The following is a 112,519-nucleotide window of genomic DNA, read 5'->3' as shown; positions in this document are numbered from 1 at the left end:
GCCGCAGCTGGCCGCCGTCGCCGGAACGGCCGCCCCGCTCACCGAAGCGTCCCCGCACACGGCCCCGGTGCCGCCCGTCCGCAAGGCTTAGGCAGTGCTCCGCGGCCGCGGGGCGAGGACGTCGACCGTGCTCAGCAGGAGCATGTGTGCGTAGGCCGCCAGCACCGTCGCGAACAGGATCCAGCCGCCACCGCTGTAGGCGTCCGGCTCGGTCAGCCACAGCACTCCGCCGAACACCAGAGCCGTCAGGGCCGCTGCGCCGATGCGGGCACCGGTCCGGTAGGCGATCGTCGCGGGCCAGGTCAGCAGCACCGCCGCCAGCGCCAGTCCGAGCGGGCCGAGGCGGAACCCGGTGCTGAACAGCCAGTACTCCACGGCGAGCAGCACCGCCGCGATGGCCAGCGCGGGAAGCCAGCGCGCGAGCCCGCGGCCGAAGCGGAGGCCGATCCGGCTGCCCGTCCACACCGCGAAGACCGCCACCAGCAGCATCGCGAACAGCACACCGGGGCCGAAGGAGGTTCCGGAGAAGTCCGCGATCGCCGTCCAGTTCCCGTGCACCGGGGTGTAGGCGAACCAGCCGAAGTCCTCCCCGGCGCCCTGGCACACACCACCCAGCGGGCAATGGCCCTGGTAGGGAGCGACTGCCGTCGCAGTCGACATCTGGGCGGTGAGCGGCTCGTCGTACCGCTGGAGTTCGGAGTAGCTGCCCGGGAGATCCATCGTCTGCAGGTTCGGCTGGCCGATCCCGGTGAACGCCACCGCGGTGGCGGCGAACAGGCCGAGCAGCGCCACCCGCCGCGGCGCGGCCAAGGCGTAGACGACGGCCATGGCCAGCGGCTTGACCAGCGTCATCGCCCGTCGCCCGAGCCACGGCAGCACGCCGCCTCCGGACGGGCGGGCAGCGCGGTAGGCGAGCATCCCGAAGCGGGTGGCCAGCGACAGCGCGCGCCGCTCGCCCAGGTCGGCGAACCGCTGGCGGCCCACGGCGTAGCGCTCGACCTCGCTCGACAGCTGCGCGGGCGACGGCGTCGACGGCCGGCCGCCGCCGCGCTGGTCCGCACCTGCAGCAACCGTCGCGACGTACGGGACCTCCTCCGCCGCGATCGTCCACTGCAGACGCTCGGTGAGCAGGTCGCGGGTCTCGGTCAGCGGGTGCTCGTCGTCGGGCCGGGCGAACAGGGCGTCGAGCTCGGCGCGCACCTCACCGGCGCGCCGCGCCCACACCTCGGCCAGGAAACCGCGCCACTGCTTGGCCTGCGCCTCGTCCAGGTCGCCGAGCTCGGCCTTCGTCGGACGGCTGACGATCGCCTGCAGCGCGTCGCCCAGCTCCTCCGAACCGCTGTGCCGCCGCGCCAGCCGCGCCGGATCGGTGAGCAGCCCGACCAGCGCGGCAGCGGAGTCCATCCGCCCCCACATCCAGTCGTTGGCCCGCCACTTGGCGGACAGGAACGCGCCGAAGTTGCCGACGTCCAGGCCGCGGATCTTGTCCGCGATGCGCAGCGGCACGCCCTCGCCGCGGCGCAGCGCCGCGAACGGCAGCGGGCTCTGCTCGTCGCTGACCACCCGCAGCAGGTTGATCCGCGAGCCCGGCACCCGGCCCACGTCCAGCGGCGCGGTCAGCACCACGAGCTGCTGGAGCACCTCGTCCCGGTGGTCGCCGCGCTCCAGCAGCGAATAGCCGATCTGCTCGGGCTCATCGCACCGCTCGCGCGGCGGTGCCAGCGCGGCCAGCCGGTCGGCCACCCGGTGCAGCAGCTTGCGCGCCTCCGCCACCGCGTCGATCCCGCTGGCGTCCGGCACCGCGTCGCCGCCCGAGGATTCCACGATGGACCGCAGCTCGGCGGCGAACTCGGCCAGCACCCGCTGGAAGTCCGCGCCCTCCTCCGCCTCGCCCAGCACCTCGCCGAGCAGCGGCGCGATCGGCGTGGGCAGCGCGTGCTGCAACCGGATCCGGCGGCGGAGCACCCGCTGCACCCACTCGTCGAGCTCGGCGGTCTCGACGATCGGCTCCAGCTTCGCGCCGTTGATCCAGTACCGGTCGGCGTGGCCCTCCAGCACCTCGGCGAACGTCCGCAACCGGTAGAGCACCGACTTGCAGCGCCCGATCTCCCGGCTCTCCGGCGACCACCGCTCGATGTCCCACGCCCAGCCGAGGCACTCCTGGATCGCGGCGAGCAGGCTGTGCGCGTCGTCGAAGACGCGCGTCGTCGCGTCGCGGCCGAGCCCGTCCGACAGGCGTCGCGCGAGCTGCGTCCGGGCCTGCGCCGACCACTCCGCGAGCGGATCACCGACCACCGGCGGCAGCAGCTTCCCGTCCTCGCTGCCCGCGGGCTCGGTGAGCAACCGGTACGCCGCCTGCGCGTCGAGCTCCGAGCGCACCACGGCGTGGTCGGGAGCGACGGCGGCGACCTGGCTCGCCAGCACCGCGAGCCGCTCCGCGTCGGGCGTGGCGTGCAGCCGGGCGAACAAGGCCTTGCGGCGCAAGGAGGTTCGCTCCACGAGGAGGTTGTGGTCGGCCAGCGCGTCGAGGTCGGCCAGCAGCGATTCCTGGGTCATGCGGGCGCGCAGCGCGGTCAGCGTGACCGGCACCGCGTGCCCCGGCTCGCGGCGCTGCGTGCGGGCGGCGACGGGGTCCGGGTTCAGGTACAGCAGCCACCGCTGCGTGGGGCGGTCCGCCGGGGCTTCGGTGATCGCGCGGATCGCCGCCGACACCGGGATGTTGTCCAGCACGCCGCCGTCGATCACGCGGAACGGCGCGCGACCGGAATCTGGGGTGGTCTCGGAGAACAGCCCGACCATGTTCGGCTCGCCCGCCGGTGGCTCGCCCAGCGAGGAGAACACCTGTGCGGGTTCGAAGGCGAACGGGAACGCCGAGGTGGCGCGGGCCGCGTGCGCCAGCCGCAGCACCGTGGCGCCGAACTGCTCGCCCGCGCCGAAGTCGGACAGCGGATCGCCCGCCCGCCCCCGGTGCTGGAACGAGAACGACGCGGTGCGCCGCTCCTGCAGCATCGGCTCGGAGCGGCCGTCGAGGCGCTGCTCCAGGACCGGGTCCAGCAGGGTCGCGGTGAGCAGCAGGTCGGCGCGGTTGTTCGGCAGGTCCGGCTCGGCGGGCACGTTGCCGGTGATGACCTTCACCAGTTCGGCGCGGAAGTAGGCGTCGCCCTCCAGCAGCGACGGCGGGCTGGGCTGCCAGAACTTCGGCAGCGGCCGGGACATCGCCTCCACATCGCCCAGCCGCACCCAGATCTCGCGCATCCGGTCGAAGGGCATCCCGTAGACGAGGGTGGTGGCCAGCAGCGTGGCGTTGAGCCCGCCGGCCGAGGCCCCGGCGAGCACGTCGACGGCGACCGAGTCGTAGCCGGACAGCTCCGCCAGCGCGGCCCACGGGTGCGCCCCGTCGTCGGCGTCGACCAGCGCGGTGCGCAGCCGGTTGATCTCGGCGACGGCGCCGCCGATCCACACGGCCATGCTCGCACCGCCGCGCATCGCCAGCGCCAGGCGCAGTTCCTGCTCGTTCTCCGCTCCAGCCGCGGTGGACACCTCGGAATCCGCCCTCTCGGTCGACACCTGCGGATCACCCGAAACCTACCGCGAGAACGCCGCCCGGTGGCCCCGAACGGCGCTTCTGGCCCCCATTGCCACCCAACCTCGACCCCGGTGGACCAACCCGCCACCCGCGGCCCAGACCACCCCGTGTCAATTTCGTACGAAATTGACCAGCCACCGGGTGAACGGCACCGACAATCCCTGGTCAGCGCGCCGCCCGCTCCAGCATGGTGTCAATTTCGCGCGAAATTGACCGTCACCCGGGTGAACGTCAATTTCTCGCGAAATTGACACCGCCCTCAGGGCGAGTGGTGGTCGGTCATGCTTCCGGGGGCGTCCAGCGGTCCGTTCGGGTCATCCCGGCCGCCCGGCCCTTGCCCGCGATCACCAGCGCCATCTTGCGGGAGGCCTCGTCGATCATCTCGTCGCCGAGCATCGCCGCGCCGCGCGCGCCACCGGCCGCCGAGGTGTGCCACTCGTAGGCGTCCAGGATGTTCTCGGCGTGGTCGTAGTCCTCCTGGCGGGGTGAGAACAGCTCGTTCACCGCGTCCACCTGGGCCGGGTGCAGGACCCACTTGCCGTCGAAGCCCAGCGCCGCCGTGCGGCCGCCGACCCGCCGCAGCCCCTCCACGTCCTTGATCTGCAGGTACGGGCCGTCGATGGCCTGCACCCCGGCCGCGCGGGCCGCGATCAGGATGCGCATCAGCGTGTAGTGGTAGGCGTCGCCGACGTCGTAGCCCGGCGGCTGGTGGCCCACCACCAGGGAGCGCATGTTGATCGAGGCCATGAAGTCCGCCGGCCCGTACACCAGCGCCGCCACCCGCGGCGATGCGGTGGCGATCGCGTCCACCTCGACCAGACCGGCGGCGTCCTCGATCTGCGGCTCGATGCCGATCCGGCCGACCTCCAGCCCGGTCGCGCGCTCGATCTGGGTCAGCGTCAGGTCCAGCCAGCGCACGTGCTCGGCGCTGCTGACCTTGGGCAGGACGATCGTGTCCAGCTCGGCACCCGCGCCCTCCACGACGGTCACCACGTCGCGGTAGGTCCACTCGGTGTCGAGCGCGTTGACCCGCACCGAGCGGATCTTGCCGCCCCAGCCGCCCTCGTTGAGCGCGCCGACGATCCGGTCCCTGGCCTCGGCCTTCGCCAGCGGCGCCACCGCGTCCTCGAGGTCCAGGAAGAACTGGTCGACGGCGAGGCCGCGCGCCTTGTCGATCATCTTCGCACTGGAACCGGGCACCGCCAGGCAGCTGCGCCGAGCACGTCGACCGTCCACGTTGTCCTCCTCAACGACGAAAGCTCCCCGCTGTCGTACCACGCCGCGCGGCGGCGCAGTGCGTGCCGAAGGTCACCCGGATCGTCCGGGCGGCGGGCCGACCGATCAGTGCCTAACCTGATCGCGTGGTTGCCGCGACCAGGGTTTTCGCCGCCCGGATGGCCGGGCTCCCGGTGTTCGGGCCGGATGGCGAATCGATCGGTCGAGTGCGCGACGTGGTCGCCGGGCTGAGCATCGGGCGGCGGCCGCCGCGCGTCCTCGGCGCGGTCGTCGAGCTGCCCACCCGCCGCCGCATCTTCGTGCCGATGCTGCGGGTCACCCGGATCGAGCCCAACGCGGTGACGCTGGCCACCGGATCGGTGAACCTGCGGAAGTTCCACCAGCGCCCCAACGAACTGCTGGTGCTCGGCCAGCTCCTCGACGCGCGGGTCGGCGTCGACCCGGCGGGCACGCCCGCCGTGCTGGTCGACGTCGCGATGGAGCAGACCCGCACCCGCGACTGGCAGCTGTCCAAGCTGGCGGTCCGCGAGCGCACCGGCAGGCTCGGCCGCTGGGGCCCGACCCGGGTGCTGGCCTGGGACCAGGTGAGCGGTCTGGGGTTCGCCGAGGTCACCGGCCGCCCGCAGGGCGTCCAGCAGCTGCTGGCCGTGTTCGACACGATGCGCGCCGTCGACGTGGCCAGCACCCTGCACGACCTGCCGTCCAAGCGCCGCTACGAGGTCGCCGAGGCGCTCGACGACGAACGGCTCGCCGACGTCGTGGAGGAGCTGCCGGAGGAGGACCAGAAGGACCTGCTGAGCCACCTCGACGACGAGCGCGCCGCCGACGTGCTGGAGGCGATGAACCCCGACGACGCCGCCGACCTGCTGGCCGAACTGTCCGAAGTGGACAAGAACCGGCTGCTCGGCCTGATGGCGCCGGAGGAGTCCGCCCCGGTCAAGCGGCTCCTGAGCTACTCCTCCGACACCGCGGGCGGCCTGATGACGCCGGAACCGGTGGTCGTCGAACCCGACGCGACCATCGCCGAGGCCCTCGCCCTGGTGCGCAACCCGGACCTGCCGGTGGCGCTGGCCAGCCTGGTCTTCGTCTGCCGCCCGCCGTCGGCCACCCCGACCGGCCGCTACCTGGGCTGCGTGCACATCCAGCGGCTGCTCCGCGAACCACCGTCCACATTGGTCGCAGGTGCGCTGGACACCGACCTGGCCAGCTTGTCCGCGCAGGCCCCGCTGACCGAGGTGACCCGCTACTTCGCCGCCTACAACCTGGTGTGCGGGCCGGTGCTCGACGACGAGGAGCACCTCATCGGCGCGGTCACCGTCGACGACGTGCTGGACCACCTGCTGCCGGAGGGCTGGCGGGAGAGCGGACTGCCCGACGCCGAACCGAACCCACCGCCGAACCGGGAGCCGCGCTGATGCCCGAGCTGCTGACCCACCGCCGACTCGACCAACCCCGGCCGCAGCACCGCCTGCCGATCAGCTTCGACCGGGAGTTCTTCGGCCGGTTCTCCGAGCGCATCGCCCGGTTCCTGGGCACCGGCACGTTCCTGTTCTGGATGACGCTCTTCGTGATCACCTGGATCGGCCTGAACCTGTTCGCGGTCGGACTGCGCTGGGACCCGTACCCGTTCATCCTGCTCAACCTGGCCTTCTCCACCCAGGCGTCCTACGCCGCGCCGCTGATCCTGCTGGCGCAGAACCGCCAGGACGACCGCGACCGCATCTCCCTGGAGGAGGACCGGGCGCGCGCCGAGCAGACCAAGGCCGACACCGACTTCCTGGCCCGCGAGCTGGCGGCGCTGCGCCTGGCGATCGGCGAGGTGGCCACCCGCGACTACCTGCGCGGCGAGCTGGACCGCCTCCGCGAAGAGCTCCCCGGCGCGGTGGACAGGCGCCGGGCCCGGTCCTGATCAGGCCGGGTCGAGGTCGGCGTAGAGGGCGACGATCGCCGGGGCCGTGACCGGGCGGGCCAGGTACTCCTCGCGGGTCATCCAGGCGAGTTCGGCGATCTCCGCCGCCGGGACGGGCTCGCCGTCGAGCTCGCCCGAGTAGCAGCTCAGCGACACCTGGACGCCTTCGCCCTGGCCGACCGCGTCCGTCTCGTAGCGGCGGTAGAAGTCCGGGCCCACCAGCTCGACGCCGAGCTCCTCGCGGATCTCCCGGTGCAGCGCCTGCACCTCGGTCTCGCCGGGGTCGATCTTGCCACCGGGCAGGTAGAACGCGTCCTGGTAGCCGGCGCGGACCAGCAGCAGCCTGCGGTCGGCGAACCGCACCAGCCCGACCGCGCGGATCACCTCGGACGTCGAGTACTTCGCTTCTGGCACGTCCTCATGCTTGCGCACGCTGCCCGGGCGGCGACGGCACACCCCCGTCGGCCAGCCGCTCGAAGGTGCGCACCAGCGCCTCCAGCTCGCCCGCGGTCGCCGACACGAAGTACCGCGCGACGCCGCTGCGGTGCGTGGCGAGCGCCGTCCGCAGCCGGTTCTCACCACTGTCGGTGATCACCGCCTGCACTCCCCGGCCGTCGGAATCCACCCGGACGCGGCGCACCAGCCCGAGCCGTTCGAGGCGGTCCACCAATCTGGTCACCCCGGAGCGGGACAGCAGCACGACGTCGGCCAGCTCGGTCATCCGCAACCGGTGCTCCGGCGCTTCGGCCAGCGCTTCGAGCACGTCGTAGGCGGCCAGCGTGAGCCGCTGCTCGGCGATCAGGTCGCCCTCCAGGCAGCGCGTGACCCGGGCGTGCGCGCGGAGGAAACTGCGGTACGCCAGCAATTCGCTTCGAGTCGGTAATCGATCAAGAGCCGTCTCGGCCACGAAGATTGATATTACGGTCCGCGTTCACCCGACTGCGCAGCGCCCCCGCCGAACCCCGGACGGTCACCCCGCGTGAACCGGCCCCGATCGCCATCGCCCCTGTTCCGGGCGGGCTACCGATCCGTAGCATTGGAGTCGCCCCGAGGAGGCCGTGTGAGAGCCTTGGTCCTCTCCGCGAAGTTCCCAACAGCTTGCCGAGGTAACCGTGACCAGTACGCAGTCCGCGCCCACCGAGGACACCGTCCGCAAGGCCCTCAGCCAGGTCGAGGACCCGGAGATCCGGCGGCCGATCACCGACCTGGGCATGGTCAAGAGCGTGTCCATCGGCGACGGCGGCGCCGTGCTGGTCGAGGTCTACCTGACGGTCAAGGGCTGCCCGATGCGGGAGACCATCACCCAGCGGGTCACCGACGCGGTGGCCGCCGTCGACGGCGTCGGCTCCGTCCAGGTCGAGCTGGACGTGATGAGCGACGAGCAGCGCACCGAGCTGCGCAAGTCGCTGCGCGGCGACGCCGCCGAACCGCGCATCCCGTTCGCCGAGCCGGGCTCGATGACCCGCGTGTACTGCGTGGCCTCGGGCAAGGGCGGCGTCGGCAAGTCCAGCGTGACGGTGAACCTCGCCGCCGCGATGGCCGAGCGCGGGCTGTCGGTGGGCGTGGTCGACGCCGACATCTACGGCCACTCGGTGCCGCGGATGCTGGGCGCGGGCGGCAAGCCCACCCAGGTGGAGAAGATGATCATGCCGCCGCAGTCGCACGGCGTGAAGGTCATCTCGATCGGCATGTTCACCCCGGGCAACACCCCGGTGGTCTGGCGCGGCCCGATGCTGCACCGCGCGCTGCAGCAGTTCCTCGCCGACGTGTTCTGGGGCGACCTGGACGTGCTGCTGCTGGACCTGCCGCCCGGCACCGGCGACGTGGCGCTGTCCACCGCCCAGCTCATCCCGAACGCCGAGATCCTGGTGGTCACCACCCCGCAGCAGGCGGCGGCCGAGGTCGCCGAGCGCGCCGGGGCGATCGCCATGCAGACCCGCCAGCGGCTGGCGGGCGTGGTGGAGAACATGTCCTGGATGGAGCTGCCCGACGGCCAGCGGATGGAGGTCTTCGGCTCCGGCGGCGGTCGGCTGGTGGCCGACTCGCTGTCCCGCTCGCTGGGCACCGAGGTCCCGCTGCTCGGCCAGGTCCCGCTCGACCCGCGCCTGCGCGAGGCGGGCGACGCGGGCACGCCGCTGGTCCTGGAAGCCCCGGACTCCCCCGCCGCGGTGGTCCTCAACGACATCGCCAAGCGCCTCTCCACCCGCTCCCGAGGCCTCGCGGGCAAGCTCCTCTCCGTCTCCCCCGCCTGACCCGATCGCATGAGAGGCGAAGGGCACCTTTCACCAAGCCAGTTGGCGAAAGGTGCCCCTCACCTACTCCCCGAACGAGTGGCGACCACCGGTCAGGCGCGCTTGGTGATGGCCAGGAGGCCTGGGCCGGTGGGGAGGGTGACGGGGACGAGGGTGTCGTCGGACTGGACCTCGCGGATGAGTTCGCGCAGGGCTTGGGCCATCGCGCTGCGGGTGTCCGGGCCGGCCAGCTGGGTGCCTGCGAAGACGATGACGCCGCCCGGGCGGAGCAGGCGCAGGCCGAGCTCCAGGTACTGCGGGTACTCGGTGGTGGCGATGTTGACCGAGACCAGGTCGTAGCCGCCCTCGGTGAGGCGGGGCATCAGGTCTACCGCGCGGCCGGCGATCAGTCGGGTGCGGCCGGCCGGGACGCCGGCGTCGCGCAGCGTCCCGCGGGCCTCGCGGTGCACCGAGGCGTCCGCGTCGATCGAGGTCACCACGCCGTCCGGCACCATGCCGCGGAGCAGCCACAGCGCGGTCTCGCCCGAGCCGGTGCCGACCTCCACGGCGGCCTTCGCCTGCAACGCCGCGGCCAGGAAGCGCAGCACGTGCAGCGGCGACGCACCGACCGATGTGCCCTGCGGGCCATCGGGCATGCGCAGCGGCGTCTGCTCGCGGCCCGCGGGCCCGGCACCGAGCGGCGTCTCGGGGATCACAACGCGAAAGGTTATCGATGTTGTGCTCATCCGTGACCCGCGCGGTCGACATCGTTAGTGGGCCGTTTCCGGCGACGCTCGGTGAGACGTAGCTCACGCTAGGTTCTCAGGCTGTTCTCAGGCCTCTATTAAGGCCACCTCACCAGCGCAGACGAGAGTGGTGGCGTCATGACCGACACCAGTCGGCGTCTCCACTCCGAAGGGCCCGGGAACAACCAGCCCGACCCGCTCGTTCTGGTAGATGCACAGCGCAGGAGGTGGCTTTTCGCCCAATGGCAACTCAGCCGATGAGTGTGGCCCCCAGTGTTCGACCGAGCACCGGTGTTCGACCCAGCACCGTCTCGCCCGCTGAGGAGGTCGCCTGGACCCCGCCGTCGTGGGACGAGGTCGTGCGGCAGCACGCCGACCGGGTGTACCGGCTGGCGTACCGCCTGACCGGTAACCAGCACGACGCGGAGGACCTCACCCAGGAGACCTTCATCCGGGTGTTCCGCTCGCTGGCCTCGTACAAGCCGGGGACGTTCGAGGGGTGGCTGCACCGGATCACCACGAACCTGTTCCTGGACATGGCCCGCCGCAGGTCCCGCCTGCGGATGGAGGGCCTGCCCGAGGACACCGACCGGTTGCCGGGCAACGACCCGAGCCCGGAGCAGGTGTTCTACGACACCCACCTCGACCCCGACCTGCAGTCGGCGCTGGACGAGCTGCCCCCGGAGTTCCGGGCCGCGGTCGTGCTCTGCGACGTCGAGGGCCTCTCCTACGAGGAGATCGGGACGACGCTGGGCGTCAAGCTCGGAACCGTGCGCAGCAGGATCCACCGCGGACGCCAGATGCTGAAGGCCACCTTGGAGTCTCGCCGCGAGCAAGCCCGGGAGGTTTGAGACGGATGACGGTTTTGCGTGGGTGGGGTCTGCCCGAGCAGCACCTCGCGCTGGACGCGATCGTCGCTTTCGTGGACGGGGAACTGAGCCCGAACGCCCATGACCGCGCCGCCGCCCACCTGGCCCGGTGCCCCGCGTGCACGTCGGACGCCGCCGCCCAGCGGCAGGCCCGGGCCGCGGTGAAGGCTGCCGGAACCCCGTCGATCTCGCCGTCCCTGCTGCAGGCGCTGCAGGCCATACCGGCGCACGCCGAGCTCCCGAGCCAGCCCGAAGGCCTCGCGCTGACCGAGGACGGCCAGCTGGTCACCGTCTCCCGACCTGACCGCGCGCGCCGGTTCGGCACCGGCGCCGTCCTGGGCTCCACGACCCCGCTCGGCGGCGGGCAGCAGCCCCTGGGCAGCTCGCGCCCTTTTGCCGGTGATCCCGGCGAGCCCGAACCGGCCCGCCGGATGGGCCGCCGCACCAAGCAGGGCGCCGGCGTGGTGTTCTCCGGCCTCGTGCTCGGCGCGCTCGCGCTGATGAACCTGCCCGCGGACGAGGACGGCCAGCCGATCCCCGGGATGTCCGGCCCGCGGCCGGGCGAGGAGTTCGCCGTGGTGCCCGCCTCCGCCCGCGATTCGCTGCCGCCGGAGACGACGCGCGCCGAGCCGCCCGCGCCGCTGGTGGCCGCCGTCGTGCCGCCCGCTGCCGAACCCGCCCCGACGACGACCACGTCCGGCGCGGCCCCGCAGAACTGACCGAACCGCGGTTTTCTTCGCCTCTCCAACACGGACTTCACCGTTCGCCCGGCAGAATGGGCGCACCGGCAGTGGGCCCAGGTGCCGGTGGCACGGGCGCCTCGCCCGTGTGATCCACTCGAAGGGACGAGTCCGACCGCATGCCCGGGGAGCGATGACCGACCAGCCAGGAACGCCCGCGCAGGGACCGGACGACGGACGTCAGGACGAGCCCCGCGCAGGCCGGCCAGAATCCAACGGGCGGCCGGCTCAGCCGCTGCACCCGTGGCAGGCGGCGTCCCCGTCCGCCCGCGGCGTGCCCGCCAGCACCGCTCCGCGCCCCTCCACCGTGAACGGCTCCGCGGAACCGCCCCGCCTGGCACCGAAGCCGCTGCACCGCCCGCCGGTCGACCCCGCCCAGAGCTCGTCCTTCCGCCGCCCGCAGGGCGTGACCGGCAGCTTCGACCCGAACCGGCGCAACGCCCCGGTCCGCGGCATCGAGCGCACCACTCCTCCCGCTGCCCCGCTGGCCAGCGCTTTCGGCCGCCCCGAGGACAACGAGGAACCGCTCCAGCGGGCTCCCGGCGAGCGACCGGTGACGCCCGAACCGGCCGAGGAGCCGGTGCTGTGGAACGCCGACGAGCGCGACCCGTGGCGCAACCCGGCCGCGGGCGCGATGCTCGGCCCGCCCGCCGCCTCCGCCGAGCAGGACGAGGAGTCGGAGCCGACGGAGACGGGTCCGCTGCTGAGCGCCCGCGAAGTCCTGTTCGGCCGCCGCGTGCAGCCCCGCGCGCTGGCGATCCTCGCCGTGGTCGCCCTGCTCGTCGGCCTGGCAGGCGGATTCCTGGGCCGGATCACCGCCGAGGAGGGCAACCCGCTGCTCAACCCGTCGGTGACGCTGGCCGAGGTGGAACCGGCCAAGGAACGGCCGAAGGGCACGGTGGCCGCCGTCGCGCAGCGCGTGGTGCCCGCCGTGGTCTCGATCGAGGTGCGCGTCGGTGCGCAGGGCGGCAGCGGGTCGGGCGTGGTCATCGACGGCGAGGGCTACGTGCTGACCAACAACCACGTGGTCTCGATGGCCGCCGACACCCCGAACGCGCAGGTCTCCGCCGTCTTCCACGACGGCACGCGGGCCCCGGCGCGGATCGTGGGCCGCGACGTCAAGACCGACCTCGCGGTGATCAAGGTCGAGGTGTCCAACCCGACGGTGGCCCAGCTCGGCGACTCCGACGGCCTCACCGTCGGCGACGACGTGATCGCCATCGGCTCGCCGCTGGGCCTGGCGGGCACGGTGACCACCGGCATCGTCAGCTCGGTGCACCGCCCGATGCGGCTGGCCGGGGAGGGCACCGACACCAACGCGGTGATCGACGCCATCCAGACCGACGCCGCGATCAACCCGGGCAACTCCGGCGGCGCGCTGGTGGACGGCAACGGCGCGGTGGTCGGCATCAACAGCGCGATCCGCACCCTCGGCGCGGGCGGCGAGGGCGGCTCGATCGGGCTGGGCTTCGCGATCCCGATCGACGACGCCCGGCGGATCGCCGAGGAGCTGATCCGCACCGGCCACGTCCAGCACGCCGACCTGGGGGTCAACGCCAAGTCGGTGAGCGACGGCCTCGCCGACGGCGCCCAGGTGCAGAACGTGCAGGACGGCAGCGCCGCGGCGGCGGCCGGGATCGCCGAGGGCGACGTGATCATCCGGGTCGGCGAGCGCAAGGTCGGCAGCGCCGACGAGCTGGTCGTGGCCGTGGACCGGCACCAGGTCGGCGAGCGGATCCCGGTAGCGGTGGTGCGGCAGGGCCGCGAGCTGGTCCTGGACGTGACGCTGAAGTGAACGCCTGCGCACCTCCGCGGGAAGGCACCGTGTTGGGCCACTTCCCCCTCCAACCGGATTCACCCGGTGGGTACGCTGGGGGCGTTGGCAGCTCGCGCGGTGCTGGTCCGCGGGCGGCGAGGACCCGGAGGTAGTCGAGAGGTGTTCGATAGCATCGGCTGGCCCGAGCTCCTCGTGCTCATCGTGGTCGGACTGTTCGTGCTCGGCCCGGAGCGCCTGCCGCAGGGCGCGGCGTGGCTGGGCAAGACCGTCCGCCAGGTCAAGGAGTACGCGACCGGGGCGCGCGATCAGATCAAGTCCGAGCTCGGTCCGGAGTTCGACGATCTGCGCAAGCCGCTGGAGGATCTGCGCGGCATCCGCAACTTCAACCCGCGCACCGCGGTGACCAACCACCTGTTCGACGGGGAGAACCCGCTCGACCTCAACTCGAACGGCAACGGCCAGACGCCGCCGTCGAGCCAGCCGAAGCCGCCGCAGAAACCGCTGGAGCCCGGCGAGCGCCCGCCGTTCGACTCCGACGCGACCTGATCTGCGCGATGAGCACCGCGACGGCCGCGGCTGCGAGCCAGCAGCAGAGCAGCGCCGTCATCCCGGACCAGCCCCAGCTGCCGTAGGCCGCGCCGCCCACCACGCCGCCGACGCTGCTGCCGCCGTAGTAGGCCAGCTGGTACAGCGCCGACGCCTGGCTGCGGGCCTGCGCTGACGCCCGGACGCCGACCCAGCCGCTGGCCACCGAGTGCGCGGCGAAGAACCCGCCGGTGAACACCACCAGGCCGACCACGATCACGATCAGGCTGTCGGACAGCATCAGCAGCAGCCCGAGCGCGGTCACCGCGAGCCCGCCGAGCAGCACCCTCGTGCGCCCGTAGCGGTCGGCGGCCCGCCCGGCCAGCGTCGACGTCACGGTGCCCGCCGCGTAGGCGAGGAAGAGGAGCGCAGCCAGCGCGGGCGGCACGAGCAGCGGCGGCGCGGTGAGGCGGAAGCCGAGCACGTTGTAGACCGTGACGAACGAACCCATGCCGAGCGCGGCGACGAGGTACGGCCCGTAGAGCACGGGATCGCGCAGCGCCGCGCGCAGACCGCCGAGCAGCGGGCCGAGCGACAGCGGCTTGCGCTGGTGGTTCCGCTCGGCCGGGAGCAGCACCACGAAGAACGCGGTGCAGACCGCCGCGAGCAGGGCCACGGCGAGCACTCCGCCCTGCCACCCGGCGAAGTCGCCGACCACGCCGCCCAGCAACCGGCCGGTCATGCCGCCGATGGTGGTGCCCGCGACGTAGAGGCCCATGGCCGCGCCCAGGTTCTTCCCGCCGGTCTCCTCCGCCAGGTACGCCGTCGCCACCGCGGCCAGACCGGCGATCGCGATGCCCTGGAGCAGGCGGACGACCACGAGCACCGGGAAGACCGGGATCCACGGCAGCAGCAGGCCCAGTGCCTCGGCCACCAGGAGCGCGCCGATCATGACCCGGCGGCGCCCGACGGCCTCGGCCAGCGCACCGAGCGGGATGGCCGCCACCGCGAGCCCGAGCGTCGCCGCCGAGATCAGCAGCGCAACCGTCCCGGGAGCCAGCGCGAAGGCTTCGGCGAACTGCGGCAGCACCGGCTGAGGCGCGTAGAGCAGTGCGAACAGCGCCAGCGCTCCGAGCAGCAGCGCGATGCGGATTCGATTGGTTCGTGCCTGGTCCACGCGACCGAAATTAAGCAGCACCGATTGATGCGTCCAATGCAACCATGACGCATCATCGATGCAATGGTGAATCAATCGCAGCCGCCTGCCGATGCGTCCCAGCTCGCGGCGCACCTGGCTCCCGCACTGGCCGTGCTGCGCGCCGTGGCCGCCGAGGGCCATCTCACACGAGCTGCGGATTCCCTGGGAATTCCGCAGCCGACGGTCAGCCGCGCCCTCGCCAGGCTGGGCGAACAACTCGGCACCCCGGTCATCGCCCGGCAGGGGCGCGGCATCCACCTGACCCGCGCGGGCGCGCTGCTGGCCGAAGCCGCCGACGACGCGATGAAGCGCCTCGAGGCCGGGTGCCGCGCGGTGGTCGAGGAGCTCGACCCGGACCGCGGCCACGTGACGTTCGGGTTCCAGCACACGATGGGCAGCAACCTGGTGCCGCCGCTGCTGCGCGGGTTCCGCGACCAGCACCCGCGGGTGCGGTTCTCGCTGGTCCAGGGCGCGCGCGACGACATGCTCGCCCGGACCTGGGCGGGCGAGGTCGACCTCTGCCTGATCGCTCCGCTGCCCGCGGGCGATCCCCGCTGGGCGAGCGCGACGATCCAGGAAGAACCGCTGGTCGCGGTCCTGCACGCCCGGCACCGGCTGGCCCGGCGCCGGACCTTGCCGCTGGCCGATCTCGCCGCGGAGGACTTCATCGCGATGCGCCCCGGCTACGGCCTGCGGCAGATCTTCGTGCGGTTGGCCGAAGGCGCCGGGTTCGAGCCGCGGCTGGCCTTCGAGAGCGAGGAGGTCGACACCGTGCGCGGCCTCGTCGCGGCCGGTCTGGGCGTCGCGGTGCTGCCACCCGCCGACGCCGCACCGGCCCCGGACACCGTCGAGATCCCGCTGAACCCACCGGCCCACCGCACGATCGGCCTGGCCTGGCCCGCCGACCGCCCCCAACCACCAGCGGTCCGCACCTTCCGCACCTACGCCGCCACCCCAGGAGCGGTCAATTTCGCGCGAAATTGACCATCACCCGGGTGACGTTCCGCGGTGGTCGCCGCGTCAGGGCTTGGTGAGGGCGGCGGCGAGCTCGACGAGGCTGCGGGCCGCGAAGCCGGTGGCACCCGGCACGACCTCGTTGTAGTCCTTGTCCGCACGCGCCGGGCCCGCGATGTCCAGGTGCGCCCACGGCAGACCGCCGGTGAACTCGCGCAGGAACAGCGCGGCCGTGATGCCGCCCGGCCCGGTCGGGGTCTGCTTGACGTCCGCCAGCTCGCCCTTGACCGCCTCCGCGTGGTCCTCCAGCAGCGGCATCCGCCACCAGGCCTCGCCGACGCCCGCACCGGCGGCGCGGACCTGCTCGGCCAGGCCCTCGTCGGAGGCGAACAGACCACCGGTGCGCAGGCCGAGCGCGACCTTCATCGCGCCGGTCAGCGTCGCGACGTCCACCAGCACGTCGGGTTCGAGCTTGTCGACGGCGTAGGCGATGGCGTCGGCGAGCACCATCCGGCCCTCGGCGTCGGTGTTGCCGACCTCGGTGGTGGTCCCGCCGTAGTGCCGGACGACGTCACCGGGGCGGTAGGCGGTGCCGGACACGTGGTTCTCCGCCGACGGCACCAGGCCGGTGACCCGCACCGGCAGGCCGAGGCGCGCGATGGTCAGCAGCGCCGCGATCACCGCGCCGCCGCCGGACATGTCGGTGCGCATCAGGTGCATGCCCTCGGCGGGCTTGATCGAGATGCCGCCGGTGTCGAAGGTGATGCCCTTGCCCACCAGCACCAGGTGCGGCCCCGCCGCGTCCTTCGGGCGGTAGGTCAGCTCCAGCAGCCGGGGCGGGCGCGAGGAGCCGCCGCCGACGGCGAGGATGCCGCCGAAACCGTTGTCCGCGAGCCACTTCTCGTCGCGCACGGTGGCGGTCAGGTCCGGGACGTCGGCGGCGAGCTCCGCGGCGATGCCGGTGAGCCACGCCGGGTCCTTGACGTTGGACGGGGTGTTCGCGAGGTCGCGGGCGAGGGCCGTCGCCGCGGCCAGCTCGCGGGCCCGCCGGGCCTGCTCGCCCAGCGCCGCCACGTCGGCGCCCTCCGGCGCGACCAGCAGAACCTTCCGCAGCCGCGGCGGAACCGGGCCGCGCGACACGCGGAAGCGGTAGCCGCCGAGCGCCAGGCCCAGCGTCAGCGCCGAGACGATCTCTCCGTCGACGTCCGCGGGCAGCTTCACCTGGAGGTAGTCCGCGTCGGACGCCTCGCCGAGATCGCCGGTCTCGTCGTCGGATTCGGCCACGCCGTTGAGCCGTTCGCGCACCGCGCGCGCCAGCGCACCACCCGCGCCGCGCCACTTCGCGGCCTCGCCGGAGCCGACGCCGACGGCCCAGCCGAGACCACCGGCGCGCAGCGGCAGCGCGCGGACCGCGCCGGCCGAGGCCGACACGCCGACAGCCTCCAGCACCGCGGCGTCCACATCGAACTGTTCAGCCGCGGCGGCCAGCTCGGGTCCCGACTCGCCGTCGAAGACCGGGACCGCACCGGGCACGCCGTCCCGCCACTGCCGCACGACGTCCACTTCGACCAGAGCGGTCGGGATCGCGGGCAGCGCCGGATCCGCGTCGCGGACCGGCGGGGCGGGGCGGAACACTGAGGCACCGGACACGAGAAGACCTTCCTGCACGGACTGGCCGCGCACACTCGAAACTACCGTCGTCACCCGGTCGGACACGGTCCGCATCCGACCGCGGGGACCTGCCAGTCGACGACGGCCCCGGTGCCGTCTTCGGCACCGGGGCCCGACCGCGGCGAAGAGTGCTCGCCACTCGTCGTCGACGCTGCGCTGCGGCCTCGGCGTGCGGAGGCACCGCGCGCAGCACCTCCGAGATCGCCGGCCGGCGGCCTCAGCCGGTGGCGGACTCCAGGGCGTCCCCCAGGTTCTTGGCCTCCTCGACCGACATCTCGACGACGAGCCGCCCACCACCCTCAAGCGGAACGCGCATCACGATGCCGCGTCCCTCCTTAGTCACCTCGAGGGGACCGTCACCGGTCCGGGGCTTCATGGCCGCCATAGCGTGCTCCCTCCGTGAACTCTTTACCCCGCTGATCGCCACAACCAGCTCGGGTTCACCCCCATTCTCCCCCATCCCGAGGCTGGGACGAAACCGAACCGATCAACTCGTGTCGCCCGTGCGCTGGTCGAATGCCCGCCGGGGCTGGCAGACTCACCGCCCGTGCGGGCTGTTTCGGGGTCGTCGCGGACCGCCTGGCGACGGCCTGCGGCAGCCGGCGCGCCGCTGGTCGCCGCGCGTGGCGGGCCACCGCCGCCATCACCCCGGCGACCTGCGACAACACTGTCCACCTGGGACATCGGGCGACCCGCGGAGTCCACTTTGGAACCCGGTGCGCCGTCCCGGCCGAGATGCCGCAGCGGACCGCGAGGCAAGGAGTTCGAAGTGACCGACGTACTGCTGACCGAGGACACCGCCGGTGTGCGCCTGCTCACGCTGAACCGCCCCGAGTCGTTCAACTCGCTCAACGTCGAGCTCAAGCAGGCCCTGATCAGCGCGCTGCGCGACGCGGCAGCGGACGATTCGGTGCGCACCGTGGTGATCACCGGCGCGGGCAAGGCGTTCTGCGCCGGGCAGGACCTCAAGGAGCACGTCGCGCTGCTGGAGGCCGACGACCCGAGCCCGCTGAAGACGGTCGAGGAGCACTACAACCCGATCATCCGGGCCGTGACGAGCATGCCGAAGCCGGTGATCGCGGCGGTCAACGGCACCGCCGCGGGTGCGGGCGCGTCGCTGGCCTACGCCTGCGACCTGCGGGTGGCGGCGTCGAACGCGAAGTTCCTGATGGCCTTCGCCAACGTCGGCCTGTCCACCGACTCCGGCGCGTCCTGGACGCTGCCCCGGCTGATCGGCTACGGCCGCGCGATGGAGATGCTCCTGCTCGCCGAGCCGGTGGCCGCGGAGGAAGCGCTGCGCATCGGCATGGTGAACCGGGTGGTCGGCGAGGGCGAGGCGACCGGCGCGGCGCTGGAGCTGGCGACCCGGATGGCGGCGGGCCCGACGTTCGCCTACGCCCGCATCAAGGAGACGGCGCTGGCAGCGGCGGCCGAAGGCCTCGCCGAAGCGCTGGCCGTCGAGGCCGGGGCCCAGGCGGAAGCCGGCGCCACCGCCGACCACCGGGAAGCCGTGTCGGCCTTCGTCGCCAAGCGCACCCCGAACTTCACCGGCCGCTGACGGTCGTGCCTGGTCAGGACCCGTGAGTGCTTTGTGGGGCTATAGCACCCCAAAGTACTCACGGGCCCATGGCCCACCGAACCTCACCCACGACCAAGCCCGAGCCGCTCAGCCCGCGCGCCAGCAGTCGGTGAGGTGGTCGTCGACCATTCCGGTGGCCTGCATCAGGGCGTAGCAGGTCGTGGGGCCGACGAAGACGAAGCCGCGGCGCTTGAGCTCCTTGGCCATCGCCGTCGACTCCGGGGTGATCGCCGGGACCTCCTCGAGCGTGGCCGGGCGGTGGTCGCGGGGCTCCGGGGCGAACGACCAGAGCAGGTCGTCCAGCGGTTCGTCCAGCCGCAGCACGGCCCCTGCGTTGCGGATCGCCGCGTCGATCTTCGCCCGGTTGCGGACGATGGCCGCGTCGGCGAGCAGCCGCTCCCGGTCGGCGTCGTCGAAGGCCGCGACCTTCTCCGGCTCGAACCCGGCGAACGCGCTGCGGAACGCCTCGCGCTTGCGCAGGATCGTCAGCCATGACAGCCCGGACTGGAACGACTCCAGGGTGATCCGCTCGAACAGCTCCACGACGCCGCGCAGCGGGACTCCCCACTCCCGGTCGTGGTACTCGGTGTAATCCGCGTGCCCCGCGCCCCACGGGCACCGGGCCTTGCCATCCGCGCCGAGGACGGCGCTGGATCCGCTCACTTCCCTCTCCTGTCGTACTCGCGGCAGAACTGCGCGAACGCGGCCAGCGACCGGCGCATGCCCCAGGTGAACGCGGGCCGCACCACCGGCCAGATCAGCGCCGCACCGGTCGGCAGGGTCAGCCGCTCCCACCAGACGAAGGTCGACGCCGCGTTCCCGCACCGGACCACATCGAACCCGCCAGCACCGACAACGAGCTCGCCGACGTGCTCCACCCGGCAGCGCTGCGGCGGCTGCCACTCCACGATCTCCATCCGGTCGACGAAGCCGAGCCCGCCGAAGCCGGTCACCGCGACCAGCCGCCCGCCCGGTCCGTCCGCGCCGCCGACCGCGTGCACCTCGGTACCCAGCATCCACTCGCCCTGCCGGGCCCAGTCCGTCGCCGCGGCCCACACCACCTCGGGAGGCGCCTGGACCGGGACGGTGAACCGCAGCTCGACCGGGCGCACCGCTCAGCCCTCCGGCTCGTCGGCGCGCGCGGCGCGGGACTCCTGCAGCTGCTCGCCCGCGACGTCGAGCTGGCGCTCCAGCACCGCGATGCGGCCGTGCAGCTCGTCGATCTCCCCGGCCAGCCGTTCGAGCGCCCAGTCCACCTCGGAGGCCTTGTAGCCGCGCAGGACCTGCTGGAACCGCAGTGCGCGCACGTCGGCGCCCTCGATGTCGGCGGGGGGCAGCCGGGTCGGAGTCGAGCCGGGCGGCAGCGGGGACAGCTCCTCGCCGCGCCCGAAGACGAGCGTCGCGAGCAGGTACACCACCGCGGCGACGGCGAGCACCGCGAAGAGGTAGATGAGCGCACTAGCCACGGTCGTCAATCGTGGCACGGACGGCGAACCGCCGCGGCCACGGTCAGGTCTTCGCCGGCGCGGCTTCCAGAACGCCCTCGATGGCGCTGGTGAACTCGCGCCACGCCAGCCGCTCGGCCTGCAACGTCTGCACGCCCGCCTGGGTCAACCGGTAGGTGCGGCGCTGGCGGCCGCCCACGGTGCTCCAAGTGCTCTGCACGTACCCGGCGCGCTCAAGGCGGCGCAGCGCCGGGTAGACCGTGCCGGTCGGCAGGTCCAGAGCACCACCGCTGCGTTCTTGCAGCGCCTCGATGATCGCGTAGCCGTGTAACGCCCTGCCGTCGAGCGTGGCCAGCAAGAGGGCGTCCAGGTGGCCGCGGAGCGCATCAGCCTTCACAAGTAGCGACTCTACGGTTATTTCCGACCACTGTCACCGCTCTTGCACAAGAGGACCAAAGTCCTTTCGCGATCCGGTGTTCGATGACCTCGATCACAGTGCGCCGTTCGGGTGGAGTCAACTGGGAAAGGCGTTGACATCCGGCAAATCCGAGCACACTGCGGAGTCGGATGAGCCGCGCGAGCAACCAGGAGGCGTTCGCCGTGCCCGACAACAGCGCCCCGGCCACGACGTCCGGAGCCTCGCGGTTGGACGCCGCGACCACCTACGCACCGCAGGACCAAGCCCGCACGCAGATCCGCGACTACCTCGCGCAGCTGGTCGAGGTCGTCGAGCAGCACCCGGAGCCGGGCATGGCCCGCGACGAATCGCTCTGGCGGCTCGCCGAGCTGGTGGACGAGCTCTCCCTCGACCCGCTCAGCCCGCGGCGGATCCAGTCGCGCTGGCTGCGCCTGGTCCCGCTGCTGCGCGAAGTCCGCCCGGACATCCCGGTCCCGGCGCTCACCGACCTCCTCCACCGCGCCCTCGGCACCGCCTGATCAGCAGCTTCCGTTGAAGCTTCGCGTCCTGGCCGGTAGCCGCGACCGCGACGCTCAACGTGCCGTGCCGCGGAAGGTGTCGCATGCGCCGCAGGCGCATAACCCACCCTCGCAACCCGCACCGCCGCGGGTTCTCAGCGTTCGCCTGGCGAGGACAGCCCGCTCGCCGTGTATTGGACATACATAAGAACGGGATCCCGCAGCCAGGCGGGCGCTGAGGTTCCGCCACCCGCACCGCCACGCAAAACGAGCCTGGAACTCATCGAGGATCAGGCCAGAGCGCGGAGGACCTGGTCCGGCGGGTGGGTGCCCGCGATGGCCGCGACCATGTCCACCACGCGGCGGGTTTCGCGCACGTGGTGGGCGCGGAAGACCTTCGCACCGCTCCAGGCCGCGACCGCCGTCGCCGCCAGGGTGCCCTCCAGGCGCTGGTCGACCGCGGTGCCCAGCGTCTCGCCGACGAAGTCCTTGTTGGACAGCGCCATCAGCACCGGCCAGCCCGTCGCCACCAGCTCGTCGACCCGGCGCAGCAGGGCCAGCCCGTGCCAGGTGTTCTTGCCGAAGTCGTGCGTCGGGTCGATCAGCACGCCCTGCCGGGGCACGCCGATCCGCACCATCCGCTCGGCCCGCTCGACCAGCTCGGCGATCGTCTCGGCGACCACGTCGGAGTAGCGGACCCGGTACGGGTCGGTGCGCGGCGGCAGCCCGCCGGTGTGCGAGCACACCACGCCGACGCCGAACTCCGCGGCCACCCCGGCCAGCTCCGGATCGGCACCGGCCCAGGTGTCGTTGAGCAGGTCGGCACCGGCTTCGCACACCTGCCGAGCCACCTCGTGCCGCCAGGTGTCCACGCTGATCACCAGCTCCGGGTGCCGCTCGCGCACCGCGGCGACGAACGGCACCACTCGGCGGGCTTCCTCCGCGGCGTCCACCACCTCGCCCTGCGCGCCGGCCCGGACCCCGCCGATGTCGACGATGTCCGCGCCGTCGGCCACCGCTCGGTCCACCGCCGCGGTGGCCGCGTCGGCCTCGAAGGTCCGGCCGCGGTCGAAGAACGAGTCGCGGGTGCGGTTGACGATCGCCATCACCAGCGGGCGGTCCTGGGGCACGTCCTTGTCCCGGAACCGCAGCGGCGCGGTCACGGGGCGCAGGCGTCGAGCGCTTCGTCGACGTCGGTGGTCACGACGAGCACGTCCATCGAGTGCTGCTTGGCGAACCCGCTGTCGACCAGCCCCTGCAACCAGTCCAGCAGCCCGCGGTAGTGGCCGTCCGGGTCGAGCAGCACGATCGGCTTGTCGTGCATGCCGATGTAGCGGGCGGTCCAGACCTCGAACAGCTCCTCGCAGGTGCCGATGCCACCGGGCAGCGCGAGGAACGCGGTGGCGTGCGCGTCCATCAGGCCCTTGCGCTCCCGCATGTTGTCCACGACCAGCAGCTCGTCGGCCCCGGTGTCGGCCATCTCCTTGTCCACCAGGGCGTGCGGGATGACCCCGACGGTCCGGCCGCCGTCGGCGCGCGCGGCCCGCGCGACCTCACCCATCATCGAGACCCGGCCGCCGCCGGAGACCAGCGTCCACCCGCGCTTGGCGATCTTGCGCCCCACTTCGGCGGCCAGGTCGAGGTGCTGCTGGTCGACCGGTCCGGACGCGCAGTAGACGCAGACCGAGACGTCGGCTGGTGCGGAACTGGTCAATGCGTGGCCTCCCATGCTTCGTACGCCTCCTGCACGATCCCGACGGCGTCGTCGATGTCGTCGGTGAGGTGCAGCAGCGCGAGATCCTTGTCGCCGATCTTGCCGGACGCGTGCATGCTGTCCCGGATCCAGTCGTACAGGCCCTGCCAGTAGGCCTTGCCGAACAGCACCACCGGGAACTTGGTGACCTTCTTGGTCTGCACCAGCGTCAGCGCCTCGAACAGCTCGTCCATGGTGCCGAACCCGCCGGGCAGGCAGACGAAGGCCTGGGCGTACTTGATGAACATCGTCTTGCGGACGAAGAAGTAGCGGAAGTTGACCCCGAGGTCGACCCACGGGTTCAGCCCCTGCTCGAAGGGCAGCTCGATGCCGAGCCCGATGGACAGCCCACCGGCCTCCGAGGCACCCCGGTTGACCGCCTCCATCGCACCGGGGCCACCGCCGGTGATCACCGCGCAGCCGATCTTCGCGAGAGCCGCACCGAGCTCGACGCCGGTGGCGTACTCCGGGTGCTCCCGCGACGTGCGGGCCGAGCCGAACACGGTGACCGCGCGCGGCACCTCGGCCAGCGCCCCGAAGCCCTCCACGAACTCGGCCTGGATGCGCAGCACCCGCCACGGATCGGTGTGCACCCAGTCCGACGGGCCGCGGGAGTCCAGCAGCCGCTGATCGGTGGTGGTGGGTTCGCTCAACCGGGACCGCCGCAGCACCACCGGTCCGCGCTGCTTCTCCTGGGGCCGCTCCGCGCCGTCCTGCCGACCTTCGATCGTCATGGCACGAGCCTACGCAGCCGCCGACCGGCGCCGAGCCTCGGGGACCTGGGGAAATGCCTGTTCACGGGGGATTCACGCGCGCTTGCGCGAGCGTACGATTGCGATACAACGATCGAGTGGTGCCGACGGCCCGGCCGGGATCACCACGCAGATCCAGCCGGGTCGCGGGCACGACCGGAATCCGAGCCCGGGAGCCAGCCATGCTCATCGAACTGCTGATCGGGATCCTCGTGCTCGGCGTCCTCTGCGTCGCCGCCGGCGTCAAGGTCGTCAAGCAGTACGAACGCGGAGTGGTGTTCCGCTTCGGGCGGGTGCAGGAGCTCACCCGCGGTCCGGGCCTCACCGTGATCATCCCGGTGGTCGACCGGATGCGGAAGGTCAACCTGCAGATCGTCACCATGCCGGTGCCCGCCCAGGAGGGCATCACCCGCGACAACGTCACGGTGCGGGTGGACGCGGTGGTGTACTTCCGCGTCGAGGAACCGATCCGCGCCATCGTCAACGTCGAGGACTACCTGTTCGCCGTCGGCCAGGTCGCGCAGACCTCGCTGCGCTCGATCATCGGCAAGAGCGACCTGGACGACCTGCTCTCCAACCGCGAACGGCTCAACCAGGGCCTGGAGCTGATGATCGACAGCCCGGCGCTGGGCTGGGGCGTGCACATCGACCGGGTGGAGATCAAGGACGTCTCGCTGCCGGAGTCCATGAAGCGCTCCATCGCCCGCCAGGCCGAAGCCGAGCGCGAGCGCCGTTCCCGGGTCATCTCCGCCGACGGCGAGTTCCAGGCCTCCCGCAGGCTCGCCGACGCGGCCCACGTCATGGCCGACACCCCGGCGGCGCTGCAGCTGCGGCTGCTGGAGACCGTGGTGGAGGTGGCGGCGGAGAAGAACTCCACGCTCGTCCTGCCGTTCCCGGTGGAGCTCCTCCAGTTCGTCGACACCATCAAGCACGGCGCCACCGGCGCAGCGGAGCCATCGGCGGAGCCGGAACCGGAGGCGGAGCTCGCGGAAGCGGAGCGAGCGGCGGAGCGCGAAGCGGAGCTGCTCGGCGCGAAGCCGGAGGCGGAGCTGCCGCAGCAGCGCGCGGCGGAGCCGGCGGAGGACGCGGAGCGGTCGGTGCTCGGCATCGCCTGAGCCGCGGAGCGGTGAAGGGCACCTTCAGGCAAGTAACTTGCTAAAAGGTGCCCTTCACCGTGCGCGTCAGCGGAGGAAGCGGGTGAGGGTGTCGGCGCAGTGGCGGATCTCCGCTGTCGCCACGTGCTCCTGCTTGGTGTGGGCCAGGGTCGGGGAGCCGGGGCCGAAGTTGACCGCCGGGAGGCCGCGGGCCGCGAAGCGGGCCACGTCGGTCCAGCCGAGCTTGGCCACCGGTTCCGAGGCGGAGGCTTCGACCAGCTCCGCCGCGGCCGGGGCGGTGAGGCCGGGCAGCGCGCCGGACGCGCCGTCGGTCACCGTCACCTCGAAGCCGTCGAAGACCTCGCGCAGGTGGGCTTCCGCCCCGGCGAGGGACTTGTCCGGGGCGAAGCGGTGGTTGACCGTCACCACGCACTCGTCCGGGACCACGTTGCCCGCCACCCCGCCGGCGATCCGCACCGCCTGCAAGCCCTCGCGGAACTGCAGACCGTCGATCACCGGGTTGCGCGGGGTGTACTCGACCAGCCGCTGCAGCACCGGCTGCGCGGCGTGGATCGCGTTCTCGCCCATCCAGGCGCGGGCGGTGTGCGCGCGGGTTCCGGTGGTGCGCACCTCGACCCGCATGGTGCCCTGGCAGCCCGCTTCGATCGCCGCGTTCGACGGTTCGCAGACCACCGCCAGGTCACCGGCCAGCCAGTCCGGCAGCTCGCGCTCGATGCGGTTGAGACCGTTGCGCTCGGCTTCGATCTCCTCGCAGTCGTAGAACACGAAGGTCAGGTCGTGGCGGGGCTCGGCCAGCGTCGCGGCGAGGTGCAGCATGACCGCGTCGCCGCTCTTCATGTCCACCGTCCCGCAGCCGTGCAGGATCTCGTCGGCGCCCGAGCCGGTGCGGGTCAGCGGCAGGTTGTCGTTGATCGGCACGGTGTCCAGGTGCCCGGCGAGCACGACCCGCGAGCCCCGGCCGAGGTTGGTCCGCGCCAGCACCGCGTCGCCGTTGCGCACGACCTCCAGGTGCGGGGCCTGGGCGCGCAGCGCCTGCTCCACCGCGTCCGCGATGGCCTTCTCGCCGCCGGAAACGCTGGGGATGTCCACCAGCGCGGCGGTCAGCTCGACGGGGTCAGCGGTGAGATCCAACGACGCAGTCACGACCAGCAGGCTACCCCTCGGCGTCGTGGCGGGGCGGCCCGCGGAGAAGGCTGGAACCAGATCGCCGGATCGCACATCTCACCCCTGATCATGGCGCTAGGCTTCGGCCGCTGGAGGTGGGGCGTTGACATTCACGGCAGACCCGGACGTGCTGCGCAAGGCCGGGAAGAGTGCGAAGACGGCGGGCGAGCAGGCCGGGCAGGTCAAGCTGGGACCGCCGGTCGAGGACATCGCGGCGGCGATGCCCGGCGGCAAGTCCGAGGGTGCGGCCGAGCAGGTCGCGCAGAGCTGGGGGCAGGCGATCGGGGACTGGAGCAAGGCCGCGGAGAAGCACGGCCAGTCGCTGGACGCGAGCGCTGACGAGTACCAGGGTTCCGACGAGTCCGGCGCGCAGGGCATCAACGCCGCAGGTGGGAGGTAACGACGATGGTGTCCTACGCCGATGTGCGCAAGTGGAAGCCCGAAGAGCTCGAATCCGCCCACTCCGATCTCGGCAACCGCCGCAACGACCTCGTCGGGCTTCAGGACGAGCTGGACGGCGCCAAGAAGACGGACGGCTGGAGCGGTGCGGCCGCTGACGCCTCCGCCGCCGAGCACGCGAAGCTCGTCGACGGCATGCGCTCGCTGATCGCCGAAGTCGCCACCGTGCGGGTGGCGGTGGCCACCGCCGCCGACGACGTCGCCAAGATCAAGAAGCGGATCGAGGAAGCCGACCGCGAGGCCGAGGCCAACGGGTTCCAGATCACCGACGAGGGCGGCATCCGCGACGTCGCCCCGCCGCAGGACGTGCCCGAGGACCAGCTCGAAGAGGTCAAGCAGAAGCGCCTCCAGGTCCGCGACAAGCTGATGGCCGACATCGAGAAGATCCTCGACGACGCCGAGCAGGCCGACGCCGAACTCGCCAAGGCGCTGACCGCCGCGCAGCAGGACGAGATCAAGCCGGGCGAGGGCGGCACGCTGGCCGACGCGGCGAGCACCGACGACCTGCAGGCCCTGGCCGCCTCCGCGGGCAAGCCCGCCGACGACTCCCCCGAGGCCAACGCCGAGTGGTGGAAGTCGCTGTCCGACGAGCAGCGCGCCGCCCTGATGGAAGCCCCGCCCGCCTGGCTCGGCAGCCGCGACGGCATCCCCGCCGCCGCCCGCGACATGGCCAACCGGGCCAACATCGACAACGTCCGCGGCGATCTCGTGGCCGAGCGGGACAGGCTGCAAGAGGGCGGTGTCTCCGAAGACGAGCAGAAGAAGCTCGACGAGATCAACGCCAAGATCGCCTCGGTCGACCAGGTCAGGGAGACCATCGGCAACGAGGAACCGCCCCGCCAGCTGCTGGTCCTCGATCCCAGCGGCGAACGGCTCAAGGCCGCGGTGGCGGTGGGCGACGTGGACAACGCCGACCACGTCTCGGTCTTCACCCCCGGCTTCACGACCACGGTGGACGGCAGCCTCGCGAACTACGACGACAAGATGCGGGAACTGGTCGCCGAGTCCAGCGACCAGCTGGCCGCCAGCGGCAAGGGCGGCGAGGTCGCCGCGGTCACCTGGATCGGCTACGAAGCGCCGCAGACGTCGGAGACGGGCGACCTCTTCGGTGACTCCGTGGCCAGCTCCAGCTCCGCGAAGGAGGGCGGCGCGAAGCTCAACGACTTCTACCAGGGCATCAACGCCTCCCGCGACAACGACCCGAACCTCACCGCGATCGGCCACTCCTACGGCTCGACGACCACCGGCTACGCGCTGCAGGGCGGCGACCACGGCGTGGACAACGCGATCCTCTACGGCTCGCCGGGCGTGGGCACGAGCGACATCAAGGACCTGAACGTCCCGGAGGGCCGCGCCTACCTGCTGGAGGCCAAGAACGACCCGGTCGCGGACCTCGGCCGCTTCGGCACCGACCCCACCCACATGGACGGGTTCACCGACCTGTCCACCGCGAAGTCCGATCAAGGCGCCGAGGTCACCGGTCACAGCGACTACCTCAACCCGGACACCACCAGCCAGCACAACATCGCGGCTGTCGTCGCGGGCGTGCCGGAGAACGCGGTGGAGGGCAGCACCGACGGGGTCGGCGACAAGATCTCCTACGGGACGCACAAGACCCGGGAAGGCGTCGAGGCCGTCCAGGAGTGGGGCAGCGAACGGTGGTCGGACGCCAAGGAGCTCGGCAGCGACGCGTGGTCGGGAGTCAAGGACGCCGGTTCCAAGGTCAAGGACTTCTTCTCATGAGGCGGCTCGTCCTGCTCGTCCTCAGCGCCCTGCTCGTCACCGGATGCGCGAGCCAGCCCGACACTCCCAACGGGGGAAGCATGGAAAACCAGACCAGCACGCTGCAGGAACGGCCCACGATGGCCGAGATCACCGCGCGCTACGAAGAGCTGCAGCAGAAGATCCGGGACCGGTTCACCGCGGAGCTCGGCCTGGCCACGCCGTGGATCGACGACGGCGACCCCGGCGAGTCCGGCTGCGGAGAGTTCCCGGACACCCCGGATGCGAAGAAGCGCACGTTGAACCGCTGGAAGTACGAGGGGAACATCTCCGACGACCAGTGGCCCCGCGCGATGCAGATCGCCGACGAGATCGCCCCCGAGTACGGCTTCGTCGAGCGTGAGGTGGTCCTCGACCGGCCCGGCAACCACAAGGTCGAGCTGCGCGACGCCTTCGGCGGCAAGATGCAGATCAGCACCCAGGTGAACACCGTGCTTCGGGTCTTCACCGGCTGCCACCTGGATCAGGGTGACTGAGCAGCGGAGTGCGCGGGTGGTCGCGATGGTCTTCGCCATCGCCTCGACCGTCCTCGCCATCCCGGAAGCCGCCTTCGCCGCCCTCATCGGGGTGTGGGCGGCTTCCGTCCCGTGCGAACCCGGCGGGACGGGCGTCTGCACGTCGATGGGCTACACGACGGCCGTCGCGCTCTTCGTGATCGCGGTGGGCCCGGTCGGGCTGTGGCTGCGCGTCCGCAGCCCGGGCCCCGTCCTCACGGCGGTGGTGGTCGGCGTGCTCGGGCTGGTCGTAGCGCCGCTGCTGGCCTTCGGGCTCATCCAGGTCGCGGCGACCTCGATCGGCTGACCTCCGGCGGTGCAGATCACAACTGCGGGTTGACCGAAGTCGATCTCCGGCATGATCTCGTCCGGCACCCCAGTCCGATCCGAGGGAGGAGCCGTGGAAGACCCGCGCAGCCTGCTCCGGCTACGGCCCAGCATCGAGGAGATCAGCGCGCAGTACGGCCAGCTGCAGCAGCGGTTGCGCGACCGGCTCCACCACGAGTTCGGACCGCTGACCTGGGTGAAGTCCGAACCGCTCAGCCAGGCCGGGTGCGAAGGGTTCCCGCACGTGCCCGAGGCCGAGGCCTGGGCGCTGGAGTCGTGGCAGGTGCCGGACAACCTGCCGGACGAGTTCTGGCCGCGGGCGGTCGACATCGTCCGGCAGCTCACCCGCGAGTACGGCTTCGGCGAGCCGGAGATCATCGTGGACCGCACCGGCGACCACGAGATCACCGCCAACGACGAGTACGGCGCGGTCTACCGGTTCAGCACCGCGGCCCGGACGGTGCTGGCGATCACCACCGGCTGTCACCTGCGAGCCGCGGCCAAGGGCTGAGTGCACTGTCGGCGTAGCCGTCCGCGCCTTGTAAGCGGCGAAGCCGCTTTGAGTACGTATGCAGCCTGCACCGCCGCGGGTACGGTGGCCCGCCACTGGGTGGCTCCCTGGGCTAGGACGGCCCCTCCGCCGTGTATCTGGTCATACATCAGGAGGGGCACCCGCAGTCCAGGGAAGCACTCAGGTTCCGCCACGCAGGCCAACCACCAGAAAGGGCTGAGAGCCCCGCCACCCCGTGCGGGCTGCCGCCACCTGCGCCGATTACCGTTTCCGGTATGAGTGCACAGTCTCCCGATCCGCAGACCACGGGCGCCCACGGCGTGGGCCTGGCCACCGTGACCGACGACGGCACGGTGCTCGACACCTGGTTCCCGACCGTCCGGCTGGGCGAGCCGGGTCAGTCCGGCACGACGCGGCTGACCGCTGAGGAGGCCGCCGAGTCCCTCGGCGAGGCCGGTGCCGCGCTGCTCGGGCGCGACGAGGCCCGCGGGGTCGAGGTCGTCGCGGTGCGCACCGAGATCAGCCGCCTGGCCGATGCCCCGGTGGACGCGCACGACGTGTACCTGCGGCTGCACCTGCTGTCGCACCGCCTGGTCCGGCCGCACGGCCAGAGCCTCGACGGCATCTTCGGCCTGCTGGCCAACGTCGTGTGGACCAACCACGGCCCCTGCCCGGTGGAGGGCTTCGAGGCGACCCGGCTGCGGCTGCGGGCGCGCGGCACGGTCACCGTCTACGGCGTGGACAAGTTCCCGCGCATGGTCGACTACGTCGTCCCGTCCGGCGTGCGCATCGGCGACGCCGACCGGGCCCGGCTGGGCGCGCACCTGGCCAGCGGCACGACCGTGATGCACGAGGGCTTCGTGAACTACAACGCGGGCACCCTCGGCGCGTCGATGGTCGAGGGCCGGATCTCCGCCGGTGTCGTGGTGGCCGACGGTTCCGACGTCGGCGGCGGCGCCTCGATCATGGGCACCCTGTCCGGCGGCGGCAAGGAGGTCATCTCCATCGGCGAGCGCTGCCTGATCGGCGCCAACGGCGGCGTGGGCATCTCGCTGGGCGACGACTGCATCGTCGAGGCGGGCCTGTACGTCACGGCGGGCACGAAGGTGAAGCTGCCGGACGGCACGCTCACCAAGGCCGCCGAGCTGTCCGGGTCGAGCAACCTGCTCTTCCGCCGCAACTCCACCACCGGCGCGGTGGAGGTCACCGAGCGCGCCGGCGGCAAGGTCGAGCTCAACGCCGCCCTGCACGCCAACGACTGACGCTGTCCTGGGGCCGGTCGACGCCGACCGGCCCCGGCCAGCTGCGCCCGATAGTCCCTTTCCACCGCCGCGGGTTCTCAGCGTTCGCCTGGCGAGGACAGCCCGCTCGCCGTGTATCGGTCATACACAAGACCGGGATCCCGGAGTCCAGGCGGGCGCTGTAACTCCCGCAGGGGGCCGCCACTCGCACCGCCACGCAGAACGAGCCTGGAAAAGGTGGCCCGATCGGACCAGGCGGAGATCGGGGTTTTCGCTTTTATCATTGGCAATGGCCAGCAGCTGGCAGCACCGCGATCTCGCGGCCGTCGTCGAACTGCCCGCCGAACCCGTGGCGGCCGGTCCGCGAGCCGCCATCCCCGAGCACGTGCGAGCCGGGCTGGACACCCGGCTGCGCGCGCTGATCGCCCGCGATCCGGGCACCCGGCTCGGCACCGATCCCGAGGAACTGCACCAGATGCGGGTGTCGGTGCGCCGGATGCGGGCGATGCTGCGGGCCGCGCGGCCGTTCCTGGACGAGAGCTGGGCGGAGCCGCTGCGGGCGGAGCTCGGCTGGCTGGGCCGTTCGCTGGGCCCGGTCCGCGACCTCGACGTCCTGCTGGACCGGCTGCGCCAGGAGAGCGCCGATCTGCCCGCGGGCGAGCGGGCCGCCGCCGCCCGGCTGATCTCGGGCCTGGAGGCCGAGCACGGAACCGCCCGCGTCGAGCTGCTCGCCGCCCTGGACAGCGATCGCTACCTCGACCTGCTGCGGGCCCTCGCCGCCGCGATCCGCAGCAGCCCCGAGGAGTCCGATGCGGACAGTTCGCGCGAGCTCCGCGGACTCGTGCTCGGCGAGTTCGGCAAGCTCCGTAAAGCGGTGGCACGGCTGCCCGAACACCCCGCCGACGACGACCTGCACGCGCTGCGCATCCTGGGCAAGCGCGTCCGCTACACCTCGGAACTCGCCCAGCCCGCGTTCGGCAGATCCGCGCAGCAGCTGATCAGGGCGGCCCGCCAGTTCCAGGACGTGCTCGGGGAGCACCAGGACGCCTGCGTGGCCGAGGAGCGGGTGCGCGATCTGCTCCACGGCTTCGGCGACGAGGCAGACGCGGCGGTGAGCTTCGTAGCTGGCCGCCTGGTCGAGCGCGAGCAGGCGCGCAAGGCCGAACGCCGTGCGCAGTGGCACCCGGCCTGGGAAGCCCTCAGCGCGGCAGCGGCCGAGATCTGATCAGTCCGCGAGGCGCTTGGCCGCCGCGGCGATGCGCTCGTCCGTCGCCGTCAGGGCGATGCGGACGTGGTGGTCGCCCGCGGGGCCGTAGAAGGTGCCCGGCGCCGCGAGGATTCCCCGCTGCGCCAACCAGTCCACCGTCTCCCACGCGCCTTCGCCACGCGTCGCCCACAGGTACAGGCCCGCCTGCGAGTGCTCGATCCGGAAGCCCGCCGCCTCCAGCGCGGGCCGCAGCACCGCGCGCCGCGCCGCGTACAGCTCGCGCTGCGCGCTCACGTGCGAGTCGTCGCTGAGCGCCGCGGTGATCGCTTCCTGCACCGGCCGCGGGACGATCATGCCCGCGTGCTTGCGCAGTTCCAGCAGGCGCCGCACCAGATCCGGATCACCGGTGATGAACCCGGCGCGGTACCCGGCCAGGTTCGAGGACTTCGACAGCGAGTGCACGGCGAGCACGCCGCGCCGGTCCGCGCCCACCGAGGGGTGCAGCACCGACACCGGCTCGGTGTCCCAGCCCAGCGCCAGGTAGCACTCGTCGGATGCGACCACCGCGCCCAGCTCCTGCGCGGCCCGCACCGACTCGCCCAGCTGCTGGGCGTCCAGCACGCGTCCCGTCGGGTTCGACGGGGAGTTCAGCCACAGCAGCGCGGTCCCGGCAGGCGGCAGCTCACCGGGAGCGAGCCGCACGACCTCCGCGCCTGCGATCTTCGCGCCGACCTCGTAGGTCGGGTACGCCAGCTCCGGGATGGCCACCAGGTCGCCGGGCCGCACGCCGACCAGCGTCGGCAACCAGGCCACGAGCTCCTTGGAGCCGATGGTCGGCACCACGGCGTCGGGTTCCAGACCGGAGATCCCGTAGCGGCGCTGCAGGGACGCGATCGCCGCCTCGCGCAGTTCGGGCGTGCCGTGCGTGGCCGGGTAACCCGGCTCGTCCGCGACCTCCGCCAACGCCCGCTGCAGGTTCTCCGGCACCGGGTCGACCGGGGTCCCGACGGACAGGTCGACGATGCCGTCCGGGTGGGCCTTCGCCGCGGCCTTCTGCCGGGCCAGCGAATCCCACGGGAAGTCGGGCAGCTGCGGTCCGCGGGGCCCGGACGTGGCGTCCGGGCCGGTCGCGCTGCTCATTCGCCCTGCGGGGGGAGGCTCTTGATGGGCTCGACGTCGAAGTCCTTCTTGCCCACCTTCGCCGCACCACCCGGCGAACCGAGTTCGTCGAAGAAGTCCACGTTCGCCTTGGTGTAGGCGGCCCACTCGTCCGGCACGTCGTCCTCGTAGTAGATGGCCTCCACCGGGCAGACCGGCTCGCAGGCACCGCAGTCGACGCACTCATCGGGGTGGATGTAGAGCATCCGCCCGCCCTCGTAGATGCAGTCGACAGGGCACTCTTCGATGCACGCCTTGTCGAGCACGTCCACGCAGGGCTCGGCGATCACGTAGGTCACGGTTGCACTCCTGCTCGAAGCGTTGTCCTACTCGCGCGCAGGAACCTCCTGCCGCGACTGCTGACAGTATCTCTCCTACCCACCCAGGACACGTACCCGGTCCCACAGCTCGGGAGCGCTGCCGACTCTACGACGCGGGCGTGAACGGCGTAAACCACTTCCCCAGGAGCCCCGCCGGAAGCCGCACGTCAGAAGCGATCTCGCCGCCGACGTGCGCTGCGCCACACCCGGTTGGAGATCAGGATCTGGCGCGCTTGCCCAGGACGATGCCGAGCATCATCGCGCTCGGCAGCGCACCGGCGCCGATCAGCAGCAGCGTCCGCCAGTCGTTGCCGACCAGGACCATGTCCCCGCCCGGCCCGAGGATGCCGAAGATCATCACGGTCAGGAACCAGAGCGCCATCGGTGCGCCTGCGATCCGGCGGCGCGGGGAGATCCGCGCGGCCTCCGACACCAGCAGCGGCGTGGTCACGGCCGCGATCGCCGCGGTGATCGGGAACTGCACGGTGCCGATGTAGGACGGCAGGAAGAGCAGTTCGACCACGGCCAGGATCACGGCGTCGACGAGCAGGAAGCCGAACAGGATCCGGTCCAGCCCGCTCAACGGTCCCCCACCGGTTCGGTGCCGCTCACGCCGAGCCCGCCGAACAGATCCGCCTCGCAGCCCGCGGGGTCACCGCTGGCGAGCACGTAGTGCTCGGTGGGCACGATGGGCTGCGCGACGCCGTTGGACAGCGCGTAGGCCGCGACGCCGTCGCCGTTGTCCCACCGGTCCAGCCACACCTTGACCTGGGTGCCGTGCGCCCGCAGCGCGCTGATCTTGGCGGGCAGGTGCTCGGACACGTCGATCACGGTGCTGATCGTCTCGTCCGCGACGCTGGCCAGCTCGTGCGGTTCGGGCAGCTGGAACGGCATGTCCTCGACCTCGGCCAGGGCGGCCAAGCCCTTCTCCAGCGTGTCGCGCGAAGGCACCGCGTAGAAGACGCGCTGCACGTCCGGCACCTTGGCGGCGGCCGCCACGGTCACCTCGTGCGCGCGGACGTGGTCGGGGTGGCCGTAACCGCCGTCGGCGGCGTAGCTCACGACCACCTGCGGTTTGACCTCGCGCAGCACCGCTTCCAGCGCGTCCACCTGCTCGTCGGCGTCGCCGATCGCGAAGGCCCTGGGGTGCGCGTCGGGCAGCGCGCCCGCCAATCCCGGCTGCTCCCAGAGCATTCCGGAGTCGCGCCAGCGCCCGATGCCACCGAGGAAGCGGTGGTCGGTCACGTGGAGCGCGGCGCAGGCCGAGCGCAGCTCGCCGACCCGGTAGCCGCCGAGCTGGTCCGCCTGGTCGGCGGCCAGGCCGCGCAGGCTCTCGGGGATGACCTCGCCCTCCTCGCCGAGGGTGCAGGTCACCACCACCACCTGCACGCCACGTGCGGCGTAGCGAGCGATCGTCCCGCCGGTCCAGAGGCTTTCGTCATCGGGGTGCGCGTGTACCAGCAGCAACCGCGGTGGGGCCGTCAGCGTCACCGGTCCAGCCTAATCTGCGCCCCGAACCACCCGACGCACGGCGTGCCCTTCTTGCCTTCCACGCTCGTGAGTGGTTTGGGGGGCTATCGCACCACACACCACTCACGAGCTCTGAACTGCGGTTTCGCCTCAGTAACCGTCGTTGTCCGCGTACGTCCCGAGCCACTGCGCCGCGCTGGAGAACGGACCGGACATGCCGTTGCCGGGTTCGACGCCCTTCACCTCCGGCCGCAGCGCCAGGACCTGCGCCTGCTGGTAGAGCGGCAGCGCGACCGCCGCTCGCCACAGCACCGGCTCGACGATCGACGACGCCTCGCCGAACGGCACCCGCCCGGTCATCGCCGCGTCGATGGTCGGCTGCAGCAGCTCGTTGCAGAAACCGGCCGCGTTGTGCGGGAACGGCTGCTCGCTGTCGGCCGCCACGCCGGGACATCCGTAGGCCGCAGCCATGTTCGCGGCCGGGTCACCACCGGCCGGACGCGGCGCGATCGCCATGTCCACCGAGGCCGCACCGCCGGGCTCCCCCGACTTCGGGTTGGCCGCCAGCATCTCGCCGAACAGCTGATCACCGGTCGGCGTCACGACCGTCGCCTGGATCCCCTGCTCCCGCAGCTGCCGCGCGGCCTCCTCGGCGACCCGGATGTAGGACTCGTGCTCGAAGGGCGCCGCGATGACCAGGTTCAGCGGTCGTCCATCGCGCATCCAGGCGCCGCCGCTGCGCTGGTAGCCGGCCTCGTCGAGCAGCTTCGCCACCCGCGCCGGATCGGGTTTCGCCGGGAACGCACCGGCCGGTTCCGTCGGCGTGTAGCCGGGTTCGGACGGCGCGAGCACCTGGGCGTGCGACTGGAGCTGCTCGGCGGGTCCGCCACCGGTGCCCGCCTCGATCAGCGCCGGCCGGTCCAGCGCCGCGAGAACGGCCTGCCGCGCCTTGATGTCGGCCAGCGCGCGGCTGTCCGGCCGCAGCAGCACCTCCACCGTCGCCGGCCGCGGCACGTTGATCAGCTGCACGGAATCGCCGAGTTCCCGCAGCGCCTGCATGGTCCCGGTGTCCGCGCCGAACACCGCGAGGTGGCTGTCGCCGCTGCGCAGCGCCTCGACCTGGCGGGCCTTGTCGATCGCGCGCAGCGCGATGCGGTCCGACTGCGCGGGCGGGCCCCAGTACCGGTCGTTGCGCTCCAGGATGATCTCGCCGCGGTCCAGGTCGATCTGCCGGATCGCGAACGGCCCGCCCGACGCCGGGTAGCCGTCGTCCAGCACCGTCGACCAGCCCCGCGGCGCGTCCCGCAGCAGGTGCGCGGGCAGCAGGTTGTTGAACAGCGACTGCCAGCCGGGGAACGGCTTGGCGAAGGTCACGTCCACCGTCTTGCCGCCCTGGCGCGAGGCCACGTCGTCGATCAGCTGGTAGCCCGCCGCGTCGGACACGCCGGGCTGCGAGCGCAGCTGCTGCCACAGGTAGACGAAGTCCTCGGCGGCGATCGGCGCACCGTCGGACCAGTTCGCCTCGCGGCGGATCCGGTAGCGGACGGTGAACTTCTCCTGGTCCGGCACCACTTCCGCCGATTCCATCAGCGTGGTGTCCAGTTGCAACCGCCCGTCCGGGCCGGGCCGGTGGACCGACGGCAGCATCAGGCTGGCCAGCGCGGAGCTGGTCGGCGAGAGGTCGGCGAGGGTGTGCGGGTTGAACCCGCCCTCCAGCTCGTCGACCCCGACCACGACCTCCACCGGCATCGGCTGCTCGGCCGGCGCGGTGCTCGTCGGGGGCTGCGTCGTCGGGGTTTCCGACACCAGCGGCGGTGGTGGCGCGTTCGTGCAGGCAGCCACCAAGCTCGCGGTTGTCACCAGCAGGGAGACCGCAGCCAGTGGGCGGCGTCGACCCTGGGACACGCCGAACCTCCCCTCATGTCTGCTCCCCCGAACGCACCCCGGCCACCGGGGCGCCTCGCACGTGCGGAAGACGCGCGAGGGCCCTCCATGGTTCCTTCCGTCGATCGGGTGATCGACACCGGGGTAGGCGCCCAGTCTCCTGGCCGACTGCCCCGGCCGCCCGCAGAACGGCGAAATCCCGTGCGACCCGCGGGAAGGCCGGCTCCGGCATTCCGGGCGATTCCGGCAGCCGGAACCCGGCTCAGCTACCCGCGAGCACCGCTGGCGGTCACGAAGCGTTGTCGCGCGCCTTGGCGCGGGAGCGCTCGCGGCCCCGGGTGGTGCTGTCGAGGGTCACCTTGCGGACGCGGACCGCCTCCGGCCCGACCTCCACGCACTCGTCCGACGCGCAGAACTCCAGCGCTTCTTCCAGCGACAGGGTCCGCGGCCTGGCCAGCCGCTCCAGCTCGTCCGCGGTGGACGACCGCATGTTGGTGAGCTTCTTCTCCTTGGTGATGTTGACGTCGAGGTCCTCGGCGCGCGGGTTCTCGCCCACGACCATGCCCTCGTAGACCTCTTTGCCGGGCTCGGTGAAGAAGCTGCCCCGGTCGGCCAGCTGCAGCAGCGCGTAGGTCGTCGCCGAGCCCGCGCGGTCGGCGACCAGCGAGCCGGTGTGCCGGGTGCGCAGCTCGCCCACCCACGGGAAGTAGCCCTCGAAGACGTGGTTGGCGATGCCGGTGCCGCGGGTCTCGGTGAGGAACTCGGTGCGGAAGCCGATCAGACCGCGCGCGGGCACCACGTACTCGAGCTTGATCCGCCCGGTGCCGTGGCCGTCCATGGTCTCCATCCGGCCCTTGCGCCCGGCCAGCAGCTGGGTGATCGCACCCAGGTGCTCCTCCGGCGAGTCGATGGTCAGCCGCTCGAACGGCTCGCACAGCTTCCCGTCGATGGTCCGGGTGACCACCTGCGGCTTGCCGACGGTGAGCTCGAAGCCCTCCCGGCGCATGGTCTCGACCAGGATGGCCAGCGCCAGCTCACCGCGGCCCTGCACCTCCCAGGCGTCCGGCTTCTCGGTGGGCAGCACCTTCATGCTGACGTTGCCGATCAGCTCGGCGTCCAGCCGGTTCTTCACCTGCCGGGCGGTGATCTTGGTGCCACCGTTGCGGCCGGTCAGCGGCGAGGTGTTGACGCCGATGGTCATCGAGATCGCCGGGTCGTCGACGGTGATCCGGGGCAGCGGCTGCGCGTTGTCCGGGTCGGCCAGGGTGTCGCCGATGGTGATGTCCGGGATGCCCGCGATGGCGACCAGGTCGCCCGCGGAGGCCTCCGCGCACGGCACCCGGTCCAGGTTCTGGGTGATCAGCAGCTCGGTGAGCCGGACCTTCTCGACGGTGCCGTCCTCGCGGCACCAGCCGACGGTCTGGCCCTTGCGCATGGTGCCCGCGTGGATGCGGCACAGCGCGATGCGGCCGAGGAACGACGAGGCGTCCAGGTTGGTCACCAGCGCGCGCAGCGGGGACTCGACGTCGGCGACCGGCGCCGGCACGTGCTTGAGCAGGACCTCGAACAGCGCGTCCAGGTTCTCCTCGGCGGGCAGGTCGCCGTCGGCCGGCTGGGCGATCGACGCGCGACCGGCGCGGGCCGAGGCGTACACGACCGGCAGGTCGAGGATGGCCTCCATGTCGAGGTCGGCCTCGCCGTCGAGCTCGCTGGCCAGCTCCAGCAGCAGGTCGTGGGTCTCCTCGACGACCTCGGAGCAGCGGGCGTCCGGGCGGTCGACCTTGTTCACCACGAGGATCACCGGCATCCCGGCGGCCAGCGCCTTGCGCAGCACGAACCGGGTCTGCGGCAGCGGGCCCTCGCTGGCGTCGACGAGCAGCACCACGCCGTCGACCATCGACAGCGCGCGCTCCACCTCGCCGCCGAAGTCGGCGTGGCCGGGGGTGTCGACCACGTTGATGGTCACCGGTCCGGCGTCGGTCTCCCGGCGGATCGCGGTGTTCTTGGCCAGGATGGTGATGCCCTTCTCCCGCTCCAGGTCGTTGGAGTCCATGACCCGGTCGACCAGTTCGGCTCGTTCGGAGAAGGCGCCGGATTGCCGCAGCATGGCGTCCACCAGGGTGGTCTTGCCGTGGTCGACGTGCGCGACGATCGCGACGTTGCGGAGATCGCTGCGAATGGGGGCGGCGACGCTGGTGGCGGACACGCGGGTACTCCATGGCTCGGCGCGGAAAGCGGGCAACGGCGGGTTCGTCGACTGCGGGCCGGGTGCGGGTGTTGCCGCAGCGCACCTTCTCGGGTGCGGGACACCTGGTCCTGGCGCCCCTCGGGGCGCCCTGCCGCGGCTCCACTGCGCCGCTGCTGCGGAGCTTCTTTCGGACGGCACCCCACGACCAGCGGGGCGCGTGCGTCGACGCGCGGCTCGTTCCAGGGTAGTGCAACGCGGAGCGGGACCGGCCGCCGCGTGCTCAGCGCAACACCCGGCGGCCGCGCCGCAACATCAAGTTCGCCCTTTTCGGTTAGGTTCGCCTACCCTGTGCCCAACGCCGTCGGAGCACCGGAAAGAATCAACGTGGGCAAAGGCACCATCAAGGTCAAGAAGAAATGTTGCCGCTCGCAACCTCCTTGCAAGAGCTGCCCGATCGTGGCACTGCGCAACCTGCTCCGCGACGCCAAGGCGGAAGAGGTCAAGAAAGCGCAAAAGAAGGCCAAGAAAGAGGCAAAGAAAAAGAAGGCGAAATGATCTCGCCGCGGCGCCCGCCGCGGTTTCGGCACGCTGTTCGGAACTACTTGTGGGCGACCGGGGTCAGCGGGTCGGCGTACTTGGCCAGCTCCGGGATGGTGCGCAGGGCCTGGAACTCGATGACCTCGTAGCGAACCAGCCTGTGCAGCGCGAACGGGTCGGTGGCGAGGATGGCGTCGAGGCGTCCGCGGGACATCGCGCGAGCGATGATCACCGCGCCGCTGCGCGGGTGGCGGTGGCCGGCCGCGATGAAATCGCCGGCGTCGTAATGCTGGGTCACCCATTGGTAGTGATCTACCAACTGGGCATCGATTTCCGATTCCGGGGCGGTGTATTGCAGCAGCACTACAAACATACTTCCACGGTAACTCTTCGACTTGACCGCTGCCGATCACCAAGCGGTAACATTGGCTCGTGCGCGCAACGTCGAACACCTGGTGGGCCGTCCGAGGGCGGCCCCGCGACGCAGCGCACTGACGCACAGCACATCGGCCGCCCGACCGGGCGGCCGAGCAGTGCCAGGTCGATCCCGGTGGCGGTGCCAACCACAGGAGAGACCCATGACCCGCCTGTCCGGGATCACCCCGTCCGGCCACGTCCAACTCGGCAACTACCTCGGCGCCGTGCGGCGGTGGGCCGCCGAGCGCGAGCCCGCGGACCTGTTCTTCGTCTCCGACCTGCACGCCATGACCACGCCGCACCGCCCGCAGCGGCTGCGCGCGCTCACCCGCGAGCAGTTCGCGGTGCTGATCGCGGCGGGCATCGACCCGGACTCGCTGTTCGTCCAGTCCGACCTGGCCGGTGAGCTGGGCGCGCTGAACTGGATCCTGGAGTGCACCTGCTCGTACGGCGAGGCAGCCCGGATGGTCCAGTTCAAGGAGCGCGGCGCCGGGCAGGACGGCTCGCGGGTCGGGCTGCTGACCTACCCGGTGCTGATGGCCGCGGACATCCTGCTGCAGGGTGCCGACCAGGTACCGGTGGGCAGCGACCAGGACCAGCACGTGGAGCTGGCCCGCACGCTGGCCCGGCGGTTCAACTCGGCCTACGGCCAGGTGTTCACCGTCCCCGAGGCGGTGGTGCCCAGGACCGCGGCCCGGGTGCGCGACCTGGCCGATCCGGGCCGCAAGATGGAGAAGTCCAGCCCCCAGTCCCCCGGCGTGGTCTTCGTGCTCGACGAACCGGACACGATCCGCCGCAAGTTCCGCCGCGCGGTGACCGACGGCCTCGACCGCATCCGCTACGCCCCGGACGACCAGCCGGGGGTGGCGAACCTGCTGGAGATCCTGGCCGCCTGCACCGGAACGAGCCCGTACACCGCGGCCGGATCGGCCACCACCTACGCGGAGCTCAAGGACGCGGCGGCAGAGGCGGTGATCGAGGAGCTGAGACCGCTGCGCGAGCGCACCTCGGAGCTGCTGGGCGACCCGGCCGAGCTGGAACGAGTGCGAGCGCACGGCGCGAAGCGGGCCACCGAACGAGCCCAGCCGCGCCTCCAGGCCGCCTTCCACGTCACCGGCCTGCGCTGAGCACCCGGAGGGTGCCTCCAGGCGGACCTGGAGGCACCCTCCAGCTGCTCATTCGTTCACTAGTTCGAGTTATTCCCCTTGCGAACGCCTGATCGACATCAGGAACCTGGGACGCGTGATCGGTTACTTCGAGATCCCAACCTGTTTCGTCATCGCGAGGAGGAATCCCATGAGTACGCCCGAGCTGACCCCCTTCGACCCGCTTGCCGCCTTTGCCGGGTCGTGGACGACCAAGCTTGCCGAGCGATATCTGCCAGTACCCGACGCGCCCCCGGCCAAGTACGAATGCCTGGACGGAACGCTGATCCTGACGCCGCACGGTGGTGTCGACGTGCCGTTCGCGAGGTGGACGCTGGGAAAGCTCCTGGAGGCAGCTGCGGCCGAACGCGGCCATCAACCTGCAGCGTGCACCGACCTGCCTCAGCGGTCCGATGTTCGCCGTGGAGCGACCCCATGCCCAGAGCACTACGTGGATTCCGGCCTGCGAAGTGCTTCTCGTCTGCGACGCAACACCACCGACGATTCGCCAGCGAGCCCCGAACCGCCTCCGCCGGGAGGTCGCCGCGGCCGCGGCGCCCTACTTCATGCGGCTCGCGATCTCAGATGAGGACGAGCACATCGAGCTGGGGCTCTGGCATCTGCGCGATGGGGAGTACCGGCTCAGCACTGCGGCCGCGGACGATGAGGTCTTCGAGACCGACCTGCCGTTCTCGTTGCGGTTCAAGCCGGATTCGCCGCTGTGCTTCTCAGGCGTCGGTCAGCAGGTGGCGGAGGGAGTGGACCAGGACCTGGTCGGCGTCGAGCCAGTCCAGGTCGGTCAGCTCGTCCGCCGTGACCCAGCGGACCTCGCTGTGCTCCACGGCTTTCGGGATCGCGGTCGGGTCCGCGAGCTCGGCCGCGTGGATGCGCAGCAGCATCCCGTTGTTGAGCGGGACGTCGGTGCCGACGCGGCCGGTGGGGCGCACCTCGACGGCTAGTTCTTCCTGGCACTCCCGGACGACCGCGGCCGGCTCGTCCTCACCGGGTTCGACGCGTCCGCCGGGCAGTTCCCAGCGTCCGGCGTCCGGCGCCGGATAGCTGCGCTGCTGCGCCAGCAACCGTCCCTTGTGGACGATTGCGGCGCCGACGACGATCGAGCGGCCCGCCCAGGACTCGGCGAGTTCGCGGACCGCGTCGATCCGGGCGGCCAGCGCGTTCAGCACGAAGCGGCGGCCGATGGCGACGTCGGCGAGCCGTCCCAGCGGCCCGAACGGGGTCGTCCAGTGCACCGAGTCGGTCAGCAGCGTCCGGGGCCCGGCCGCGGCGAGCACCGATTCGTGCCGCAGCTCCGGCAGCGGGCCGGACACCAGCACGGAACTCAGCGCGTCGGCGTCGGCGCGCACGATTCGAGTGGTCAGATCGAGCGGAAGGCGGGCGATTCGCGTGTGGAAGACGAGCTCATCACCGGGCACCAGCAGTGCGGCAGGACGAGTGGCGGCGCGGCCGCGGACTCCGATGCCCGCCAAGCCGACCTCGGCGGTTCGCGTGTGCCGCAGAGCGGCCCCCACCGTGGCGACAGGTGCCTCGATCAGTCCGGTGCTCCGCAAAACCGACACGTGCACACATCTTGCCGGACCCGGTCCGGCCGATCGCGACCGCCTCGGCTCCACGAGGCGTTCGCGGCCACCGCGCGGGAAGCCGCGAACGGCCCTCGTCCGGTTCGAGGCCGGTCAGTTCAGCGGCCGGTACCCGGGCCAACGAGCTTCGACGCGCGCGCCGCCCTCCGGTGACACCCCGGCCCGGACCGTGCCGCCCCGGCGGCGCACCACGTCGGCCACCAGCGACAGACCGAGTCCGGCACCACCGGTGCTGCGCGCGCGGTCCTGCTCGACGCGGTGGAAGCGGTCGAACACCCGCAACCGGTGTTCCGCCGGAATGCCCGGTCCGTCGTCGTCCACCACCAACCACACCCACCCCGCCCCGGAGGCGCCCATGCCATCAGCGAACACCGAAACCCGCACCACCGTCCGCGTGTAGCGCAGCGCGTTGCCGACGACGTTGTCCAGCACGCTGGACAACTCGGCCGGATCGGCGAGGACCAGCACCGGAGCCGCCGGCGCCTCGATCACGACCTGCGGTCCGCCGGGCGATTCGAGCCTGGCAGCAGCCGCCCGGGCGGCTGCGCCGAGGTCCACCGGTTGTCCCGGCGTGCCCATCCCGCGCTCCGCCCTGGCCAACGTGAGGAGGCTTTCGACCAGTTCGGACAGCCGCTGCGCTTCGCCCGCGATGTCCTGCAACGTCTCCTGCGCGAGCTCCGGATCCGGGTGCACCACGGCCACCTCGGCTTGGGCCCGGATCGAGGCGACCGGGTTGCGCAGCTCGTGGGCTGCATCGCCGGTGAACCGGCGCAGTCGTTCGGTGTCGGCATCGCGCCGGGCGAGCATCGTGTTCAGCTCCTGGGCCAGGGCGCGGAGCTCGTCGGCGGCTTCCGGAACCGGCAGCCGCCTGCCCTCCGGCAACCCGGCCGCGGCCATCCGCATCCGTTCCACCGGGCGCAGCGCACGACGCACCACCACCCAGGTGGCCAGCCCGACCAGGCAGGCTGCGAGGACCGAACCGAAGCCCAGCAGCCGACTGGTCTTGCCCGCCGCGTCCAGGAATCCGACCAGGCGGGCGCCGGTGGCCACCAGCAGCGGCTGACCGTCCGGGGCGGGCACGACGACGCCCTGCCAGCGGTGCAGCTCGGTCGGCGGGTCGAAGTCGAGGACGCCGCCGCCCGCGCGCAGCTGGTCGACCTGCCAGCGGAAGAAGCCGGGGGCGGGCAGCGAGTCGACCGGTGTTCCGGCCACGTCCAGCACGCGGATGTCCGGCCGGGCCAGCGAGGCCGCCGGAGCACCGGCCTCGAGCTGCTCCGCGGTGGCGGTCGCGGTGCGGTGCAGGTCGGCGTCCACCGACTCGATCATGAGCCAGCCGACGATGCCGGTGCTGGCGTGCGCGATCACGCCGAGTCCGATGAGGGCGACGGCGGCGGCCACGACGCTGGTGCGGAACTGGATGGTGCGGCGGTGCCACCACTGCCGCAGGCGGCCGGTCATGCCGGCTGGGCGCAGACCCGGTAGCCCTGGCCGCGCACGGTCTGCACCAGTTCACCGGCACCGGCGGCGGCGAGCTTGCGGCGCAGGTAGCCGATGTAGACCTCGACGACGTTGCGGGTGACGAACTGCTCCTCGCCCCAGACCATGCGCAGCAGGTCGTCCTTGGGCACCACCGCCTCCGGATGGCTGGCCAGCGCGACCAGCAGCCCGTACTCCCGGGGGGAGAGCGCGATCGACTCCCCGGCCCACCGGACCTCGCGGCCCGCGCGATCGATCTCCAGCTCGCCGACCCGCAGACACACCTGACGACCAGCGGTGTCGCGCCGCCGCAGCAGCGCGCGGACCTGCGCGACCAGCACCAGGAAGGAGAAAGGCTTGACGAGGTAACCGTCGGCGCCGAGATCGAGGCCGTCGGCCTGGTCGACCTCGCCGTCCTTCGCCGAGATCAGCAGCACCGGGGTGGTGACGTCCTGGCCGCGCATCCGCTCCAGCACCCGGTAGCCGGACAGTCCGGGCAGCATCACGTCGAGCACGACGACGTCGAAGGCGCCGGTGAGCGCCAGGCGCAGGGCCTCGGTGCCGTCGGCGGCGACGGTCACCTCCATGCCCTCGGCGGAGAGACCGCGCCGCAGCGCGGCCCGAACCCCGGCTTCGTCGTCCACCACCAACACGCGCGGCACCATGCGCTCCAGCATGCCGACCGGATGGCGCAACGGGCATCGAACGCCCGCTCCGTTTTCAGATGTGCACCGCTTTCTCAGGCTGATCTCAGCATCGGGCGGTGTCCGGCGCGGCACCGCGGGCGATGCGGCGCGGGAGATCCGGCGACCGTCCGGATCGGCGCGGCGACCAGCGGTGACCGCCCTTCCCGGGCCGAGTGTGAGATGCCTCGCCGGTGGTTCGCGGGCCCGTCACCGGCCGGGCGGGCTGCGGCGAGGTGCGCGGCCGCCGTCGCCGAGTCGCGCTCCGAGCCGGTGAAACCCATGGCCAAGCGCGGTTCGCAAACCTGATCACGCGTTGCGAAAGTAGCAAGAGGCCACAACGTTTGACCGCCGTCAAAGCCGGAGGTCTTGACATATCTACCCAGCACATGACGTCTTGACAGCCCCGTTTCGGTCCGCGAAGGTCGATGCGATCGATTGACTGATCAATCAGTCGCACCTCGAAACGCAACACCAGCGGGGAGCTGCCGGGCCGCCCGGACGGGCCGGCCCACCGGCGCGAGCCGAGCCGACGCACGTCCCCGCGAGACACAGGAGGTACCGCCCGGATGGCGAGCAGAGGACGGTCGAACGCCCCGAGTCGTCGCGACTTCCTCCGGTACGCAGCGGCGGGTGCGGGAGCGGTGGGCGCGGGCGCGCTGATCACCGGCTGCGCGGGCGGCGCGGTCCGCAAGGCGCCGGTGCCGACCGGCCCACCGCAGTACGGCGGCCGGCTGCGGGTCGGCATCGTCGGCGGCTCCAGCAAGGACACCCTGGACGCGCACGCCCCCGTCACGCACCCCGACCAGGCCCGGATCTTCCAGCTCTACGACACGCTGCTGCGCTACGACGACGAGTACCTGATCCAGCCCGCGCTGGCCGAGACCGTCGAATCCGACCCGCAGGCCACGACGTGGACGATCCGGCTGCGCGAGGGCCTGGAGTTCCACGACGGCAAGACCGTCACCGCCGAGGACGTGATCCACTCGCTGCGCCGGATCGCCGACCCGGACGACCCGAAGAACGGCGCGGTCGGGCTGAGCTCGCTGGACCTGAACGCGATGCAGGTGATGGACCCGCGCACCGTCCGGCTGACGCTGTCCCGCCCGGACGTCACGCTGCCCGACCAGTTCGCCGAGTACGGCAACGGGATCGTGCCGGTCGGCTACGACCCGAAGCGGCCGGTGGGCACCGGCCCGTTCCAGCACGACTCCTTCGAACCCGGCCAGCAGAGCCTGTTCACCAAGCACGCCAACTACTGGCGCGACGGCGAGCCGTACGTGGACGAGGTCGTGATCATCGACTTCCCGGACGACACGGCGCGGATCAACGCGCTGCTCGGCGGCCAGGTCGACGCCATCGACCAGGTGCCGCTCGGGCTGCTGCGGGTGCTCGACGCGGACCCGAACCTGCGGCTGCTGGAGTCGGAGACCGGCTCCTGGATCCCGTTCACCATGCGGGTGGACCGGCCGCCCTTCGACGACGTGCGGGTCCGGCAGGCGTTCCGGCTGGTCGTGGACCGCGAGCAGATGATCAGGCAGGTGCTCGGCGGTCACGGCACGGTCGGCAACGACCTGTACGCGCCGGCCGATCCGCTGTTCAACTCCGCGCTGCCGCAGCGCAAGCGCGACGTGAACAAGGCCCGGCAGCTGCTGCGCGAAGCGGGCAAGGAGAACCTGGCGGTGGAGCTGGTGACCTCGCCGGTGGCCGCGGGCGTGGTGGAGGCCGCGCAGGTCTTCGCCCAGCAGGCCGCCGAGGCCGGGATCACGGTCAACATCCGCCGGGTGGACACCGGCGAGTTCTTCGGCGACATGTACCTGTCCTGGGACTTCGCCCAGGACTTCTGGTTCTCCCGGAACTTCCTGGCGCAGGCGAGCTCCGGCAGCCTGCCCGACTCGCCGTACAACGAAACCCACTGGGACCACCCGGAGTTCAACCAGCTGGTGCTCGAAGCGCGGGCCACCACCGACGCGGCGCGCCGCAAGGAGCTCGTGGCGCGGGCGCAGCAGATCGAGTGGGAGAGCGGCGGCTACATCGTCTGGGGCTTCCCGAACCAGCTCGACGCGCACAGCGTCCGGGTGGTCGGGCTGACCCCGGACAAGAGCGGGATCCCGCTGAACTCCTACGGGTTCCGGCACGCCTGGCTGGCGAAGTGAGGGGGCACCAGATGACTCGAATGCTGGTCAAGCGGATCCTGCTCGGTCTGGTGATCCTCTGGGCGGTGTCCGTGGTGGTCTTCCTGGCCACCCAGGCGCTGCCCGGTGACGCCGCGCGCGCCATCCTCGGCCGCGAGGCCACCCCGGAGCGGCTGGCCGCGCTGCGCGAGCAGCTGCACCTGAACGAACCGCTGTGGATTCAGTACTTCTCCTGGCTGGGCAACATCTTCCAGCTCGACCTCGGCGAGTCCTACGCCAACGGCATGCCGGTGACCGAGCTGCTGAGCTCGCGGCTGACCAACTCGCTGGCGCTGATGCTGTGCGCGACGCTGATCAGCGTGCCGCTGTCGATCCTGGTCGGCACCTACAGCGCGCTGCGCCGCGACAAGGCCTTCGACCACACCACCTCGGTGATCAGCCTGGTGCTGGCCTCGCTGCCGGAGTTCGTGGTCGGCATCCTGCTGGTGCTGCTGTTCTCCACCGGTGTGCTGAACCTGCTGCCCGCGGTGTACGTGATGACCGGAACCGGTTCCGCGTGGAGCGATCCGGTCCAGCTGATCCTGCCCACGCTGACGATGGTGCTCGCGGTCTCGCCGTACATCATCCGGATCATGCGCGCCACCATGATCGAGGTGCTGGAGAGCGAGTACGTGCAGCAGGCCCGGTTGAAGGGCATGCCGGAGCGGACGGTGATCCTGCGGCACGCGCTGCCCAACGCGATCGGCCCGGTGGCGCAGGTGATCGCGCTGCAGCTGGCCTGGCTGGCCGGTGGCGTGGTCATCGTCGAGTTCCTGTTCCGCTTCCCCGGCATCGGGTTCGCGCTGGTGGACGCGGTGAACAACCGCGACCTGCCGGTGGTGCAGACGCTGACGCTGGCCATCGCGGCCGTCTACATCGTCGTGAACCTGCTGGCCGACGTGGTGAGTCTGGCCGCCAACCCGAAGGTGAGGTCTGCCGCGCGATGACCACGACTGCGCAGAAAACCAACACCGCGACGGCCCCCGCCGCGGCGGCTCCGCGCGCCGTCGGGGTCTGGCGGGCGGCGCTGCGGCTGCCGCGCACGAAGATCGGGCTGGGCCTGTCGGCGCTGGTGGTGCTCATCGCGATCGTCGGTCCGCTGCTGGCCCCGCACGCCGCCACCGAGTTCGTCGACACGCCGTTCTCCAACCCGACCGGGAGCTCCTGGTTCGGCACCGACAACCTGGGCCGCGACGTGCTGACCCGGTTCCTGCACGGCGGGCAGACGCTGCTGGTGCTGGCGGTGCTGGCCACGCTGCTCGGTGTCGGGCTCGGCTCGCTGCTGGGCATGTACGCCGGCTACCGGCGAGGCTGGCTGGACGAGCTGCTGATGCGCTTCGGCGACATCGCGCTGGCGTTCCCGCAGGTCGTGCTGGCCCTGCTGTTCGTGAGCGTGGTCGGACCGGAGCTGTGGCTGCTGGTGCTGGTGGTCGGCGGCAGCCACCTGCCGCGGGTGATGCGCGTGGTGCGGGCGGCCACCCTGTCGGTGGCCGAGCGCGACTTCGTCAAGTCGGCCGAGGCGATCGGCCTGTCCAAGGTGCGGATCCTGCTCGGCGAGATCCTGCCGAACGTCACCGGAACCGTGCTGGTCGAGCTCGGCCTGCGGCTGAACTACTCGATCGGCCTGGTCGCGGGCCTGAGCTTCCTCGGCCTCGGCCTGCAGCCGCCGACGGCGGACTGGGGCCTGATGATCAACGAGAACCGGATCGCCCTGACCGTCCAGCCGTGGGCGGTGGCGCTGCCGGTGCTGGCGATCGCGGTGCTGACCATCGGCACGAACCTGGTCGCCGACGGCCTGGCCCGCTCGGTGGCCGGTGTGGACCGCGGCATCGAGAAGGCCCGCTGATGCCCGTCCGAACCGCTCCCGCGCCGATCGTTGCGCGATTTCAATTGAAATCGCGTGGGATCACCGCGCACCGAGCCATCTCAGCCGTGTTCTCCCACTACCCCAGGAGGTGTCGATGACTGCCTTCGCCCTGGACGCCGTCGGTCTGGAGATCCGGGGCGTGCCCTCGGAAGCCGCCATCGTCGCCGACATCTCGCTCACCCTGGCACCGGGCGAGATCCTGGGCCTGATCGGCGAGTCCGGGTCCGGCAAGACCACGCTGGGCCTGGCGATGCTGCGCTACTGCAAGCGCGGCACCCGCATCGCCGACGGCCGCATCCACATCGGGGACACCGATCTCACGGGCCTGCCCGCCAAGCAGGCCGCAGCGCTGCGCGGCCGCCGGGTGGCCTACATCCCGCAGTCCCCCGCCTCCGCGCTGAACCCGGCGCTGCGGCTGAACACCCAGCTCGCCGAAGCCGTGCACGACGTCTCCGGTGCCGCCGCGCGCACGCGCATCAAGCAGGTGCTCGCCGAGGTCGCGCTGCCGGACGACGACGATTTCCTGCGCCGCTACCCGCACCAGCTCTCGGGCGGGCAGCAGCAGCGGATCGCGATCGCGATGGCGTTCGTGGGCCGTCCCGAGGTGGTGGTGCTGGACGAGCCCACCACCGGCCTGGACGTCACCACGCAGAAGAAGGTGCTGGCCACGATCCGCGAGATGTGCGAGCGGCACGGCACGGCCGGTGTCTACATCTCGCACGACATGGCGGTGGTCGCCGAGCTGGCCGACCGGATCGCGGTGATGTACTCCGGGCGCATCGTGGAGACCGGCCCGACCGACGAGGTGCTGAACGAGCCGCGCCACCACTACACGGCAGGTCTGGTGCTCGCGGTACCGGATCTCGACGGCAAGCGGGCGATGCAGGCCATCGACGGCCAGGCGCCGTCACCGCTGAACCGCCCGGGCGGCTGCGCGTTCGCACCGCGCTGCGCCGCGGCGACCGACGAGTGCCGCCGCGAGGTCCCGGCGCTCGAGGAAGTCGCCGCAGGGCACGAGATCCGCTGCCTGAACCCGCGTTCCGGCCGGCTGGTGGCCGAGCCGCGCCCCGCGGACACCGCACCCGAGTCGGCGGAACCGGTGCTCGAGGTGCGCAACATCCGCGCCTGGTACACGGATTCGCCGGTGCTGCAGGACGTCTCGCTGGCAGTCTCGCCCGGTTCCTGCCTGGCGCTGCTGGGCGAGTCGGGCAGCGGCAAGACCACGCTGTCGCGCTGCCTGGCCGGTCTGCACCCCAAGCACGAGGGATCGGTGCTGCTGCGCGGCAGCGAACTCGCGCCCAGCAGCGCGAAGCGAACGCGCGACCAGCGCCGCCAGGTGCAGTACGTGTTCCAGAACCCCTACGAGTCGCTCAACCCGCGCCGCCGCGTGCGCGATCTGGTCGCCCAGCCGATCTCGGTGCTCGGCGGTGATCACGGCGGCAAGAGCACCGAGGAGCGGGTGATCGAGGCGCTGGAGCTGGCCGCGCTGCGCCCGGACATCGCCGAGCGCTACCCGGACCAGCTCAGCGGCGGGGAGCGGCAGCGGGTGGCGATCGCCCGCGCGCTGGTCACTCGGCCGGACGTGCTGATCTGCGACGAGATCACCTCCGCGCTGGACGTGTCGGTGCAGTCGGCGATCGTCGACCTGCTGCGGGACCTGCGCGAGAAGATGGGGCTGGCGCTGGTGTTCGTCACGCACAACATCGCGCTGGTGCGCAACATCGCGCAGCAGGTGGCGGTGCTGCAGGGCGGCCGGATCGTGGAGCAGGCCGCGGCCGACGAGCTGTTCGCCGCGCCGCAGCACGAGTACACCCGATCGCTGCTGACCGACGCGCCGAACTTCCAGCTGGAGGCGAGCGACCGATGAGCGGTTTCGACCTGGTGGCCGAGGAGTTCGCGGCGGTGGTCGCCGCCGATGCCGCCGGAGCGGCCTTCGCCGTGTTCCGCGACGGCGAGCAGGTCCTCGACCTGCAATCCGGGCACCGCGATCCCGACGGCACCGAGCCGATGACGACGGACACCCTGATGCCGATCTTCTCCGGCACCAAGGGCATCGTGGCCACCGGCGTGGCCCTGCTGATCGACCGCGGCGCGATCGATCCGGACGCGCCGGTGGTCCGCTACTGGCCGGAGTTCGGCGCGGCGGGCAAGCAGGACGTCGCGGTGCGCCAGCTGCTCTCGCACGCGGCGGGCCTGCCCTACCCGGAGCGCCCGGTGACCCGCGAGGACGCCGCCGACCACCGGGCGATGGCCGCGCTGCTGGCCGCGCAGGCCCCGCTGTGGCCGGTCGGCTCGACGACCGCCTACCACGCGCTGACCTTCGGCTGGCTGGCCGGTGAGCTGATCCGCCGGGCCGACGGCCGGGAGGTCGGCGAGTTCCTGCGCGCCGAGATCGCCGAGCCGCTCGGCGCGGACTTCTGGCTCGGCTTGCCGGAGGCGCAGTGGCCGCGCACCGGCAGGCGCTGGCGCGCATCGGACTACCGGGTGGCCAATCGGCTGAACACGCCGGAAGCGCTGGCCTACCGGGACAAGGTCTACGGGAACCCGCCGTCGTTGCTGGGCGACGACGCGCCGTGGAACACCCCGGACTGGTGGATCATCGGCATGCCGGGCGGCGGTGCGATGGCATCGGCCAGGGGCCTGGCCGCGATGTACTCGGCGCTGGTGAGCGGCGAGCTGGTCAGCAAGTCCACAGTGGAGCGGATCAGCCGCGAGGAGAGCCGCGGCACCGATCCGGGAACCGGTCGCCCGCTGGTCTTCGGCCTCGGCTACGAGCTCCAGGACGCGCTCGGGACCTACGGGCCGGTGGCCGAGGGCTTCGGGCACAGCGGTGCTGGCGGCTCGCTGTTCGGCTGCTGGCCGAGCGCGGGTGTGTCCTTCGCCTTCAGCCCCTGCCTGATGCGCACGGAGGGCTTCGACGACCGGGCCCACCGCCTGCTGACCGCCCTCCACGCCGGACTCTGAGGACTCGGCGATTTCGCGCGAAATCGCCACCCGAACCCGGGAAGCCGCGCCGAAATCCCGTGTTCTCGGAGGGCGCTCGCGCAGTAGCCTGGCGCTCATGGAGTTCGAGGTGGACGACTCGCGGGACCGGGTGGATCGCGACGCGGTGTGGGACTTCCTGACCACGCAGGCGTATTGGGGCAAGTGGCGCACCCGCGAGCAGTTCGAACGGCAGATCGACCAGGCCTGGCGGGTGGTCGGCGCCTACCGGAAGTCCGACGGCGGGCAGCTCGGCTTCGCCCGGGCGTTCTCCGACGGTGTGGGCAGCGCCTACCTGGCCGACGTGTTCGTCCTCCCCGAAGGCCGCGGCCACGGGGTCGGCAAGGCCCTGGTGCGCGTCATGGTCGAGGAGGGCCCAGGACGCGACTTCCGCTGGATGCTGCACACCAACGACGCCCACGGCCTCTACCGCTCGTTCGGCTTCGCCGAACCCGACGCCACCTACATGGAGCGCCCCCGCCCAGAAAACCCCACCTGACCAGCAGAAAGCCCCACCCCGTTCCACCCCGCGCGGCCGTGGTCAATTTCGCGCGAAATTGACCGCCTCCCGGGTGATGGCGGCGCGGCCGGGGTGGTGGGTGCCCGCCCCGGTGGAGTTCGGGGTGCGGAGCCGCCACCATGTCCACATGACCGAACTACTCACCGACACCCAGGTCACCGACGCGCTCCAGCATCTCCCGGAATGGCGGCAGGACGGGGCTCAGCTGTCCCGCACCGTGGAGTTCGCCAGCTTCCCGCAGGCCATCCAGGCCGTCACCCGGATCGCCGAGATCGCGGAGAGCGAGAACCACCACCCGGACATGGACATCCGCTGGCGCACCGTGGTGTTCCACTGCAGCACGCACTCCAAGGGCGGGATCACCGCCAACGACACCTCGCTGGCGCAGGAGATCGACAACGTGGTCGAGGAGCTCAAGGCCTGACCACCCGGAGACGCCACCGGCGCCTTCCCGGTCAGCCCTCCACGAGGTCGGCGACCTCGAAGGCGCATCCCCAGGACAGGGCCACCCCGCAACCGCCGTGCCCGTAGTTGTGGATGATCCGGCCTCCCCGGTACCGCTCGACCTCGACCCGCACCGACTCGCGACCGGGCCGCAGCCCGACCGTCTCGCCGAGCACCTCGGCGTCGGCCAGCCGCGGCTCGATCGCCGCGCACCGCCGCCGGATGCCCGCGGTCACCTCCGGCCGGGCCCCGAGGTGCCACTCCTGGGATTCGGCCACCCCGCCGAGCACCACGTGGTCGCCGTGCGGCATGCACGCTGCGAACTCGCCCGAGTCGGTCAGCTCGACGAAGTACTCGTCGACGCCGGGGTTGCGCACCACCACGCTCTGCCCGCGCACCGGGTGCACGCCGGGGTCGCCGACGAGTTCGCGCGCGCCCAACCCCGTGCAGTTGACCACCGTGCCGGACTCGGCGACCGCGTCGGCCAGCGATGAGACCGGGCTGATCTGCAGCTCTCCCTCGGCGTCCTGGAACCGGGCGACCAGGTGGTCGAGGTAGCGCGGCATGTCGATCAGCGGCACGGTTCCCCAGTAGCCGCTGACGAAGCCGTCCGGCAACTCGTCCTGGGTGCATCGCCGCAGGTCCGGGATCAGCCTGGCCTCGGTCGGGACCGCATCGCCCAGGTCGAAGCGGGCGGCCATCCGACCGCCGGTCAGGTGCACCCCGGAGCCCTCCTCGCGGGCGAGCGCGGTGAACTCGGCGTGCGAGCGGGTCACCCAGTACAGCACCCGTTCGGCGGGGCGGAGCTGCGCCGGTCCCCACATCGCACCGGCCGCGGCCGAGGTGGTCTCGCGCGGCCGGTCCGCGGTCCGGATCCGCACGGCCCGACCTGCCTCGGCGAGCACGACGCCGCAGGTCAGCCCCTGCACTCCCGCACCAATCACCAGCACTGGCTCGGTGGCAGCAGTCATCCTCGGAACGCTATCAGCGTTGGCCCGGATCCGACGGCTGCGAATCTCACGCGGGCTTCTTCAGCACCTCGGTGAGAGCGGAGATGCTGTGCTCGCCGTGGCCCGCCGCGACGGCGCGTTCCAGCAGTTCGCGGAACGGCTCGTGCCACGCCACGTCGATGTTCGCCTCCCGGCCCAGCTCCTCGTCGTGGGCCGCTCCGGCGAGGAACAGGTTCACCGACGATGCCGCGTCGCCGTACTCGCCGCGGTCGATCTCGGCGGCGAAGACGGGCAGCACGGAGTTGATCATCTCGAACCACTTGACGCTGAACCGCACCATCGACGCGGCCTCGAGCCCGCGCGCCTGCAACGCCGCCGCGCCCTGGAAGAACCCCACGAGCGCGGGCAACAAGGTGCCGCCCACGGCCATCTCGTACAGAGCGGCGAGGTCCGCGTCAGCACCGAGGTAGACGGTGTCGCCGCCCATGACCCGCAGCGTCGCCTCGTGCTCGTCGAAGACGCTCCGGTCACCGCCGTAGTAGAGCAGGGTGTCCGCCGCGCCCACCGCGGACGGCACGTTCTTGATCGCCCCGTCCAGGTAGCGGGCTCCGCGCCCGGTCGCCCACTCCGCCATCCGGCGCGCACCCGACGGCGACCCGCTGTTCAGCGGGACCAGAGCACGTCCGGCCAGCGCAGCAGCGGCGGGCTCCAGCGCTTCGACGGTGTTCTCGTACGTCGTCAGGCAGGCGATCACCAGCGGACTCGCCGCAACCGCTTCCTCGACCGAAGCCGCGTGCACGGCTCCCTTGGCCACCAGCGGCTCGGCCTTCGACGCCGTCCGGTTCCAGACGGTCGTCGGATGGCCGGCGTCGATGAACGCTCCGGCCAGCGCACTGCCCATCGAACCGAGACCGAGGACGGTCACGGGCGTGCGGGACTGCTCAACCATGCGTGTACTCCTGGATCAATGGTGAATCGGGGAAGGCATTCGCAACCGGTTCGCGATTCCGGCGCGGCGCCGGAACCAATACTGCGCAGGCACGGAATTTTGTGCAAGTACCTACTATTCTGTTCGGTACATACACTTTTGTAAGTGGGGGAACTGTTGACGAAGCGGAAGTACACCTGCGGGTTCGACGCGGCGATCGCCGTGATGGGCGGGAAGTGGAAGGGGCTGATCCTCTTCTTCCTCGGTGACGGGCCGCTGCGCTTCGGCGAGCTGCGGCGGGCGGTGGAGGGCATCAGCGAGCGGATGCTGATCCTGCAGCTGCGCGAGCTGGAGACCAACGGTCTCGTGCACCGCGAGGTCTACCACCAGGTTCCGCCGAAGGTGGAGTACTCGCTGACCGAATTCGGCCGCTCCCTGCGGGACGCCCTCATGCCCCTCGGCGAATGGGGCGAGGAGCACCTCGAGCGGCTGGAGAACCTGCCGTGAGTGCTTCGGGGCGCCATGACACCCCAAAGCACTCACGGCCACCTCACCCCAGGAAGTCCTGGATCGCCGCCAGCCAGGCCCCGGGGTTCTGCGCACCGATCAGGTGCCCGGACTCGACCTCGACGAGCTTCGCGCCGGGGATCGCGCTCGCCAGTTCGCGGGAGTGGTGCGGCGGCACCAGAGTGTCCTGAGTGGTCGCCACGACCAGCGTCGGCACGGTGATCCCGGGCAGATCAGCGCGGACGTCGATGGTGCGCAGCAGGTCGAGGACGTCGCGGGTGCCGACCGGTACGCCCTCCGCCGTCCCGCGCAGCACCCCGTCCAGGTCATCGATCGAGTTCAGCGCCTCCGGCCCGAAGCAGTTCAGCACCACGAACGGCGCGAGCGCCTCCGGGGTGTCGAGCAGGTGCTGCCAGACGTCGAGGTTGAGGCGGAGGTGCTGGTCGACGTGGGCGAGCCCGGCCGTGAGCACCAGCGCGGTGACGCGCTCCGGATACCGCGCGGCGGCGCGGACCGCGACCGCCGCACCGGTGGAATAGCCCAGCACCGCGAAGGTTTCCACCCCCGAGTCGACCGCGGTCGCGACGAGGTCGTCGACCAGCCGGTCCAGTTCCAACGGCTGCTCGGCCTTCGGCGTCGCACCCGATCCCGGGTAGTCCGGTGCGACCACCGTGCGCTTCTCCGCCAGCTCGGCGATGAACGGGAAGTTGGCCGCGGCCGACCCGCCGGCACCGTGCGCCAGCAACAACCCCGGCCCGGACCCGTGCACCTCAAACGACAGCGACATCAGTTCTTCCTCCTGCTCCAGAACTTCACCGAGCAGCCGGCGAACGCGCAGACCAGCAGGCCTGCGAGGGTTCGATCGCTGCTCCTCATGCCGCAAACGCTAGAGTCTGACACCGATGGCAGAGTCAACGTCCCGTGAGCCGGATCTCATGAAGATCGGCGAGCTGTCCCGCCGGACCGGGGTCAGCCAGCGCCTCCTGCGCTACTACGAGCAGCAGGGCCTGCTCACCTCGCAGCGAGCACCGAGCGGCTACCGCTACTACCCGGCGGAGGCGATCACGGCAGTCGCCCAGATCCGCAATCTGCTGGCAGCGGGCCTGAACACGGAAACGATCCGCACGGTCCTGCCCTGCGCTCGCGGCGAGCTCCCGGTCCTCGAACCGTGCCCGAACCTCCTGGCCACCCTCCGCACCGAGCTGACGGCGATCGACGACCGCCTGACCTGCCTCCAGCAAACCCGAACAGCCCTCGCCACCTACCTAGCAGCCACCGAAGCCTGACCAGCAGCCCCACGCGTGGCCTCGTTCCTTCCGAGACCGCCTGCAACGCTCGGTCCCCTGCGAGCCCCGCAGGATCGCAGCCCTCACCGGGCGTGCATCGCATAGGCGGTCTGGAACAGCTGCACGGTTTCCGCCTCGGTGAACCCGTCGATCCCGGGAAGCAGCAGGTACGGCACGTCGCTGCGCAGATACGGCTTCGGACCGATGAGCAGCGTCCTCGACGAGAAGCTCGCGTTGACCCTCGCATGCCCCTGCGTGCTCAACGGCATGACGGCGCACATGCCGCTCACATCGTTCTTCGTGCGGATCCGTCGATGTCCGGGCGCTGCCAGGTCGCTCCAGGGAATCGGCCCGATTCCGCGCAGGCAGATGCCGCGCGAGTCGAGCATCACCGGCTGGGTCTCGGCGTGCAGCCGGAAACGATGCGCGCCGCCGAGGAGAGCGAGCGCACCAGCTGCGACGATCCCCACGAACGCGAGGAGCCCGCCGACGGGAATCAGCAGGGCCCAGACGGCGACAGCGCGCAGCAGGAACCCGAGCACCGCGGCGAGGACGCCGAAGCCACCGATGGTCGAGAACACGACGAGCGAGATCCTGCGACGCTTCTGCCAGCGCAGATACGGATCGGATGTCCGGCCGGGCAGCGAGATGCTCCCGTGCTCGCGCAGGTGCTGCAATGCGTGTGACGGCGTTTGCCGGACAGCGGCTTGAGGATCGTTCATCGTGCACCTGCGGCGAGGCCAGACCCGAACATCACCAGGTGTCGCGGCTCGCCGAGATCCCTGTCCATGCAGGTCAGCTTAACCCAGGCATCGGAGCATGACGGGCGAATCACCGCGTTCCAGCGCGAACAACCACACATGTCAGCACCCGAGTTCCGCGGGGGTGGGCGGCTACCACCCACCCCTGAACTGCGAGAAAACCGTTGGCTTTCGAGGGTGTGCGGCTGGCAGGATCGGAATGTGTTGCCGCAGCGTCAGGTTCGGGCTCAGTTCGATCGTCGGACGATCGTCGTGTACCAGGCCTATTCCTCCGACATCGCTGATCCCGCGCTGCGGGCCAACCGGTTCGTGCCGCCGTTCTCGTTCCACCGGATGACGTGGATCAAGCCGTCGTTCCGGTGGCTCATGCACCGCAGCAACTGGGCTCAGAAGCGCGGCCAGGAACGCATCCTCGCCGTGCGGATCACGCGGGAGGGCTGGGAAGAAGCGCTCTCCCAAGCGGTTCTGACCACTTCCGACCCGCGAGCCGTTGCCGAGGCCGCGGTCCACGTCCAGTGGGATCCGGAGCGGTCGCTGCGCGGCGCCGCGCTCAACCACTACAGCATCCAGGTGGGCATCGGCCGCGGTTTGATCACCAGGTTCGCCGAGGAGTGGATCGTCGACCTGACCGACCTCACGTCGCAAACGCGGAAGATCGCGAAGCTGGCCCAGTCCGGCCAGGCGGGCAAGGCTCAACGACTCATGCCTCCGGAACGCGTCTACCCGGTCCCCACCCCTATCGCGACGCGCCTGGACATCGACGGCTGAGCGGGGACGGCGAGTCACCTCCTGAGAGCGTCGACCTGCTTCATCAGGCCGACGAACTCTTCGCGGGACACGCCGGTCAGGGCGTGCAGGTCCTCGCTGAACGCGGGGTCGAGGTGGTACTTCGTGATGAAGAGGCCCTGCCGGAGGATGAACATCTCGTCGGGAGAAACGACGAAGTCACCGTTGTCGTCCTTGCGCATCAGCTGTCCCCCTCGCTCGGCATGTCGCCGACGACGTTGATCAGGTTCCCCTCGGGATCGGCGAACACCGCGTAGACCATGGCGATCTCGGGAATCTCGGTTCGCCCGGTGACGACGGCACCGCCCGCTGCCTCGACCCGTCTGAGCGCAACCTCGACATCGGCGACGCGGATCACCGGCCGCGGCGTCCGCAGATCATCGCTCCGGGGCGCGATCTCGCCGTAGATCGCCCCGGATCGGGGTTCGTTGGCGTAGGCGGCCTCGGCCGACCACCCGAACACCTCGCCGTAGAACTCCCACGCCCGTTCAACGTCGTCAGCGGGGATCTGCAGCCATGTCACCAGGTCGCGCGTCATGCGGTGAAACTAGTTCTCCGCCCCGACACTCCCGCGCGGCTTCCGCCTTGCGACCTGGACGCCCCACGTCATTTCGCGGGGTTGATCCACCCTTTGCACAGGACCTCGGCCGGTAGGCTCGACGTCCTTGAAGCGGAACTCCACGACGTCCCGTTACCGATACACGTCATCGTGGAACCGGCCGAGCGGGCGCGAGGTCAGGGCCGTTGCCTGAGCGTTGTCGATGAGCCCGCGACGCCGCAACGTGGCGACGGCCTCAGCACGCTGTTCCAGGAGGCGCCTGGCCCGAGCAGGGTCGAGCCGGTCGATCCGCTCTTCGGTGAGCGCAGGGTCAGCCGTTCCCTCGCGGCGGAAGTAGGCGGGGGTCGGCTTCCGGCGCCCGCGGGAGAAGAGCATCGCGACCAGCACCGCCGCCGCTGGCAGCAAGGTCAACCAGACCGGCAGGCTGATCCATGGCAGCGCCCCCACATCGATCCCGTCCTGCCCTGCCATCGCTCCCAGCGTGATCAGGCCGAACAGCACTGTCGTCACCAGGTAGGCCAGCTCAAGCACGTCCCAATGACGGTCCGCTCGCCGCCAGCGGTAGGCGACCATCGGCGGGCCCCACAACGCGAGCACGAAGCAGCACAGCGCGAAGATCCATGCGAGTTCGCCGAGGCCGTCGACCTGCACGCGCCGCTGAGCGTCGTAGCCGCCCGTGTAGGCCGCCATTCCAGCGAAGGGCATGAAGAACGTGATCCCAGCGATCCAACGCTTCGCCGGGATCACGTTGGCCTCGTCCGCGCGAACCGTCCGCCACCCGAGCGCCCGAAGAATGCCCGGCTCATCACGCATCAGGAACAGATCAAGGTCGCGGAGCCTCAAACCGTAGGAGGGAACCGACTCCGACCAGGTCCTTATGTTCACGGGTTTGCTGACCACCACGTCTGTCTATCCCACAACTTCGCCCAGGTACAGGCAGGAGGACCGACCAGCGGCGCGACGCCCGCCGCACCACTGACACCGGCTGGACGTGTCAATAGCACTACACGTTGAAGCGGAACTCCACGACGTCTCCGTCGACCATCACGTAATCCTTGCCCGCTGACTTGGCCTCCGCCATCGAGCCGCGGCGACGAGGTCGTCGGTCGACCAAGGCCCAACGCCTCCTGCCCACGCCCGTTCGACGTCGGCGGCGGGGACCTGCAGCCATGTCACCAGGTCGTGCGTCATGCGGTGAACCTATGTCTGCGCCCCGACACGGACCACCAGCTCGTCGAGCGGTTCAGGACGCGCGCAGAACTCCTCCTGCAGGGATTCGATCCGTGCGGATCCGAGCTCGTGCGGATCGAGGCGGTTGACCGGGTGCTGTCCAGCGAGCCGGTAAGGTCGCGGCCATGTCGAAGGCCCCGCTACCTGCTGCGGGCATACGAGAACTGGAACACGGCCGCAAAGTCACCGTTCACGCGTCAAACGGGTTCATCGTCCGCAGGCTGTGTCTGTGCATCGCGGTGGGCGTGCTTCTGCTCGGCGTCCTCATCATGATCGTCATCAGCACGTCGCACCAGGGCGGGAGCTGGGTGCTTCTCACGCTCAATCTGCGGGTCTGGGCACTCCTAGCCGGAATCATCGGCTGCCTCGTCCTCGGCCCATGGGCACTCCTCAGGCGCCCGCGCCGAGCAGTGGGTCTCGTTCTCTCCCGGGACGGCATCGCCGAGACAAGTCGCGGTGTCATCCTGCCGGACACTCTTCTGGCGTGGAACGAGATCGAGGAGATCGAGTTCGAACGCCCCCGACCGCTGCAGCCGCGGATCCTCTCCTTCCGGCTCACCGATGTGGCAGCGCACGAGCGAGGACTCCACCGCCCTCACCAACGGCGGGTGCCCGTCGAGACCGGCTTCGAGCTCAGCCATCGACGCCTCCACCCCATCCTCGTCGCAGCTCATGTCCGGTTCACCCAGCACGTGCACCGGCGGTGATTCTCGTTGGAGAACTCCCGCCGCCACTGATCCTCGACGGTCGGCCGCGCGGCATCGCGCCTCGGCTCGCCCACCTTCAGCTGCGCTCCACCGGACCGTCAGCCCCGGCGGAGCGCAGCGATCTGCCTTTCCAGCTCCGCGATCCGCGCGAGGTCCTTGCGCCACTGCTTCTCGATCTCGTCGAGGAAGTCGTCGACCTGGTCGACGTTGTAGCCCGGCCGGAACCGCACCTGCTGGAATTGCGCCGAGGCGATGTCGTCGGGAGTCAATGCCATTGGAGCGCTCCTTCTTCTCCTGTGCGGCGCGTTCTCCCAGTCTTCCAGGGCGCCCCGGAGCGACCGCGTCAGGTGTCGAGCGTGATCGAGGAGCCGATCGGGAGGGCCTCGACCTCTGCTGCCCGGCCGGCGGTGATCATGCCTCGTTCCCGCAGCCGCCCCAGCGCTCGCGCGCGCTCGGCGGCGAGGCCCTTGATCTTGCGCGGTGGCAGTGCGGCGACCAGCGCATCCGCGCGGGCGAGGTCCGCTGGGCCGGTGATCCGGAAGTCCTGGGCATCCCCGGCGCGTCGCCCCGCCGAGGCCAGGGTGAACACCCCGAGCACCGCGACCGCGGCCGCGGCCGCACCCCAGACCGGGAGGGCGACCGGGGCGAACCCGAGCACGTCGACGTCGACGGACGCCATGAGCGGCAGCGCGATGAGGGCAGCGACCAGCGTGAACACGACCGCGAACACCTCGGATCCGGCGCGGAGCCGACCCCGCCGGAGCCACAGCGCCGTCAGGACCGCCAATCCGACCAGGGCACCCGAGAAGCAGACCGATGCGATGGAGGCGGAGCCGTCGCCGAAGTCCACCGGTTCGAGCCACGGCTCGCCCTGGGCCTGGCGGAACCAGCCAGGCGCGAGCACCAGCGCACCGAGGCCCGCGGGCAGGGCCGCCACCAACGCCACCGTGTCCGCCGATGGTCCAGTGCGCCACCGGCGTCCCAGGGCCGCCAGGATCTCCGGATGGGAACCGAGCACGTGGAGGTCGAGCTCGGCGAGCCGGAACTCCTCGTCCGACACCTGCGACGCCCACGAGTGGGCACCCGGTCGCTGCGCTGCCATGTCGCTCCCCCGATCGAGCTCCTGCGGTCGGATCAGGATCGCACGAACACGATCAGACGTCGTTGCGGAACTCCACCGCGTTCCGATGCCTGGAACCGCACGACGTTCCGCATCGCGGACTTTCAAAGCTCGTGGACCACGCAGCGCGGCCACGCCCCTCCCCGACGAGCCCCGAGCGGGCCCTCGACGGGGAGAGACGGGCTACAGGACGCTCAGCCGATCACCGAGCGGACGATCTCGGCGATGCGCTTCTCGGTATCCGCGTCCACGGTCTCGAAGTACCACGCGGCCGGCATCAGGGCCGCGTCCGCGCCGCCCGCAGGCCGGAAGCCGGCCTTCTCGGTGATCGCGAGATTCATGCGCTCGTCGTTGCGCAACGTCACCAGCGCTGGCGTGCTCGCCGATTCGGCGTAGGCGGGCATTCCGTACCAGATCCGCGGCTTCAGAGCGGGGGCGGCTGCCACGATGACGTCGTGCACGCGCTGCATGATCGAGCGCCGCGGCTCGTCCATCTTCGCGATCTTGTCGATGACCTGCTCGAGGTTCTTCTCGTCCTTCGACGACATGCCATGTCCTCTCGTCAGCCGATGTCGAGCACCGGCGAGCTGAAGTCGGCGCGACTACGCGCCGCACCCCATCCGGACATGTCCTGAGCCGCTCAAGCCTCTCCGCGATGATTCACGTGGTCTTCACGTGGAAGTGCCGTCGGTGGCGCGAACCACCGCACGCAGGGTATCCGATGCGCCACGGGTGACGTCACCCGCTTCCGGGACTCCATCGGACGTTGAAGCGGAACTCCACCGCGTTCCGGCGCGGACCCGCCGACGCCTGCGGTGCTCACCCCACAAGCGTCCTCACCGCGGCGAGCACCGCTCCGATCCCGAACAGCGTCACGACGATCGCCGCGGCCTTGGTGATCCACGGGAGCGCCCGCGCGAGAAGCGCGCGGCTTCGCTTGGCCCCCATCACGGCGGCGACGAACAGGTCCCACGCCAGCACGACGGAGCACATCCACGCTCCGTACGACGTGAGCTGCCCGGCCGTCGCCGACGACAGCGTGGCGGCGAGGCTGACGTAGAACAGGAGATTCTTCGGGTTCAGCAGCCCGGAGGCGAGCCCGAGGCCGAAGTTCCCGGCCCACGCTGTGCGCCCCGCGGCACCTTCCGCGCCGACGGTGACCGAGATCCGCGCACGCCAGAAGGCGAGGCCCGTGGAGATGAGGAACGCACCGCCGGCGAGCTCGAACCACGCGATGATCCGCTCGTCGCCCACCAGGGTGAGTCCGGTGAACGCGGCCGCGATGAACGCCCCGTTCGCCGACGCGATGCCCGCGCAGACGCCGCTCGCGCTGCGCCACCCGTGGGCGGCGGCCGTGCGGACGATCAGGAAGAAGTCGACGCCGGGAATGAGCAGCGCGAGGAAGTGGGCGAGGGCGACGGCGAGGAACTGTTCCATCAGACTTTCGTTCCGAAGAGCGGCGAAGACGGCCCCCATCTTGAGACCGGCGCGCGCTCACCGTCTTGAACGAAATTGCGTCAGCGGACGTACGCGCCCGGCGTCGTCGCCACGTGGGCGCGGAACACGCGGTGGAAGTGGCTCTGATCGGCGAACCCCAGGGCATGCGCGACGGAGGTGATCGGTTCCCCGCCGCGCAGCATCGCCCGCGCCCGCATGACCCGCGCGTTGTTGCGCCAGGCGATCGGCGTGAGACCGGTGGCGCGCTTGACGGCGCGGATCAGCTGATAGCGACTCATGCCGACGGCCGTCGCGAGATCATCGAGGCGCGGATCCTCGGACTGCTCTGCGAGCACGTCGAGAACCGGGCGCAACGTCTCCGCGAGGGCCGATCCTCCGGCCGCGTCCTCGCGCCGGACGCTCGCGGCTCCGAGCCCAGCGAACGCACGGCGAAGCAACCGTTCGAGACCGTGGAGGTCTCGCGCCCCCTCGAACAGCGCCGCGTTCACGTCGTCGAAGAGGCGGTAGACGCCGGAGTCGCGGTGCACCTGGATCGCCCCGTCGAATGCCGCGTCGTGCGCCCACGCGCGCACGCGAAGCCACTCCGGGTCGAAGAGCATCATCTGGTACACCCAGTCGCCGCCGACCGGGTTGCACGAGTGGACGTGCCCGGCGGGGATGAGAACCACGTCGCGCGGTTCGAGACGCACCGGCGATCCGGACCGCCCGACGAACGCGCTGGTCCCCTCGTCGATCAGTCCGACGGCGAAGCGATCGTGCGTGTGCGGCCGGTAGCAGGAGTTCTGCCGGCAGGAGCGCCGCGATTCGACCTGCGGGAAGCGCGGATCGTGCCAGAACTCCGGCGACCGGACCCCGGTCCCCGTCGCCTCGCTCACGGGCATGAGCCTACGACGCGTCGCCGCGCCTTCCCCGCGCCCCGCTGAAATGTCCGGACCGGGCGAGCCGCACCGATCACGTCCGTCCCCGGATCCGCCCACCGACACCGGCGACCGGACGCGGCTAGAGTTTCCGCACCTGAGAGGAAGGCAGGGACATGGCAACCATCGCTGACCACGACTCCTACATCGCCGCTGCGCCGGAGGCGTTCCGCCCGGTTCTCGACCACCTCCGGAACCTCCTGCGCGAAGCTCTCCCGGATGCAGAGGAGATGATCGCGTACAACATGCCGGGGTTCAGGATTCGCGGCAAGGTCGTCGCGAGCTACGCGGCGTTCAGCAAGCAGGTCGGGCTGTACTTCCTCGCCCCCGCGATCTCAGCTCATGCCGAGGAGATCGCAGAAGCGGGCCTCAGAGCGAGCAAGACCGGCGTCACCTTCTCGCCGCGCAAGCCGGTCCCGGATGATCTCGTGATAAGGCTCGCGCGAGCATCGCGCGAGCACGTTGACGGCTGACTGAGGCGCTTCGCCGCAGGTGCGCGTGGTGCCGGGTCGCTACACGTTGTTGCGGAACTCCACGACGTCTCCGTCGGCCATGACGTACTCCTTGCCCTCCATGCGGACCTTGCCCGCCGACTTGGCCTCCGTCATCGAGCCCGCGGCGACGAGATCGTCGAAGGAGACGATCGCGGCCTTGATGAAGCCGCGCTCGAAGTCGGAGTGGATCACGCCGGCCGCCTGCGGTGCCGTCCAGCCCTGGCGGATCGTCCAGGCGCGCGCTTCCTTCGGGCCCGCCGTCAGGTAGCTCTGCAGGCCCAGGGTGTGGAAGCCCGCGCGGGCCAGCGCGTACAGGCCCGGCTCCGGCTGGCCGATCGACTCCAGCAGCTCGCGCTGGGACTCCTCGTCGAGCTCCATGAGCTCCGCCTCGACCTTGGCGTCCAGGAACACCGCGTCCGCCGGGGCGACCAGCGCGCGCAGCTCCGCCTGCTTCGCCTCGTCGGTCAGCACGCCTTCGTCGGCGTTGAAGACGTAGAGGAACGGCTTGGTGGTCAGCAGGTTCAGCTCGCGCAGTTCCGGGGTGTCCTTGGTCAAGCCCGCCGCGAACAGCGTCTTGCCCGTGTCGAGGATCTCCTTGGCCTGCTGCGCCACATCCAGGGCCGGGCGCTTGTCCTTGTGGGTCCGGGCTTCCTTCTCCAGCCGCGGCAGCGCCTTCTCCAGGGTCTGCATGTCGGCGAGGATCAGCTCGGTGTTGATCGTCTCGATGTCGCTGGACGGATCCACCCGGCCGTCGACGTGCACCACGTCGGGGTCGTCGAAGACCCGGATGACCTGGCAGATCGCGTCCGCCTCGCGGATGTTGGCGAGGAACTTGTTGCCCAGGCCCTGCCCCTCGGAAGCGCCCTTGACCAGGCCCGCGATGTCGACGAACGAGACCGTGGCGGGCACCGTCTTGGCCGAGCCGAAGATCTCCGCCAGCTTGTCCAGCCGCTTGTCCGGCAGCGGCACGACCCCGACGTTCGGCTCGATGGTGGCGAACGGGTAGTTCGCGGCGAGAGCGTCGTTGCTGGTCAGCGCGTTGAACAGGGTGGACTTGCCGACGTTGGGCAGCCCGACGATTCCGAGGGTGAGGCTCACGCCCTGGAGTGTAGGTGCTCGTCCGGACCGCTATCGGCCCCGGTGGGCGGTCGTGCGTCGGCGAACGGTGCGCTCCAAGATCCCGAGGGTGGCCTTGAGCGCGGACTCGGGCACGATCGGGAAGACGTCGGCCCGCTTCCACTCCTCGTCGATCTCCGACCAGTCGTAGTAGGAGGTGACGAGAGTGCCGCCCGCGGCGGGTTCCAGCCGGTAGCCGTAGATGTGGCGGACGTTCACCCCGGTGCGGGTTTCGACGGTCCAGGCGATCTCCGCGTCCGGGATCAGCTCGGTGATGACGACCTCGACGTCGTACTTGCCCAGCGGGCGGTCGCCGAGGGCTTCCCGGTCCATGTGGACGGCGAAGCGGTCACCGGCCTTGGTGACCCGCTCCCCTTCGGCGTCCATGAGCATTCCCGAGGCGTCGATGTCCACGTGGCCCATCGGGTCGGTCAGGACCTCGAAGACGGCGCCCGGTGCCGCGGGGATGAGGCGGGAGACCTCGATGCGTTCGGGCTGGGCGGAGTCGTTCATCGGTGCTCCTGACTGCCTCGGTGGTCAACGATAATCGATGATACCGGAAATAATCGATTATCTATCGAGTCACCTATGCTGTGCGCGTGACCGGGACGGCTTCTCCGCAGGGCAAGCAGATGCTCTCCGAGCAGGTCTACGCCCGTCTTCGCGACGCGATCATGCGCGGGAGCTACGCCCCTGGCCAGGCCCTCAAGCCGCAGGACCTCGCCAAGGAGCAGGGAGTGAGCCTGGCGGTCGTGCGCGAGGCGCTCGTGCGGGTGGTCGGTGACGGTCTCGCCGACCGGCTGCCCAACCGCGGTTTCGCCGTCCCGGCCTTTTCCGACCGCCGCTGGCAGGAGATCGCGGAAGCCCGCCGGACGGTTGAGCCGGTCGTGCTCCGCATGTCCATCGAGCGCGGTGACGTCGACTGGGAAGCCCGGGTGCAGGCCGCCCACCACCGGCTGGCCCGGACTCCGGCCTTCGCGCCGGAGGAAGGCGAGTACTTCAGCGAGGCGTGGGCCGAAGCCCACCGGGTCTTCCACCGCACGCTGCTGGAAGGGTGCGGCAACCCGGTCCTGCTGGAGGGCTTCGACCGGATGTGGTCCGCGAGCGAACTGGCCCGCCGCTGGTCGGCGCACCGCACTCCGGACCGGGACCACCTCGGCGAGCACCGGCAGCTGGCCGAAGCCGCGCTGGATCGCGACGCCGATGCGGCGGCCGAGGTGCTGACCCGGCACCTCACCCTGACCGCGGCCGGGCTGGTCGGCGCCACCGACCGCGATGCCCGCTCACGGCCGGTGGTGGACCGGCCGTGAGCAGACGGCTGCGGCTCAGTCGTCCTGGTCGTCTCCCTGCTGGTCATCACCCTGCTGGTCGTCGTCCGGCTGCTCCTGCTGGCCGCCGTCCTCCTGCTGCTCCTGCTGCTGCTCGGGTGCGGGAGCCGGGTTGTTGCAGCCCGCCGTGACCATCAGGGCGAACGCGGCTCCGGCCGCGGCGGTCAGGATCTTGGTCTTCGAATGCGCCATGCCGCGACGATAGGGATCAACCGCGCATTTGCCCACCCGGACGGTCGCGTCCGATTTCCGCTAGTGACCGGCTCCGCCCGCTGGCACGATCGAAGCCATGTTGGTGGGAACCGAAGACGCCTTCCGGGCGGTGGCCTCGCGCGATGCGCGGTTCGACGGATGCTTCATCCACGCCGTCCGGTCGACCGGCATCTACTGCCGCCCCTCCTGCCCGGCCCGCACCCCGAAGCGCACCAACAGCGTGTTCTTCGCCACCGCGGCCGCCGCTCAGGCCTCCGGGTTCCGGGCGTGCCGGCGGTGCCTGCCGGACGCCGTGCCGGGCTCGCCGGAGTGGAACCTGCGCGCCGACCTCGCCGGTCGCGCCATGCGGTTGATCACCGACGGCGTGGTGGACCGCTGCGGGGTCCGCGGCCTGGCCGATCAGCTCGGATACTCGGAGCGGCACCTGACGCGGGTGCTCACCGCCGAGCTCGGCGCGGGCCCGCTCGGGCTCGCCCGGGCGCACCGCGCGCACTCGGCCCGGATCCTGATCGAGACGACCGCGATCTCGTTCAGCGACGTCGCCTTCGCCGCGGGCTTCTCCAGCCTGCGGCAGTTCAACGACACGATGCGCGAGGTCTTCGGCACCACGCCGACCGAGATGCGCGGCCGCGCGCAGCGCCGCAACGACGCGCCGAGCGGAGCCGGCACCGTGCAGCTGCGGTTGCCGTTCCGCGCGCCGTGCGACGCTTCCGGCGTGCTGCGCTTCCTCAGCCAGCGCGCGCTGGACGGCTTGGAAGAAGCCGGGCCGGACCACTACACGCGTTCCCTGCGCCTGGCGTACGGAACCGGGGTGGCGACGCTGCGCCCGCAGGACAAGCACGTCGCCTGCACGTTGCGGCTGACCGATCTGCGCGACCTCGGCAGCGCGGTTACCCGGCTGCGCCGCCTGCTCGACCTCGACGCCGACCCGATCGCGGTGCGCGAGGTGCTCGGCGCGGACCCGGCGCTGAGCGGTTCCATCGCCCGTTCGCCGGGAGTGCGGGTGCCGGGCAGCGTCGACGGTCTGGAGATCCTGATCCGCGCGGTGATCGGCCAGCAGATCTCGGTCGCGGCGGCGCGCAAGACCACGGAACGCCTGGCCACCGAGCTGGGCGATCCGCTGCCGCACCCGCACGGTTCGGTGACCACGCTGTTCCCCACCGCCGAGGTGCTCGCCGAGCGGGTGATGGAAGCCCTGCCCGGCCCGCGGCGGCGGGCGGAGACCGTTCGCGATGTGGCGGCCGCCGTCGCCGAGGGCAGGCTGGCGCTGCACCCGGGCCGCGACGAGGCGGAACTGCGGCACGAGCTGGAGCAGATCCGCGGCATCGGCCCGTGGACGTCGAGCTACGTCACCATGCGCGTGCTCGGCAGCCCGGACGTGCTGCTCATCGGAGACCTCGTGCTGCGGCGCGGCGCCGGGGCCCTCGGACTGTCCGAAGATCCGGCGGTGATCCAGGAGCACGCCCGGCGGTGGAGCCCGTGGAGCTCCTATGCCGGGATGCTGCTGTGGCAGGCCGCGGTCGAGCCGCCGCAGCTGCAAGCCTCGTGAATCGCCCCGAACTTCCCTTGGAGCCATCATGATCAAAACATCTACTGTGGACACTCCGGCCGGACCGTTCACGGCCGTGATCGACACCGACGGCGCGGTGCTCGCGTCCGGCTGGACCGCGGAGGCGGGGGAACTGATCCCGCTGATCTCCCCGGACCTGTTCACCAACACACCCGCCGTGGTGCGGGACCTCGGCCCGGTGACGCGGGCGGTCCGCGCCTACCACGACGGTGACGTGCACGCCGTGGAGGAGATCGAGGTGCGGCAGAGCTCCGGCCCGTTCCTGGAGCACGCGTGGGAGGTCCTGCGCAAGGTCCCGGCCGGGGAGCCGGTGAGCTACGCCGAGTACGCGGCGCTGGCCGGCCGCCCGCAGGCGGTGCGCGCGGCAGCCTCGGCCTGCGCCCGCAACGCCGCGGCGCTCTTCGTGCCGTGCCACCGAGTCCTCCGCAGCGACGGCTCGCTCGGCGGCTTCCGCTGGGGCGCCCCGGTGAAGCGCTGGCTCCTCGACCACGAAGCCGCAGCGTGAACCGCTCGTGAGCGCTTCGGGGCGTCATAGCGCCCTGAAGCGCTCACGAGCTCAGGTCTGGAGTTCGAGGGTGGAGCCGTCGCGGGACTTGCGGACCCGGAGGCGGACGCCGATGCGCTGGCGCATCTCCTCGACGTGCGAGACCAGACCGACCACGCGGCCACCGGCGCGCAGGTCGTCGAGGGTGTCCATCACCAGGTCGAGGGTGTCGGCGTCGAGGGTGCCGAAGCCCTCGTCGATGAACAGCGTGTCCAGCAGCGCACCGCCGGTCTCCGCGGCCACCACGTCGGCCAGCCCGAGCGCCAGCGAGAGCGAGGCCAGGAACGACTCGCCGCCGGACAACGTCTTGGCCGGGCGGACCTTGCCGGAGTAGTCGTCGAGCACGTCGAGCCCGAGCCCACCGCGAGCTCCGCGCGCCCCGGCGGCATCGGAGTGCACGAACGAGTACCGCCCGCCGCTCATCTTCTGCAACCGCCGCGTCGCCGCGACGGCGACCTCCTCCAACCGCGCGGCCAGCACGTACGCGCGCAACGACATCTTCCGCGCGTTCTGCCCGCGCCCGTTGACCACGTCCGCCAGCGCCTCCAGCTCGGCGTGCTCCGCCAACGCCGGTCCCAGCTCCGCCCACGCTCCGCGCAAGCGCTCCGCGAGCTCCGCGAGGTCGCGCTGCCGCTGCTCGGCGCGATGCGCCAACGCAGCTGCGCGCTCCGCCGCTTCGCGGGCGACGGTGGCCGCCTCGGTGGCCTCTCCGAGGCCGACCTCGGCGACTCCGTCGACTCCGGCGAGCTCCGCGCTGGCCAGCGCTGCGCGGGCGCCTGCGGCGCGCTCCTCCACCTCGGCCAAGGCCTCGGTGAGCTGGGCGATCCGCTCCTCGCTGCGCTCGGCGCCCAGCGCGGCGGCCGGGTCGTCGAATCCTGCTTCGGTCGCGGCTTCGCGCAGTGCTTCCCGGTGTTCGGCGAGGCGGCGTTCGGTGTCGTCGCGGGCCGTGCGGGCGGCCAGCAGCTGGTCGAGCCGCGCTGCGACGTCGAGCAGGTGGGTGCGCCGGTCGGCGATGCTCGGGAAGTCACCGCGCGCTTCGCGCAACCGCGACTCCCGCTCCTCCACTGTGGACAGAAGTGCGGCGTGCTCGCTCCGCGAGGCCGCGAGACCCGTGCGGAGTTGCGACAGCTGCTCGGTCAAGCGTTCCGTGGAGACTTCGAGCTCCGCCAATCCCGCAGTGCGCTGCGGGAGTTGGTCCGCGGCGCTGCGCAACGACGCGCGCTCGGCACGCAGCTGCTCCAGTTCAGCTGCCAGCTCGGACTCGGTGCGCTCGCCGAGGTGCTCGACCAGGCCGTCGACCTTCTGCCGAGCTCGCTGCGCTTCCACCGCGGCTTTTTCACGGCGGGCGTGCGCCTGCTGCTCGTCGTGCTGGGCCTTCTCCTCGTCCTCAGCGCGCACCGGGTCGTCGATCGGCTTGCCCGGTTCGGGATGCTCGGCCGAGCCGCACACCGGGCAGGGCTCACCGGGAGCGAGCCGGGTCGCGAGCTCGGCGGCCATGCCGGCGAGCCGCCGTGCCCGGAGGTCTTGGAGCAGGTCGCGGGCCTGCTGGTGGACGTCCACCGCTCGCTGAGCGCCGGCCGTCGCCGTCGTGAGCTCCTGCTGCGCGGCCGGGAGCTCACGCGCCGCGCTCAGCAGTGCGGCGACCTCGGTGCCCTTGGCCTGCACGCCGTCCAGGCGGAGCTCCGCGTGCTTGGCCTCCTCCACCTGCTCGCGGGCGGTGGCGATGCGCGCCGGAAGCGCGGTCTGCTGTTCGAGCAGCTTCACTTCCCGCTGTTCGTCGCGGGCGATCCGATCTGCCAGCTCGGCCGCGCGGCGGCGGTCCGCTTCCTGTTGCTGCGCTTCGGGAACCAGGTGCGCGAGCGCACCCGCCTCCTCCCGCTTCGCGCCTGCCAGCGAACGCAGCTCCGCCACCGGCGTTTCCGCGTCGAGCTCGCAGCGCGCCGCCGCGACCACGACCTCCGCGGCCGCCTTCTCCCGCTCCTGCTCGGCGCGGCGGACCGCGCGGTGCGCCGCCAGAACCGGGACCGCGCGGTGCGCCGCTTCCCGTTCCGCGCGCCACGCGTCGTGCTCGGCGGACTTCTCCGCGATCTCGGCGAGCGCGGCGTCGGCCTGGCGAACCCGCCGCACCTTGTCGGCGAGCTCGCGGCGTTCGGCCAGCGCCGACTCCGCCGACTCGCGCTCGCGGCGCAGCCGGGACTGCTCGGCCTGGGCGCCCTCCAGCTCGCGGACCGCGCTCTTCTCGATGTCCTCCAACCAGCTCTGGTCGTCCACATCGGACTCGTGCACCGCGCCGGAGACCTGCGAGACGCGCGCGATCAGCTCGCGCACCTGCTGCGACTGCGCTTCCACCGCCCGGCCGCGCTCCCGGCGCCGTTCCACGAACCAGCGCTCCACGTCGCCGAAGCGCTGCGTGCCGAACAGCTTCTCCAGCAGCTTCTCCCGCTCGCTGGTGTCCGAGCGCAGGAACTTGGCGAACTCGCCCTGCGGCAGCATCACGACCTGGAAGAACTGCTCGACGGTCATGCCCAGCAGCCGCTGCACCGTGCGCGCGACCTCGTCGATGCGGGTCAGGCCTTCCGGCGGGTACTCGGTCGGCGCGCCGTCGACCCAGGTCAGCGAGGCCTTCGCCTGCTCCGTGGTGAACCCGTCGCCGCGCTTCTTCGGCCGCTCGTACTCGGGACTGCGCTCCAGCCGCAGGCGCTGGCCCTGCACCGTGAGCTCCAGGACCACCTTGGTCGGCACGCCGTCATCGGCGGTGTCGCAGCGCAGCCGCTTGACCTGCCCGCGCGCACCCGGAACCGAGCCGTAGAGGGCGAAGGCGACGGCGTCCAGCAGCGTCGTCTTGCCCGCTCCGGTGTCGCCGTGCAGCAGGAAGAGCCCGTCGGCGCCCAGCTGGTCGAAGTCGACCACCTGGTGGTTGCGGTACGGGCCGAAGGCGGTGACTTCCAGGCTGTGCAGTCTCATTTCGCCCCCTCCGCGGCGGCGACCGCGCGCAGCGCCTCGCCGAGCAGCGCGCGTTCGGATCCGGTGGGCTCCGAGCCCCGGCAGTCCGCCACGAACTGGTCGGCGAGCGCGTGGTCGTCGCGGCCGCGCACGAGCTCGGCGTAGCGCAGCGGAGCGGTCGCGCGGCCGGTCGCCGGCTTCCACTCCAGGTGGACCGCGTGCGGGAACCGCTGCTGGAGCTGGCGCATCGGCTCCAGCGGGCGGACCTCGTCGGTGAGCGTCACCGACAGGTAGCAGTCCTCCAGCTCGGCGTGCTCGGTTGCGGCGAGCAGCTCCGCCAGCTCGCCCTTCGCGGTGGCCAGACGACGGGGTACCGGCAGTTCGCGGCGCTCCACCGCGGCGAGGCCACCGGCGTCCAGATCCACCAGCCACACCGACTTGCGCTGCGCCGCCTCGGAGAACGAGTACGCCAGCGGACTGCCGGAGTACCGCAGGTGCTCGGCCAGCCGCTGCGGGCCGTGCAGGTGGCCGAGGGCGACGTAGTCCACGCCGTCGAAGACCGAGCCCGGCACCTGCTCGACGCCGCCGACGGCGATGGTGCGCTCCGATTCGGAGCTGTCGCCGCCGGTGACGAAGGCGTGCGCGAGCACCACCGACCGCGTTCCGGCCGGGCGTCCGGCCAAGTCGGCGCGGATCCGGTTCATCGCTTCGGTGAGCACCGCGGTGTGGCCGCGGGACTCGATCTCGGCGCTGGCGCCCGGCACGTCCGAGCACGCCCGCAGCGCGCGCCGCGCCGGATCGGGCTCCAGGTACGGGATGCCGTACACCGCGACCGGCCCGTGCTCGTCGGCGAGCTCCACCGGCACGTGCAGCCCGGCCACCTGGGTGCGCAGGTGCAGGCCGCCCGCCGCGGCGAACTCGGCGAACGCGCCCACCCGCGCGGCCGAGTCGTGGTTGCCGGAGGTCACCACCAGCTGGGCGCCCGCCTCGCGGATCCGCGCGAGCACCCGCACGCAGGTCTGCACCGCCTCGCCCGAGGGCACGGCGCGGTCGTAGAGGTCACCGGCGACCACGACGACGTCGACCTGCTCCTCGACGACCAGATCGGCCAGCCCGCCCAGGACGGCCTCCTGATCCCCGAGCAGGTCGCGCCCGTGGAACGTCCGGCCCACGTGCCAGTCGGAGGTGTGCAGTACCCGCATGGCCTCAAGCTATCGGCGTCCGGCCCGAACCCCGTCGACCCCCCACATCGCTTCGGCGTGTCGGGCACCTGCATCCCATCGAGTGATGGACCGGCCACCAGCGGTGGCCCAACCACCCGCACGATCGACGTTCACCCGGGGCGCGGGCGTCAATTTCGTACGAAATTGACGCCCGCCCGGGGTCTGGTCAATTTCGTACGAAATTGACCAGACCCCGGGTGATGGAGGGCTCGTGCGGCGGTGCGTGATCTTGTCGGGCGGGTCGGCCATCATCTCCACAGCGGCCACTACCGGACGGAGCTCATGTGGGTACCGGCGTCCTGATCACCATCATCGTCGTGCTGACGCTGCTGTTCGCCGGGGCGATGGTGCTGATCTGGCGGCTCTACACCGACAGCGCGCGTCGCACCGACGACGCGCTGCGCATGGTCGAGGCCGAACGCGCCCGCAGCGCCGACCAGCAGGCCGCGCTGCGCCGGTACGAGGTGGCTTTCGCCTCCATCACCGGCCGCGGTGAGCTGGGTGAGCAGGTGCTGGTCGAGACCGCGCGGTCGCTGGGGCTGCGCGAGGGCACGCACTTCACGCTGCAGACCGACCTCGCGGGCGGCGGCGCGGCGCGGCCGGACATGGTGCTCGCGGTCGGCGGCGGCCGGCAGGTCCCGGTCGACGCGAAGGCGAGCCTGGCGGTGTGGGCCGAGGCGATGGAGACCGACGACGCCGAGGAGCGCCGCGACGCGCTGCGCGTGCACGTGCGCAACATCCGCTCCCGGGCCACCGAGCTGGCCGGCAAGGGCTACCAGAAGTGGGCCGACGCGATCTACGGCTCGATCATGTTCGTGCCCTCCGACGCCGCGGTGGTCGCCGCGCTGGACACCGATCCCCAGCTGCTGAGCTGGCTGCTCGACAAGCGGGTCTTCCTGTGCGGGCCGACGGGATTCGCGGTGCTGGCCTCGGCGGCGATGTTCGCCGCGACGGAGCGCACCATCGCCGAGGACATCGAGCAGGTCCGCTCCCAGGCGGTCCGCGCGCAGCGCGCCGCGAACGGCGCGGTGGAGGCGGTGAACCTCTCCAGCACGCACCTGCAGCGCTTCGTCTCCGCCCGCCGCCGCGAGCTCGACGCGCTCGAATCCTTCCGCAGCGCCGTCCAGCCGCTGGCCGAAGCAGCGGGCTCCGGCACCGTCGACTCGGTTCGCCGGAACGAAGAAGCCCTGGTCAACGGGAGTCCGGACGACGCCCGCTGAACGCCTCAGACGTGGGTTTCGACGAACGCGGTGACGGTGTCGACGATCAGCGGCGTGTGCGGGCCCCGGCCGAAGCCGTGGTCCAGGCCTTCGTAGGGGTGCATCTCCACGGTCACGCCGAGGGTGCGCAGGGCCTCCGCGAAGTCCAGGCTCTGGTCCAGCGGGACCAGCGAATCCGCCGTGCCGTGCTGGACCAGGAACGGTGGCTCGTCACCGGAGAGGTGCCGGATCGGGCTGATCTCCTCGGCCTTGGCCGGGCAGTCCACCGGCATGCACCCGAGCAGCTGCTCGACCACGCGGCGCGCGTACTCCTGCATGTGCGGCTGCGCCCGGCGCTGCGCTTCGGCGCTCATGTCGGTCGGGCCGAACCAGTCGACCACCGCCCGGATCCCGGTCAGCCCGCCGCCCGGCTTGCCCGGATCACCGGCCACCGCGCCGAGCTGCGACACCAGGTGCCCGCCCGCGGAGGCGCCCCAGAGCACCACCCGATCGCCGTCCAAGCCCCACTGCCCGGCCCGCTGCTGCAACCAGCGCACCGCGTCGGCGACGTCGATGAGCTGCGCCGGAGCCTGCGCCACCCCGCTCAACCGGTAGTCGACCGTGGCCACCGCGTAGCCGCGCTCGACCAGCCGCTCGGCGGTCAGCGCCTCGGTGGTGGTGCGATCAGCGTCGAGCGTGCGCACTCCGGCGTCCCAGCCGCCGCCGTGCACGTAGACCACCAGCGGAGCCGGTGTCCGCTGCTGCGCGGGCAGGAACAGGTCCAGCTTCAGGTCACCGGTTTCGTGCTCCGCGTAGACCTGGTCGCGCACCACCTCGGCCGCACCGAGGTCGCGGGCGGCCGTCGCGACCGGAGGGGCTTCGTCGGCGTCCGACACCCGCGAGCAGCCTGCGGCGACCAGCGCCACCAGGGCGAAGCAGGCCGCGAGAACACGTCGCGTCGCTGACATCGCCCCGAGCCTCCCCGATCGAGTTAAAGCTCACCTGAACGACGAGCCTAACAAGATCGGTTGTGCCGCATCGGCGGATCAGCCGCGCTCGTCCGCCGCGCGCTGCTCACCTGCCAAGAAGTGCGCGATCCGCACCGTGGAGTCGTAGAGGTCCCGGTAGTGGCGGAAGTAAGCCTCGTAACGCTCGGTGTGCTCCGGGTTCGGCCGAACGGTGCGGGCCACCGGGTTCCAGCCGTCCGGGTCGACCGCGGTGTCGGTGCCCACGCCCGCGAGCAGCGCATCGCCGTAAGCCGCACCGATCGTCTCGCCCGGCACCTGCTGCTCCTGGCCGGTGATGTCGGAGACGATCTGCGTCCACAGCCCGCCCTGGGTGCCGCCGCCGACCGCGACCAGGCGCGCGGCCGTGCCGCCCGCCTCGCCCATCGCCTCCAGGTTGTGGCGGACCCCGAAGCCGATGCCCTCCAGCGCCGCCCGGTACAGCTCGGCGCTGCCGTGCTCGAGGGCCAGCCCGGCGAGCATCCCGCGCGCGTCCGGGTCGAAGATCGGCGTCCGCTCCCCCGCGAAGTACGGCAGCATCAGCAGACCGCGGCTGCCCGCAGGCACCTTCGCGGCCTGCTCGACCAGGTCGGCGAACTCGCCGTCGACCAGGTTCCGCAACCACTGCGTGACCGCGCCCGAGGTCGCCATCCCCGCCGCCAGCGTGTAGGTGCCCGGGAAGGCACCGCAGGTGCCCCACAGCGCCGGGTGCGGCCGCACCTCGTCGAGCACCTGCACGAAGAACATCGTGGTGCCGTACATCAGCATCACGTCACCGGGCTGCCGCACGCCCACGCTGGTGGCTTCCGCCCACGCGTCCACCGTGCCCGCCGTCACCGGAAGCCCTTCCGGCAGGCCGGTTTCCGCCGCCGCCTGCGCGCTGACGCGCCCGACGACCTCGGTCGGCCAGGCCAGCTCGGGCAGCGCCAGCCCGGGTGCCACGCGCTGCGCCCAGTCCTGCGACCAGGTGCGGGACTGCAGGTCGTAGAGCGGGTCGCACTGGCTGGCCGAGTGGTGGTCGAGCACGTAGCGGCCGGTGAGCCGGTGCACCAGGTACGAGCTGCACATCAGCAGCATCTCGGTGCGCTGGTAGACCTCCGGCTCGTGCTTGGCCAGCCAGCGGATCTTCGGCCCGACCGCCTGGCTGGACAGCGCGGAGCCGCCCCGGCGCAGGATCTCGTCGGCGCCGAACTCCTCGGTCAGCTCGGCGATCTCCTCGGTCGCGCGGGTGTCGACGCCGTAGAGGATCGCCGGGCGCAGCGGCTTGCCGTCGGCGTCCGCGGGCAGCAGCACCGGACCGATGCCGCTGACGCCCAGCCCGGCGATCTCCCGCCCGTCGGCGGCCGGGACGAGCTCCCGCGCCAGGGCCAGGAAGTCCGCCCACCACACCGATTCGGCGTCGTGCTCGACCCATCCCGGGTGCGGGTAGGACGTCTCGTGCTGCCGGCTCGCCCTGGCCAGGATCCGCCCGTCCGGGCTGACCAGCACGCCCTTCGAGCTAGCCGTCCCGATGTCGATCCCGAGCAACACCTTCTCGGCCACCGCGCCTCCTCAACTCGCACACCCGACCGGCACCAGTCTCCCAGCCGCCCGGACCGGTGCGGTCCGCGAATCCGATCAGACCACCGATCTCCCGCCCGGAGAACCGGCGATCCGCGATTTCAGTGGAAATCAGGTCTTCGACTTCAATGGAAGTTGCGCGTCTCGTCGGCGTGCTGGGTGCCCAACACGCCGACGGTGCGTCGGGGTCTACGCGATTTCAATGGAAATAGGACGTCTGATTTCCGTTGAAATCGCGTGGGACGTCAGCCGCGGGTCCACTCGTCGAGGCGGACGCCGAGCTGTTCGGCGACCGCTCGCAGGGCCGGGCGGTGATCGCCGGGGATCGCGTGGATGTGGTTGGCGCCGAACTTCGACAGGAACAGCTCGCCCGGTGCGTCCAGGCGGGCGAAGGCGTGCGGCCACTCCGGGGTCGACTGCTCCACCAGCACCTTGTTGGTCGCGTCGTCGTAGCTCTCGAACTCGCCGAGCATCAGCTGGAACCGGTACTCGCCGTTCTCGCGGGTCAGCCTGCCCAGCGTCATCTGCCCCGGTGCCGCGATGTGCTGGACGGAGGCGCCGCCCGCCGGGAAGAAGAACACCTCGGGGTAGAAGTTGACCTTGGCGAGGTTCTCCGCCGGGTCGTCGCTGCGCGCGGCGTACCAGGTGGCGTGCTGGCCGGAGTTGCACAGGTCCCAGATGTCCCGGTCGGCGTGGTAGTGGCGGACGTCGGCGAACAGCACCGGCGTGCCGGAGATCGCCTTGAACAGCTGCATGGTCAGCGCGCCGTCCATGTCCGCCTCGGTGGCGCACACGTGCGGTTCCTTCGGGCCGTTCCAGTCGTAGGGGTCGTTGAGGAACGCCTCGGTGACGTCCATGGTCGCGAAGTTCTCGGTCAGCTCCGGCTGCGCCTTGATCCCGGTGAAGTCCAGGTTGCGCTCCGCGATGATGTCCCGGATCGCCAGGTAGGAGCGCAGCTGCCGCTCCAGCAGCTCCGGCGTCAGCTTCTTGCCGTCGTAGTGCACCCCGGCGGCGTTCTGCTCGATCCACTCGCGGGCCTTGCGCGCCTCGCCCGCGTCGGCCTTGTCGGCGCGCAGGACCAGCTCGTACTGGTCGATCTCCTCGACGTCGATGCCGAACTCGCGCATCCACTGGTCGGTGTTGGCCACCGTGGTGTTCATGCCCATCGGCCGTCCGCCGAAGCGGCCGAAGGTCGACCCGTGCAACGACTTCACCGCCGCCGACGCCGCTGCCTGGACACCGATCTTCTCGGCCAGCTCGGCGTCGTCCGGGGCGCCCCAGGCGCGGGTGTGCGCGCGGCCGATCTGATCCAGCGCGCCACCGGCGGCGAGCATGCCGACCAGGCCCGGCTCGGTCGGGTCGGTGCTGGCCACCAGCACCAGCGGGCTGCGGGTGGCGTCCGCGGCGAGCATCGTGAAGTGCGGGAACGCCCAGACCGTGTAGTAGAAGACCGTCACGTCCACCTCGGCCGCGGCCACCCGGCGCGACACCGAGGTGGCCAGCGCGTTGGTGGCCACCAGGTCGTCCCCGACCACCACTTCGTGCCCGGCATCGCGCAGCGACCGGACCAGCGCGTCCTGCTTGGACTGGATGAAGTCGGTGTTGCGGGCGTGGACGTGGTCGCGACCGTCGGAAATGGTGACGACACCGATGCGGGCCACAGTTCCTCCTAGATGAGCAGGCGGCGTTGACTGCGCAGGAGCGGCGGCGAGGAGGCGCCGCCGGCACCACCCGGCGGGTCCCCGCGGGGTGGCCCGACCGGGACAACTCGTGTCCGAATGCCGACATGACCGGCGAGCAATCGTTTTCTCGGACGCTATTCTGGCAGCACACGGGCTGTCAAGGCAGCCGGCCCGCCATCACTCGGGAAGAGGGCACGAGGAGGAACCGTGGCGACGATCAGTGACGTGGCGACCCGTGCCGGGGTGTCCACCGCGACGGTTTCCCGCGCGCTCAACGGCAAGAGCTCCGTCGATCCCGCGCTGGCCGCCAGGGTGCTCGCCGCGGCCGCCGAGCTCGGCTACCGGCCCAACGGCCCGGCCCGCAACCTGCGCAAGCAGGAGACCGCGGTGCTGGCCCTGATCATCGCGGACGTGGAGAACCCGTTCTTCACCGCGATCGCGCGCGGGGTGGAGGACGTGGCGCACGCGGCGGGCTACTCGGTGGTGCTGTGCAACTCCGACGACGAGCCGGCGAAGGAGCGCGAGTACATCGACGTCGCGCTGCAGGAGCGGGTCGCCGGGGTGCTGCTGTCGCCGACCGGCCACAGCGAGAGCGCCGAGCTGCTCAACCAGCACACCACGCCGGTCGTGGCGGTGGACCGCCCGCTGCCCCACTCGCCGAGCGACACCGTGCTCGTGGACAGCAGGATGGCGGCGTCGGAAGCCGTCCAACACCTCGTCGACCAGGGATATCGCCGGATCGGCTGCATCACCGGCCCCAGCGGCGTACGCACCGCCGACGACCGCCTCGCCGGTTACCGCGACGGTGTCCGGGCCGCCGGGCTGCCGCTGACCGACGTGCTGGTGCGACGTTCGGAGTTCAAGGCGGCCGGTGCGAAGCAGGCCGCGCATTCGCTGCTGATCCGGCCGGATCGCCCGGACGCGGTGCTGGTGGCCAACAACATGATGGCGGTCGGCGTGCTGGAGACCTGCGCGGAACTCGGCCTGCGACCCGGCCGGGACATCGGCGTGGTGGCCTTCGACGACGCCCCGTGGGCGACGCTGCTGGACCCACCGCTGACGGTCGTCGCCCAGCCCGCCTACGACGTCGGAGCCGAAGCGGCCCAGCTCCTGCTCGGCCGGATCAGCGGCGAGCGCACGGAGGCGACCACGAGAACCCTCTCCGCCCACTTGGTGGCCCGGGCCAGCAGCACCCGCGAGAACTGACGAGAACGAGCGGGCCACCCACCGAGGTGGATGGCCCGCTCGCTGCCGTTTTCGCTGGTCAGCGTCCGCCGAGGGCGTCCTCCACCGCTTGGCCGACGTCGAGCGGCTGGGCACCGTCGTCCTGGCTCGTGGTGTGCGGGGCCGTCGTCTCCGGGGTCACCGGGCGGGTCGGCTGCGTCGAGGAGGTCGACGGCGGCACCGACGAGGTCGACGGGGCCGGGGTGCTCGGCGGCTGGGTCGGCGGCAGCGGGAGGGCGGGCAGCACGCGGCCCGATGCGTTCCCGCCGTACCAGTAGGCCGTCGAGCCGTAGTCGCCCGGCTCGTCGTTCACCGGGCCGTGCTCGACGTCCGCCACGAAGCCGTTGCGGAACGGCACCGCGTCGTTGAGCAGCAGCCGGTAGGCGCCCGTGCAGTCGTACCGGCAGCCGTCGCCGTTGATCTCGTGCGACGGGTTGCCCGCCAGCGGCATCGAGTAGGTGGTGCCGAACCGGAAGTACCAGCCGGACTCGTAGAAGTCCTCGGTGCCCGTTCCGTGCCAGGCAGGCTCGCGGGAGCCGTCGACGTAGAACCGCTCGTCGCCCTCCAGGTAGTTGCGCTGGTTCACCGCGAGCGACCTGGTGCGCGTGTCGGACAGCGGCTCGGTCGAGCGCGTCCTGGCACCCGGCGGGATCAGCCCGCGCATGCTGTGCGAGACGCCGTAGAAGGTGCCCGATCCGCTGGCCGTGAGGAAGTTCCAGTCCTCGCCCGGGACCGTGTTGCCGCGGTGGTGGGTGGCGTGGAAGTAGCCGGTGCCGGGGGCCAGCTCGGCCGGCGCGCTGGTGACCTCCGCGGTCGCGCCGGTCACCGGCACCGCGCCGGTGTTGACCAGCTCCACCTTGGCGCTCTTGCCGAACGGCATCGGCCACCACGCGGTGTACCAGCCGTCCAGGCCCGGGTCGACGGAGCTCATCATGGTGCGCACGTCGTACTCGCCGAGCCCGGTGCCGAAGAACTCGCCGACCGGCGCGTCGACCGTGGTCCTGCCGTCGAAGGTGATGCGCAGCCGGAGCTTGTCCAGCACCTCGTCGGAAGCCGCGACGTCCTCCGGCCGGGTCGGGTAGCGGCCGATCAGCTTCTCGCGGGCGAAGACCGGGTTGTCGATGCGGTAGTCGTGCGCGGCCTCCTCGCCGGGGTGGCCGGGGCCGAGGTCGAGCACGTCGGTGCGGACCCACTCGCCGCCGACCAGGCTGTGCACGTCGTAGCGGAACTCGTTGAAGTCCAGCGACGAGGAGATGAAGCGGTTCGCCACGTCCACGGTGGAGCGGCCCGAGGTCACCTCGGCGGGCACGTCGATGATCTGCACGCCCCACGAGCCCGGCGCCGCCGCACCGCTGCGCCACTCGCCGACCTGCCTGCCGTTGACGTGCAGGCTGCCGACCTGGTCGGCGATCTGCGGGTCGTACCGGCGGATCACCCGGATGCCCTGGTTGTCCGGGTGCACGCGCATCGCGAACCGGCTGCCGCCGCCCGCGCCGAACGCGCGGCCGTCGTCGACCACCTGCGGCGCGGCCACCACCTGCGGCAGCTTCACCCGCAGCTGGTCGATCTGCGCCGCGCCGGACAGGTCGGCGACGGTGGTGGCCGCGCCGGGCGCCAGGTCGAAGCCGCGGCGCACCGGGGTGCCGCCGGAGCCGCCCTTCGGGTCGGCCACGCCGAAGGTGCGCAGCTTCTCCAGCACGTCGTCGGCCGGTTCGTTCGGGTCGAAGGTCTGCACGCCCTCCGCGTCGGGGAAGGCGCGGTAGGACAGGTGGTAGAAGTACGGGTTGTTCTCCACCGTGACCCGCATCGACTCGCGGTAGGGCATCGGCACCTTGATCACCACGCCGCCCGCGGTGTCGTTGGCGTCGCCGACCAGCGGCCACGCGAACGGCGCGCCGAGCTTGCCGCTGACCACGTCGATGAACGGGGCGTCGAGCACGGTCCGGCCGTCCAGCTCGATCACGATGTTGCCGGTCGCGGAGACGTCGCCCAGCGGTTCGCGGGTGCTCCAGATCGAGGTGATCTCACCGGGCCCGTCGTGCTCGCCGATCACGCAGCCGCGCTCGGTGGTGCGCAGGCAGGAGTAGGTGCCCTCGAAGCCGTCGTCGTTGCCGCCGGTGCGGTCGTAGCTGGAGAACTGCAGGGACTGCTCGCCGCCGCGGGACTGCGACATCGCGTCGAGGTCGCGGTAGGTGTCCCAGCCGACCGGGCCCTTCGTCGGCGCGGGGGCCTGCGCCTGGCCGGAACCGGTGCCGTCGACGACCACGACGGCCGCCGCGATCGCCGCGACTCCCAGGTAGGCACCGAGCCGCCGGGCGCGGCCTCCACGTGACGTTGCTGAGCGGACTCTCATCGTGCTCGCCCTCCCCACGCTCCACTGTCCGTAGTGGACTGTGGTGCAGCTGTTCCGATGATGGTGCGCGGCCACTGGATCGAGTTCTCGGTTCGGCTCCGCAGCGTAAGATCACTCGCGCAATGCGCGAAAGCGTAGGAAAGAGATCTTCGCGAGGCCATCCGATTCGAGCGGTGTCGAGGAATCCGGAACCCGAATTCACTCGATATGATGGTCACCGGGCGCGTTCTCCCCGACAACCACCATCCAGGTGTATTGCCCGATTCCAACGAAAAGCCGGACCACCAAAGAAATTGGTTAGGCGCAGCAAGAATCCACATAGGACTACGAAGGCAGGATCCGGCCGCCGCGCCGGGTGCGCGGCGGCCGGACGGCATCAGCTCTGGTTCAGCCGGGCGTAGACCTCGGCCGCGTTGTCCTTGGTGACCAGTTCGGTCTGCAAGGTCTGCGTCTTGGGCACCGGCTGGCAGTCGATCAGCAGCGCCTTGGCCGCCTCGACGGCTTCCGCGCCGCCGGTCGGGTACAGGTTGGTCGCCTGCAGGCGTCCCTCCTCGACGGCCTTGATGCCGCCCGACGGGATCGGCAGCCCGTCGATGCCGACGAACTTCAGGTCGTTGCGCCCGGCCGCTTGGGCCGCCAGGTACGCGCCTTCGGCCATCGGGTCGTTCTGCGCGTACACCGCCTGGATGTCGGGGTGCGCCTTGAGCAGCGCGTCCATCTTCTGCTGCCCGACCGAGCGCTCCCACTCGCCGTCGGCGGTCGCCACGACCTCGATGTTCGAGCCCGCGATGCCCTCCTTGAAGCCGTCCTCGCGCTCCTTGGCCGGGGTGGAACCGGAGAGGCCCTTGATCTGCACGATCTTGCCGCCCTGCGGCAGCAGCGTGCTCTTGAAGTACGCACCGGCCTGGCGGCCGATCTGGACGTTGTCCGCGCCGATGTAGGTGGTGTAGCCGTCGCCGTCGACCTTGCGGTCCAGCACCACCACCGGGATGCCCTTGTTGTAGGCCTTCTTCACCACGTCGGTCAGCGGGGCCGCCTCGTTCGGCGAGATCATCAGCAGGTCGACCTGCTTGGTGATGAAGTTCTCCACGTCGCTGATCTGCTTGGAGTTGTCCTTGGCCGCGTCGGAGAACTGCACGTCGAACTGCGGCACCTTCGACGCGGCCGTCCGGACGTCCTCGTCCATCCGGACCCGGTAGGGCTCGGCGAGGTTGGCCTGGCTCATCCCGATGGTGTACTTGCCGTCCGGTCCCTTGCAGTTCTTGGTGGGGTCCTGCTGCTGGACCTGCCCGCTGTTCTCGCTGGTGGTGCCGCAACCGGCGGCGGCGAGCGCGGCGGCGGCGCAGGTGACCGCGAGCAACGACCTCATCGTCTTGCGCATCGTGCTTCCTCCCGGATGTTGGTTCACGACGTGGGACGCAGTCGCTGCAGCGCAGCCGCCGCGACGATCACCAGGCCCTTGATCAGCAGTTGCAGGTCGGTGTTGACGCTGTTCAGGCTCAGGATGTTGTTCAGGATGCCGAGCAGCAGCGCGCCGGCGATGGTGCCGATGACCGAGCCGCGGCCACCGGCCAGGCTGGTGCCGCCGACGACCACCGCGGCGATGCCGTCCAGCTCGTAGGCGATCCCGTCGTTCGGGCTGCCCGCGTTGAGCTGCCCGGCGTGCACGATCCCGGCCAGCGCGGCGCAGAACCCGGCGATGCCGAAGGCGATGATCTTGACCCGGTTCACCGGCACGCCGGAGAGCCGGGCGGCCTTCTCGTTGCCGCCGATGGCGTACAGGTGCCGGGAGTAGGCGCTGGTCCGCAGGAACAGGATCGCGGCCACCGCGACCACCGCGAAGATCAGCACCGGGATCGGCACCACGCCGCCGAACGTGCGCTCGCCCAGCAGCGAGAACAGCATCGGCGCCTGCCCCGGCCCGTCGCCGTAGGAGATCTGCACGGTCTCGCCGCCGGACCACATGCGCGCCAGCCCGCGCGCGATCTGCAACCCGGCCAGCGTGACGATGAACGCCTGCACCCCGAGCAGCGCGACCGCGGTGCCCTGCAGCAGGCCGAAGACGACGCCCGCCAGCAGCACCAGCCCGACGGTGATCCAGACGCCGAAGCCGTCCTCCACCATCAGCACGGCCGAGCCCACCGCGGCCAGCCCGAGCACCGAACCCACCGAGAGGTCGATGCCGCCGATCAGGATCACGAAGGTCAGGCCGACCGCGATGATCCCGATCTCGGACACCGCGCGCACGATGTTGAACAGGTTGTCGCTGGTCAGGAACAGGATCTGGCCCTCGTCATCGCGCGGCGAGAAGATCACCGCGGCGATGAACACCGCGACCAGCCCGAAGAAGCTCTGGAACCGGAACAGCGTCTCCGCGGTGCCCGCCCGCCTCCGCGGCGCGGCCGCCGGAGGCCGTTCCGCCGTCTGGTTGCTCACCTGGCGCCTCCCCCAGTGCTCTGCTGCCCGGTGCCGACCACCGGCCCGTCGCCCGCTCGCTCGCCCATCGCGGCGGCCAGCAGTTCCGCCTCACCGACCTCGCCGGTGCCGAACTCGGCGACGCTGCGCCCACCGCGCAGCACCACCACCCGGTCGCACACCCCGACCAGCTCCGGCAGCTCCGAGGACGCCAGCAGCACCCCGATGCCGCGCCCGGCGATCTCGCCGAGCAGCTGGTAGATCTCCGACTTCGCGCCGATGTCCACCCCGCGGGTGGGATCGTCCAGCAGCAGCAACCGCGGTTCGGTCAGCAACATCCGGCCGAACACGACCTTCTGCTGATTGCCACCCGACAGGGTGCCGACCGGGTCGAGGATCCGGCCGAGCTTGACCTTGAGCTGCTGCACGCTGCTCTCGGTGGTGGTCACCTCCTTGCGGCGGCGGACCAGGCCCAGCGGGCCCAGCCGGTCCAGCACCGACAGCACCGTGTTGGCCAGCACCGAGTGCTCCAGCACCAGCCCCGACGTCCTGCGGTCCTCCGGCACGAAGGCGATGCCCTCGCGCAGCGCACGGCGCGGACCCCTCGGCCGCACCGGGCGCCCGTCGAGGGTCACCTCCCCCTCCCACGTGCCGGAGGACCCCGCCCCGAACAGCGATTCCAGCAGTTCGGTGCGTCCTGAGCCGAGCAACCCGCAGAGCCCGACGATCTCCCCGCGACGCACGGTCAGATCGATCCCGGCGGGTTCCCGGCGGCCCACCCGCGGCCGGCGCGGGCGAACGGCGAAGCCCGACACCGCCAGCAGCTCCTCGCCGACCTCGCGGTGCTCGGCGCGGAACATCGTCTGCACCGACCGGCCCACCATCGCCTCGGCGGCCTGCTCGGCGGTCAGCTTGCGGGCGTCGAACTCGGCGACCTTGCGGCCGTTGCGCAGCACGGTGGCCCGGTCGGCCACCCGGCCGATCTCGTCCATCCGGTGCGAGATGTAGACGATGCCGGTGCCGTTGCGGCGCAGCTCGGCGATCACCGCGAACAGCCGCTCCACCTCGGTGCTGGACAGCGCCGACGTCGGCTCGTCCATGATCAGCACCTTCGCGTCCAGCAGCAGCGCGCGGGCGATGGTGACCAGCTGCTGCTCGCCGACGCGCAGCTCGCCGACCGGGCGCTGCGGGTCCAGCTCGATGCCGGTGCGCCGGAGCAGCTCGCGGGTGCGGTCGGCCATCTCGCGGCGGTCGACGATCCCGAGCCTGGTGCGCGGCTCCCGGCCGAGGTGGAGGTTCTCCGCGACGCTGAGCCCGGGCACGAGGTCCAGCTCCTGGTGGATCATCGCGACCCCGGCCTGCTGGGCGTCGGCGGGCTTGCCGAACTGCACCGGCCGCCCCTCGATCGAAATCGATCCAGCGTGCTCGGCCACGTCGCCGGAGAGCACCTTCATCAGCGTGCTCTTGCCCGCGCCGTTCTCCCCCAGCAGCGCGTGCACCTCCCCGGCGCGGACCGACAGGTCCACGTCGTCGCAGGCGAGCACACCCCCGTAGCGCTTGCTGATGCCGGTCATCTCGACCAGCGGTGGCGCCGTGTCCATAGGCCCCCCGTCGCGCCGTTCGCGAAACGTGAGAAAACGATTGCTCGGAAGCTAAAATGTTCGCACTGATTGTGTCAAGGTTCACACACCCGTCCAAGCGAAGACGGATCTGCCCGTTGGCGCGAACGTCGCATTCCGGACATCGGCCACCGGAATCGGCCGGAACCGGGCGTGGGGTAACCCGCAAGTTCCGGAAGAGGGCTCTCGGGCCGGGGTACTGGACCGTTAACGTTGTGACTCGTGACCGCGATCCGCGACAACCAGAGCGCCTCATCCCCCGGCAACGGCGCGCCGCCCTGGTCGGCGCGCTCCGCCTTTCGCACGGCCGGAGTGCCGCTTTGGGTTGCCGTGCTGCTGGCCGCGGTGCCCACCGCGATCGGCACCGTGCTGGACATCTTGATCTGGAAGCAGCCCGACCTGCTGTTCAAGGCCTGCTTCTTCGTCGGGAGCGTGCTGGGTGTGCTGCTGGTCAAGCGGCGGAGCACCTTCGGTCCGATGGTCCAGCCGCCGCTGGTGCTGGTCATCATCATGCCGCTGCTGGTGCTGATCACCGGGTCCGGCGCGGCGGCGGGTGCCGGCGCCACCGGAAAGGCGCTCGCGATCGCCCGTCCGCTGATCAGCAGCTTCCCGATCATGGCCGCGGCCACGATCGTCGCTCTGATCATCGGACTCGTACGCATGTTCGTTACCGAGAAGCCCGGCAGGCGGCCCGAGATCGCCGACAGCGACGCGGCCACCAAGAAGCGCCGCCGCCCCACCCCGCCCCGCAAGCCGGAAGGCGAGGAGCGCAAGCGGCGCCCTGAAGAGCGCAAGCCCCGCCCGCCCCGCGGCGAGCGGGCGGAGCGGGCTGAACGGCCCGAGCGCGAGCGGCGCGAGCGCGCGCAGGCGCCGGGGCGGCCCCGCCGGGAGGAGCCGCCGCGACGCGGCGAGCCGCCCAGGCGAGGCGAAGCCGCGCCGGGCAGGCCGCGCGGAGCGGAAGGCCGGCCGGAGCGCGCCGTGCCGCCGCGGCGGGGCGCAGCCCCGCGGCAGGCGCCGGGACGGCCGCGGCCGGCGGAGCCGCCGCAGGGCGAGCCGCCCAGGCGAGCCCGCAGGCCGCGCCGCGACGAGCGCTTCGGCTAGATGAGCAATTCCGCGGTCATTTTGCGTGGCGGTGCGGGTGGCGGAACCTCAGCGCCCGCCTGGACTCCGGGTGCCCAGCCTTATGTATGACCAGCCCACGGAATCAACCGCTCAGGAACGAGAGAGGGGCATCCGGTTCGAGAACCGGATGCCCCTCTTCACGTCGACCTCGTCACCGGAAACGGGTCGTCAGCGGACGCCCCTCGGCTTGTCCGGGTTGTCGTCGAGGTCCTTGCGGAGTTCCCTGGGCAGCGCGAAGGTGACCTTCTCGTTGGCCGTGGTGACCTCGTCCACCTGGTTCCAGCCGCGTTCGGCCAGGTGGTCCAGGACCTGCATGACCAGCACGTCCGGCACCGAGGCGCCGCTGGTCACGCCGACCGTGGTGACGCCGTCCAGCCACGCCTCCTCGATCTGCGAGGCGAAGTCCACCAGGTACGAGGCCGACGCACCGGCCTGCAGGGCGACCTCCACCAGGCGCTTGGAGTTCGAGGAGTTCTGCGAGCCGACCACGATCACCAGGTCGCACTCCGGGGCCATCACCTTCACCGCGTGCTGGCGGTTGGAGGTGGCGTAGCAGATGTCGTCGCTCGGCGGCGCCTGCAGATCCGGGAACCGGCCCTTGAGCTGGTCCACCCGCTCCATCGTCTCGTCCACGCTGAGCGTGGTCTGCGACAGCCACACCACCTTGCTCGGGTCGCGGACCTGCACCTTGTCCACGTCTTCGGCCGTGTCGACCAGCTGCACGACGTCCGGCGCCTCACCGGCGGTGCCCTCGACCTCCTCGTGGCCCTCGTGGCCGATCAGCAGGATGTCGTAGTCCTCGCGGGCGAACCGGTGGACCTCCTTGTGCACCTTGGTGACCAGCGGGCAGGTCGCGTCGATGGTCCGCAGGTTGCGCTTGGCGGCCTCTTCGTGGACCGCGGGGGACACGCCGTGCGCGGAGAACACCACGAGCGCGCCCTCGGGCACCTCGTCGGTCTCGTCCACGAAGATCACGCCGCGCTCGGACAGCGTGTCCACGACGTGGCGGTTGTGCACGATCTCCTTGCGGACGTAGATCGGTGCACCGTAGGTCTCCAGGGCCTTCTCGACGGTGACCACCGCGCGGTCGACACCTGCGCAGTACCCACGCGGCTTGGCCAGCAGGACTCGCTTGGTCCGCCCGCCGTCCTGGTCAACGAGGTCAGTGGCCTCGGGCGAGGTCGTCATGCCGTCAAGGGTACGGACCGGGCTCGCGGCGCTCAGCCTCGCGCCCGGGCGGCGGCGCGGATCACAGTACTGCGGCGAGGTGATGGCTTCCCGCGGTGAAGTGCGGCAGGCTGGGCGCATGTCATCGTTTCCGCTGCCGGTCCGGGTCGCCGCGGGCCTGGCGGCCACCGCCGTCGAACAGGCCCGCCGCCTGCCGACCACGCTGATCGGGCTGCCCGTCACCGTGGCCAGCCAGGCGCTGCAGGCGTCGATGCGGGTCCAGCAGCAGATCACCGAGCTGGCGATCAAGGGCGACGAGGCGCTCTCCGTGCTGAGCACCCCGGAGGAGCAGCCCGCCTGGGCGACCTTCGACGAGGACGAGCCGGGCGAACCCGGTGCGCCGGCGGCGAGCTCCGTGGTCGCCGAGTACGACGAGCTGACGCTGCCCCAGCTGCGCGGCAGGCTCCGCTCGTTCACCGAGGAGGACCTGGCCGAACTGCTCGCCCACGAGGAGCGGGGCGAGCAGCGCCCCGAGTTCCTCCGCATGCTGCGGAACCGCCTCGAACGCCTCCGCGACCGCTGAGCCCACACCACTGAAGGAGTGCAGCTGACTTCCCCGACGAGCCCCGAGGAGCCGTGGCCGGTACGGACCGTCGCGCGCAAGATCGCCGAGTGGATCAACCGACTCGGCTCGATCTGGGTCGAGGGCCAGATCACCCAGATCTCGCTGCGCCCCGGCGCCGCCACCGCGTTCCTGCAGCTGCGCGACCCGTCCGCCGACGTCTCGCTGACGCTGACCTGCTCCTCCGCCATGCTCCGCAAGATGGATCCGCCGCTGACCGACGGCAGCCGGGTCGTGGTGCACGGCAAGCCGACGTTCTTCGTCGGCCGCGGCACGCTGAGCCTGCGGGTCGACGAGATCCGCGCCGTCGGCATCGGCGAGCTGCTGGCCCGCATCGAGCGGCTGCGCCAGCTGCTCAAGGCCGAGGGCCTGTTCGACCCGGCCCGCAAGCGGCCGCTGCCGTTCCTGCCGAACCGGGTCGGGCTGGTCACCGGCCGCGCGTCCGCCGCCGAGCACGACGTGCTGAGCAACGCGCAGCTGCGCTGGCCCGCCGTGCAGTTCGAGATCCGCAACGTCGCCGTGCAGGGTTCCAGCGCGGTGCCGCAGATCCTGGAGGCGCTGCAGGAGCTCGACGCGATGCCCGAGGTCGACGTGATCGTGCTGGCCCGCGGCGGCGGCAGCGTCGAGGACCTGCTGCCGTTCTCCGACGAGGCGCTGTGCCGCGCGGTGTCGGCCTGCCGCACCCCGGTGGTCAGCGCGATCGGGCACGAACCGGACTCGCCGCTGGTGGACCACGTCGCCGACGTGCGCTGCTCGACGCCGACCGGCGCGGCCAAGCGGGTGGTGCCGGACGTGGCCGAGGAGACCCAGCGCATCCACCACCTGCGCGACCGCGCCCGCCGCGCCCTGCACGGCTGGGTCGACCGGGAGCGGCGGCTGCTCGACGCGCTCCGCAGCCGTCCGGTGCTGGCCGATCCGCACGGGCCGCTGGCGCAGCGGGCCGAGCAGGTGGGCGTGCTGCGCGACCGGGCCCGCCGGGCGATGACCACCGCGCTGAACAACGAGCGGCACGCGCTGTCGGCCACCCGATCTCGCTTGACGACCCTCGGCCCGGCGGCCACGCTGGCCCGTGGATACGCGATCGTGCAGCGCATCGAGGACGGTGCCGACGGCGTGCTCCGCTCGGTCGACGACGCCCCGCCGGGAACTCGGTTGCGGGTGCGGGTCGTTGACGGTGCGATCCAGGCGGTCGTGCCGGATCGAGCAGGCTGAACAGGACGGAGATCGTGCACCCCGAGCTGGACCCCTCGTTCCTCCCGCTGACCGTCGGCGTCGCCCGGTCGGCGGCGACCGGCTCCCGGCGGGCCGGTGAGGTGCAGCGCCGGGCCGAGGCGGCGGACGCCACCGCGGCCGGGTGCTGGGCCGCGCTGCTCGGCGGCTGCCAGTCCGCCGAGCGCCGGGAGCTGCCGTCGCAGCTGCACGCGCTGGTCGAGGCGACCTCCAGCTACGTGGGGGCCGGGTGGTGGGCCGCGTCGGCGCACCGACGTAGGGTCGCGGAAGCGCAGTTGCGCATCAACGACGCGGTGCGCGAAGGCGACGGCGCCGAGTTCGCCGAGGCGTTCGTCGGCTACGACCAGGCGATCGCCACCGCGGTCGTGTCCGTGCAGAACGACGTGGAGAGTCCTACCCCGTGACCGATCAGCAGGATGAGCACTTCGACCCGGTGGCAGAGCACCCGGAGGTCGCCGAGCTCGGCTACGAGCAGGCCCGCGACCAGCTGGCCGAGGTGGTCAAGCAGCTGGAGGCCGGTGGCCTGTCCCTGGAGGACTCGCTGGCCCTGTGGGAGAAGGGCGAGGCGCTGGCGGCGGTGTGCGAGCGCCACCTCGCCGGAGCCCGCGAACGGGTCGAACGAGCCCTGGCCGCCGTCGAGCAGGAGTGACAGGCCGCGGTGAAGGGCACCTTTAGGCAAGTTACTTGCTAAAAGGTGCCCTTCACCGCGTCTTGCCGGGGTGGGTCAGGGCTTGGTGGGGGTGGTGAGGGCTGCTTCGGCTAGGGTGCGGAATTCCGGCTCCGCCGCGTTTCCCGCGATCAGCAGGCGGACGCCGTCGCGATCGGTCGCCCAGGCTTCTTCGCCCTCCACGCTCTGGTAGCGCACCCACTGCCTGCCGCCCGCGTCGACCGTGCCCAGCGCCTGCGGGGGCTGGCGGGTGTCGGCGGTGACCAGCTCTTCCTCGGCCGCCGTCGACTGGGAGAAGCGCAGGTAGCTGCCGTCACCGGTCAGCAGGCCGATGCGCACGACCTCCGCGTGCGAGCGCAGCGTCAGCACGTTCACCGAGTTGGCGCGCCAGTTCGCCGGGAGTTGCGGGTCGGCGAGCGGGAAGTCGACGCGGCCGGACGCGCGGTCCAGCTCGGCCCGCACGTCCACCGTCGGCACCTGCACCGCGGGACCGCCGGGGTTGAACGAGCACTGCCCCAGCAGCCCCGCCACCCCGAAGGCGATCAGGACCAGCGGGAGGATCGCGAACACCATCGCTGAGACGGTCCGGGGCGGACGGGACGGCGCCGGTTGCTGGTTGCTGGGTTCGGCCACGACCCCCATGCTCTCACCAGCGGCGTCCCGGCCCGTCGGGCAGGCGCGACCGGAGTGTGCTGGCCCACGTGAGGCCTCCGGCCAGGTCCCCGATCTGCGAAGATCGGAGCCAACGAGCCTGAGCGCGGGTCGCGTCCCGCCGAACTCGGGCAGTCGAACCCGAAGAATGCTCACCACCCGGGAGGCGCGATGAGCTCCAGCACCGAACGACACCGCGAAGCACCGGACCGCAACCTCGCCATGGAACTCGTCCGCGTGACCGAGGCCGCCGCGATGGCCGCCGGTCGCTGGGTCGGCCGCGGCGACAAGAACGCAGGCGACGGCGCGGCGGTGGACGCGATGCGCAAGCTCATCGGCACCGTGTCGATGCGGGGCGTCGTGGTCATCGGCGAGGGCGAGAAGGACGAAGCCCCGATGCTCTACAACGGCGAGGAGGTCGGCAACGGCGAGGGCCCGGAGTGCGACGTGGCCGTCGACCCGATCGACGGGACCACGCTGCTGAGCAAGGGCATGCCGAACGCGCTGGCGGTGCTCGCGGTCTCCGAGCGGGGCACCATGTTCGACCCGTCCGCGGTGTTCTACATGGAGAAGATGGCCGTCGGCCCGGAGGCCGCCGGGTCGATCGACATCAGCGCGCCGATCGCGGAGAACGTGCGCCGGGTGGCCAAGGCCAAGCACATCGACGTCTCGGACGTGACGGTGTGCATCCTGGACCGGCCGCGCCACGAGCAGATCGTCAAGGAGGTCCGCGAGGCGGGCGCGCGCATCCAGTTCATCTCCGACGGCGACGTGGCGGGCGCGATCGCGGCGGCGCGGCCGGGCAGCGGCGTGGACATGCTGCTGGGCATCGGCGGCACCCCGGAGGGCATCATCTCGGCGTGCGCGCTGAAGTGCCTCGACGGTGAGATCCAGACCCGCCTGTGGCCGCGCGACGACATCGAGCGCGCGAAGCTGCGCGAGGCCGGCCACGACGTGAACCAGGTGCTGACCACCTCGGACCTGGTGCGCGGCGACAACATGTTCTTCTGCGCCACCGGCATCACCGACGGCGCGCTGCTCAAGGGCGTGCACTACCGCGCGAACCGGTGCACCACGCAGTCGATCGTGATGCGGTCGAAGTCCGGCACGGTGCGCGTCATCGAGGGCCAGCACCGGCTGACGAAGCTGCGCGAGTACGCCGACGTGGACTACGTCGACGACTCCACCCGCCACGGCCTGCTCCCCTGAAAACCGGTTGGTTGATTTGCGTGGCGGTGCGGGTGGCGGAACCTGACTGCTTCCCCGGACTGCGGGTGCCCCTCCTGATGTATGGACCAATACACGGCGGAGGGGCCGTCCTCGCCCAGGGAGCCACCCAGTGGCGGGCCACCGTACCCGCGGCGGTGCGAGCTGCGTACGTACTCCAAGCGGCTGACGCCGCTTATAAGGCGCGGACGGCTACGCCGACAGGCTCTTGACGGATCCCTTCCGGGAAACTGGGAAATATCCCCAGCCGTCGGAGGTAGCACCGAATTCGAAGCGGTGACCTGCTGTTTCACGGCAGGTCACCGCTTCTTCGCCTTTCGGCCTCATTCCTTAGTGGGTACGTCATCCGAGCGAATCCCCTTACTGTCTGCACCCATCCGGCCAGCGGTGCCGGCAACTCGGGAGGATTCGACGGAAATGCGCAAGCGTTCGGTTCTCATCGCGGCCCTCGCAGCCGTCGGCGCGCTCGGCGCTCTGGGCATGCCCGCAGTCGCCCAGCCCGACGACGTCAAGCCGTACATCGTCGGCGGGCACGACGCCACCGAGGAGTACTCGTTCATGGTGTCGCTGCAGCAGCAGGGCCGGCACGGCTGCGGCGGTTCGCTGATCAAGCCCGACTGGGTGGTGACCGCGGCGCACTGCGTGCAGGGCGGCGGCCAGTTCTCGGTGCGGGTCGGCAGCAACACCCACACCAGCGGTGGCGAGCAGGCCAACGTCACGAACGTGCAGACGCACCCCTCCGGCGACATCGCGGTGCTGCAGCTGGACCGCCAGCTGCAGGCGACCCCGATCAAGATCGCCGCGGATTCGGGTGCCGCGGGAACCGCGACCCGGATCATCGGCTGGGGCCAGACCTGCGCCCAGCCCGGTTGCGGCCCCGCTCCGCAGTACCTGCAGGAGCTCGACACCCAGATCGTCGACGACTCCGGCTGCCTGGGCATCGACGGCCAGAACGAGATCTGCACCGACAACCCGAACGGCAACTCGGGCGCCTGCTACGGCGACTCGGGCGGCCCGCAGATCAAGGGCACCCCGGGCAACTGGGAGCTGATCGGCGCGACGAGCCGTTCCGGCAACGGTGACTCGACCTGCGCCACCGGCCCGTCGATCTACGCCGACGTGGTCGCCTTCGCCGACTGGGTCAACCAGAACACCGGCGGCTGACCGGCGCCGCTGACGGAGAACGCGCAACCGGGCCCCACCCCGGTTGCGCGTTCTCCGCTTCAGGCGGTGCGTTCCAGCACCACCACCGGGATGACCCGGCGGGTGCGCGGCTCGTAGTACGTCCGGTACACCGGCGCGAGCTCGACCATCAGCTGCCACAGCCGCTCGCGCTCGGCACCTTCCGCGGGGCGGGCCCGAGCCGTGAAGCGCTCCCCCTTGATCTGGACTTCGACCTCGGGATCGGCCACCACGTTGCGGTACCACTGCGGATGGGTGTGCGTGATGCCCGCACCCGATGCCACCAGCACGTACCGGTCGCCGTCGACGCCGTAGAACAGCCCGGTCCGGTACCGCTTCCCGGACTTGCGCCCGCGGTAGGTGAGCACCAGGTTGGTCGCGCCGCCTTCGAGGTGGCCGCTCTCGCCGTCGGTCTCGACGTACCGCCGCACGTGCTCGGCCACCGACGGATCCGGGCTGTCCAGCACTTCGGCCACGTCAGTGCCCCAGTCCCTGCGCGAAGCCGCCGTCGACCGCCAGCTCGACGTTCGTGCTGAACGTCGCGTCCTCGGCCAGGAACAGCGCCGCCTTCGCGACCTCCTCGACGGTGCCGATGCGGCGCAGCGGGGTGGATTCGTCGCCCTGCCGCTCGAACTCCCGCCGCTGCTCCTCGCTGAGGTCGGCCACGCCCATCGTCGGCGTCTTGATGAATCCCGGTGCCACGCTGTTCACCCGGATCTTCTTCGGCAGCAGCTCCACCGCGAGCACGTGCGCGAAGGCGCGCATCGCCTCCTTCGACGCCGAGTACGCGCTCAGGCCGGGGAAGACGACGTCGTTGGCGACCGTGGTGAACACGACCGAGCCGCCCTCGTTGAGCAGCGGAGCGAGGCGCTGCACGGTGAAGAACGAGCCCTTGGTGTTGACCGCGAAGTGCCGGTCCCACTCCTCCTCGGTCACCTCGGCGAGCTCGGTGAACTGCGCCATGCCGTGGTTGATGAAGAGGTGGTCGACGCTGCCGAGCGTCTCGCCGACGAAGTCGCCGAGCGCGGCGATGTCGGCCATGCTGCCCGCGTCGGAGCGCACGACGTGCGCGGCTTCGCCCTTCAGCGCGGTGCGCGCTTCCTCGATGTTCCGCTCGTTCCGGCCGGTCAGCACCACCTCGGCGCCGCGCGCGAGCAGCTCCCGCACGATCGCCAGGCCCATGCCGTGGGTGCCACCGGTGACAACAGCCTTCTTCACGTCCACTCCGTTCGTCGCTGTTGGAGCAACAGTGCGCGGCAGGGCTTTCGACCGGCTGTCGGTTTTCTTGCGGCTATCGTGATCGCATGCGTTTCGGGGTGCTCGGTCCGCTCGTGGTGTGGACGTCGGAGGGCACTCCCGTCGCGGTTCCCGAGGCGCGGGTTCGCGCGCTGCTGGCGTCGCTGCTGGTCGCGCCCGGACGTGTCGTGTCCGCGGACCGGCTGGTGGACGAGCTGTGGGGCGAGGCGCTCCCGGCCAACCCGTCCGGAGCCCTGCAGACGCTCGTCTCCCGCCTGCGCCGCGCGATCGGCGCCGATCTCGTCGTCCGCCGCCCGCCGGGCTACGCGCTGAGCGCACCGTTCGTCGACAGCACCAGGTTCGCCGAGCTGACCGAACTCGCGCGGCGCACGACCGGCGCCGCCCGGAAGGCCGAGGTGCTCGCCGAAGCCCTCGGGCTCTGGCGCGGCGACGCCTTCGCCGGTTTCTCCGACGAGCCCTTCGCCAGCGCCGCGGCCGCCGCGCTGGAAGAGCAGCGCCTCGCGGCTTGGGAGGACTACGCGGAAGCTCGGCTGGAGCTGGGCGACCACACGTCCTTGGCCGGGGAACTCCACGCGCTCGTCGAACAGCACCCGCTGCGCGAACGTCTCCGCGCCTCGCACCTGCGCGCCTTGCACGGTGCGGGCCGGACGGCTGAAGCGCTCGAAGGCTACGACCGGATGCGCCACCTGCTCCGCGACGAACTAGGCCTCGACCCGAGCGCCGATCTCGCTGCGCTGCACAAGGACCTGCTGACCGCTGAACCCGCGCAGCGGCGCGTCCCGCCGCTTCCGGTGCCGCCGACCGAGCTCGTCGGCCGGGAACGCGCCGTGGCCGGAGTTCGCGCACTGCTCGGCTCGCACCGCCTGGTCACGCTGATCGGGCCGGGCGGGGTGGGCAAGACCCGGCTCGCCGTCGAGGTCGCGCGCGGAGCCGACGAGGCCTGCCTGGTCGAGCTCGCGGCGCTCCCCCGCGGGACCACAGTGGACGGACTGGCCGACGTCGTGGCCACCGCGCTCGGCGTCCGCGACGGTTCCCGCCCGCGATCGCCCGTCGAACGGCTCGCCGAGGTGCTCCGCGGGCGGCTCCTCGTGCTGGACAACTGCGAGCACGTCGTCGAGCCCGTCGCCGCGCTGGTGCACAGGCTGCTGGCGACCGGCGCGCACGTGCTCGCGACGAGCCGGGAGCCGCTCGGCGTCTCCGGCGAGCACCTGTGGGAGGTGCCGACGCTCGACGTCCCGCCGCCCGGCGCACCAGCCGCGGACGTGCTCCGGTCCGGAGCCGTGCAGCTCTTCGCCGCCAGGGCCGCCGCGGCCTCGCCCGGTTTCGCGGTGTCCGCCGACAACGCGGCGGCGGTCGCCACGATCTGCCGCCGCGTGGACGGGATCCCGCTCGCCATCGAGCTGGCGGCTGCCCGGGTGCGCGTGCTCGGCACGGCCGAGCTGTCGGAGCGGCTGAACGACCGGTTCGCCGTGCTCACCGGCGGGCCGCGCGACGCACCACCGCGCCAGCGAACGCTGGGCGCGGTGCTCGACTGGAGCTGGGAACTGCTGACGGAGGCCGAGCGAACGGTCCTGCGCAGGCTCGCGATCTTCGCCGACGGCTGCACGCTCGCCGCGGCGGAATCCCTGTGCGCGGGCGGTGGCGTGCAGCGCTCGCAAGTGCTCGACCTGCTGACCCGGCTGGTCGACCGCTCGCTGGTCGTCGCCTCGCACACCGCCGACGGCCCGCGATACGGCTTGCTGGAATCGGTGTCCGCGTACTGCGAACGACAGCTGGGACCTGAAGAGCACGATCAGCTCCGCCAGGCGCACGCCGCCCACTTCACCGCGCTGGCGGAGGAAGCGGCGACTCACCTGTGCGGCCCCGACCAGCAGAAATGGCTGAACCGACTCGATGTCGAGACCGGCAACCTGCGCCGCGCGCTCGGCAACGTCCGCCTGGCCCGCGCGCTGGTCTGGTACTGGTTCCTGCGCGGGCGGCTCATCGAGGCCCGGCGGGCGACCGAGAGCTCCGACCCGGTCCTCACCGCCTGGCACACCGGATTCCGGCTCCTGACCGGCGAACCCGTGGACAACCGCGCCCCGCTGCGCCTGCACGCCGCCATCACCGATCCCCGGGAACGCGCGCTGGCGGCCTGGTTCCTCGGCTACGCCGCGACCAGGTTCGGCGACCTGCCGGTCGGCGAGGAGCTGACGGGCGAGGCGCTGACGGCGTCCGAAGAACTCGGCGACAGCTGGGGAATCGCAGCGGCCCTCAGCGTCCGCGCGGTGCAGCGCCACGTCCGGGGCGACCTCACCGGATCAGCGGCGGACGCCGAGCGCAGCTGCGCGCTGTTCGCGGAGGCCGGCGACCGCTGGGGCCGCGGCCAGGCCGGAGCGGTGCTCGGCAAGCTCGCCGAGATCGCGGGCGACTACGCCGCCGCGACGACCTGGCACCGCGAAGCGGCCGAGCTGGCCGAAGAACTCGCGCTGTGGCCGGACGTGTCCATGCGCCACTCCGAGCTGGGCCGCATCGCCTTGTTGCAGGGCGACCACACCGCTGCCGACGAACTGCACGAGCGAGCCCGCGCGCTGGCCGTCGAGCACGGCGACGCGGCGGGCCAGGAATTCGCCGAGGTGGGCCTGGCCCTCTCGGCCCGCCGCCAGGGCAGGTTCGCCGAAGCCGAGGCCCTGCTGCGCCCGTGGCTGGCCTGGAACCAGCGCTTCGAAGCGGACAACGGAGCGGCCCTGATCCTCGCCGAACTGGGCTTCGCGGCCGAACAGCGCGGCGACGCCCCGACCGCCCTCGACCTCCACACCCAGGGCCTCACCGCAGCCCGCCGCACCGGAGACCCCCGCGCGATCGCCCTGGCCCTGGAAGGCCTGGCCGGAGCCCGCCTCCTCACCGGCCAACCAGGCCGGGCCCAAGGCCTCCTCGCCTCAGCCGCCCTGCTCCGCAAATCCACCGGAGCCCCGCTCCCCACCGCCGAACGAGCAGACGTCGACCGCATCGAGGCAGCCCTCCCGGGCCGGGGTGATGTCAATTTCGTACGAAATTGACACCGCGCCGGGTGACGATCAGGGCAGGTTGGAGGAGTGGCCCGGGAAGAGGTGGGCGTCCGGGTTGAGGGCCACCGCGATGTTGTTCACCGCCGTCGCCGCTTCGCCGAAGCCCGTCGCGATCAGCTTGACCTTGCCCGGGTAGGCCGCCACGTCGCCCGCCGCGTACACCAGCGGGCGGTTCGTGCGCATCGTGGTGTCCACCAGGATCGCGCGCTTCTCCAGCTCCAGCCCCCAGCCCTCGATGGGGCCCAGGTCGGCGGTGAAGCCGAGCGCGGCGACCACGGTCTGCGCGGGGAGCACGCGGCGCTCCGCTCCGCCGACCTCGATCTCCACCTCGCGCACCCCGCCGTCGTCGCCGCGGATCTCCACCACCTCGGCCGGCGTGATCAGCGGGACGCCCAGGTCCTCGACCTTGTCGATCAGGCCCGGGTGCGCGCGGAACCGCGCCCGGCGGTGCACCAGCGCGACGCTGCGCGCCACCGGGTGCAGCGCCAGCGCCCAGTCGAACGCGGAGTCGCCACCGCCGACCACCACCACGTCGCGTCCACTGTGCACGGCCAGCTCGGGGATGAAGTGCACGACGCCGCGGCCGATCCAGTCACCACCGGCGGGCAGCGGTCGCGGGCTGAACTCGCCGATGCCCGCGGTGATGAGCACCGCGCCCGCCCGCACCGACTCGCCATCGCCGATCCCGACCAGCAGCCCACCATCCACATCGGACAGCTCGACCGCGTGCCTGCCGAGCAGGTAGCGCGGCGCGTACTGATCGGCCTGTTCCACCAGCGCGGCAACCAGATCCCGGCCGCGCACCGCGGGGAAACCGGCCACGTCGAAGATCATCTTCTCCGGGTACATCGCGGTCACCTGACCGCCCGGCTCTGGCAGCGCGTCCACCAAGGCCACCGACATCCCGCGAAAACCCGCGTAGTAGGCGGCGAACAACCCCGTCGGACCCGCGCCGACGACCAGCAGATCGACCTCGGTCATCCCACCCACCTCGCCATCGAACGTGCGTGGACGCCCCCAGGCTAGCCGGATCCGGCCGCGATGTCCGCGCAGCTGGGCCAGTCCGCCGAAGGCGCTGCGGCACTCGGCGGTACCCGCCCCGCGGCGCCGCCCATACGTTCACCGAAAAGGGGATCTCGTCGGGGAGGAGAATTCGTGAAGAAGAGATCCATGCTGCTCGCCGGCATTGCCGCGATCGCACTGGGGGCAGGTCTTGCGCCGGCCGCGACGGCGGACGACAACCCGGGCGCGCTGATCGTCGGGGGCCACGACGCCACCGAGCAGTACGACTGGATGGCCTCGCTGCAGCGGGCGGGCAACCACAGCTGCGGAGCGTCGCTGATCGACGAGCAGTGGGTGCTGACCGCCGCCCACTGCGTGCAGGACGTCGCGCCTGCGGACCTCGGCCTGCGCATCGGCAGCCAGGACCACACCACCGGCGGCACCGAGGCGGGCGTGTCGGAGATCGTGGTCCACCCGGACTACGCGACCAACGGCCCCAACGGCGACATCGCGCTGCTGAAGCTGGACCAGCCGGTCTCGGCGACGCCGATCGAGATCGCCGAGGCCTCCGGTCCCGAGGACACGCCCTCGCGCATCATCGGCTGGGGCGTGACCTGCCCGATCCGCGGTTGCGGCCAGCCTCCGGTGCAGCTGCAGGAGCTGGACACCCAGGTGGTCTCGGACAGCCAGTGCTCGCTGAGCGCTGTCGACGCCGACACCGAGATCTGCACCGGCAGCTCGGAGCTGCTCGCCAACGCGTGCTTCGGCGACTCCGGCGGCCCGCAGCTGGAGGGCCAGCCGGGCGACTGGAAGCTCACCGGCGTCACCAGCCGGCTCGGCAGCCTGATCCCGGTCTGCGGCACGGCCCCGTCCATCTACACGGACGCCACCGCCTACAAGACCTGGATCAACGACACGATCGGCTGATCTGCTCGAGGTGAAGGGCACCTTCCGCCAACTTACTCGGCGGAAGGTGCCCTTCACGCTTCCCACGACCGTGCGAGATGCGGCACCTTCATCGTTCCAGGCGGCGCGTTCGCACCGCGGGAGCGCGAGAAGTGGGGCGGCCCACGCTGACCCGGTGGTCTTCGCGGCGGGACACTTCTGTCATGGCTGAACAGGACTACCGGATCGAGCACGACACGATGGGCGAGGTGCGGGTGCCCGCCGCCGCCCTGTACCGCGCGCAGACGCAGCGAGCCGTGGAGAACTTCCCGATCTCCGGGCGGGGCCTGGAGCGCGCCCAGATCCGCGCGCTCGGCCTGCTCAAGGCCGCCGCCGCCCGCGTCAACGGCCGGCTCGGGGTGCTCGACGCCGAGGTCGCCGAGGCGATCGCCGCCGCGGCCGACGAGGTCGCCGAGGGCGCGCACGACGAGCACTTCCCCATCGACGTGTTCCAGACGGGCTCCGGCACGTCGTCGAACATGAACGCCAACGAGGTCATCGCGACGCTGGCCTCGCGCCGCCTCGGCCGCGACGTGCACCCGAACGACCACGTCAACGCCTCGCAGTCGTCCAACGACACCTTCCCGACGACCATCCACGTCGCCGCCACCGAGGCGGTGCTCGGCGACGTCGTCCCGGCGCTGGAGCACCTGGCGAGCACCATCGAGGGCCGCGCCGCCGAGTGGACCGAGGTGGTCAAGTCCGGCCGCACGCACCTCATGGACGCGGTGCCGATCACCCTCGCCCAGGAGGCCGGGGCTTGGGCGTCGCAGGTGCGCTACGGCGTCGAGCGGCTGCGCAGCGGCCTGCCGCGGCTGGGCGAGCTGCCGATCGGCGGCACCGCCGTCGGCTCCGGGCTCAACGCGCCGGAGGGCTTCGGCGCGGCGGTGTCCGCCGAGCTGGCCGAGGTCACCGGCCTGCCGCTGACCGAGGCGCGCGACCACTTCGAGGCCCAGGCCGCACAGGACTCGGTGGTGGAGACCTCGGGCCACCTGCGCACCGTCGCGGTGAGCCTGACCAAGATCGCCAACGACCTGCGCTGGCTGGGCTCCGGCCCGCGCACCGGCCTGGCCGAACTGGCGCTGCCGGATCTGCAGCCGGGTTCGTCGATCATGCCGGGCAAGGTCAACCCGGTGATCCCGGAGGCGACCCTGCAGGTGGTCGCGCAGGTGATCGGCAACGACGCGGCGGTGGCCTTCGCCGGTTCGCAGGGCAACTTCCAGCTCAACGTGATGCTGCCGGTGATCGCCCGCAACGTGCTCGAATCGGCGCGGCTGCTGGCCGCGGTGTCGCGCCTGCTGGCCGACAAGGTCTTCGCAGGCGTCGAGGTCAACGTCGAGCAGGCTCGGGCCTACGCCGAGGGCTCGCCGTCGATCGTCACGCCGCTGAACCGCTACATCGGCTACGAGGAGGCCGCGGCGGTCGCCAAGCAGGCCCTCAAGGAGCGCAAGACGATCCGCGAGGTGGTCCTGGAGCGCGGCCACGTCGACTCCGGCAAGCTCACCGTGGAGCAGCTGGACGAGGCGCTCGACGTGCTGCGCATGGCCACCGGCAAGTGACGTGAAGCGGCGCCTCGCCCGGCTCGGGAGAGGCGCCGCTTCAGCCGGTCAGTACGACTGCGGCGGCTGCGGTGCCACTGCTTTCCGCTTGCGCAGCACCAGGATCAGCGCGGTCGCACCGCCGCCGGCGAGCACCACGCCGCCGAGCGCGATCCACGCCCACACCGGCACACCGCCGGACGGCTCCTCCAGCTCGGCAAGCGAACCGAGGCCGACCCCGCCCTCGGCATCGCCCGGGTTCATCCCGGTGACCCCGCTCGGCATGCCCGGAGCGGCTGCGTACTGCGGCCCCTCGGCCTTCTCGCCGCCCTTGCTGACGAACAACCGGACCGGCACGGTCGGCTTGTCCGGCTCGCTCTCGCGGTCCACCCGGACCGTGATGTAGTGCCATCCGGCGAGATCGGCATCGTCGGTGGACTCGGTGCGGTTGCTGTAGAGCGCCCGCGACGTGGCGACCGGGTCGAGCGCGCCGGATTCGTCGTTGAAGGCGTCCCAGGTCTCGCCCAGCAGCACCCGGGTGGGGCCGTGGACCACGTTCTTGACGTTGCTCCAGGACGGCACGCCGGACAGGTCGGCGTTGGTGCGGACCGCAACCGATTCACCCCAGTCCAGCCACACCTTGTAGGTGGCCATCTCGCCGAACCCGACCTCGTCGGCGTAGACCCCGCTGCCGGGCAGTTCCAGCGCGTCGTTGAAGCTGGCGCCACCGGTGACCGCCTGCTCCGGCCCGTCCGGAGCCGCGAACGGCACCTTCGTGGTGTTCGCCGCCGGACCGCCGGAACCCGGCACCGGTGGTTCCAGCAGCACCAGCAGTTCCACGTCGTAGGTCCAGTGCCGGGTTTCGTCCGGGCCTTCCCGCTCGATCTCCAGGTACACCTCGTCGGTGGCGTTGCAGTCGGAGCCCTTCGTCGGCCACCACGACGCCACGGTCACGTGCGGTTCCCAGCGGGTGGCGAAGTCCTTGCCGGAGACGCACTCCCCGCCCTGCATGTCCAGGATCCGGGTGGTCAGCTTCGCCGTGAACCCGTTGACCTCGTCGTTCGGGACGATCAGGCTCGCGGTGAAGTTCGCCAGGTAGCCCTTCGGCACCTTCAGCCGGTAGTACTTCCGCTGCCCCGCGTCGATCGTGTCCACGTACTGCCCGGCAGCGATCTCCGGCGCCTGGGCGTCGGTCTCGGAGCCGGTGATCGGCTGGCCCTGGGCCTCGTAGGTGCGCTGCGCGCGCTCGACGATCTGCGGGAGCTGCTCGTCGAGGCCGCTCGCGTCGGTGACGTCGGTGTAGCTGCCGCCGGTCTGCTCGGCGATGCAGCTGAGCTGCCGGCGAGCTTCCTCGTCCACCTGGAAGCCGACGGTGTGGATGCTCAGTTGCACACCGTCCGCAGCCAGGTTGCGCGCGACCTCGCACGGGTCCGGCGGGGCGCAGGTGTCGATGCCGTCGGAGATCAGCACGACGGCGCCCGGGCCCTCCTCCGGGAGCGCTTCGGCCGCCCGCAGCAACGCGTTGCCGACCGGCGTGTAGCCCGACGGCTGGATACCGGCCACCTTCTGCTTCAGCTCAGCGGCGTTGACCGGGCCCACGCCCTGCAGGTCGACGATGTCCAGGCATCCGGCGGCCTTCTCCTCCGGGGTGTTGCCGGTGCCCGTGCCGTACACCTGCATCCCCAGCTGAGCACCCGGAGCGAGCCCGTCGACGAGCGCGTTCAGGGCGGTTTTCGCCGCGTCCATGCGGGTTTCGCCGGTCGGCAGCTGCTGGGCCATCGATCCGGACGCGTCCAGGGTCACCACCACGGGCGCCTGCTGCGCGGTCTCCTGCTGCGCCGCGGCCGGAACGGCCGCCAGCGGTGCGAGCAGCACCGCGGTCGCCACCGCCAGTCCGCCGGGTAATCGGCCTGTCGCCATTCGATTCCCTCGCCTCGATCGTTCGCTGCCGGTACGACGTGGACTCCGGCCGATCGGTTCCGGCATTCAGGATCAACCGCCCGCGGGACGGGAGGGGTCTGCCCGATCGGTTCCGCTGCGGGCTGTCGGGGTCGCCGCGCACCATGAGCGCATGGTGCTGCTCGCTGATGTGGTCGCGACCTCGCGCGAGGTCGCGGCAACGCGCTCGCGCAAGGCGAAGACCACGGCCATCGCCGACCTGCTGGGACGGCTGGAACCCGAAGAGGTCCGCCCGGCGGCCGCGCTGCTGGCGGGCGAGCTGCCCGGCGGCCGGGCCGGGGTCGGCTGGTCCACGCTGGCCTCGCTGGCCGCGGCACCCGCACCGGCCCCCGCGCTGACCATCACCGCCGTCGACAGCGCGATCGACGCGCTCCGGGCGATCAACGGCTCGGGCTCGGCGCAGCGGCGGGCCGCGGCGTTGACCGCGCTGCTCGGTCAGGCCACCGCCGACGAGCAGCAGTTCCTGATCCGGCTGCTCGGCGGCGAGCTCCGCCAAGGCGCGCTGGAAGGCGTGATGGTCGAGGCCATCGCCACGGCCGCTGAAGTGGCCGCCGAGGCGGTCCGGCGCGCGTTCATGCTCTCCGGACAGCTGCCCGCCACCGCCGAAGCGGCGCTGCGCGGCGGAGAACCAGCGCTGGCCGGATTCGGCCTGGAGATCGGGCGGCCGGTGCGCCCGATGCTCGCCTCCCCCGCGGACGACCTGGAGTCGGCGCTGACCGGCGAGGTGACGGTGGAGTACAAGCTGGACGGTGCGCGCATCCAGGTGCACCGCGACGGCGACCAGGTGCACGTCTACACCCGCACGCTGCGCGAGATCACCGGCAGCGTCCCGGAACTCGTCGAGCTGGTGCGCGGCCTGGACTGCCGGTCGGTGGTGCTCGACGGCGAAACGCTGGCGCTCGACGACGGCGGTCGGCCCCGGCCGTTCCAGGAGACGATGAGCCGGTTCGGCGCGCAGAGCTCGCGAGAACTGCTGCTGCACCCGTACTTCTTCGACTGCCTGCACCTCGACGGCACCGACCTGCTGGACCTGCCGCTGCGCGACCGGCTCGACGCGCTGGCGAAAGTCGCCCCGCAGCACCGGATTCCGTCAGCTCACGCCCCGACGGCCGAGCGCGCGGCGGCGCTGTTCGAGGAAGCCCTGGCCGCCGGGCACGAAGGGGTCGTGGTCAAGGACCTGGGCTCCGGCTACGCCGCGGGCCGGCGCGGCCGCGCGTGGCGGAAGGTCAAGCCCGAGCACACGCTCGACCTCGTCGTGCTCGCCGCCGAGTGGGGCCACGGCCGCCGCCGCGGCTACCTGTCCAACCTGCACCTCGGCGCGCGCGACCCGGACGGCGGCCCGCCGATCATGGTCGGCAAGACCTTCAAGGGCCTGACCGACGAACTGCTGGCCTGGCAGACCGCGGAGTTCCAGCGCCGGGAGACCCACCGCGACGACTGGACCGTGCACATCGCGCCCGACCTGGTGGTGGAGATCGAGCTCGACGGCGTGCAGACCAGCCCCCGCTACCCCGGCGGTGTCGCGCTGCGCTTCGCCCGCGTGCTGCGCTACCGGCCGGACAAGGACGCGGCCTCGGCCGACAGCATCGAGGCGGTGCGCGCCCTGCTGTCCGGCGGGTGAGATCCTGGGGAGCATGAGCAGCAACGACTTCGACGCGATCGGCTCGATCAACATCGGCCCCATCGACCCGCGCGAGCTCCGCGCCGACGAGCGCGCCGTCGAGCTGGACTACTACGTCGCGGTCCTGCTGATGGAGGCCACCGCGGAAGCCGCCGACCACGAGCCGCTGTACGAGGAATCGTTCGTCCTGCTGAAGGCGGAATCCGAGGAGGAAGCCGCGGAGAAGGCCGCCTACCACGGAAAGCAGCAGCAGACCAGCTACCAGAACGAGAACCACGAACTGATCACCTGGAAGCTGAAGCAGGTCGTCGAGGTGAAACCGCTGGAGGACGCGACCTTCGACGACGGAACGGAGATCTACAGCCGCTTCTTCCGCAATTACCAGGCCTACAACTCCTTCGAACCCCTGACGGAAGAAGAAGCCTGAAAACGCAGAGGCCGGGGTCCCACAATACAGCGGGCACACCCGGCGTACTTCCACTCACCTCGGTGCGCAGCCATCGAGAAGCTACCAGGGTCGAATTCTGAATCACCTTCGGGTGTAAGGATTTGATCTCGAACTGCCGTTCCCGCTTCACTACCGTCTTGTGTTCGTCCACGCCTACGTCGACGAGTCGTATGACCTCACCATCGGCGTCTACATCCTCACCGCCAGCATCGTCGACCTGACCGACGCAGAAGACCTCCGCTGCGCACTACGGGAGCTGCACGCGGGCCGACAGAAGCTGCACTGGTACAAGTCGGATGCCGAGCATCGCGAACATCTCGCCAAAGGCGTCTCGGCACTAAACCTCAGCCATGTCAGCATTGTGGGCCGAAGTCAGGGTCTTCGCCCCGAACGAGCTCGCCGCAAATGCATGGAGGTGCTGCTACCACGCCTTGAATCCATTGGCGTCCGATTCGTCGTTTTCGAATCCCGGCAAGGACGCAACAACAGGCACGACACCGACTTGATCGACGCCTGCCGCCGCAAGAAGTTGATTTCACATCTCCAAGCAACGTTCATCGGTGGAAATGACGAGCCGTTGCTCTGGCTGGCAGACATTGCCTGCGGCTCAGCACTGGCCGCCGCACGCGGCACAGACAGTTACCTGACCCAATTCGGCGACACGGTCCATCTGCAGAAGATCGATGCAACCTGAAATCCCCCAGAAAACGCAGAGGCCGGGGTCCCACAATACAGCGGGAGGTCCCGGCGTACTTCCACGCCCCAACAGAGCGCAGCCAAGCAAATTATAACCACGACATGGCCTGGTACATCAAGTTTGGACCGTCAACCAATCCGGTGATCTTGATTCGGACAGGCCCCAGAAACGCAGAGGCCGGGGTCCCGCCTCCGGCGGGGAGTCCCGGCTTACTTCCACACCCCAGCAGAGCGCAGCTAACGCGAGCCTAGCCACAGTTGGCAGTCCGGCACCAGCTTCGAGCCGTCGTCCCATCAGATGATCTTGCAGAGCAGGCACATCCGGCGCTGGGAGGCGACTGCGGGCGTCCGAGGCCGTATGGTGGTCAGACGTGCAGTTCTTGAACGGGCAGCAGCCCACCACCGACCTGACCTACGACGACGTCTTCCTGGCGCCGCGGCGCTCCGGCGTCGAGTCCCGCTTCGACGTGGACCTCGCCACCAGCGACGGCACCGGGGCCACCCTGCCGATCGTCGTCGCCAACATGACCGCCGTGGCCGGTCGCCGGATGGCCGAGACCGTCGCCCGGCGCGGCGGGATCGTCGTGCTCCCGCAGGACGTCGACGCCGCCGCGGTCGCCGAGATCGTCTCCTGGGTCAAGACCCGGCACCCGGTCTGGGACACCCCGCTGGTGTTGCACGCCGACGACGCCGTCGCCGACGCGCTCAACCTCCTGCCCAAGCGCGCCCACGGCGCCGTGGTGGTCGTGGACGACGACAACCGGCCGGTCGGCGTCGTCGACGAGGCCGCGTGCACCGGCGTCGACCGGTTCGCCCGGGTCGGCGAGGTCGCCGACCAGCACCCGGTCGTGCTGCCGCTGGAGACCAAGCCGCGCGAGGTGTTCGAGCAGCTCGACAAGCAGGCCCGCAACGTCGCGATCGCGGTCGACGCGGACGGCCGCCTGGCCGGGATCCTGACCCACCGCGGTGCGCTGCGCGCCGAGATCTACACCCCGGCCCTGGACGGCGAGGGCCGGCTGCGGGTCGCCGCGGCGGTCGGCGTCAACGGCGACGTCGCGGCCAAGGCCGCCGCGCTGCTGGAGTCCGGGGTGGACACGCTGGTCGTGGACACCGCGCACGGCCACCAGGAGAAGATGATCGCCGCGCTCAAGGCGGTCCGCTCGGTGTCGCCGCAGGTGCCGGTGGTGGCGGGCAACGTGGTGACCGCCGAAGGCGTGCGCGATCTCGTCGAGGCCGGCGCCGACGTGATCAAGGTCGGCGTCGGTCCGGGCGCGATGTGCACGACGCGGATGATGACCGGCGTCGGCCGCCCGCAGTTCTCCGCCGTCGCCGAGTGCGCGGCCGAGGCCCGCAAGCTCGGCAAGCACGTCTGGGCCGACGGCGGCGTCCGGCACCCGCGCGACGTCGCTCTGGCGCTGGCCGCGGGCGCGGCGTCGGTGATGGTCGGCTCCTGGTTCGCGGGCACCTACGAGTCGCCCGGCGACCTGCAGCGCGACGAGCACGGCCGCGCCTACAAGGAGTCCTTCGGCATGGCCTCCAAGCGCGCGGTCTCCGCCCGGACCCGCACCGACAACGCCTACGACCAGGCCCGCAAGGCGCTGTTCGAGGAGGGCATCTCCAGCTCCCGGATGCGCCTGGACCCGCAGCGCCCCGGCGTCGAGGACCTCCTGGACCAGATCACCTCCGGCCTGCGCTCGTCCTGCACCTACGCGGGCGCCCGCACCCTGGAGGACTTCTACGACCGCGCCCTGGTCGGCATCCAGTCCGCCGCGGGCTTCGCCGAGGGCCGCCCCCTCCCCACCGGCTGGTAACCCGCACGCACGGTTGACGCGCGAAGGGCACCTTTCGCCCACTAACTTGGCGAAAGGTGCCCTTCACACCTGCCTCGTCCGAGTGAGCGCCACCCGGCGAGCAGCGTCGCCGGGCACGATCGGGTGGTAGGTGAAGGGCACCTTTCGCCCGCATAGTTGGCGAAAGGTGCCCTTCACCTCGTCGTTACGGGGTGAACTCGCCCTCCAGGAGTTCGGTGACCAGGGCTGCGATCGGGGAGCGTTCCGAGCGGGTCAGGGTGACGTGGGCGAAGAGGGGGTGGCCCTTGAGCTTCTCGATCACCGCGGCCACGCCGTCGTGGCGGCCCACCCGGAGGTTGTCGCGCTGGGCGACGTCGTGGGTCAGGACCACTCGGGAGTTCGCGCCGAGCCGGGACAGCACCGTCAGCAGCACGTTGCGCTCCAGCGACTGCGCCTCGTCGACGATGACGAACGAGTCGTGCAGCGAGCGGCCGCGGATGTGGGTCAGCGGCAGGACCTCCAGCATGCCCCGGTCCATCACCTCGTCCAGGACGTTCTCGCTGGCCAGCGCACCGAGCGTGTCGAACACCGCCTGCGCCCACGGCGCCATCTTCTCGTTCTCGGTGCCCGGCAGGTAGCCCAGCTCCTGACCGCCGACCGCGTACACCGGGCGGAACACCACCACCTTGCGGTGCTGCTGGCGCTCCAGCACGGACTCCAGCCCGGCGCACAGCGCGAGCGCGGACTTGCCGGTCCCGGCGCGACCGCCCAGCGACACGATGCCGATCTCGGGATCGAGCAGCAGGTCCAGCGCGATCCGCTGCTCCGCGGACCGGCCGTGCAGCCCGAACGCCTCCCGGTCACCGCGCACCAGCCGGACCTGCTTGTCCGCGGTCACCCGGCCCAGCGCGCTCTGCGACCCGGACAGCAGCCGCACGCCCGTGTTCGGCGGCAGGTCCCGCGCCTCGTCGAGGTCGGCGGTGCCGTCCTTGAACAGCGCGTCCACCGAAACGCCCGGCACCTCGACGTCGGCCATCCCGGTCCACCCGGACGGCACCACGTCCTGCGCGCGGTACTCCTCGGCCTCCAGGGCCACCGCGGCGGCCTTGACCCGCAGGGGCATGTCCTTGGTGACCAGCGTGACCCGGTGTCCCTCGGCCGCCAGGTTCAGCGAACAGGCCAGGATGCGGGCGTCGTTGGAGTCGGTGCGGAATCCGGGCGGCAGCACCTGCGGGTCGGAGTGGTTGAGCTCCACGTGCAGGCGCCCACCCGAGGTTCCGACCGGAACCGGCTGGTCCAGCCGTCCGTGCTGGATCCGGAGATCGTCGAGCGCGCGGAGGGCTTCCCGGGCGAACCAACCGAGTTCGGGGTGGTGGCGCTTGCCCTCCAGCTCGCCGATCACCACCACCGGGAGCACCACGTCGTGCTCGGCGAAGCGGGCCATGGCCCACGGATCGGACAGCAGCACCGAGGTGTCCAGGACGTACGTGCGGACGTCGGTGCCACCGCTGTGCACGGTGCGCGCGGAATCACCGCTCTGGGTTCGGGTTTCCGCTTCTGGCTGGGAACGTCGTGCGGTCACGGCTACTCCCTCGCGGGCGTGGCGTCCACACCCGCTCGTCGGCGGGCCGGGCCTGGCCCCGTCGCGCGCCGGCCGGACCGCCTCGTCCGCCGTGGCCGCAGGGCCGGGCACCGGCCCATCGCGACCAAGGTGGACGGGGTAACCGTCCGCTCCAGCCAACAGCCACGATCAGGGCCTCCCGGACGGGCCGCGTACGGACTTGCTTGAAAGAGAACGGCCCGTCGAAACGCACGCTACCTGCGTGATCGCGTCTCGGCAGGCAGCCACACAGGTGATTCAGCGAATCGTCGTTTCCCCTTCATCTGCCGGGAAAACGGTGCTGGTCACGGGCCGTCCCAGCGCGACACCGGAGGCGACCGCAGCAGGTCAGAGCGGTGCTCCACCCCGGCGGCTGGTCAACACTGGCGGTGAGCGTCAGTGCTCCGTCCGGGTGATATCCGGGCTCACACCCGGGTGGCGAGCTCGGCGCGCACCGATTCGGGGACGAGCGGCTCGTCAAGCAAGCGCCGGTAACGATCGGCGCTCGATGTGCTCGCGGGGCGCTCGTCCAGCCACCGTCGCAGCAGCCGGTAGCCCTCGACGTAGGTCGTGGTGTACGCGCGCCAGAGGGGGTCCCGCATGAATCCCACCAGGTGCCTGGCGCGCTGCTCCGGCATCAGCAGCCAGCGCTGCAGGTGCGCGACGACGGCGGCCTCGTCGGCCCCGTCGCCGTGCAGCATCAGCAGCGCGTCCTGGCGGACCGGCAGCAGGCGGAGCAGCACCGCGTCGATCCGCTCCGCCAGCTCGCCGTCCAGCCGGATGCCGAGATCGGCGAAGATCTCGGCCGCCCACGGGCCCCAGCCCGGTCCGACCGCGGCGTGCAGCCCCAGGTCGGCGAGGCCTTCGGCCAGCACGCACTGCGGCGTGTTGACCAGGAAGACGGTGTGCTCGACCAGCCGGTCCCGCCGCACCAGACCGGCCTCCTTGCGGCAGTGCTCGGTGTGGTGGCCGGGGTAGGCCTCGTGCGCGACGAGCTGGGGCAGGGTCGACGCGCGGTGCCCGACGTCGGCGTTGACCGCGACCTTCGAGCGGAAGCCGCCGAGGTAGTGGTTGAACCCGCTCCACGGCCGGTCCGACACGATCCGGTACTCGACCGTCTCGCCGACGGGCAGTTCGAACCGGGTGCGCACGCGGTCCCGCAGCGCGCTGGAGACCGCCTGGACCGCCACGGCGAGCCGGTCCGCGGGCACCACGTCGCGCCTGCGGACCGCGCGCAGCCGCTCGGCCAGCGAACCCCGGCCGGGCAGCAGCGCTGCCAGCTCGCGGTGCGCCCTCCGGTACTCGTCGGGATCACCCATCGACGGCGACACCTGGAAGCACGCCTCGACCTCGGCGGCGAACGGCAGCTGCTCGCCGGCCATCTTGCGGCCCGAGCACTCCAGCGCGGTCAGCTGCGCGGTGAGGAACCGGCGGCGCGGTTCGGCGAGATCGGCGGTGGCGGCCTCGGCGCGCAGGTGGCGCGCGGCGGCGGCGAGCCGGGCAGGTTCCGGCGGTGGTTCGACGGCGACCTGGGCCCGCAGCAGCGGGTCGCCGGTGTAGGAGTCGGCGAAGCCCCGGACGAGCCGGTCGAACCTGAGCCCGAGGAGGACGTACTCGGCCGCGAGCGCTTCGGAGTCCACGTGCGGACACTACGCCGCTCGAAGACGGCTCGGAGCGGCGGTCGTGTTTGCGGTGAATTTGCCCGGGCAACGATAAGCCCGGCCGACGCCGAAGAAATAATCACACAATGGTGTTAACGAGGTTTGTTTCGACGGTTTCGATGTATATGTTTCACGCCGAGCGTTCTCCCTTCGGCTAAGTATGGGGTGCGTAGCCGAGGGACCCAGGGGGCGTTCGCGTCATCCCATCCAACAAGGAGCAACGAAGTGCTGAAGAAAGCTGCGATTGTTGCCGGTGCCGCTGCCGGTCTGCTCGCCCTGGCTCCCGTCGCCAACGCCGACAGCGCGGACAACGACGGCATCAACATCCTGAACGACAACAAC

112 protein-coding genes (1 of these 112 cut by a window edge) are annotated in these 112,519 nt (G+C 71.4%); 53 read left to right on the top strand and 59 right to left on the bottom strand.

The genetic code is table 11. The features are described from left to right. On the top strand, nt 1-91 hold the 3' portion of the coding sequence (locus tag OU416_RS19155) for a spermidine synthase (RefSeq protein WP_270928363.1). It extends 743 nt beyond the left edge of the window; 91 of the gene's 834 nt are visible here — the last part of the coding sequence; its start codon lies off the left edge, out of view; it ends in the stop codon at nt 89-91. Here OU416_RS19155 and OU416_RS19150 read toward each other — a convergent pair. Further along, complete coding sequence (locus OU416_RS19150) at nt 88-3,567, bottom strand: patatin-like protein (protein ID WP_270928362.1); 3,480 nt, start codon at nt 3,565-3,567, stop codon at nt 88-90. The two genes, OU416_RS19155 and OU416_RS19150, sit on opposite strands and share 4 nt — an antisense overlap. A gap of 298 nt (nt 3,568-3,865) precedes the next feature. Beyond that, the gene (locus tag OU416_RS19145) at nt 3,866-4,822 is read right to left on the bottom strand and encodes an HpcH/HpaI aldolase/citrate lyase family protein (RefSeq protein ID WP_270928361.1); all 957 of its coding nucleotides are present in this window, start codon (nt 4,820-4,822) and stop codon (nt 3,866-3,868) included. A 125-nt stretch (nt 4,823-4,947) separates the two neighbouring features. Between OU416_RS19145 and OU416_RS19140 the strand changes: the two genes are divergently transcribed. Together OU416_RS19140 and OU416_RS19135 are read left to right on the top strand one after the other, a co-directional pair. Beyond that, on the top strand, nt 4,948-6,237 hold the full coding sequence (locus OU416_RS19140; RefSeq protein WP_270928360.1) for a magnesium transporter MgtE N-terminal domain-containing protein: 1,290 nt from the start codon (nt 4,948-4,950) through the stop codon (nt 6,235-6,237). Then, entirely contained in the window at nt 6,237-6,731 is a 495-nt protein-coding gene (locus OU416_RS19135) for a DUF1003 domain-containing protein (RefSeq protein WP_270928359.1), read from the top strand. Before OU416_RS19140 ends, OU416_RS19135 begins: the two co-directional genes overlap by 1 nt. Here OU416_RS19135 and OU416_RS19130 read toward each other — a convergent pair whose 3' ends face one another. Further along, nucleotides 6,732-7,145, bottom strand: a complete 414-nt coding sequence (locus OU416_RS19130) for an NUDIX hydrolase (RefSeq protein ID WP_270928358.1) — start codon at nt 7,143-7,145, stop codon at nt 6,732-6,734. It lies immediately after the preceding gene. A gap of 4 nt (nt 7,146-7,149) precedes the next feature. Further along, a complete protein-coding gene (locus OU416_RS19125) occupies nt 7,150-7,638 on the bottom strand; it encodes a MarR family winged helix-turn-helix transcriptional regulator (protein ID WP_270928357.1) in 489 nt (162 codons plus the stop codon). 205 nt (nt 7,639-7,843) lie between these two features. Here OU416_RS19125 and OU416_RS19120 point away from each other — a divergent pair, with 205 nt between their 5' ends. After that, nucleotides 7,844-8,983, top strand: coding sequence for an Mrp/NBP35 family ATP-binding protein (locus OU416_RS19120; protein WP_270928356.1), 1,140 nt, complete (start codon nt 7,844-7,846; stop codon nt 8,981-8,983). A gap of 92 nt (nt 8,984-9,075) precedes the next feature. On the opposite strand, the gene OU416_RS19115 is transcribed toward OU416_RS19120, so the two are convergent. Next, complete coding sequence (locus OU416_RS19115) at nt 9,076-9,678, bottom strand: O-methyltransferase (RefSeq protein WP_270928355.1); 603 nt, start codon at nt 9,676-9,678, stop codon at nt 9,076-9,078. A gap of 287 nt (nt 9,679-9,965) precedes the next feature. Between OU416_RS19115 and sigE the strand changes: the two genes are divergently transcribed. The 4 genes from sigE to tatB all read left to right on the top strand — a co-directional run bounded on the left by sigE (nt 9,966) and on the right by tatB (nt 13,640). Further along, on the top strand, nt 9,966-10,559 hold the full coding sequence (gene sigE / locus OU416_RS19110; RefSeq protein ID WP_270928354.1) for an RNA polymerase sigma factor SigE: 594 nt from the start codon (nt 9,966-9,968) through the stop codon (nt 10,557-10,559). A gap of 5 nt (nt 10,560-10,564) precedes the next feature. After that, entirely contained in the window at nt 10,565-11,296 is a 732-nt protein-coding gene (locus tag OU416_RS19105; protein WP_270928353.1) for a zf-HC2 domain-containing protein, read from the top strand. A gap of 154 nt (nt 11,297-11,450) precedes the next feature. After that, nucleotides 11,451-13,112, top strand: coding sequence for a S1C family serine protease (locus OU416_RS19100; RefSeq protein ID WP_270928352.1), 1,662 nt, complete (start codon nt 11,451-11,453; stop codon nt 13,110-13,112). 141 nt (nt 13,113-13,253) lie between these two features. Beyond that, nucleotides 13,254-13,640, top strand: coding sequence for a Sec-independent protein translocase protein TatB (gene tatB / locus OU416_RS19095; RefSeq protein ID WP_270928351.1), 387 nt, complete (start codon nt 13,254-13,256; stop codon nt 13,638-13,640). Here tatB and OU416_RS19090 read toward each other — a convergent pair. After that, nucleotides 13,534-14,796, bottom strand: a complete 1,263-nt coding sequence (locus tag OU416_RS19090; RefSeq protein ID WP_270928350.1) for an MFS transporter — start codon at nt 14,794-14,796, stop codon at nt 13,534-13,536. The genes tatB and OU416_RS19090 overlap by 107 nt on opposite strands. A gap of 63 nt (nt 14,797-14,859) precedes the next feature. Between OU416_RS19090 and OU416_RS19085 the strand changes: the two genes are divergently transcribed. After that, a complete protein-coding gene (locus OU416_RS19085) occupies nt 14,860-15,801 on the top strand; it encodes a LysR family transcriptional regulator (protein WP_270928349.1) in 942 nt (313 codons plus the stop codon). A 36-nt stretch (nt 15,802-15,837) separates the two neighbouring features. Here OU416_RS19085 and OU416_RS19080 read toward each other — a convergent pair whose 3' ends face one another. Next, entirely contained in the window at nt 15,838-17,496 is a 1,659-nt protein-coding gene (locus OU416_RS19080) for a leucyl aminopeptidase family protein (RefSeq protein ID WP_270928348.1), read from the bottom strand. A 163-nt stretch (nt 17,497-17,659) separates the two neighbouring features. After that, entirely contained in the window at nt 17,660-17,827 is a 168-nt protein-coding gene (locus OU416_RS19075; RefSeq protein ID WP_009949794.1) for a DUF3117 domain-containing protein, read from the bottom strand. A 384-nt stretch (nt 17,828-18,211) separates the two neighbouring features. Between OU416_RS19075 and OU416_RS19070 the strand changes: the two genes are divergently transcribed. Beyond that, a complete protein-coding gene (locus OU416_RS19070; RefSeq protein WP_093153037.1) occupies nt 18,212-19,000 on the top strand; it encodes an enoyl-CoA hydratase-related protein in 789 nt (262 codons plus the stop codon). 108 nt (nt 19,001-19,108) lie between these two features. Here the strand turns inward: OU416_RS19070 and OU416_RS19065 are convergent, their stop codons facing one another. Genes OU416_RS19065 through OU416_RS19050 form a run of 4 tightly spaced genes read right to left on the bottom strand, consistent with a single transcriptional unit; the run spans nt 19,109 to nt 20,863 of the window. Beyond that, a complete protein-coding gene (locus tag OU416_RS19065; protein ID WP_270928347.1) occupies nt 19,109-19,684 on the bottom strand; it encodes a DNA-3-methyladenine glycosylase I in 576 nt (191 codons plus the stop codon). After that, nucleotides 19,681-20,133 (bottom strand): SRPBCC family protein, encoded by a 453-nt coding sequence (locus tag OU416_RS19060; RefSeq protein ID WP_270928346.1) that lies wholly within the window; start codon nt 20,131-20,133, stop codon nt 19,681-19,683. The genes OU416_RS19065 and OU416_RS19060 overlap by 4 nt, the downstream gene beginning before the upstream one ends. A gap of 3 nt (nt 20,134-20,136) precedes the next feature. Continuing rightward, nucleotides 20,137-20,487, bottom strand: a complete 351-nt coding sequence (locus tag OU416_RS19055) for a DivIVA domain-containing protein (RefSeq protein ID WP_270928345.1) — start codon at nt 20,485-20,487, stop codon at nt 20,137-20,139. A gap of 43 nt (nt 20,488-20,530) precedes the next feature. After that, nucleotides 20,531-20,863, bottom strand: coding sequence for a PadR family transcriptional regulator (locus tag OU416_RS19050; protein WP_093153028.1), 333 nt, complete (start codon nt 20,861-20,863; stop codon nt 20,531-20,533). Nucleotides 20,864-21,033: 170 nt separating this feature from the next. Here OU416_RS19050 and OU416_RS19045 point away from each other — a divergent pair, with 170 nt between their 5' ends. Then, nucleotides 21,034-21,402, top strand: a complete 369-nt coding sequence (locus tag OU416_RS19045; protein WP_270928344.1) for a hypothetical protein — start codon at nt 21,034-21,036, stop codon at nt 21,400-21,402. 269 nt (nt 21,403-21,671) lie between these two features. Here OU416_RS19045 and folP read toward each other — a convergent pair whose 3' ends face one another. From folP to OU416_RS19030, 3 genes are read right to left on the bottom strand one after another with little or no spacing between them, the layout of a single operon-like run. Beyond that, nucleotides 21,672-22,487: a dihydropteroate synthase gene (gene folP, locus OU416_RS19040; protein WP_270928547.1), complete on the bottom strand. Its 816-nt coding sequence runs from the start codon at nt 22,485-22,487 to the stop codon at nt 21,672-21,674. 53 nt (nt 22,488-22,540) lie between these two features. After that, nucleotides 22,541-23,095, bottom strand: coding sequence for an LOG family protein (locus OU416_RS19035; protein ID WP_270928343.1), 555 nt, complete (start codon nt 23,093-23,095; stop codon nt 22,541-22,543). Further along, on the bottom strand, nt 23,092-23,868 hold the full coding sequence (locus OU416_RS19030) for an LOG family protein (protein ID WP_270928342.1): 777 nt from the start codon (nt 23,866-23,868) through the stop codon (nt 23,092-23,094). Before OU416_RS19030 ends, OU416_RS19035 begins: the two co-directional genes overlap by 4 nt. Nucleotides 23,869-24,068: 200 nt before the next feature. Between OU416_RS19030 and OU416_RS19025 the strand changes: the two genes are divergently transcribed. Further along, complete coding sequence (locus OU416_RS19025; RefSeq protein WP_270928341.1) at nt 24,069-25,001, top strand: slipin family protein; 933 nt, start codon at nt 24,069-24,071, stop codon at nt 24,999-25,001. Between the two features lie 66 nt (nt 25,002-25,067). Here OU416_RS19025 and dapE read toward each other — a convergent pair whose 3' ends face one another. Further along, nucleotides 25,068-26,144 (bottom strand): succinyl-diaminopimelate desuccinylase, encoded by a 1,077-nt coding sequence (dapE, locus tag OU416_RS19020; protein WP_270928340.1) that lies wholly within the window; start codon nt 26,142-26,144, stop codon nt 25,068-25,070. A 124-nt stretch (nt 26,145-26,268) separates the two neighbouring features. Between dapE and OU416_RS19015 the strand changes: the two genes are divergently transcribed. The 7 genes from OU416_RS19015 (at nt 26,269) to OU416_RS18985 (ending at nt 32,204) form a co-directional block, all read left to right on the top strand. After that, on the top strand, nt 26,269-26,565 hold the full coding sequence (locus OU416_RS19015) for a hypothetical protein (protein WP_270928339.1): 297 nt from the start codon (nt 26,269-26,271) through the stop codon (nt 26,563-26,565). Between the two features lie 5 nt (nt 26,566-26,570). Continuing rightward, nucleotides 26,571-28,367, top strand: a complete 1,797-nt coding sequence (locus OU416_RS19010; RefSeq protein ID WP_270928338.1) for an alpha/beta hydrolase — start codon at nt 26,571-26,573, stop codon at nt 28,365-28,367. Continuing rightward, entirely contained in the window at nt 28,364-28,882 is a 519-nt protein-coding gene (locus OU416_RS19005) for an LppA family lipoprotein (RefSeq protein ID WP_270928337.1), read from the top strand. Before OU416_RS19010 ends, OU416_RS19005 begins: the two co-directional genes overlap by 4 nt. Next, a complete protein-coding gene (locus OU416_RS19000; protein ID WP_270928336.1) occupies nt 28,875-29,207 on the top strand; it encodes a hypothetical protein in 333 nt (110 codons plus the stop codon). The genes OU416_RS19005 and OU416_RS19000 overlap by 8 nt, the downstream gene beginning before the upstream one ends. Before the next feature lie 93 nt (nt 29,208-29,300). After that, nucleotides 29,301-29,738 (top strand): LppA family lipoprotein, encoded by a 438-nt coding sequence (locus OU416_RS18995; protein ID WP_270928335.1) that lies wholly within the window; start codon nt 29,301-29,303, stop codon nt 29,736-29,738. Nucleotides 29,739-30,013: 275 nt separating this feature from the next. Then, nucleotides 30,014-31,000 carry a 2,3,4,5-tetrahydropyridine-2,6-dicarboxylate N-succinyltransferase gene (gene dapD / locus OU416_RS18990; RefSeq protein WP_270928334.1) on the top strand — a complete coding sequence of 329 codons (987 nt, stop codon included), beginning with the start codon at nt 30,014-30,016 and terminating at the stop codon, nt 30,998-31,000. Between the two features lie 268 nt (nt 31,001-31,268). Further along, nucleotides 31,269-32,204: a CHAD domain-containing protein gene (locus OU416_RS18985; protein WP_270928333.1), complete on the top strand. Its 936-nt coding sequence runs from the start codon at nt 31,269-31,271 to the stop codon at nt 32,202-32,204. Here OU416_RS18985 and dapC read toward each other — a convergent pair whose 3' ends face one another. From dapC to typA, 6 genes are all read right to left on the bottom strand, one after another. Next, entirely contained in the window at nt 32,205-33,326 is a 1,122-nt protein-coding gene (gene dapC / locus OU416_RS18980; RefSeq protein ID WP_270928332.1) for a succinyldiaminopimelate transaminase, read from the bottom strand. Then, nucleotides 33,323-33,643, bottom strand: a complete 321-nt coding sequence (gene fdxA / locus OU416_RS18975; protein ID WP_093152999.1) for a ferredoxin — start codon at nt 33,641-33,643, stop codon at nt 33,323-33,325. Before fdxA ends, dapC begins: the two co-directional genes overlap by 4 nt. A 238-nt stretch (nt 33,644-33,881) precedes the next feature. Continuing rightward, the gene (locus OU416_RS18970; RefSeq protein ID WP_270928331.1) at nt 33,882-34,247 is read right to left on the bottom strand and encodes a hypothetical protein; all 366 of its coding nucleotides are present in this window, start codon (nt 34,245-34,247) and stop codon (nt 33,882-33,884) included. After that, nucleotides 34,244-35,155 (bottom strand): N-acetyl-1-D-myo-inositol-2-amino-2-deoxy-alpha-D-glucopyranoside deacetylase, encoded by a 912-nt coding sequence (mshB, locus tag OU416_RS18965; protein WP_270928330.1) that lies wholly within the window; start codon nt 35,153-35,155, stop codon nt 34,244-34,246. Before mshB ends, OU416_RS18970 begins: the two co-directional genes overlap by 4 nt. 129 nt (nt 35,156-35,284) lie before the next feature. Continuing rightward, a complete protein-coding gene (locus OU416_RS18960; protein ID WP_270928329.1) occupies nt 35,285-36,976 on the bottom strand; it encodes an ABC transporter family substrate-binding protein in 1,692 nt (563 codons plus the stop codon). A gap of 331 nt (nt 36,977-37,307) precedes the next feature. Then, nucleotides 37,308-39,224 (bottom strand): translational GTPase TypA, encoded by a 1,917-nt coding sequence (gene typA, locus OU416_RS18955; protein ID WP_270928328.1) that lies wholly within the window; start codon nt 39,222-39,224, stop codon nt 37,308-37,310. 330 nt (nt 39,225-39,554) lie between these two features. On the opposite strand from typA, the gene OU416_RS18950 reads away from it, so the two are divergent. After that, nucleotides 39,555-39,761 carry a hypothetical protein gene (locus OU416_RS18950; RefSeq protein ID WP_270928327.1) on the top strand — a complete coding sequence of 69 codons (207 nt, stop codon included), beginning with the start codon at nt 39,555-39,557 and terminating at the stop codon, nt 39,759-39,761. A 43-nt stretch (nt 39,762-39,804) separates the two neighbouring features. Here the strand turns inward: OU416_RS18950 and OU416_RS18945 are convergent, their stop codons facing one another. After that, a complete protein-coding gene (locus OU416_RS18945; protein WP_270928326.1) occupies nt 39,805-40,116 on the bottom strand; it encodes a YciI family protein in 312 nt (103 codons plus the stop codon). Nucleotides 40,117-40,321: 205 nt separating this feature from the next. Here OU416_RS18945 and trpS point away from each other — a divergent pair, with 205 nt between their 5' ends. After that, entirely contained in the window at nt 40,322-41,287 is a 966-nt protein-coding gene (gene trpS / locus OU416_RS18940; RefSeq protein ID WP_270928325.1) for a tryptophan--tRNA ligase, read from the top strand. A gap of 169 nt (nt 41,288-41,456) precedes the next feature. Next, a complete protein-coding gene (locus OU416_RS18935; protein WP_270928324.1) occupies nt 41,457-41,894 on the top strand; it encodes a hypothetical protein in 438 nt (145 codons plus the stop codon). A 139-nt stretch (nt 41,895-42,033) separates the two neighbouring features. Here OU416_RS18935 and OU416_RS18930 read toward each other — a convergent pair whose 3' ends face one another. From OU416_RS18930 to OU416_RS18920, 3 genes are all read right to left on the bottom strand, one after another. After that, a complete protein-coding gene (locus OU416_RS18930) occupies nt 42,034-42,882 on the bottom strand; it encodes an NUDIX domain-containing protein (RefSeq protein WP_270928323.1) in 849 nt (282 codons plus the stop codon). A gap of 114 nt (nt 42,883-42,996) precedes the next feature. Next, complete coding sequence (locus OU416_RS18925; RefSeq protein WP_270928322.1) at nt 42,997-44,361, bottom strand: sensor histidine kinase; 1,365 nt, start codon at nt 44,359-44,361, stop codon at nt 42,997-42,999. After that, on the bottom strand, nt 44,358-45,044 hold the full coding sequence (locus tag OU416_RS18920; protein WP_270928321.1) for a response regulator transcription factor: 687 nt from the start codon (nt 45,042-45,044) through the stop codon (nt 44,358-44,360). The genes OU416_RS18925 and OU416_RS18920 overlap by 4 nt, the downstream gene beginning before the upstream one ends. A 587-nt stretch (nt 45,045-45,631) precedes the next feature. On the opposite strand from OU416_RS18920, the gene OU416_RS18915 reads away from it, so the two are divergent. The 7 genes from OU416_RS18915 to OU416_RS18885 all read left to right on the top strand — a co-directional run bounded on the left by OU416_RS18915 (nt 45,632) and on the right by OU416_RS18885 (nt 53,029). Next, complete coding sequence (locus tag OU416_RS18915; RefSeq protein ID WP_270928320.1) at nt 45,632-47,218, top strand: ABC transporter substrate-binding protein; 1,587 nt, start codon at nt 45,632-45,634, stop codon at nt 47,216-47,218. A gap of 11 nt (nt 47,219-47,229) precedes the next feature. Then, nucleotides 47,230-48,183, top strand: a complete 954-nt coding sequence (locus tag OU416_RS18910; RefSeq protein ID WP_270928319.1) for an ABC transporter permease — start codon at nt 47,230-47,232, stop codon at nt 48,181-48,183. Further along, on the top strand, nt 48,180-49,082 hold the full coding sequence (locus OU416_RS18905) for an ABC transporter permease (RefSeq protein WP_270928318.1): 903 nt from the start codon (nt 48,180-48,182) through the stop codon (nt 49,080-49,082). Before OU416_RS18910 ends, OU416_RS18905 begins: the two co-directional genes overlap by 4 nt. A 115-nt stretch (nt 49,083-49,197) precedes the next feature. Continuing rightward, on the top strand, nt 49,198-50,970 hold the full coding sequence (locus OU416_RS18900) for an ABC transporter ATP-binding protein (protein ID WP_270928317.1): 1,773 nt from the start codon (nt 49,198-49,200) through the stop codon (nt 50,968-50,970). Continuing rightward, nucleotides 50,967-52,067 carry a serine hydrolase domain-containing protein gene (locus tag OU416_RS18895; protein WP_270928316.1) on the top strand — a complete coding sequence of 367 codons (1,101 nt, stop codon included), beginning with the start codon at nt 50,967-50,969 and terminating at the stop codon, nt 52,065-52,067. The genes OU416_RS18900 and OU416_RS18895 overlap by 4 nt, the downstream gene beginning before the upstream one ends. A 97-nt stretch (nt 52,068-52,164) precedes the next feature. After that, a complete protein-coding gene (locus OU416_RS18890; RefSeq protein WP_270928315.1) occupies nt 52,165-52,584 on the top strand; it encodes a GNAT family N-acetyltransferase in 420 nt (139 codons plus the stop codon). Nucleotides 52,585-52,732: 148 nt separating this feature from the next. Next, nucleotides 52,733-53,029 carry a 4a-hydroxytetrahydrobiopterin dehydratase gene (locus OU416_RS18885; protein WP_270928314.1) on the top strand — a complete coding sequence of 99 codons (297 nt, stop codon included), beginning with the start codon at nt 52,733-52,735 and terminating at the stop codon, nt 53,027-53,029. Nucleotides 53,030-53,060: 31 nt separating this feature from the next. Here OU416_RS18885 and OU416_RS18880 read toward each other — a convergent pair whose 3' ends face one another. Both OU416_RS18880 and OU416_RS18875 read right to left on the bottom strand, forming a co-directional pair. Next, nucleotides 53,061-54,020, bottom strand: coding sequence for an FAD-dependent oxidoreductase (locus OU416_RS18880; RefSeq protein ID WP_270928313.1), 960 nt, complete (start codon nt 54,018-54,020; stop codon nt 53,061-53,063). 46 nt (nt 54,021-54,066) lie between these two features. Then, on the bottom strand, nt 54,067-54,948 hold the full coding sequence (locus OU416_RS18875; protein ID WP_270928312.1) for an NAD(P)-dependent oxidoreductase: 882 nt from the start codon (nt 54,946-54,948) through the stop codon (nt 54,067-54,069). 156 nt (nt 54,949-55,104) lie between these two features. Here OU416_RS18875 and OU416_RS18870 point away from each other — a divergent pair, with 156 nt between their 5' ends. Then, nucleotides 55,105-55,434 carry a winged helix-turn-helix transcriptional regulator gene (locus OU416_RS18870; protein ID WP_270928546.1) on the top strand — a complete coding sequence of 110 codons (330 nt, stop codon included), beginning with the start codon at nt 55,105-55,107 and terminating at the stop codon, nt 55,432-55,434. Nucleotides 55,435-55,477: 43 nt separating this feature from the next. On the opposite strand, the gene OU416_RS18865 is transcribed toward OU416_RS18870, so the two are convergent. After that, nucleotides 55,478-56,221 (bottom strand): alpha/beta fold hydrolase, encoded by a 744-nt coding sequence (locus tag OU416_RS18865; RefSeq protein ID WP_270928311.1) that lies wholly within the window; start codon nt 56,219-56,221, stop codon nt 55,478-55,480. Nucleotides 56,222-56,369: 148 nt separating this feature from the next. Between OU416_RS18865 and OU416_RS18860 the strand changes: the two genes are divergently transcribed. Beyond that, on the top strand, nt 56,370-56,720 hold the full coding sequence (locus tag OU416_RS18860) for a MerR family transcriptional regulator (RefSeq protein WP_270928545.1): 351 nt from the start codon (nt 56,370-56,372) through the stop codon (nt 56,718-56,720). A gap of 83 nt (nt 56,721-56,803) precedes the next feature. Here OU416_RS18860 and OU416_RS18855 read toward each other — a convergent pair whose 3' ends face one another. Beyond that, nucleotides 56,804-57,442, bottom strand: coding sequence for a hypothetical protein (locus OU416_RS18855; RefSeq protein WP_270928310.1), 639 nt, complete (start codon nt 57,440-57,442; stop codon nt 56,804-56,806). 216 nt (nt 57,443-57,658) lie between these two features. Here OU416_RS18855 and OU416_RS18850 point away from each other — a divergent pair, with 216 nt between their 5' ends. Next, complete coding sequence (locus OU416_RS18850) at nt 57,659-58,249, top strand: DUF4291 domain-containing protein (protein WP_333779646.1); 591 nt, start codon at nt 57,659-57,661, stop codon at nt 58,247-58,249. Between the two features lie 14 nt (nt 58,250-58,263). Here the strand turns inward: OU416_RS18850 and OU416_RS18845 are convergent, their stop codons facing one another. From OU416_RS18845 to OU416_RS18830, 4 genes are all read right to left on the bottom strand, one after another. Then, complete coding sequence (locus OU416_RS18845; RefSeq protein ID WP_270928309.1) at nt 58,264-58,449, bottom strand: hypothetical protein; 186 nt, start codon at nt 58,447-58,449, stop codon at nt 58,264-58,266. Continuing rightward, nucleotides 58,449-58,805, bottom strand: a complete 357-nt coding sequence (locus OU416_RS18840) for a VOC family protein (protein ID WP_270928308.1) — start codon at nt 58,803-58,805, stop codon at nt 58,449-58,451. The genes OU416_RS18845 and OU416_RS18840 overlap by 1 nt, the downstream gene beginning before the upstream one ends. Before the next feature lie 153 nt (nt 58,806-58,958). After that, nucleotides 58,959-59,729: a hypothetical protein gene (locus OU416_RS18835; protein WP_270928307.1), complete on the bottom strand. Its 771-nt coding sequence runs from the start codon at nt 59,727-59,729 to the stop codon at nt 58,959-58,961. Between the two features lie 100 nt (nt 59,730-59,829). Continuing rightward, the gene (locus tag OU416_RS18830; RefSeq protein WP_270928306.1) at nt 59,830-59,940 is read right to left on the bottom strand and encodes a DUF933 domain-containing protein; all 111 of its coding nucleotides are present in this window, start codon (nt 59,938-59,940) and stop codon (nt 59,830-59,832) included. Between the two features lie 241 nt (nt 59,941-60,181). Here OU416_RS18830 and OU416_RS18825 point away from each other — a divergent pair, with 241 nt between their 5' ends. Continuing rightward, nucleotides 60,182-60,763, top strand: a complete 582-nt coding sequence (locus tag OU416_RS18825) for a hypothetical protein (protein WP_270928305.1) — start codon at nt 60,182-60,184, stop codon at nt 60,761-60,763. A 98-nt stretch (nt 60,764-60,861) separates the two neighbouring features. Here the strand turns inward: OU416_RS18825 and OU416_RS18820 are convergent, their stop codons facing one another. The 5 genes from OU416_RS18820 to OU416_RS18800 form a co-directional block, all read right to left on the bottom strand. Beyond that, the gene (locus OU416_RS18820; RefSeq protein ID WP_270928304.1) at nt 60,862-61,038 is read right to left on the bottom strand and encodes a DivIVA domain-containing protein; all 177 of its coding nucleotides are present in this window, start codon (nt 61,036-61,038) and stop codon (nt 60,862-60,864) included. Between the two features lie 68 nt (nt 61,039-61,106). Then, nucleotides 61,107-61,865 (bottom strand): hypothetical protein, encoded by a 759-nt coding sequence (locus OU416_RS18815; protein ID WP_270928303.1) that lies wholly within the window; start codon nt 61,863-61,865, stop codon nt 61,107-61,109. A gap of 212 nt (nt 61,866-62,077) precedes the next feature. Next, entirely contained in the window at nt 62,078-62,431 is a 354-nt protein-coding gene (locus OU416_RS18810; RefSeq protein WP_270928302.1) for a hypothetical protein, read from the bottom strand. 271 nt (nt 62,432-62,702) lie between these two features. Beyond that, on the bottom strand, nt 62,703-63,359 hold the full coding sequence (locus OU416_RS18805) for a LysE family translocator (RefSeq protein WP_270928301.1): 657 nt from the start codon (nt 63,357-63,359) through the stop codon (nt 62,703-62,705). 41 nt (nt 63,360-63,400) lie between these two features. Continuing rightward, nucleotides 63,401-64,216 (bottom strand): helix-turn-helix domain-containing protein, encoded by an 816-nt coding sequence (locus OU416_RS18800; protein ID WP_270928300.1) that lies wholly within the window; start codon nt 64,214-64,216, stop codon nt 63,401-63,403. 158 nt (nt 64,217-64,374) lie between these two features. On the opposite strand from OU416_RS18800, the gene OU416_RS18795 reads away from it, so the two are divergent. After that, nucleotides 64,375-64,731 (top strand): iron chaperone, encoded by a 357-nt coding sequence (locus OU416_RS18795; RefSeq protein ID WP_270928299.1) that lies wholly within the window; start codon nt 64,375-64,377, stop codon nt 64,729-64,731. Between the two features lie 39 nt (nt 64,732-64,770). Here the strand turns inward: OU416_RS18795 and ychF are convergent, their stop codons facing one another. Next, complete coding sequence (gene ychF, locus OU416_RS18790) at nt 64,771-65,850, bottom strand: redox-regulated ATPase YchF (protein ID WP_270928298.1); 1,080 nt, start codon at nt 65,848-65,850, stop codon at nt 64,771-64,773. A gap of 30 nt (nt 65,851-65,880) precedes the next feature. Further along, entirely contained in the window at nt 65,881-66,381 is a 501-nt protein-coding gene (locus OU416_RS18785) for an SRPBCC family protein (RefSeq protein ID WP_270928297.1), read from the bottom strand. A gap of 119 nt (nt 66,382-66,500) precedes the next feature. On the opposite strand from OU416_RS18785, the gene OU416_RS18780 reads away from it, so the two are divergent. Continuing rightward, nucleotides 66,501-67,178, top strand: coding sequence for a GntR family transcriptional regulator (locus tag OU416_RS18780; RefSeq protein ID WP_270928543.1), 678 nt, complete (start codon nt 66,501-66,503; stop codon nt 67,176-67,178). A gap of 15 nt (nt 67,179-67,193) precedes the next feature. Here OU416_RS18780 and OU416_RS18775 read toward each other — a convergent pair whose 3' ends face one another. After that, nucleotides 67,194-67,388: a hypothetical protein gene (locus tag OU416_RS18775; RefSeq protein ID WP_270928296.1), complete on the bottom strand. Its 195-nt coding sequence runs from the start codon at nt 67,386-67,388 to the stop codon at nt 67,194-67,196. Nucleotides 67,389-67,485: 97 nt separating this feature from the next. Here OU416_RS18775 and OU416_RS18770 point away from each other — a divergent pair, with 97 nt between their 5' ends. Together OU416_RS18770 and OU416_RS18765 are read left to right on the top strand one after the other, a co-directional pair. Next, the gene (locus OU416_RS18770; protein ID WP_270928295.1) at nt 67,486-68,958 is read left to right on the top strand and encodes a DNA-3-methyladenine glycosylase 2 family protein; all 1,473 of its coding nucleotides are present in this window, start codon (nt 67,486-67,488) and stop codon (nt 68,956-68,958) included. Between the two features lie 28 nt (nt 68,959-68,986). Next, the gene (locus OU416_RS18765) at nt 68,987-69,484 is read left to right on the top strand and encodes a methylated-DNA--[protein]-cysteine S-methyltransferase (RefSeq protein WP_270928294.1); all 498 of its coding nucleotides are present in this window, start codon (nt 68,987-68,989) and stop codon (nt 69,482-69,484) included. Nucleotides 69,485-69,535: 51 nt separating this feature from the next. On the opposite strand, the gene OU416_RS18760 is transcribed toward OU416_RS18765, so the two are convergent. Then, on the bottom strand, nt 69,536-72,487 hold the full coding sequence (locus tag OU416_RS18760; RefSeq protein WP_270928293.1) for an AAA family ATPase: 2,952 nt from the start codon (nt 72,485-72,487) through the stop codon (nt 69,536-69,538). Next, a complete protein-coding gene (locus OU416_RS18755; RefSeq protein WP_270928292.1) occupies nt 72,484-73,668 on the bottom strand; it encodes an exonuclease SbcCD subunit D in 1,185 nt (394 codons plus the stop codon). The genes OU416_RS18760 and OU416_RS18755 overlap by 4 nt, the downstream gene beginning before the upstream one ends. A 365-nt stretch (nt 73,669-74,033) precedes the next feature. On the opposite strand from OU416_RS18755, the gene OU416_RS18750 reads away from it, so the two are divergent. Continuing rightward, complete coding sequence (locus OU416_RS18750; RefSeq protein ID WP_372907244.1) at nt 74,034-74,909, top strand: DNA recombination protein RmuC; 876 nt, start codon at nt 74,034-74,036, stop codon at nt 74,907-74,909. A gap of 5 nt (nt 74,910-74,914) precedes the next feature. Here the strand turns inward: OU416_RS18750 and OU416_RS18745 are convergent, their stop codons facing one another. The 3 genes from OU416_RS18745 to OU416_RS18735 all read right to left on the bottom strand — a co-directional run bounded on the left by OU416_RS18745 (nt 74,915) and on the right by OU416_RS18735 (nt 79,113). Beyond that, entirely contained in the window at nt 74,915-75,856 is a 942-nt protein-coding gene (locus OU416_RS18745; protein ID WP_270928290.1) for an alpha/beta hydrolase, read from the bottom strand. A gap of 78 nt (nt 75,857-75,934) precedes the next feature. Continuing rightward, nucleotides 75,935-77,434 (bottom strand): FGGY-family carbohydrate kinase, encoded by a 1,500-nt coding sequence (locus tag OU416_RS18740; RefSeq protein ID WP_270928289.1) that lies wholly within the window; start codon nt 77,432-77,434, stop codon nt 75,935-75,937. Between the two features lie 263 nt (nt 77,435-77,697). Then, nucleotides 77,698-79,113, bottom strand: a complete 1,416-nt coding sequence (locus OU416_RS18735; protein WP_270928288.1) for an L-fucose/L-arabinose isomerase family protein — start codon at nt 79,111-79,113, stop codon at nt 77,698-77,700. A 228-nt stretch (nt 79,114-79,341) separates the two neighbouring features. On the opposite strand from OU416_RS18735, the gene OU416_RS18730 reads away from it, so the two are divergent. Next, nucleotides 79,342-80,340 (top strand): LacI family DNA-binding transcriptional regulator, encoded by a 999-nt coding sequence (locus OU416_RS18730; protein WP_270928287.1) that lies wholly within the window; start codon nt 79,342-79,344, stop codon nt 80,338-80,340. Nucleotides 80,341-80,398: 58 nt separating this feature from the next. On the opposite strand, the gene OU416_RS18725 is transcribed toward OU416_RS18730, so the two are convergent. The 4 genes from OU416_RS18725 to OU416_RS18710 all read right to left on the bottom strand — a co-directional run bounded on the left by OU416_RS18725 (nt 80,399) and on the right by OU416_RS18710 (nt 86,727). Next, entirely contained in the window at nt 80,399-82,711 is a 2,313-nt protein-coding gene (locus OU416_RS18725) for a glycoside hydrolase family 172 protein (protein WP_270928286.1), read from the bottom strand. Between the two features lie 376 nt (nt 82,712-83,087). Beyond that, complete coding sequence (locus OU416_RS18720; RefSeq protein ID WP_270928285.1) at nt 83,088-84,092, bottom strand: substrate-binding domain-containing protein; 1,005 nt, start codon at nt 84,090-84,092, stop codon at nt 83,088-83,090. 23 nt (nt 84,093-84,115) lie between these two features. Next, nucleotides 84,116-85,147 carry an ABC transporter permease gene (locus OU416_RS18715; RefSeq protein WP_270928284.1) on the bottom strand — a complete coding sequence of 344 codons (1,032 nt, stop codon included), beginning with the start codon at nt 85,145-85,147 and terminating at the stop codon, nt 84,116-84,118. Beyond that, nucleotides 85,144-86,727, bottom strand: a complete 1,584-nt coding sequence (locus OU416_RS18710) for a sugar ABC transporter ATP-binding protein (RefSeq protein WP_270928283.1) — start codon at nt 86,725-86,727, stop codon at nt 85,144-85,146. The genes OU416_RS18715 and OU416_RS18710 overlap by 4 nt, the downstream gene beginning before the upstream one ends. 240 nt (nt 86,728-86,967) lie before the next feature. On the opposite strand from OU416_RS18710, the gene OU416_RS18705 reads away from it, so the two are divergent. Further along, a complete protein-coding gene (locus OU416_RS18705) occupies nt 86,968-87,846 on the top strand; it encodes a DUF6542 domain-containing protein (protein WP_270928282.1) in 879 nt (292 codons plus the stop codon). A 189-nt stretch (nt 87,847-88,035) separates the two neighbouring features. Here OU416_RS18705 and OU416_RS18700 read toward each other — a convergent pair whose 3' ends face one another. Next, nucleotides 88,036-89,055: a 4-hydroxy-3-methylbut-2-enyl diphosphate reductase gene (locus OU416_RS18700; RefSeq protein WP_270928281.1), complete on the bottom strand. Its 1,020-nt coding sequence runs from the start codon at nt 89,053-89,055 to the stop codon at nt 88,036-88,038. Nucleotides 89,056-89,173: 118 nt separating this feature from the next. On the opposite strand from OU416_RS18700, the gene OU416_RS18695 reads away from it, so the two are divergent. From OU416_RS18695 to OU416_RS18680, 4 genes are read left to right on the top strand one after another with little or no spacing between them, the layout of a single operon-like run. Then, on the top strand, nt 89,174-89,617 hold the full coding sequence (locus OU416_RS18695) for a lipid droplet-associated protein (protein ID WP_270928280.1): 444 nt from the start codon (nt 89,174-89,176) through the stop codon (nt 89,615-89,617). Between the two features lie 24 nt (nt 89,618-89,641). Beyond that, nucleotides 89,642-90,868 carry an exodeoxyribonuclease VII large subunit gene (xseA, locus tag OU416_RS18690; protein ID WP_270928542.1) on the top strand — a complete coding sequence of 409 codons (1,227 nt, stop codon included), beginning with the start codon at nt 89,642-89,644 and terminating at the stop codon, nt 90,866-90,868. Between the two features lie 14 nt (nt 90,869-90,882). Next, nucleotides 90,883-91,290: a hypothetical protein gene (locus OU416_RS18685; protein ID WP_270928279.1), complete on the top strand. Its 408-nt coding sequence runs from the start codon at nt 90,883-90,885 to the stop codon at nt 91,288-91,290. Beyond that, on the top strand, nt 91,287-91,535 hold the full coding sequence (locus OU416_RS18680; RefSeq protein WP_270928278.1) for an exodeoxyribonuclease VII small subunit: 249 nt from the start codon (nt 91,287-91,289) through the stop codon (nt 91,533-91,535). Before OU416_RS18685 ends, OU416_RS18680 begins: the two co-directional genes overlap by 4 nt. 75 nt (nt 91,536-91,610) lie before the next feature. On the opposite strand, the gene OU416_RS18675 is transcribed toward OU416_RS18680, so the two are convergent. Next, entirely contained in the window at nt 91,611-92,195 is a 585-nt protein-coding gene (locus OU416_RS18675; RefSeq protein ID WP_270928277.1) for a DUF4245 domain-containing protein, read from the bottom strand. A 180-nt stretch (nt 92,196-92,375) separates the two neighbouring features. Here OU416_RS18675 and glpX point away from each other — a divergent pair, with 180 nt between their 5' ends. Beyond that, nucleotides 92,376-93,413, top strand: a complete 1,038-nt coding sequence (glpX, locus tag OU416_RS18670) for a class II fructose-bisphosphatase (RefSeq protein WP_270928276.1) — start codon at nt 92,376-92,378, stop codon at nt 93,411-93,413. Nucleotides 93,414-93,848: 435 nt separating this feature from the next. Further along, on the top strand, nt 93,849-94,595 hold the full coding sequence (locus OU416_RS18665) for a S1 family peptidase (RefSeq protein WP_270928275.1): 747 nt from the start codon (nt 93,849-93,851) through the stop codon (nt 94,593-94,595). A 59-nt stretch (nt 94,596-94,654) separates the two neighbouring features. Here the strand turns inward: OU416_RS18665 and OU416_RS18660 are convergent, their stop codons facing one another. Together OU416_RS18660 and OU416_RS18655 are read right to left on the bottom strand one after the other, a co-directional pair. Then, nucleotides 94,655-95,089 (bottom strand): nitroreductase family deazaflavin-dependent oxidoreductase, encoded by a 435-nt coding sequence (locus tag OU416_RS18660; RefSeq protein WP_270928274.1) that lies wholly within the window; start codon nt 95,087-95,089, stop codon nt 94,655-94,657. A gap of 1 nt (nt 95,090) precedes the next feature. Continuing rightward, nucleotides 95,091-95,831 (bottom strand): SDR family NAD(P)-dependent oxidoreductase, encoded by a 741-nt coding sequence (locus tag OU416_RS18655; protein ID WP_270928273.1) that lies wholly within the window; start codon nt 95,829-95,831, stop codon nt 95,091-95,093. 86 nt (nt 95,832-95,917) lie between these two features. Between OU416_RS18655 and OU416_RS18650 the strand changes: the two genes are divergently transcribed. Then, on the top strand, nt 95,918-98,908 hold the full coding sequence (locus OU416_RS18650) for a BTAD domain-containing putative transcriptional regulator (RefSeq protein ID WP_270928272.1): 2,991 nt from the start codon (nt 95,918-95,920) through the stop codon (nt 98,906-98,908). Nucleotides 98,909-98,926: 18 nt separating this feature from the next. Here OU416_RS18650 and OU416_RS18645 read toward each other — a convergent pair whose 3' ends face one another. Continuing rightward, complete coding sequence (locus OU416_RS18645; RefSeq protein ID WP_270928271.1) at nt 98,927-99,898, bottom strand: NAD(P)/FAD-dependent oxidoreductase; 972 nt, start codon at nt 99,896-99,898, stop codon at nt 98,927-98,929. 189 nt (nt 99,899-100,087) lie between these two features. Between OU416_RS18645 and OU416_RS18640 the strand changes: the two genes are divergently transcribed. Together OU416_RS18640 and OU416_RS18635 are read left to right on the top strand one after the other, a co-directional pair. Next, entirely contained in the window at nt 100,088-100,846 is a 759-nt protein-coding gene (locus OU416_RS18640; RefSeq protein ID WP_270928541.1) for a S1 family peptidase, read from the top strand. A 182-nt stretch (nt 100,847-101,028) separates the two neighbouring features. Then, a complete protein-coding gene (locus OU416_RS18635) occupies nt 101,029-102,423 on the top strand; it encodes a class II fumarate hydratase (protein ID WP_270928270.1) in 1,395 nt (464 codons plus the stop codon). Nucleotides 102,424-102,471: 48 nt separating this feature from the next. Here the strand turns inward: OU416_RS18635 and OU416_RS18630 are convergent, their stop codons facing one another. Continuing rightward, complete coding sequence (locus OU416_RS18630) at nt 102,472-104,322, bottom strand: vWA domain-containing protein (protein ID WP_270928269.1); 1,851 nt, start codon at nt 104,320-104,322, stop codon at nt 102,472-102,474. Nucleotides 104,323-104,473: 151 nt separating this feature from the next. Between OU416_RS18630 and OU416_RS18625 the strand changes: the two genes are divergently transcribed. The 4 genes from OU416_RS18625 to OU416_RS18610 all read left to right on the top strand — a co-directional run bounded on the left by OU416_RS18625 (nt 104,474) and on the right by OU416_RS18610 (nt 108,937). After that, entirely contained in the window at nt 104,474-105,982 is a 1,509-nt protein-coding gene (locus OU416_RS18625; RefSeq protein ID WP_270928268.1) for an ATP-dependent DNA ligase, read from the top strand. 13 nt (nt 105,983-105,995) lie between these two features. Continuing rightward, entirely contained in the window at nt 105,996-106,409 is a 414-nt protein-coding gene (locus OU416_RS18620; RefSeq protein ID WP_270928267.1) for a DUF4288 domain-containing protein, read from the top strand. Between the two features lie 160 nt (nt 106,410-106,569). Then, nucleotides 106,570-107,124, top strand: a complete 555-nt coding sequence (locus OU416_RS18615) for a hypothetical protein (RefSeq protein ID WP_270928266.1) — start codon at nt 106,570-106,572, stop codon at nt 107,122-107,124. A gap of 373 nt (nt 107,125-107,497) precedes the next feature. Then, nucleotides 107,498-108,937, top strand: a complete 1,440-nt coding sequence (locus tag OU416_RS18610; RefSeq protein ID WP_270928265.1) for a GuaB1 family IMP dehydrogenase-related protein — start codon at nt 107,498-107,500, stop codon at nt 108,935-108,937. A 184-nt stretch (nt 108,938-109,121) separates the two neighbouring features. On the opposite strand, the gene OU416_RS18605 is transcribed toward OU416_RS18610, so the two are convergent. Both OU416_RS18605 and OU416_RS18600 read right to left on the bottom strand, forming a co-directional pair. Beyond that, nucleotides 109,122-110,432, bottom strand: a complete 1,311-nt coding sequence (locus OU416_RS18605; RefSeq protein ID WP_372907219.1) for a PhoH family protein — start codon at nt 110,430-110,432, stop codon at nt 109,122-109,124. A gap of 509 nt (nt 110,433-110,941) precedes the next feature. Then, nucleotides 110,942-112,156, bottom strand: coding sequence for a DUF885 domain-containing protein (locus OU416_RS18600; RefSeq protein ID WP_270928263.1), 1,215 nt, complete (start codon nt 112,154-112,156; stop codon nt 110,942-110,944). Nucleotides 112,157-112,519: the final 363 nt, after the last annotated feature.

The sequence above is a fragment of the Saccharopolyspora indica genome, from assembly GCF_027853965.1.
Lineage (GTDB): Bacteria > Actinomycetota > Actinomycetes > Mycobacteriales > Pseudonocardiaceae > Saccharopolyspora > Saccharopolyspora indica.
The sequence above is the reverse complement of the archived record's forward strand: the minus strand, read 5'-3'. Positions and strand labels throughout refer to the sequence as shown.

Coding starts and splice junctions, on each gene's coding strand:
- OU416_RS19030 (WP_270928342.1), bottom strand. CDS start 23,868: ATGACGATCGAAGGTCGGCAGGACGGCGCGGAGCGGCCCCAGGAGAAG.
- OU416_RS18770 (WP_270928295.1), top strand. CDS start 67,486: ATGTTGGTGGGAACCGAAGACGCCTTCCGGGCGGTGGCCTCGCGCGAT.
- OU416_RS18695 (WP_270928280.1), top strand. CDS start 89,174: ATGTCATCGTTTCCGCTGCCGGTCCGGGTCGCCGCGGGCCTGGCGGCC.
- OU416_RS18855 (WP_270928310.1), bottom strand. CDS start 57,442: ATGAACGATCCTCAAGCCGCTGTCCGGCAAACGCCGTCACACGCATTG.
- OU416_RS18665 (WP_270928275.1), top strand. CDS start 93,849: ATGCGCAAGCGTTCGGTTCTCATCGCGGCCCTCGCAGCCGTCGGCGCG.
- OU416_RS18920 (WP_270928321.1), bottom strand. CDS start 45,044: ATGGTGCCGCGCGTGTTGGTGGTGGACGACGAAGCCGGGGTTCGGGCC.
- OU416_RS19075 (WP_009949794.1), bottom strand. CDS start 17,827: ATGGCGGCCATGAAGCCCCGGACCGGTGACGGTCCCCTCGAGGTGACT.
- OU416_RS18620 (WP_270928267.1), top strand. CDS start 105,996: ATGAGCAGCAACGACTTCGACGCGATCGGCTCGATCAACATCGGCCCC.
- OU416_RS18640 (WP_270928541.1), top strand. CDS start 100,088: ATGCTGCTCGCCGGCATTGCCGCGATCGCACTGGGGGCAGGTCTTGCG.
- OU416_RS18635 (WP_270928270.1), top strand. CDS start 101,029: ATGGCTGAACAGGACTACCGGATCGAGCACGACACGATGGGCGAGGTG.
- OU416_RS18910 (WP_270928319.1), top strand. CDS start 47,230: ATGACTCGAATGCTGGTCAAGCGGATCCTGCTCGGTCTGGTGATCCTC.
- OU416_RS19085 (WP_270928349.1), top strand. CDS start 14,860: ATGGTGAATCAATCGCAGCCGCCTGCCGATGCGTCCCAGCTCGCGGCG.
- OU416_RS18625 (WP_270928268.1), top strand. CDS start 104,474: ATGGTGCTGCTCGCTGATGTGGTCGCGACCTCGCGCGAGGTCGCGGCA.
- OU416_RS18945 (WP_270928326.1), bottom strand. CDS start 40,116: ATGTTTGTAGTGCTGCTGCAATACACCGCCCCGGAATCGGAAATCGAT.
- OU416_RS18645 (WP_270928271.1), bottom strand. CDS start 99,898: ATGACCGAGGTCGATCTGCTGGTCGTCGGCGCGGGTCCGACGGGGTTG.
- OU416_RS18905 (WP_270928318.1), top strand. CDS start 48,180: ATGACCACGACTGCGCAGAAAACCAACACCGCGACGGCCCCCGCCGCG.
- OU416_RS18885 (WP_270928314.1), top strand. CDS start 52,733: ATGACCGAACTACTCACCGACACCCAGGTCACCGACGCGCTCCAGCAT.
- OU416_RS18775 (WP_270928296.1), bottom strand. CDS start 67,388: ATGGCGCATTCGAAGACCAAGATCCTGACCGCCGCGGCCGGAGCCGCG.
- folP (WP_270928547.1), bottom strand. CDS start 22,487: ATGGCGATCGTCAACCGCACCCGCGACTCGTTCTTCGACCGCGGCCGG.
- OU416_RS18710 (WP_270928283.1), bottom strand. CDS start 86,727: ATGGACACGGCGCCACCGCTGGTCGAGATGACCGGCATCAGCAAGCGC.
- OU416_RS18880 (WP_270928313.1), bottom strand. CDS start 54,020: ATGACTGCTGCCACCGAGCCAGTGCTGGTGATTGGTGCGGGAGTGCAG.
- OU416_RS18865 (WP_270928311.1), bottom strand. CDS start 56,221: ATGTCGCTGTCGTTTGAGGTGCACGGGTCCGGGCCGGGGTTGTTGCTG.
- OU416_RS19005 (WP_270928337.1), top strand. CDS start 28,364: ATGAGGCGGCTCGTCCTGCTCGTCCTCAGCGCCCTGCTCGTCACCGGA.
- glpX (WP_270928276.1), top strand. CDS start 92,376: ATGAGCTCCAGCACCGAACGACACCGCGAAGCACCGGACCGCAACCTC.
- OU416_RS18805 (WP_270928301.1), bottom strand. CDS start 63,359: ATGGGGGCCGTCTTCGCCGCTCTTCGGAACGAAAGTCTGATGGAACAG.
- OU416_RS19105 (WP_270928353.1), top strand. CDS start 10,565: ATGACGGTTTTGCGTGGGTGGGGTCTGCCCGAGCAGCACCTCGCGCTG.
- OU416_RS18700 (WP_270928281.1), bottom strand. CDS start 89,055: ATGACGACCTCGCCCGAGGCCACTGACCTCGTTGACCAGGACGGCGGG.
- OU416_RS18840 (WP_270928308.1), bottom strand. CDS start 58,805: ATGACGCGCGACCTGGTGACATGGCTGCAGATCCCCGCTGACGACGTT.
- OU416_RS19025 (WP_270928341.1), top strand. CDS start 24,069: ATGCTCATCGAACTGCTGATCGGGATCCTCGTGCTCGGCGTCCTCTGC.
- OU416_RS18720 (WP_270928285.1), bottom strand. CDS start 84,092: ATGCGCAAGACGATGAGGTCGTTGCTCGCGGTCACCTGCGCCGCCGCC.
- OU416_RS18810 (WP_270928302.1), bottom strand. CDS start 62,431: ATGTCGTCGAAGGACGAGAAGAACCTCGAGCAGGTCATCGACAAGATC.
- OU416_RS18725 (WP_270928286.1), bottom strand. CDS start 82,711: ATGAGAGTCCGCTCAGCAACGTCACGTGGAGGCCGCGCCCGGCGGCTC.
- OU416_RS18900 (WP_270928317.1), top strand. CDS start 49,198: ATGACTGCCTTCGCCCTGGACGCCGTCGGTCTGGAGATCCGGGGCGTG.
- OU416_RS18825 (WP_270928305.1), top strand. CDS start 60,182: ATGTCGAAGGCCCCGCTACCTGCTGCGGGCATACGAGAACTGGAACAC.
- OU416_RS18890 (WP_270928315.1), top strand. CDS start 52,165: ATGGAGTTCGAGGTGGACGACTCGCGGGACCGGGTGGATCGCGACGCG.
- OU416_RS18820 (WP_270928304.1), bottom strand. CDS start 61,038: ATGGCATTGACTCCCGACGACATCGCCTCGGCGCAATTCCAGCAGGTG.
- OU416_RS18860 (WP_270928545.1), top strand. CDS start 56,370: ATGAAGATCGGCGAGCTGTCCCGCCGGACCGGGGTCAGCCAGCGCCTC.
- OU416_RS19010 (WP_270928338.1), top strand. CDS start 26,571: ATGGTGTCCTACGCCGATGTGCGCAAGTGGAAGCCCGAAGAGCTCGAA.
- OU416_RS18845 (WP_270928309.1), bottom strand. CDS start 58,449: ATGCGCAAGGACGACAACGGTGACTTCGTCGTTTCTCCCGACGAGATG.
- OU416_RS19100 (WP_270928352.1), top strand. CDS start 11,451: ATGACCGACCAGCCAGGAACGCCCGCGCAGGGACCGGACGACGGACGT.
- OU416_RS18650 (WP_270928272.1), top strand. CDS start 95,918: ATGCGTTTCGGGGTGCTCGGTCCGCTCGTGGTGTGGACGTCGGAGGGC.
- OU416_RS18675 (WP_270928277.1), bottom strand. CDS start 92,195: ATGGGGGTCGTGGCCGAACCCAGCAACCAGCAACCGGCGCCGTCCCGT.
- OU416_RS18925 (WP_270928322.1), bottom strand. CDS start 44,361: ATGACCGGCCGCCTGCGGCAGTGGTGGCACCGCCGCACCATCCAGTTC.
- OU416_RS18795 (WP_270928299.1), top strand. CDS start 64,375: ATGGCAACCATCGCTGACCACGACTCCTACATCGCCGCTGCGCCGGAG.
- OU416_RS18765 (WP_270928294.1), top strand. CDS start 68,987: ATGATCAAAACATCTACTGTGGACACTCCGGCCGGACCGTTCACGGCC.
- OU416_RS18750 (WP_372907244.1), top strand. CDS start 74,034: ATGGTGCTGATCTGGCGGCTCTACACCGACAGCGCGCGTCGCACCGAC.
- OU416_RS18780 (WP_270928543.1), top strand. CDS start 66,501: ATGCTCTCCGAGCAGGTCTACGCCCGTCTTCGCGACGCGATCATGCGC.
- OU416_RS18875 (WP_270928312.1), bottom strand. CDS start 54,948: ATGGTTGAGCAGTCCCGCACGCCCGTGACCGTCCTCGGTCTCGGTTCG.
- OU416_RS18935 (WP_270928324.1), top strand. CDS start 41,457: ATGAGTACGCCCGAGCTGACCCCCTTCGACCCGCTTGCCGCCTTTGCC.
- OU416_RS18815 (WP_270928303.1), bottom strand. CDS start 61,865: ATGGCAGCGCAGCGACCGGGTGCCCACTCGTGGGCGTCGCAGGTGTCG.
- OU416_RS18760 (WP_270928293.1), bottom strand. CDS start 72,487: ATGAGACTGCACAGCCTGGAAGTCACCGCCTTCGGCCCGTACCGCAAC.
- OU416_RS18785 (WP_270928297.1), bottom strand. CDS start 66,381: ATGAACGACTCCGCCCAGCCCGAACGCATCGAGGTCTCCCGCCTCATC.
- OU416_RS18895 (WP_270928316.1), top strand. CDS start 50,967: ATGAGCGGTTTCGACCTGGTGGCCGAGGAGTTCGCGGCGGTGGTCGCC.
- dapD (WP_270928334.1), top strand. CDS start 30,014: ATGAGTGCACAGTCTCCCGATCCGCAGACCACGGGCGCCCACGGCGTG.
- trpS (WP_270928325.1), top strand. CDS start 40,322: ATGACCCGCCTGTCCGGGATCACCCCGTCCGGCCACGTCCAACTCGGC.
- OU416_RS18630 (WP_270928269.1), bottom strand. CDS start 104,322: ATGGCGACAGGCCGATTACCCGGCGGACTGGCGGTGGCGACCGCGGTG.
- dapC (WP_270928332.1), bottom strand. CDS start 33,326: ATGAGCAGCGCGACCGGCCCGGACGCCACGTCCGGGCCCCGCGGACCG.
- OU416_RS19135 (WP_270928359.1), top strand. CDS start 6,237: ATGCCCGAGCTGCTGACCCACCGCCGACTCGACCAACCCCGGCCGCAG.
- OU416_RS18915 (WP_270928320.1), top strand. CDS start 45,632: ATGGCGAGCAGAGGACGGTCGAACGCCCCGAGTCGTCGCGACTTCCTC.
- OU416_RS18755 (WP_270928292.1), bottom strand. CDS start 73,668: ATGCGGGTACTGCACACCTCCGACTGGCACGTGGGCCGGACGTTCCAC.
- OU416_RS18745 (WP_270928290.1), bottom strand. CDS start 75,856: ATGTCAGCGACGCGACGTGTTCTCGCGGCCTGCTTCGCCCTGGTGGCG.
- OU416_RS19080 (WP_270928348.1), bottom strand. CDS start 17,496: ATGCGGACCGTGTCCGACCGGGTGACGACGGTAGTTTCGAGTGTGCGC.
- OU416_RS19045 (WP_270928344.1), top strand. CDS start 21,034: ATGAGCCGCGCGAGCAACCAGGAGGCGTTCGCCGTGCCCGACAACAGC.
- sigE (WP_270928354.1), top strand. CDS start 9,966: ATGAGTGTGGCCCCCAGTGTTCGACCGAGCACCGGTGTTCGACCCAGC.
- OU416_RS18985 (WP_270928333.1), top strand. CDS start 31,269: ATGGCCAGCAGCTGGCAGCACCGCGATCTCGCGGCCGTCGTCGAACTG.